Annotated in this window: 94 protein-coding genes, 3 tRNA genes and 1 pseudogene (1 of these 98 only partly in view); 45 read left to right on the top strand and 53 right to left on the bottom strand. The window is 67.7% G+C overall.

Annotation, left to right across the window (positions count from 1 at the left end):
• The 3 genes from mfd to AC5P6H_RS10370 all read right to left on the bottom strand — a co-directional run.
• Nucleotides 1-3,127 carry the 5' portion of a transcription-repair coupling factor gene (gene mfd / locus AC5P6H_RS10380; protein ID WP_049441517.1) on the bottom strand. The gene continues 338 nt to the left of window position 1, outside the view, so 3,127 of the gene's 3,465 nt are visible here — the first part of the coding sequence; it begins with the start codon at nt 3,125-3,127; its stop codon lies off the left edge, out of view.
• 149 nt (nt 3,128-3,276) lie between these two features.
• On the bottom strand, nt 3,277-3,822 hold the full coding sequence (locus AC5P6H_RS10375) for a GNAT family N-acetyltransferase (protein ID WP_014646444.1): 546 nt from the start codon (nt 3,820-3,822) through the stop codon (nt 3,277-3,279).
• 95 nt (nt 3,823-3,917) lie between these two features.
• Nucleotides 3,918-4,775 (bottom strand): 23S rRNA (adenine(2030)-N(6))-methyltransferase RlmJ, encoded by an 858-nt coding sequence (locus AC5P6H_RS10370; protein ID WP_014646445.1) that lies wholly within the window; start codon nt 4,773-4,775, stop codon nt 3,918-3,920.
• 35 nt (nt 4,776-4,810) lie between these two features.
• Here AC5P6H_RS10370 and creB point away from each other — a divergent pair, with 35 nt between their 5' ends.
• The 7 genes from creB (at nt 4,811) to AC5P6H_RS10335 (ending at nt 12,654) form a co-directional block, all read left to right on the top strand.
• On the top strand, nt 4,811-5,536 hold the full coding sequence (gene creB / locus AC5P6H_RS10365) for a two-component system response regulator CreB (protein ID WP_080376403.1): 726 nt from the start codon (nt 4,811-4,813) through the stop codon (nt 5,534-5,536).
• Nucleotides 5,537-5,539: 3 nt separating this feature from the next.
• A complete protein-coding gene (gene creC, locus AC5P6H_RS10360; protein WP_481442130.1) occupies nt 5,540-7,000 on the top strand; it encodes a two-component system sensor histidine kinase CreC in 1,461 nt (486 codons plus the stop codon).
• A gap of 81 nt (nt 7,001-7,081) precedes the next feature.
• Nucleotides 7,082-8,401: a cell envelope integrity protein CreD gene (gene creD / locus AC5P6H_RS10355; protein ID WP_049441519.1), complete on the top strand. Its 1,320-nt coding sequence runs from the start codon at nt 7,082-7,084 to the stop codon at nt 8,399-8,401.
• A 10-nt stretch (nt 8,402-8,411) separates the two neighbouring features.
• Nucleotides 8,412-8,822 carry a hypothetical protein gene (locus AC5P6H_RS10350; RefSeq protein ID WP_495202583.1) on the top strand — a complete coding sequence of 137 codons (411 nt, stop codon included), beginning with the start codon at nt 8,412-8,414 and terminating at the stop codon, nt 8,820-8,822.
• A gap of 155 nt (nt 8,823-8,977) precedes the next feature.
• Nucleotides 8,978-10,570 (top strand): M20/M25/M40 family metallo-hydrolase, encoded by a 1,593-nt coding sequence (locus tag AC5P6H_RS10345; RefSeq protein ID WP_495202582.1) that lies wholly within the window; start codon nt 8,978-8,980, stop codon nt 10,568-10,570.
• 154 nt (nt 10,571-10,724) lie between these two features.
• Nucleotides 10,725-12,128, top strand: a complete 1,404-nt coding sequence (gltX, locus tag AC5P6H_RS10340) for a glutamate--tRNA ligase (RefSeq protein ID WP_049441521.1) — start codon at nt 10,725-10,727, stop codon at nt 12,126-12,128.
• A 34-nt stretch (nt 12,129-12,162) separates the two neighbouring features.
• Nucleotides 12,163-12,654 (top strand): Fur family transcriptional regulator, encoded by a 492-nt coding sequence (locus tag AC5P6H_RS10335; protein ID WP_004150412.1) that lies wholly within the window; start codon nt 12,163-12,165, stop codon nt 12,652-12,654.
• A gap of 112 nt (nt 12,655-12,766) precedes the next feature.
• On the opposite strand, the gene AC5P6H_RS10330 is transcribed toward AC5P6H_RS10335, so the two are convergent.
• The 4 genes from AC5P6H_RS10330 to AC5P6H_RS10315 all read right to left on the bottom strand — a co-directional run bounded on the left by AC5P6H_RS10330 (nt 12,767) and on the right by AC5P6H_RS10315 (nt 18,578).
• Nucleotides 12,767-13,921, bottom strand: a complete 1,155-nt coding sequence (locus AC5P6H_RS10330) for an HlyD family secretion protein (RefSeq protein ID WP_049420618.1) — start codon at nt 13,919-13,921, stop codon at nt 12,767-12,769.
• A gap of 8 nt (nt 13,922-13,929) precedes the next feature.
• Entirely contained in the window at nt 13,930-15,603 is a 1,674-nt protein-coding gene (locus tag AC5P6H_RS10325; protein ID WP_495202581.1) for an MFS transporter, read from the bottom strand.
• The gene (locus AC5P6H_RS10320) at nt 15,603-16,169 is read right to left on the bottom strand and encodes a TetR/AcrR family transcriptional regulator (RefSeq protein WP_014646454.1); all 567 of its coding nucleotides are present in this window, start codon (nt 16,167-16,169) and stop codon (nt 15,603-15,605) included. Before AC5P6H_RS10320 ends, AC5P6H_RS10325 begins: the two co-directional genes overlap by 1 nt.
• A gap of 198 nt (nt 16,170-16,367) precedes the next feature.
• Nucleotides 16,368-18,578: a TonB-dependent receptor gene (locus AC5P6H_RS10315; protein WP_329768020.1), complete on the bottom strand. Its 2,211-nt coding sequence runs from the start codon at nt 18,576-18,578 to the stop codon at nt 16,368-16,370.
• A 136-nt stretch (nt 18,579-18,714) separates the two neighbouring features.
• Between AC5P6H_RS10315 and AC5P6H_RS10310 the strand changes: the two genes are divergently transcribed.
• Both AC5P6H_RS10310 and AC5P6H_RS10305 read left to right on the top strand, forming a co-directional pair.
• The gene (locus AC5P6H_RS10310) at nt 18,715-19,128 is read left to right on the top strand and encodes a MerC domain-containing protein (RefSeq protein ID WP_008264835.1); all 414 of its coding nucleotides are present in this window, start codon (nt 18,715-18,717) and stop codon (nt 19,126-19,128) included.
• A 110-nt stretch (nt 19,129-19,238) separates the two neighbouring features.
• Nucleotides 19,239-19,418 (top strand): 30S ribosomal protein THX, encoded by a 180-nt coding sequence (locus AC5P6H_RS10305; protein ID WP_004150462.1) that lies wholly within the window; start codon nt 19,239-19,241, stop codon nt 19,416-19,418.
• A 130-nt stretch (nt 19,419-19,548) separates the two neighbouring features.
• On the opposite strand, the gene AC5P6H_RS10300 is transcribed toward AC5P6H_RS10305, so the two are convergent.
• From AC5P6H_RS10300 to AC5P6H_RS10290, 3 genes are all read right to left on the bottom strand, one after another.
• On the bottom strand, nt 19,549-20,799 hold the full coding sequence (locus AC5P6H_RS10300; protein WP_046429675.1) for an alkaline phosphatase family protein: 1,251 nt from the start codon (nt 20,797-20,799) through the stop codon (nt 19,549-19,551).
• Nucleotides 20,800-20,903: 104 nt separating this feature from the next.
• On the bottom strand, nt 20,904-21,395 hold the full coding sequence (locus AC5P6H_RS10295) for a methylated-DNA--[protein]-cysteine S-methyltransferase (RefSeq protein ID WP_005408696.1): 492 nt from the start codon (nt 21,393-21,395) through the stop codon (nt 20,904-20,906).
• The gene (locus tag AC5P6H_RS10290) at nt 21,392-22,870 is read right to left on the bottom strand and encodes a DNA-3-methyladenine glycosylase 2 family protein (protein ID WP_495202580.1); all 1,479 of its coding nucleotides are present in this window, start codon (nt 22,868-22,870) and stop codon (nt 21,392-21,394) included. Before AC5P6H_RS10290 ends, AC5P6H_RS10295 begins: the two co-directional genes overlap by 4 nt.
• A gap of 470 nt (nt 22,871-23,340) precedes the next feature.
• Between AC5P6H_RS10290 and AC5P6H_RS10285 the strand changes: the two genes are divergently transcribed.
• From AC5P6H_RS10285 to ubiM, 4 genes are all read left to right on the top strand, one after another.
• Complete coding sequence (locus AC5P6H_RS10285; protein ID WP_041863185.1) at nt 23,341-24,504, top strand: COG3904 family protein; 1,164 nt, start codon at nt 23,341-23,343, stop codon at nt 24,502-24,504.
• 58 nt (nt 24,505-24,562) lie between these two features.
• On the top strand, nt 24,563-25,108 hold the full coding sequence (locus tag AC5P6H_RS10280) for a DUF4019 domain-containing protein (protein WP_014646460.1): 546 nt from the start codon (nt 24,563-24,565) through the stop codon (nt 25,106-25,108).
• Nucleotides 25,109-25,119: 11 nt separating this feature from the next.
• Nucleotides 25,120-25,509: an MAPEG family protein gene (locus tag AC5P6H_RS10275; protein WP_046429692.1), complete on the top strand. Its 390-nt coding sequence runs from the start codon at nt 25,120-25,122 to the stop codon at nt 25,507-25,509.
• A 79-nt stretch (nt 25,510-25,588) separates the two neighbouring features.
• Nucleotides 25,589-26,767: a 5-demethoxyubiquinol-8 5-hydroxylase UbiM gene (ubiM, locus tag AC5P6H_RS10270; protein ID WP_049407006.1), complete on the top strand. Its 1,179-nt coding sequence runs from the start codon at nt 25,589-25,591 to the stop codon at nt 26,765-26,767.
• 11 nt (nt 26,768-26,778) lie between these two features.
• On the opposite strand, the gene AC5P6H_RS10265 is transcribed toward ubiM, so the two are convergent.
• Entirely contained in the window at nt 26,779-27,000 is a 222-nt protein-coding gene (locus AC5P6H_RS10265; protein ID WP_014036469.1) for an RNA-binding S4 domain-containing protein, read from the bottom strand.
• 267 nt (nt 27,001-27,267) lie between these two features.
• On the opposite strand from AC5P6H_RS10265, the gene AC5P6H_RS10260 reads away from it, so the two are divergent.
• The 6 genes from AC5P6H_RS10260 (at nt 27,268) to AC5P6H_RS10235 (ending at nt 36,896) form a co-directional block, all read left to right on the top strand.
• Nucleotides 27,268-29,205 carry a DEAD/DEAH box helicase gene (locus AC5P6H_RS10260; RefSeq protein ID WP_262224931.1) on the top strand — a complete coding sequence of 646 codons (1,938 nt, stop codon included), beginning with the start codon at nt 27,268-27,270 and terminating at the stop codon, nt 29,203-29,205.
• 218 nt (nt 29,206-29,423) lie between these two features.
• A complete protein-coding gene (locus AC5P6H_RS10255) occupies nt 29,424-31,847 on the top strand; it encodes a putative bifunctional diguanylate cyclase/phosphodiesterase (RefSeq protein ID WP_053495335.1) in 2,424 nt (807 codons plus the stop codon).
• Between the two features lie 109 nt (nt 31,848-31,956).
• A complete protein-coding gene (locus tag AC5P6H_RS10250) occupies nt 31,957-33,621 on the top strand; it encodes a sensor domain-containing diguanylate cyclase (RefSeq protein ID WP_041863191.1) in 1,665 nt (554 codons plus the stop codon).
• 34 nt (nt 33,622-33,655) lie between these two features.
• Nucleotides 33,656-34,378: a pseudouridine synthase gene (locus AC5P6H_RS10245; protein ID WP_049441533.1), complete on the top strand. Its 723-nt coding sequence runs from the start codon at nt 33,656-33,658 to the stop codon at nt 34,376-34,378.
• Between the two features lie 144 nt (nt 34,379-34,522).
• The gene (locus AC5P6H_RS10240; protein ID WP_014646468.1) at nt 34,523-35,593 is read left to right on the top strand and encodes a sensor domain-containing diguanylate cyclase; all 1,071 of its coding nucleotides are present in this window, start codon (nt 34,523-34,525) and stop codon (nt 35,591-35,593) included.
• A gap of 142 nt (nt 35,594-35,735) precedes the next feature.
• Nucleotides 35,736-36,896 carry an AAA family ATPase gene (locus AC5P6H_RS10235; RefSeq protein ID WP_126411866.1) on the top strand — a complete coding sequence of 387 codons (1,161 nt, stop codon included), beginning with the start codon at nt 35,736-35,738 and terminating at the stop codon, nt 36,894-36,896.
• 30 nt (nt 36,897-36,926) lie between these two features.
• On the opposite strand, the gene AC5P6H_RS10230 is transcribed toward AC5P6H_RS10235, so the two are convergent.
• Nucleotides 36,927-37,874, bottom strand: coding sequence for a DMT family transporter (locus tag AC5P6H_RS10230; protein ID WP_014646470.1), 948 nt, complete (start codon nt 37,872-37,874; stop codon nt 36,927-36,929).
• A gap of 79 nt (nt 37,875-37,953) precedes the next feature.
• On the opposite strand from AC5P6H_RS10230, the gene AC5P6H_RS10225 reads away from it, so the two are divergent.
• Together AC5P6H_RS10225 and AC5P6H_RS10220 are read left to right on the top strand one after the other, a co-directional pair.
• Nucleotides 37,954-38,241: a hypothetical protein gene (locus AC5P6H_RS10225; RefSeq protein WP_495202579.1), complete on the top strand. Its 288-nt coding sequence runs from the start codon at nt 37,954-37,956 to the stop codon at nt 38,239-38,241.
• Between the two features lie 57 nt (nt 38,242-38,298).
• Complete coding sequence (locus AC5P6H_RS10220) at nt 38,299-38,568, top strand: Pr6Pr family membrane protein (RefSeq protein WP_495202578.1); 270 nt, start codon at nt 38,299-38,301, stop codon at nt 38,566-38,568.
• Here the strand turns inward: AC5P6H_RS10220 and AC5P6H_RS10215 are convergent.
• A complete protein-coding gene (locus AC5P6H_RS10215; protein WP_075075653.1) occupies nt 38,489-39,364 on the bottom strand; it encodes a DUF72 domain-containing protein in 876 nt (291 codons plus the stop codon). The two genes, AC5P6H_RS10220 and AC5P6H_RS10215, sit on opposite strands and share 80 nt — an antisense overlap.
• Entirely contained in the window at nt 39,361-39,804 is a 444-nt protein-coding gene (locus AC5P6H_RS10210) for a VOC family protein (protein WP_014646472.1), read from the bottom strand. Before AC5P6H_RS10210 ends, AC5P6H_RS10215 begins: the two co-directional genes overlap by 4 nt.
• Nucleotides 39,805-39,914: 110 nt before the next feature.
• Between AC5P6H_RS10210 and AC5P6H_RS10205 the strand changes: the two genes are divergently transcribed.
• From AC5P6H_RS10205 to agp, 3 genes are all read left to right on the top strand, one after another.
• Nucleotides 39,915-41,477 carry a serine hydrolase gene (locus AC5P6H_RS10205; protein WP_041863194.1) on the top strand — a complete coding sequence of 521 codons (1,563 nt, stop codon included), beginning with the start codon at nt 39,915-39,917 and terminating at the stop codon, nt 41,475-41,477.
• Between the two features lie 156 nt (nt 41,478-41,633).
• Nucleotides 41,634-43,466 (top strand): multidrug efflux ABC transporter SmrA, encoded by a 1,833-nt coding sequence (gene smrA, locus AC5P6H_RS10200; RefSeq protein WP_180835048.1) that lies wholly within the window; start codon nt 41,634-41,636, stop codon nt 43,464-43,466.
• Between the two features lie 120 nt (nt 43,467-43,586).
• Nucleotides 43,587-44,810, top strand: a complete 1,224-nt coding sequence (agp, locus tag AC5P6H_RS10195; protein ID WP_495202577.1) for a bifunctional glucose-1-phosphatase/inositol phosphatase — start codon at nt 43,587-43,589, stop codon at nt 44,808-44,810.
• A 9-nt stretch (nt 44,811-44,819) separates the two neighbouring features.
• Here agp and AC5P6H_RS10190 read toward each other — a convergent pair whose 3' ends face one another.
• A complete protein-coding gene (locus AC5P6H_RS10190) occupies nt 44,820-45,818 on the bottom strand; it encodes a polysaccharide lyase (protein WP_495202576.1) in 999 nt (332 codons plus the stop codon).
• A gap of 145 nt (nt 45,819-45,963) precedes the next feature.
• On the bottom strand, nt 45,964-47,772 hold the full coding sequence (locus AC5P6H_RS10185; RefSeq protein ID WP_032956825.1) for a DUF885 domain-containing protein: 1,809 nt from the start codon (nt 47,770-47,772) through the stop codon (nt 45,964-45,966).
• 112 nt (nt 47,773-47,884) lie between these two features.
• On the opposite strand from AC5P6H_RS10185, the gene AC5P6H_RS10180 reads away from it, so the two are divergent.
• Both AC5P6H_RS10180 and AC5P6H_RS10175 read left to right on the top strand, forming a co-directional pair.
• On the top strand, nt 47,885-48,241 hold the full coding sequence (locus AC5P6H_RS10180; RefSeq protein ID WP_014646478.1) for a GFA family protein: 357 nt from the start codon (nt 47,885-47,887) through the stop codon (nt 48,239-48,241).
• Complete coding sequence (locus AC5P6H_RS10175) at nt 48,238-49,053, top strand: DUF4349 domain-containing protein (RefSeq protein ID WP_032956827.1); 816 nt, start codon at nt 48,238-48,240, stop codon at nt 49,051-49,053. Before AC5P6H_RS10180 ends, AC5P6H_RS10175 begins: the two co-directional genes overlap by 4 nt.
• Nucleotides 49,054-49,084: 31 nt before the next feature.
• Here the strand turns inward: AC5P6H_RS10175 and AC5P6H_RS10170 are convergent, their stop codons facing one another.
• Both AC5P6H_RS10170 and AC5P6H_RS10165 read right to left on the bottom strand, forming a co-directional pair.
• Complete coding sequence (locus AC5P6H_RS10170) at nt 49,085-49,378, bottom strand: hypothetical protein (RefSeq protein WP_005408721.1); 294 nt, start codon at nt 49,376-49,378, stop codon at nt 49,085-49,087.
• Between the two features lie 68 nt (nt 49,379-49,446).
• Complete coding sequence (locus tag AC5P6H_RS10165) at nt 49,447-50,391, bottom strand: LysR substrate-binding domain-containing protein (protein ID WP_014646480.1); 945 nt, start codon at nt 50,389-50,391, stop codon at nt 49,447-49,449.
• A gap of 115 nt (nt 50,392-50,506) precedes the next feature.
• On the opposite strand from AC5P6H_RS10165, the gene AC5P6H_RS10160 reads away from it, so the two are divergent.
• Entirely contained in the window at nt 50,507-51,379 is an 873-nt protein-coding gene (locus tag AC5P6H_RS10160; RefSeq protein WP_049406973.1) for a DMT family transporter, read from the top strand.
• A 589-nt stretch (nt 51,380-51,968) separates the two neighbouring features.
• Here AC5P6H_RS10160 and AC5P6H_RS10155 read toward each other — a convergent pair.
• Nucleotides 51,969-52,871, bottom strand: coding sequence for a peptidylprolyl isomerase (locus tag AC5P6H_RS10155; protein ID WP_075075656.1), 903 nt, complete (start codon nt 52,869-52,871; stop codon nt 51,969-51,971).
• Between the two features lie 136 nt (nt 52,872-53,007).
• On the opposite strand from AC5P6H_RS10155, the gene AC5P6H_RS10150 reads away from it, so the two are divergent.
• A complete protein-coding gene (locus tag AC5P6H_RS10150) occupies nt 53,008-53,373 on the top strand; it encodes a PadR family transcriptional regulator (protein WP_059033797.1) in 366 nt (121 codons plus the stop codon).
• A complete protein-coding gene (locus AC5P6H_RS10145) occupies nt 53,370-54,359 on the top strand; it encodes a sensor domain-containing protein (protein WP_014646483.1) in 990 nt (329 codons plus the stop codon). The genes AC5P6H_RS10150 and AC5P6H_RS10145 overlap by 4 nt, the downstream gene beginning before the upstream one ends.
• A gap of 199 nt (nt 54,360-54,558) precedes the next feature.
• On the opposite strand, the gene AC5P6H_RS10140 is transcribed toward AC5P6H_RS10145, so the two are convergent.
• Both AC5P6H_RS10140 and AC5P6H_RS10135 read right to left on the bottom strand, forming a co-directional pair.
• Nucleotides 54,559-55,866, bottom strand: a complete 1,308-nt coding sequence (locus tag AC5P6H_RS10140; protein WP_014646484.1) for a polyhydroxyalkanoate depolymerase — start codon at nt 55,864-55,866, stop codon at nt 54,559-54,561.
• Nucleotides 55,867-55,959: 93 nt separating this feature from the next.
• On the bottom strand, nt 55,960-56,550 hold the full coding sequence (locus AC5P6H_RS10135) for a class I SAM-dependent DNA methyltransferase (RefSeq protein WP_032956833.1): 591 nt from the start codon (nt 56,548-56,550) through the stop codon (nt 55,960-55,962).
• Between the two features lie 149 nt (nt 56,551-56,699).
• Here AC5P6H_RS10135 and AC5P6H_RS10130 point away from each other — a divergent pair, with 149 nt between their 5' ends.
• On the top strand, nt 56,700-57,155 hold the full coding sequence (locus AC5P6H_RS10130; protein ID WP_014646486.1) for a CopD family protein: 456 nt from the start codon (nt 56,700-56,702) through the stop codon (nt 57,153-57,155).
• Between the two features lie 139 nt (nt 57,156-57,294).
• Here AC5P6H_RS10130 and AC5P6H_RS10125 read toward each other — a convergent pair whose 3' ends face one another.
• From AC5P6H_RS10125 to AC5P6H_RS10010, 24 genes are all read right to left on the bottom strand, one after another.
• Nucleotides 57,295-58,254, bottom strand: coding sequence for an acetyl-CoA carboxylase carboxyltransferase subunit alpha (locus AC5P6H_RS10125; protein ID WP_014646487.1), 960 nt, complete (start codon nt 58,252-58,254; stop codon nt 57,295-57,297).
• Nucleotides 58,255-58,367: 113 nt separating this feature from the next.
• Nucleotides 58,368-59,237 carry a hypothetical protein gene (locus tag AC5P6H_RS10120; protein WP_495202575.1) on the bottom strand — a complete coding sequence of 290 codons (870 nt, stop codon included), beginning with the start codon at nt 59,235-59,237 and terminating at the stop codon, nt 58,368-58,370.
• 64 nt (nt 59,238-59,301) lie between these two features.
• Nucleotides 59,302-62,892, bottom strand: a complete 3,591-nt coding sequence (gene dnaE, locus AC5P6H_RS10115) for a DNA polymerase III subunit alpha (protein WP_014646489.1) — start codon at nt 62,890-62,892, stop codon at nt 59,302-59,304.
• A 237-nt stretch (nt 62,893-63,129) separates the two neighbouring features.
• A complete protein-coding gene (gene rnhB / locus AC5P6H_RS10110) occupies nt 63,130-63,789 on the bottom strand; it encodes a ribonuclease HII (protein ID WP_014646490.1) in 660 nt (219 codons plus the stop codon).
• The gene (lpxB, locus tag AC5P6H_RS10105) at nt 63,786-64,988 is read right to left on the bottom strand and encodes a lipid-A-disaccharide synthase (RefSeq protein WP_134967132.1); all 1,203 of its coding nucleotides are present in this window, start codon (nt 64,986-64,988) and stop codon (nt 63,786-63,788) included. The genes rnhB and lpxB overlap by 4 nt, the downstream gene beginning before the upstream one ends.
• A 53-nt stretch (nt 64,989-65,041) precedes the next feature.
• Nucleotides 65,042-65,833, bottom strand: a complete 792-nt coding sequence (lpxA, locus tag AC5P6H_RS10100; RefSeq protein ID WP_014646492.1) for an acyl-ACP--UDP-N-acetylglucosamine O-acyltransferase — start codon at nt 65,831-65,833, stop codon at nt 65,042-65,044.
• A 16-nt stretch (nt 65,834-65,849) separates the two neighbouring features.
• A complete protein-coding gene (fabZ, locus tag AC5P6H_RS10095) occupies nt 65,850-66,308 on the bottom strand; it encodes a 3-hydroxyacyl-ACP dehydratase FabZ (protein ID WP_005415845.1) in 459 nt (152 codons plus the stop codon).
• Nucleotides 66,305-67,327, bottom strand: coding sequence for a UDP-3-O-(3-hydroxymyristoyl)glucosamine N-acyltransferase (lpxD, locus tag AC5P6H_RS10090; protein ID WP_014646493.1), 1,023 nt, complete (start codon nt 67,325-67,327; stop codon nt 66,305-66,307). The genes fabZ and lpxD overlap by 4 nt, the downstream gene beginning before the upstream one ends.
• Before the next feature lie 388 nt (nt 67,328-67,715).
• A complete protein-coding gene (gene bamA, locus AC5P6H_RS10085) occupies nt 67,716-70,079 on the bottom strand; it encodes an outer membrane protein assembly factor BamA (protein ID WP_032956838.1) in 2,364 nt (787 codons plus the stop codon).
• Between the two features lie 74 nt (nt 70,080-70,153).
• The gene (gene rseP / locus AC5P6H_RS10080; protein ID WP_049441551.1) at nt 70,154-71,512 is read right to left on the bottom strand and encodes an RIP metalloprotease RseP; all 1,359 of its coding nucleotides are present in this window, start codon (nt 71,510-71,512) and stop codon (nt 70,154-70,156) included.
• A gap of 55 nt (nt 71,513-71,567) precedes the next feature.
• Complete coding sequence (locus AC5P6H_RS10075) at nt 71,568-72,758, bottom strand: 1-deoxy-D-xylulose-5-phosphate reductoisomerase (RefSeq protein ID WP_049403801.1); 1,191 nt, start codon at nt 72,756-72,758, stop codon at nt 71,568-71,570.
• Between the two features lie 2 nt (nt 72,759-72,760).
• Nucleotides 72,761-73,597 carry a phosphatidate cytidylyltransferase gene (locus AC5P6H_RS10070; RefSeq protein ID WP_014646497.1) on the bottom strand — a complete coding sequence of 279 codons (837 nt, stop codon included), beginning with the start codon at nt 73,595-73,597 and terminating at the stop codon, nt 72,761-72,763.
• Nucleotides 73,594-74,361 (bottom strand): polyprenyl diphosphate synthase, encoded by a 768-nt coding sequence (gene uppS, locus AC5P6H_RS10065; RefSeq protein WP_032956844.1) that lies wholly within the window; start codon nt 74,359-74,361, stop codon nt 73,594-73,596. Before uppS ends, AC5P6H_RS10070 begins: the two co-directional genes overlap by 4 nt.
• Nucleotides 74,362-74,366: 5 nt before the next feature.
• Nucleotides 74,367-74,921 carry a ribosome recycling factor gene (gene frr / locus AC5P6H_RS10060; protein ID WP_014646499.1) on the bottom strand — a complete coding sequence of 185 codons (555 nt, stop codon included), beginning with the start codon at nt 74,919-74,921 and terminating at the stop codon, nt 74,367-74,369.
• Between the two features lie 96 nt (nt 74,922-75,017).
• Nucleotides 75,018-75,746 (bottom strand): UMP kinase, encoded by a 729-nt coding sequence (gene pyrH, locus AC5P6H_RS10055; protein ID WP_014646500.1) that lies wholly within the window; start codon nt 75,744-75,746, stop codon nt 75,018-75,020.
• A gap of 121 nt (nt 75,747-75,867) precedes the next feature.
• Nucleotides 75,868-77,406: a GGDEF domain-containing protein gene (locus AC5P6H_RS10050; RefSeq protein WP_046429719.1), complete on the bottom strand. Its 1,539-nt coding sequence runs from the start codon at nt 77,404-77,406 to the stop codon at nt 75,868-75,870.
• Between the two features lie 258 nt (nt 77,407-77,664).
• Nucleotides 77,665-78,540 carry a translation elongation factor Ts gene (gene tsf, locus AC5P6H_RS10045; protein ID WP_032956847.1) on the bottom strand — a complete coding sequence of 292 codons (876 nt, stop codon included), beginning with the start codon at nt 78,538-78,540 and terminating at the stop codon, nt 77,665-77,667.
• A gap of 125 nt (nt 78,541-78,665) precedes the next feature.
• A complete protein-coding gene (gene rpsB / locus AC5P6H_RS10040; protein ID WP_005408748.1) occupies nt 78,666-79,472 on the bottom strand; it encodes a 30S ribosomal protein S2 in 807 nt (268 codons plus the stop codon).
• A gap of 220 nt (nt 79,473-79,692) precedes the next feature.
• Nucleotides 79,693-80,391, bottom strand: a complete 699-nt coding sequence (locus tag AC5P6H_RS10035) for a fimbrial biogenesis chaperone (protein ID WP_227863795.1) — start codon at nt 80,389-80,391, stop codon at nt 79,693-79,695.
• Nucleotides 80,391-80,606, bottom strand: coding sequence for a hypothetical protein (locus AC5P6H_RS10030; RefSeq protein WP_032956850.1), 216 nt, complete (start codon nt 80,604-80,606; stop codon nt 80,391-80,393). Before AC5P6H_RS10030 ends, AC5P6H_RS10035 begins: the two co-directional genes overlap by 1 nt.
• Before the next feature lie 152 nt (nt 80,607-80,758).
• Entirely contained in the window at nt 80,759-81,796 is a 1,038-nt protein-coding gene (locus AC5P6H_RS10025) for a Csu type fimbrial protein (protein ID WP_495202574.1), read from the bottom strand.
• A complete protein-coding gene (locus AC5P6H_RS10020) occupies nt 81,793-84,162 on the bottom strand; it encodes a fimbria/pilus outer membrane usher protein (protein WP_495202573.1) in 2,370 nt (789 codons plus the stop codon). Before AC5P6H_RS10020 ends, AC5P6H_RS10025 begins: the two co-directional genes overlap by 4 nt.
• A 7-nt stretch (nt 84,163-84,169) precedes the next feature.
• Complete coding sequence (locus tag AC5P6H_RS10015) at nt 84,170-84,919, bottom strand: fimbrial biogenesis chaperone (protein WP_049403820.1); 750 nt, start codon at nt 84,917-84,919, stop codon at nt 84,170-84,172.
• The gene (locus AC5P6H_RS10010; protein ID WP_032956855.1) at nt 84,919-85,449 is read right to left on the bottom strand and encodes a Csu type fimbrial protein; all 531 of its coding nucleotides are present in this window, start codon (nt 85,447-85,449) and stop codon (nt 84,919-84,921) included. The genes AC5P6H_RS10015 and AC5P6H_RS10010 overlap by 1 nt, the downstream gene beginning before the upstream one ends.
• Nucleotides 85,450-85,679: 230 nt before the next feature.
• Between AC5P6H_RS10010 and map the strand changes: the two genes are divergently transcribed.
• The 6 genes from map to dapE are packed head-to-tail and all read left to right on the top strand — an operon-like array spanning nt 85,680 to nt 92,588.
• On the top strand, nt 85,680-86,465 hold the full coding sequence (map, locus tag AC5P6H_RS10005; protein WP_005412748.1) for a type I methionyl aminopeptidase: 786 nt from the start codon (nt 85,680-85,682) through the stop codon (nt 86,463-86,465).
• A gap of 20 nt (nt 86,466-86,485) precedes the next feature.
• A complete protein-coding gene (locus AC5P6H_RS10000) occupies nt 86,486-89,095 on the top strand; it encodes a [protein-PII] uridylyltransferase (protein WP_455750064.1) in 2,610 nt (869 codons plus the stop codon).
• Nucleotides 89,095-90,174 carry a 2,3,4,5-tetrahydropyridine-2,6-dicarboxylate N-succinyltransferase gene (gene dapD, locus AC5P6H_RS09995; protein WP_014646511.1) on the top strand — a complete coding sequence of 360 codons (1,080 nt, stop codon included), beginning with the start codon at nt 89,095-89,097 and terminating at the stop codon, nt 90,172-90,174. The genes AC5P6H_RS10000 and dapD overlap by 1 nt, the downstream gene beginning before the upstream one ends.
• A gap of 2 nt (nt 90,175-90,176) precedes the next feature.
• A complete protein-coding gene (locus AC5P6H_RS09990) occupies nt 90,177-91,043 on the top strand; it encodes a hypothetical protein (protein ID WP_495202572.1) in 867 nt (288 codons plus the stop codon).
• Between the two features lie 31 nt (nt 91,044-91,074).
• A complete protein-coding gene (locus AC5P6H_RS09985) occupies nt 91,075-91,464 on the top strand; it encodes a Spx/MgsR family RNA polymerase-binding regulatory protein (protein ID WP_495202571.1) in 390 nt (129 codons plus the stop codon).
• Entirely contained in the window at nt 91,461-92,588 is a 1,128-nt protein-coding gene (gene dapE, locus AC5P6H_RS09980; protein WP_032956857.1) for a succinyl-diaminopimelate desuccinylase, read from the top strand. Before AC5P6H_RS09985 ends, dapE begins: the two co-directional genes overlap by 4 nt.
• A gap of 120 nt (nt 92,589-92,708) precedes the next feature.
• On the opposite strand, the gene AC5P6H_RS09975 is transcribed toward dapE, so the two are convergent.
• Nucleotides 92,709-93,587, bottom strand: coding sequence for a tetratricopeptide repeat protein (locus AC5P6H_RS09975; protein WP_495202597.1), 879 nt, complete (start codon nt 93,585-93,587; stop codon nt 92,709-92,711).
• Nucleotides 93,588-93,925: 338 nt separating this feature from the next.
• Here AC5P6H_RS09975 and asnB point away from each other — a divergent pair, with 338 nt between their 5' ends.
• Both asnB and AC5P6H_RS09965 read left to right on the top strand, forming a co-directional pair.
• Nucleotides 93,926-95,617: an asparagine synthase B gene (asnB, locus tag AC5P6H_RS09970; RefSeq protein ID WP_046429732.1), complete on the top strand. Its 1,692-nt coding sequence runs from the start codon at nt 93,926-93,928 to the stop codon at nt 95,615-95,617.
• A gap of 101 nt (nt 95,618-95,718) precedes the next feature.
• Nucleotides 95,719-97,107, top strand: coding sequence for a cation:proton antiporter domain-containing protein (locus AC5P6H_RS09965; protein WP_014646517.1), 1,389 nt, complete (start codon nt 95,719-95,721; stop codon nt 97,105-97,107).
• Between the two features lie 82 nt (nt 97,108-97,189).
• On the opposite strand, the gene AC5P6H_RS09960 is transcribed toward AC5P6H_RS09965, so the two are convergent.
• Entirely contained in the window at nt 97,190-99,517 is a 2,328-nt protein-coding gene (locus tag AC5P6H_RS09960) for a penicillin acylase family protein (protein ID WP_075075667.1), read from the bottom strand.
• A gap of 124 nt (nt 99,518-99,641) precedes the next feature.
• On the opposite strand from AC5P6H_RS09960, the gene bfr reads away from it, so the two are divergent.
• Nucleotides 99,642-100,130 (top strand): bacterioferritin, encoded by a 489-nt coding sequence (bfr, locus tag AC5P6H_RS09955; RefSeq protein WP_005408763.1) that lies wholly within the window; start codon nt 99,642-99,644, stop codon nt 100,128-100,130.
• 318 nt (nt 100,131-100,448) lie between these two features.
• On the opposite strand, the gene parC is transcribed toward bfr, so the two are convergent.
• Complete coding sequence (parC, locus tag AC5P6H_RS09950) at nt 100,449-102,692, bottom strand: DNA topoisomerase IV subunit A (protein WP_495202570.1); 2,244 nt, start codon at nt 102,690-102,692, stop codon at nt 100,449-100,451.
• Between the two features lie 60 nt (nt 102,693-102,752).
• Nucleotides 102,753-103,632 (bottom strand): annotated as a pseudogene (locus AC5P6H_RS09945) (helix-turn-helix domain-containing protein).
• A gap of 175 nt (nt 103,633-103,807) precedes the next feature.
• On the opposite strand from AC5P6H_RS09945, the gene emrR reads away from it, so the two are divergent.
• From emrR to emrB, 4 genes are read left to right on the top strand one after another with little or no spacing between them, the layout of a single operon-like run.
• Entirely contained in the window at nt 103,808-104,251 is a 444-nt protein-coding gene (gene emrR, locus AC5P6H_RS09940) for a multidrug efflux system transcriptional regulator EmrR (protein ID WP_014646521.1), read from the top strand.
• Nucleotides 104,248-105,741, top strand: a complete 1,494-nt coding sequence (gene emrC / locus AC5P6H_RS09935; protein WP_046429738.1) for a multidrug efflux transporter outer membrane subunit EmrC — start codon at nt 104,248-104,250, stop codon at nt 105,739-105,741. The genes emrR and emrC overlap by 4 nt, the downstream gene beginning before the upstream one ends.
• A gap of 11 nt (nt 105,742-105,752) precedes the next feature.
• Nucleotides 105,753-106,934: a multidrug efflux MFS transporter periplasmic adaptor subunit EmrA gene (gene emrA / locus AC5P6H_RS09930; RefSeq protein ID WP_032956867.1), complete on the top strand. Its 1,182-nt coding sequence runs from the start codon at nt 105,753-105,755 to the stop codon at nt 106,932-106,934.
• A gap of 7 nt (nt 106,935-106,941) precedes the next feature.
• Entirely contained in the window at nt 106,942-108,528 is a 1,587-nt protein-coding gene (gene emrB / locus AC5P6H_RS09925; RefSeq protein WP_005408769.1) for a multidrug efflux MFS transporter permease subunit EmrB, read from the top strand.
• A 152-nt stretch (nt 108,529-108,680) separates the two neighbouring features.
• On the opposite strand, the gene AC5P6H_RS09920 is transcribed toward emrB, so the two are convergent.
• Together AC5P6H_RS09920 and AC5P6H_RS09915 are read right to left on the bottom strand one after the other, a co-directional pair.
• A tRNA-Leu gene (locus tag AC5P6H_RS09920) sits at nt 108,681-108,765 on the bottom strand.
• Between the two features lie 50 nt (nt 108,766-108,815).
• Nucleotides 108,816-109,715, bottom strand: a complete 900-nt coding sequence (locus tag AC5P6H_RS09915; protein ID WP_134966017.1) for a LysR family transcriptional regulator — start codon at nt 109,713-109,715, stop codon at nt 108,816-108,818.
• Nucleotides 109,716-109,813: 98 nt separating this feature from the next.
• On the opposite strand from AC5P6H_RS09915, the gene AC5P6H_RS09910 reads away from it, so the two are divergent.
• A complete protein-coding gene (locus tag AC5P6H_RS09910) occupies nt 109,814-110,560 on the top strand; it encodes a sulfite exporter TauE/SafE family protein (protein ID WP_014646526.1) in 747 nt (248 codons plus the stop codon).
• A gap of 56 nt (nt 110,561-110,616) precedes the next feature.
• Here AC5P6H_RS09910 and AC5P6H_RS09905 read toward each other — a convergent pair.
• Both AC5P6H_RS09905 and AC5P6H_RS09900 read right to left on the bottom strand, forming a co-directional pair.
• A tRNA-Leu gene (locus AC5P6H_RS09905) sits at nt 110,617-110,701 on the bottom strand.
• Nucleotides 110,702-110,908: 207 nt separating this feature from the next.
• A tRNA-Leu gene (locus tag AC5P6H_RS09900) sits at nt 110,909-110,993 on the bottom strand.
• Between the two features lie 128 nt (nt 110,994-111,121).
• On the opposite strand from AC5P6H_RS09900, the gene rnr reads away from it, so the two are divergent.
• Nucleotides 111,122-113,584, top strand: a complete 2,463-nt coding sequence (gene rnr / locus AC5P6H_RS09895) for a ribonuclease R (RefSeq protein ID WP_445391479.1) — start codon at nt 111,122-111,124, stop codon at nt 113,582-113,584.
• Nucleotides 113,585-113,599 lie beyond the last annotated feature (15 nt).

The following is a 113,599-nucleotide window of genomic DNA, read 5'->3' as shown; positions in this document are numbered from 1 at the left end:
GCGCGCTGGAAATACGCTTGTACAGGGTCAGGCGGGTATGCACGTCCGGCAGGTAGTCTTCCGGGATCAGTGCCGGCACATGCAGTTCGACCTCGGCACCACGCACTTCCTCGCCGGCATCAAGGTCGGGCAGCTTGCCCTGCTTGATGCTGCGCACCGCGCGCTCCAGCAGCTCGGTGTACAGGCTGAAGCCGACCTCGGCCATCTGCCCGCTCTGGTCCTCGCCGAGCAGTTCGCCGGCACCGCGGATTTCCAGATCGTGCGTGGCCAGGGTGAAGCCGGCGCCCAGCTCGTCCATCGAGGCGATCGCTTCCAGGCGCTTCTCAGCGTCGGGGGTGATCGCGCGGCGGTCGGGCGTGATCAGGTACGCGTAGGCGCGGTGGTGCGAACGTCCGACGCGGCCACGCAGCTGGTGCAGCTGGGCCAGGCCGAAACGGTCCGCACGGTTGATGATGATGGTATTGGCGTTGGGGATGTCGATGCCCGACTCGATGATCGTGGTCGACAGCAGCACGTTGAAGCGCTGCTTCTGGAAATCCAGCATCACCTTTTCCAGCTCGCGCTCGGGCATCTGCCCATGGGCGATGCCGATGCGCGCCTCCGGCACCAGCTCGGACAGCTCGCGCTGCATGCGGCCGATGCTTTCCACGTCGTTGTGCAGGAAATACAGCTGGCCACCACGCGCCAGCTCGCGCTGGAAGGCTTCGCGCAGCAGCGCGTTGTCCCACTGGGTGATGAAGGTCTGCACCGCCAGCCGGTTCGGCGGCGGCGTGGCGATGATCGACAGGTCGCGCAGGCCGGCCATGGCCATGTTGAGCGTGCGCGGAATCGGCGTGGCGGTCAGGGTCAGCAGGTGCACGTTGGCGCGCAGCGCCTTCAGCGCTTCCTTCTGGCGTACGCCGAAACGCTGCTCCTCGTCGACGATGACCATGCCCAGGTCCTTGAACTTCACGTCCGGCTGCAGCAGGCGATGGGTACCGACGATCACGTCGATGGTGCCGGCGGCGACCTTTTCCAGCTCGGCCTTGATTTCCTTGGTGGTCTTGAAGCGCGACAGCACCTCGACCTTCAGCGGGTAATCGGCGAAGCGGTCGCGGAAGTTGCGGTAATGCTGTTCGGCCAGCAGCGTGGTCGGAACCAGCACAGCCACCTGCTTGCCGGCACTGGCGGCCGCAAAGGCCGCACGCACCGCCACCTCGGTCTTGCCGAAGCCGACGTCGCCGCAGACCACGCGGTCCATCGGCTGGCTGCTGGCCAGGTCGCGCAGGGTGGCGTCGATCGCGGCCAGCTGGTCCGGGGTCTCCTCGAACGGGAAACCGGCCGCGAACGGCTCGTACATCGCGCGGTCGACCTGCAATGCCAGGCCGGCACGCGCCTGGCGGCGGGCCTGGATCTCCAGCAGTTCGGCGGCGACGTCGCGTACTTTCTCGGCGGCCTTGCGCTTGGCCTTGCTCCACTGCTCGCCACCGAGCGAATGCAGCGGCGCGGTTTCCGCCGACGCACCGGAATAGCGGCTGATCAGGTGCAGCTGGGCGACCGGCACATACAGGCGGTCGCCCTTGGCATATTCGATTTCGAGGAACTCGCCGGGCATGCCGCCGACGTCCATCGCGATCAGGCCACGATAGCGGCCGACGCCATGATCCTCGTGCACGATCGGCGCGCCCTCGGTCAGTTCACCGAGGTCGCGGATGATCGCTTCCGGCTCGCGGCCGGCACGGCGCGTGCGCCGGGTGCTGCCGGCACGCTCGGGGAACAGCTGGCGCTCGGTCAGCACCGCGATGCGCGGATCGTCCAGCGCGAAGCCATCCTCCAGCGGTGCCACCGCGATCGCGAAGCGCGCGTCGTCGGCGAGGAAGCTGGGCAGGTCGGCCACCACCGGCGGCTTCAGCTCGGCGGCCTGCAGCACTTCCAGCAGCGCCTCGCGGCGGCCGGGTGAATCGGCGGCGATCAGTACCCGGCCCGGATAATGGCCGAGGAAGGATTTCAGCGCATCGCCAGCGGGGGCTTCGCGCGCGGCCACCGGCAGCGGTGGCAGCGGCTGGTCGCCCAGCGCGTGCGCGTCGGCGATGCGCGCATGGTCAGCCGCCCACACCTCGATGCGCGGGGCATCGTTCAGGCGCTCGCGCAGCAGCTCCGGCGACAGATACAACGCCGACGGCGGCAGCAGCGGGCGCTCCACATCATGGCGGCGCTGCTCATAGCGGTCCGCAGTCTGCGCCCAGAACGCGACGGACGCTTCATACGCACCGGCACAGACCACCGGCAGGCTGCCGCTGGGCAGGTAGTCGAACAGGGTTGCGGTGCGTTCGAAGAACAGCGGCAGGTAGTACTCGACGCCGGCCGGCGCCAGTCCGGACTTCAGGTCCTGGTACAGCGAACTGCGCCGGGTATCGACATCGAACCGCTCGCGCAGCGTGGCCAGCACGCGGGCGATGCTGGCTTCATCCATCGGCACTTCGCGGCCGGGCAGCATGTGCACCGCCTCGACCTTGTCCAGCGAACGCTGGCTTTCCGGGTCAAAGGCACGGATCGAGTCGATGTCCTCGTCCAGCAGTTCCACCCGCAGCGGCTCGTCGGCACCCATCGGGTACACGTCGAGCAGGCCGCCGCGCACAGCGAAGTCGCCCGGGTCCATCACCTGCGGCACGTTGCGGTAGCCGGCGCTTTCCAGGCGGCGCTTCTCGGCTTCCAGGTCCAGGCGCTGGCCGACCTTCAGGTCGAAGCTGCCACCGATCACGTAGCTGCGCGGGGCCAGCTGCTGCAGCAGGGTCTGCACCGGCACGATCACCAGGCCACGCTTCAGCGCGGGCAGGCGGTGCAGGGCGGCCAGGCGCTGCGAAATGATGTCCGGATGCGGACTGAAGCGGTCGTAGGGCAGGGTTTCCCAGTCCGGGAAGGCGACCACCGGCAGGGCCGGATCGCCGCCGAGCAGGGTGTGCAGGTCGGCTTCGAGCTGGTTGGCACCGTGGTTGTCACGGGCGATCACCAGCAGCGGGGCGTCGTGCGCACGCGCGGCCTGGGCAAGGTACCAGGCCAGGGCGGTCGGCGAGGCGGGGGCGCGCCACCAGGCGCGGAGCTGGCCGGCGCGCGGCAGCGGCGGGGCGGGGTATGAGGTACGCGACATGGACCCCGGATTTTAGCAGAAGCCCGATCGAAGCCCGGTGGGTCGTGCCGGCCGATTGCCGTCAGCCTCATGTGCCGTTGGGGTAACGCAGTTCAGGCCAGCGGCCGGCACTACCGGCAGGCGTCGCCGGGCGGGGCCCGGCGCATCTGTCAGTTGTCCAGCTCCAGCACCATCCGCACCAGGCCTTCGGCACCGGCCGGGTGCGGGACCGGCTTGAAGCCCAGCGAGGCGGCCAGCTGTTTCATCGGCTCGTTCTCGGCGGCGACGTCGCCGTACAGGCGGTCCAGGTACTTGCCGCGGCCCCACTTCACCAGCTTGCGCATCAGCTGCCGGCCCAGGCCCTGGCCAATGAGGAAGCGGCTGATCAGGATCGCGTACTCGGCTTCACGGGTGCCGGGGATGATCGAGGCCCGGGCGACCGCGCCGACCACCGCTTCGCCAGCAGGCAGGGATTCGGCTGCGACCAGGGTGATCTCGGTCTTGGGATTCGGGTGGGTCAGGCGCTGGGTGGTTTCCGGCGAAAGCTCGGTCACCGCCTGCAGGAAACGATCACGGATTTCTTCCGGCCCGAACAGGCTGAACGCCGCTTGCAGCGGTGCGCCATCTTCCGGGCGGATGGGGCGGATCAGCAGCTCGTGGCCGCTGGGAGCCTTGAAGATCTCATGCCAGGGCGGCATGCGGTTGCGAGTGGCCATACCGGGTGATTCCTTGGTGGTCCATCGATTGTGGCATCACCGGGGCTGCATTCCGTGAACGAAAGGCTCACGGCGGTACAGCCTCGTGAAGGCCGTCATTCGGGGGCTTTGAGCCAATCCAGGCGGGTGCTGGCCCCCGGTTCGCCCAGGTGCTGGCGCAGCGCCGGCAGGGCCGGGCCGACCACCCGGTCGAACTGCCACGGCGGGTTGAGCAGCAGCATGCCGCTGCCGTTGAGGCGCAGCGGCGAGTCGTCCGGGCGCACCAGGAACTCGATCGTCATCGCCGATTTTACCGGCAGGGCGGTGGCCTTGCGCAGGAAGTGCAGGATGGTGCGGCGCTGCTTGATCGGGAACCACACCGCGCAGGTCGCCTGCGGCCAGCGCGCCAGGGTCTCGGCCAGGGCGGCCAGAACGGCCTGGTACTCGGCGTCCTGGGCCTCGTACGGCGGGTCGATCAGCACCAGGCCACGGCCGATCTTGCTGCCGTTGAACTTCGGCGGCAGCAGCGAGCGCAGCAGGGCATAGCCATCGCCAGCGCGCACATCGACGCGGCTGTCATGGGCGAACAGGGCCTTCAGCGTGGCCGTTTCGGCTTCCTGCAGCTCGCAGACCGCCATGCGGTCCTGCGCGCGCATCGCCTGTGCGCTCAGCAGCGGCGAGCCCGGGTAGTTGGTCAGCGCGCCCACCGGGTTGTCGGCCTGCACCGCCTTCAGGTAGCGCTCGACCACCTCCGGCAGCCTGGGCTGGGCCATCAGCCGCATGATCCCGGATTCGGCCTCCAGGGTCTTGCGGCTCTCTTCGCTGGCCAGCAGGTAGCGGCCGGCACCGCCGTGGGTGTCGAGCACGAAGAACGGGCTGTCCTTGCGCTTGAAGCTGTCGATCAGGGCCAGCTGCACGATGTGCTTGAGCACATCGGCGTGGTTGCCGGCGTGGAAGGCGTGGCGATAGTTCATGGGCGGCAGTGTACGGGGCGGCGGCCGCAGCGGCTATGCTGCGCGCCATGACAGCTCCCGTTGCCCATGTCCTGGTGGTCGAGGACGAAGCCGCCATCGCCGAAACCGTGCTCTATGCGCTGCGCAGCGAAGGCTATGCCGCCAGCCACTGCCTGCTGGGCGGCGAGGCCCTGCAACGGCTGCAGGCCGGCGATATCGACGTGGTGGTGCTGGACGTGGGCCTGCCGGACCTGGGCGGTTTCGAGGTCTGCCGGCGGCTGCGTGCGCAGCCCGGGCCGGCGGCGCAGCTGCCGGTGATCTTCCTGACCGCCCGCAACGATGAAGTGGACCGCGTGCTCGGCCTGGAACTGGGCGCCGACGATTACATGACCAAGCCGTTCTCGCCGCGTGAGCTGGTGGCGCGGGTGCGTGCGCGCCTGCGTCGCGTGGCACCGGTCGTGGCAGCCCCCGGCGCAGATGCGGGCTGGCAGGAACATGGCGCGTTCGCGATCGACCGCGAAGGCCGGCGTATCCGCTTCCGCGGCCATGCGCTGGACCTGACCCGCTACGAGTACGCGTTGCTGGAAGCGCTGCTGCAGCGGCCCGGTGCCATCCTCAGCCGCGCGCAGCTGATGGACCGGGGCTGGGACAGCAGCGCCGACAGTGCCGACCGCACCGTCGACACCCATGTAAAGACGTTGCGCGCCAAGCTGCGTGCGGCTGGTGCCAGCGACGACCCGATCCGCACCCACCGTGGCCTTGGCTACGCGCTGGAGGTCTAGCCGATGCGCCTGGTACTGAAGCTGTTCCTCGGCTTCTTCCTGATCACCGGCATCGCCGCGTTCTTCGTGATGCGCGTATTCGTCAACGAGGTGAAGCCCGGTGTGCGCCAGGCGATGGAATCGACCCTGGTCGATGCGGCCAACGTGCTGGCCGAGATGGCCGCCGCCGACGTCAAGGACGGCACCATCCGCAGCGGCAGCTTCACCCGCAACCTGGCCAAGGCGCGGCAGCGCGACCTGAAGGCGATGGTCTGGCGTTTTCCCAAGCGATCGCTGGATTACCGGGTGACCATCACCGATGCCAAGGGCATCGTCATCTACGACTCGCTGGGCCGCGACCTCGGGCGTGACAATTCGCGCTGGAACGATGTCTACCGCACCCTGCGTGGCGAGTACGGCGCCCGCTCCAGCCCGGAAATACCAGGCGAAGAAGGCGATACGGTGATGCACGTGGCGGCGCCGGTATACGACCCGGCCGATGGGCGCACCCTGATCGGCGTGCTCAGCCTGGCCCAGCCCAACCGCAGCATCGATCCGTTCATCGCCGCCAGCCAGCGCGCCATCATCGAGCGCGGCGCCTGGTTGATCGGGCTGTCGGCGCTGGTCGGCGTGCTGGTGACGATGTGGCTCACCACCGGCCTCGGCCAGCTCAGCCGCTATGCACGCGCGGTCAGCGCCGGCGAACCGGTGCCACCGCCACGGCGCCGCCGCGACGAGATCGGCGACCTGGGCCAGGCGCTGGAAACCATGCGCCGCAAGCTGGAGGGCAAGGCCTATGTCGAACAGTACGTGCAGTCACTGACGCATGAAATGAAGAGCCCGCTGGCGGCGATCCGCGGTGCCGCCGAGCTGCTGCAGGAGCCGCTGCCCGAGGCCGACCGCGTGCATTTCGCGCGCAGCATCGTCGACCAGCAGGAGCGGCTGACCGAGACCATCGACAAGCTGCTGGCGCTGGCCGAAGTGGAACAGCACGGCTGGCTGCAGACCCGCGATCCGATCGCGCTGCCAACGTTGCTGGCCGATGCGGCAGCGGCGGCGCAGGTGCGTGCGCAGGCGGCCGACGTGCAGGTCAGCATCGGCAGCGCGCCCGACCTGCGCGTGCAGGGCGATGCCTATCTGCTGCGGCAGGCGTTGCACAACCTGATCGACAACGCCATTGCCTTCTCACCGCCCGGCGCGGACATCGCACTGCAGGCCGAGGTGGACGGGCAGGGCGTGCGCCTGCAGGTGGCGGATCGCGGTGCCGGCATTCCCGACTACGCGCGCGAACGGGTGTTCGAACGCTTCTATTCGCTTGCCCGCCCCGGCAGCGGCCGGCGCAGTTCCGGCCTGGGCCTGCCGTTCGTGCAGGAGGTCGCGCGCCTGCACGATGGTCGCGCCAGCCTCGACGCGCGCGACGGCGGTGGCACCGTGGCCAGCCTGTGGCTGCCGTTGTCAGTGCCGGGCCAGCGTCCGCGCCGCTGACTTCACACTCGCTTCAACTTCGCCACAAACCCTGCTCACCGCAGCGGTCCATCCTGCAGCCCTCTCCAACGAGGATGGACCATGAAATCCCTGAAGATGCTGCTGAGGTTCGCCATTGTCGGCGGGCTGATCCTGTTGCTGCTGGTGCCGCTGATGATGATCCGCGGGGTCATCACCGAGCGCAGCCAGTACCGCGACGAGGCCTTTGCCCGGGTGGCCGACAGCCGTGCCGGCACGCAGCAGCTGGTGGGCCCGGTACGGGTGGTGCCGTGGGTGGAACGCAAGCAGGTTGAACTGGTTGACCCGCTGGGCGTCAAGAAGACCGAGATCCAGGTGACCGAGGGCCACTGGCTGCAGATGCCGGCGTCGCTGGAGGTGGGCGGCGAGATGCTGCCGAGCCAGCGCGAGGTCGGCCTGTTCAAGGTGCCGGTGTACAGCTGGAATGGCCAGTTGAAGGCGACTTTCGCCGAAGACGACTATCCGGTGAAGAACGGCCGCACCTATGGCCAGCCCTATGTGGCGCTGGGGGTTTCCGATGTGCGCGGCCTGGTGGGCACGCCGAACCTGCGGGTGGACGGCAAGCAGCTGCGGTTGCTGCCCGGTGTAGGCGTGGCCAGCGAAATCGGACGTGGCCTGCATGCGCCGGTGAGCGGTTTCGCCGCGGATCAGGGCGGCGCGCTGGCCGCCAGCACCGTTGAACTGGAGCTGCGCCTGGATGGCAGCCGCATGCTGTCGGTGGTGCCGGTGGGCGATGACACCCGGATCGCGCTGCGGTCGAGCTGGCCGCATCCGTCGTTCAGCGGCGCCTTCCTGCCGAACGAACGGCGTGTCGATGCACAGGGCTTCGAAGCACGCTGGGCGGTGTCCTCGCTGGCCTCCGATGCACAGCGCCAGCTGCGCAGCGAGGGGACGATCGATTCGCAGGCCGTGACGGTGTCGCTGGTCGATCCGGTCGATACCTACACCCAGGCCGACCGTGCCTCGAAGTACGGCGTGCTGTTCGTGGTGCTGACCTTCGTCGGCTTCATCCTGTTCGAACTGATCAAGTCGCTGCGCATCCATCCGCTGCAGTACCTGATGGTCGGCCTGGCGCTGGCGATCTTCTTCCTGCTGCTGATCAGCCTGTCCGAGCACATCGCGTTCTGGAAGGCCTACCTGGTCTCGGCCGTGGCCTGCATCGGCCTGCAGGCGGTGTACCTGGCCAACGTGCTGGGCCACTGGAAGCGCGGCCTTGGCTTCGCTGCGCTGCTGACCGTGCTGTACGGCGCGCTGTATGGCCTGCTGGTGTCGGAGAACAACGCACTGCTGATGGGATCGCTGCTGCTGTTCGTGATCCTGGCGCTGGCGATGTGGGTGACCCGCCGGGTCGACTGGTACGCGCTTGGCGCGGACCTGAAGTAAGGAGCACGCCATGAGCTGGCGCCAGGGATTGCGGCAACGGGCGCGGCAGGGCATTCCGGCCCTGCTGGAAGTGGATGCACTGCTGCAGGCACATGGCGTGCTGGCGGCCCTGCCGGGGGCACGGATCGCCCCCGGCCTGGTCCGCTTCCAGCTGGCCGCGGTGACCTGCGAGGGATTGCAGGGCGAGGGCCTGGCCTGGTTGCAGGGCGCGCGGCAGGGACGCGGTGCGCTGGCGGGGAAGGTGCCGCGCTACCGGCCATGGAAGGCCGGGGCGGAAGCACTTGCGGAAATCGGCATCGGTGGCCTGCCCGATGACTGGCCCGCGCATGCGGCGGTGTATGGCTGCAGCAGCATCGACCGGCGGCACTGGTTGCTGCTGCTGCCGGAGCGGGCGCAGCTGTGGCTGGGGTGGAGTGGGTGAGGTGGTTTGGCAGATGCGACCCAACCACTCTTCTGTGGGGGCGAACCCTGGTTCGCACGCTTCCGCGCCGCCCATGACCGATGGGACGGTATCGCGGCGCCGCTGCTGGCTAGACTCGATGGGTTGATGAGCAGGCCGGAAGGCAGGGGTGCGATGTGTTGAAGTGGGGCGTGCTGGCCGTAGCGCTGGCAATGGGTGGCAATGCAGCGGCGCAGCAGCGCGAATCAGTGGACCTGGACATGGTCAGCCGCATCCGCCAGGAGGCCTTCCACCGTTCGCAGGTGATGGACACCTTCAGCTATCTCACCGAACGCATCGGCCCGCGGCTGACCAACTCCCCGGCGATGGGCCGCGCCAACGCGTGGACCCGCGGCAAGTTCAACGAATGGAAGCTGGACAACGTCCACGACGAAGCGTTCGATGACTTTGGCCGTGGCTGGGAGTTCACCTCGGCCAGCGTGGAAATGCTGGGTGACCGTGTGCAGCCGCTGCATGCACTGCCCAAGGCCTGGACGCCGGGCACCAAGGGGCCGGTTGAAGGCGAGCTGGTGCAGGTCGAGATCAAGAAGCCCGAAGACATCGAGAAGTACCGCGGCAAGCTGCGCGGCAAGATCCTGCTGCTGGGCGAGGCGCGCGAGTACAAGCGCGGCACCGAGCCGGATTCCCATCGGCATGACGCGACCTCGCTGGAAGGCCTGCAGGCGTTCACCCTGCCGAAGGACCAGGACGCCACCGCCGAGCGCGCCAAGCGGGTAAAGGAGTACCAGGAACGCCAGCAGCTGGCGACCAGGGTCAATGCGTTCTTCGTCGAAGAAGGGGCGCTGGCCTCGATCAGCATCAGTAGCTGGGACAACGGCATCATCCGCGTTGCAGGTGGTGGTTCGCGCAAGGCCGGCGAGCCGGTCGGCATCCCCGAGCTGGCGATGATCAGCGAGCACTTCAACCCGCTGGTGCGCGCGCTGAAGGCCGGGCAGACCATGCGCCTGCGCGTGGATGTGGCCGCGCGCTTCACCGATGACGCCGACCAGCCCGGCTACAACACGCTGGCCGAGATCCGCGGCAGCAGCAGGCCTGATGAAGTGGTGATGATCGGCGCGCACCTGGATTCCTGGCACAGCGGCACCGGCGCGGCCGACAACGCCGCAGGCGTGGCGGTGATGATGGAGGCCATGCGCATCCTCAAGGCCACCGGCGCCAGGCCCAAGCGCACCATCCGCGTGGCGCTGTGGAGCGGCGAGGAGCAGGGCCTGATCGGCTCGCAGGCCTATGTGGCCAAGCATTTCGGCCGGTTCCCGGAGCCCACCGACCCGGCGCAGAAGGCGCTGCCGGCGTCGCTGCGCGAGCCGACCGGTGCACTGCAGAAGACCCGCGATTACAGCAAGTTCCAGGTCTACTTCAACATGGACAACGGCTCCGGCCGCTTCCGGGGCATCTACGCCCAGGAAAACCTGGCGGCGATGCCGATCTTCGAAGCCTGGCTGGCGCCGTTCCATGACGTCGGCGCCACCACCGTGGCGACCCGCAACACCGGCAGCACCGACCACATCAGCTTCGACCGCATCGGCCTGCCGGGCTTCCAGTTCATCCAGGACCGGCTGGACTACTTCACCAATGTCCACCACAGCCACCTGGACACCTGGGACCACGCCGAACCGGAAGACCTGAAGCAGGCCGCAGCCATCGTCGCCTCGTTCGCCTACAACGCCGCGATGCGCGAGCAGCCGTTCCCGCGCAAGGCGGAACCGTAAAAGGGGACGGAGGGGATTAAGTCGCATCTCCCCTCCGTTTCCCGGTTGCAGTACCCACGGGCTGGGCAATCGCGACTTAATCCCCTCCGTCCCCTTTTTCCGTCGGGGGCGGCGGGCTGGTAAAATCGGGGGATTCCCGTTCCTCGAGCCGTCCATGACCTGCCGCACCCGCTTCGCCCCCAGTCCCACCGGCTACCTGCACATCGGTGGTGCCCGCACCGCGCTGTACTGCTGGCTGGAGGCCCGCCACCGTGGCGGCGAGTTCGTGCTGCGCATCGAGGACACCGACCGTGAACGCAGCACCCAGGGTGCGATCGACGCCATCCTGGAGGCGATGGAGTGGCTGGGCCTGGACTACGACGAAGGCCCGATCTATCAGACCGACCGCGTCGCCCGCTACCGGGAAGTGGCAGAGCAGCTGATCGCCGACGGCAAGGCCTACTACGCCTACGAAACCCGCGAAGAGCTGGACGCGATGCGCGAGGCCGCCATGGCCAGGCAGGAAAAGCCGCGTTACAACGGCGCTGCACGCGAACTGGGCCTGCCGTACAAGGACGACCCGAACCGCGTCATCCGCTTCAAGAACCCGCTGGAAGGTACGGTGGTGTTCGACGACCTGATCAAGGGCCGCATCGAGATCGCCAACAGCGAGCTGGATGACATGGTCATCTTCCGCCCGGACGGCTACCCCACCTACAACTTCGCGGTGGTGGTGGACGACTGGGACATGGGCATCACCGAGGTCATCCGCGGCGACGACCACATCAACAACACCCCGCGCCAGATCAACCTGTACGAGGGCATTGGTGCGCCGGTGCCGAAGTTCGGCCACATGCCGATGATCCTGGACGAGCAGGGCGCCAAGCTGTCCAAGCGCACCGGCGCGGCCGACGTGATGCAGTACAAGGACGCCGGCTACCTGCCCGACGCGCTGCTGAGCTACCTGGCCCGCCTGGGCTGGTCGCACGGTGACCAGGAGCTGTTCAGCCGCCAGGAACTGATCGACCTGTTCGACGTGAAGGACTGCAATTCCAAGGCCTCGCGCCTGGACATGGCCAAGCTGGGTTGGGTCAACCAGCACTTCCTGAAGACCGAGGACGTGGCCGCCATCGTGCCGCACCTGGTCTACCAGCTGCAGAAGCTGGGCCTGGACGTGGCCGCCGGCCCGGCCCCGGAGGATGTGGTGATCGCCCTGCGTGAACGCGTGCAGACCCTGAAGGAAATGGCCGAGAAGGCCGTGGTCTGGTACCAGCCGCTGACCGCGTACGACGAAGCGGCGGTGGCCAAGCACCTCAAGGCCGGTGCCGAGGTAGCGCTGGGCAAGGCCCGCGAGCTGCTGGCAGCGTTGCCGGAGTGGACCGCCGAGTCGGTGGGCGTCGCCCTGCACGACGCGGCCGCAGCGCTGGAGATCGGCATGGGCAAGGTCGCCCAGCCGCTGCGCGTGGCGATCACCGGCACCCAGGTCAGTCCTGACATCTCCCATACCGTTTACCTGGCCGGCCGCGAGCAGGCCTTGAAACGCATTGATGTGGCCATCACCAAGGTAGCAACGGCCTGAGGCATCCTTGCCAGGCCTGAACCGGAGAACACGCATGCCCGCCAAGACCGCCACTGCCTGTACCGCCCCGCACCACCACGTCCACGACGCATCGGATTTCGTGGCGGTGGTCGAGCGTGTCTCGCGCGAACGCGGGCTGCGCCTGACCCCGATCCGCGCCAACGTGCTGAAGCTGATCGCCGAGGCCGGCAAGCCGGTCAAGGCCTACGAGCTGCTGGAATGGGTGCGCAACGGCAAGGGCGTGGGCGCCGATGCCCCGCCAACCGTGTACCGCGCGCTGGACTTCCTGATGGCCAATGGCTTCGTGCACAAGCTGGAATCGGTCAATGCCTTCGTGGCCTGCCATCACCCCAGCAGTGCCGCGCATTCGGTGCCGTTCCTGATCTGCAACAGCTGCCACAGCGCGGTGGAGCTGGAAGACCGCGAGATCGTCACCCAGCTGGAGAAGCGCGCCAAGGAGCTGGGCTTCCAGCCGCAGGCACAGACGCTGGAAGTGCATGGCCTCTGCGCGCGCTGCGCCGGCTAACGCAACGGTAGGGCCGGCCGCTGGCCGGCATTTTTGGAAACGGGGTCAGATCCCTTTGCCACTGGCAAAGGGATCTGACCCCGTTTCATACCGGTGCGGCAGGGCCTGCGTCCTAGTCCATCGGCTTGGACCGGGTATCCACCCGCACGATCACCGACATGCCGGGCCGCAGCTGCTTTGCCAGCTTCTGATCCCTGTTGATCGATATCCGCACCGGCAGCCGCTGCACCACCTTGGTGAAGTTGCCGCTGGCATTGTCCGGGCGCAGCACGCTGAATTCCGACCCGGTGGCTGGGGCGATCTCCTGCACGCGGCCCCGCAGCACCTGGCCCTGGAACGCGTCCACCGAGAACGTCGCCGGTTGGCCGATCGCCATGCCCCAGGTCTGGCCTTCCTTGTAGTTCGCCACCACCCACAGCGTGTCAGGTACCAGGAACAGCAGCTGCGAACCGGCAGCGACGTACTGGCCCACGCGTACGCTGGCTTCGCTGATCTGGCCGTCGCGTGGTGCGTGGATCACCGTGTTGGCCAGGTCGATGCGGGCCAGTTCCAGCTGCGCCTGCGCGCTTTCCACCTGCGCTTCCAGGCTCTTGCGCGCGACCTGGGTCGACACCAGCGTTTCCTCGGCGATGCGGATCTGCGCCTGCGACTGTTGCACGCTGGCCTGTGCCGACGCCTGGGTGGTGCGGAACTTGTCGCGGTCGTTGATGGACACCAGCTGCTGCGCCGCCAGTTCCTCGTAGCGTTTCAATTCATTGCGCGAACGCTGCAGTTCGGCCTGGCCAGCCGACAGCGTGGCGCGGGCGGAGGCAATCTGTGCGCGGTTCTGCGCCTGTGACTGGTCCGAGTTGGCCAGCGCCGCGCGCGCGCTGTCCAGCGTCGCCTGCGCCTGGGCCACGCGCTGCGCATAGATGCGGTCATCGATGCGCAGCAGCGGCTCGCCCTGCTTCACATGCTGGAAATCCTTCACCAGCACTTCGGTCACATAGCCGTTCACCTGCGGCGCCATCACCGTGATCTGGCCGCGTACATAGGCGTTGTCGGTCACCATCACGCTGCTGGTGAACGGCCACAGGTGCCAGGCGCGCAGGATCAGCGCAATGCCCAGCAAGGCCACTACCACCATCACCACCACGCTGCGGGCGCTGGGCTTGAGGTACTTCGGCGCGACCGCAGGTTCTACCGGCGTGGCCGCGGGCGCCGCGTCGGTCGGCGGCGGTGGGGTGACGTTGTCGGTGTCGTCGGGGCGGGGCGGGACGGGAGGCATGGGAGGACTCAACGGGACGCGGCCGGCGTGGACGCGGTGGAAAGGGCGGGGTGGCGCTTGCGCCATTGCTTGAGCACGGCGGTGCGCAGCGACAGCAGCAGCAACCAGCACAGGAAGCCGATCGCCAGCCAGCCGCTCAGCGTGAACACGTCATTGAAGCCACGCACGTTGGCTTCGCGGCGCGTGGTCTGCGCCAGCTGCGCGCTGCCCTGCGCACTGCGCAGCACCGGGTCGGTGATCTGCGCAGCGTACAGCTGCTGCTGGATGCGCAGCCGTTGCGCGACCACCGGATCGGCCGGATCGAGCTGGCTGGTCAGCGCGCTGGAATACAGCTGCTCGCGATGCAGCTGGAAGGTCCCCAGCACCGCCGAACCTGCCAGGCCACCCAGGGTCTGCGTGATCGACAGCGTCACCAGGAAGGTGATCATGTGGTCGACGCCCTGTTTCAACGCGGCGGAGATGCCGAGCATGATCAGCGGGCCCATGAACATGCCGGCACCGACCGAGGCCAGGAACTGGCTGGCGTAGAAGTCGTGCGGCCGGTCCAGGCTGGTGCGGTGCTGGTCGAAGAACGCGGCGGCGCCCAGCAGCAGGATCGCCATCAGCAGCTGCGCGATCAGCCGCTTCGGTCCGAAGGTGAGCGAGGCGCCGGCGATGCCGACGATCACCCCGGCCAGGATCACTACGAACAACGGCCGCATCTGGTCAGGCCCCATGCCCAGCGTGCGCATCAGGTTGACCACGCCGTAGGACTGCTCGGTGGTCAGGAAGCGGATCAGGAACGCGCCGACGATGAAGTGCAGCACCGGCAGCTTCGACAGCCAGCGGATCTGCAGCAGCGGATTGCGCCGGTAGTGTTCGATGATGAAGGCGGTGGTGGACAGCACGATCGAGGCGACCAGCGCCCAGCCCAGCCATGGGGTGTTGAGCCACCAGCGCGTGTAGCCCTGCGCCAGTACGATCACCAGCAGCGCGACCGCCGGCGCGAGCAGGGCGAAAGTGAGGAAGTCCAATGGCTCGAACGCCTTTACCTGGATGCCCGGCGGCAGCTTCAGCACCACCACTGCCGCGAACGCGCACAGGGCCAGGCCGGCTTCGAAGGAGTACAGCTGGTGCCATTGGCCGGTATCGACCAGGCCTGGTGAAACGATCCAGGCGATCGGCACCGCCAGCTGCGACAGGCCGACACCGACCACCAGCAGGTTGCCGGTGAACCGCCGTGGCAACGCCTGCAGCATGTACAGCGTGCCCAGCGTCGAACAGGCCGCGCCCGCGAAGCCGCTGGCGGCTCGGGTCAGCATCGTGGTCTCGAAGCTGCCGACGAACAGGTGCAGCACCGCCAGCGCCGCATACAGGCCCAGGCCGATCTCGGCGAACAGGCGGATGCCGTACTGCTGGCGGAACTTGAAGGCCAGCAGATTGGCGGTGACATTCACCATCGCATACGCGGCCACCAGCCAGCTGCCCTGGGTCGGAGTGAGCGCCAGCTGGCCCTGCAGGAACGGCAGGTTGGCGGTGACAAGCGCATTGCCGAGGCCGCCGGTGATCGCCACCAGCAACGATACCAGCGCATAGGCCACGCGCCGGTACGGCGGGTGCCAGGGCATCGACGCCGAGCCGGGCATGGTCGGCTTCTCATGCTCCTCCCAATCCGGAACCGGCTTCAGATACGGCTGGACCATCAACGGGCCTCGCTGGCAGCTCCCTGGAGACCCCCACGCAGCAGCTGCAGGGCACGCCCGGCCAACTGGGCGCGCTCGTCGCGGGTCTTGCCGCGCAGGGCCGCACCCAGCATGCCCGAGATCAGTGAAATATCCGTCTTTTCCAGGTCGTCACGGCACAGCCCGGCGGCCTTGGCGCGCGCGATCGGTTCCTCCAGCAGGTCGCGCACGGTCTCGCGCGCGGCGCGCATGGACGGCACGTCCGAATCAACCGCACGCCAGTAATCGGCCAGTGCCGGCGAATCGATGATGCGCTGGGCCATGCCCTCGAACACCTCGAACAGGGCGTCATCGCGGTCACCGAGCTGTTCGACCTGGCGCCGGATGCGGTCGACCGTGCGCTGCAGCAGCGCCTGGATCAGCGCGGTGCGGTCGGGGAAGTTGCGGTACAGGGTGGCGCGGCCCACCTGGGCGCGTTCGACCACCAGATCCAGCGGGGCGGTGACGCCATGTTGGCCGAAGACATGATCGGCGGCGTCGAGGATGAGGGCACGGCGGGCAGCAGCATCGGCACGTTGAGCGGTCATGGAATCATTTTCGGACAAAAATGTCCGATTGGCGAGACTTTGAGTGACGGGATTGTCCGGTTGTTGTCGTACGCACACCTTTGTGACGGATGTGTGATGGCGTGGGACGGAATGAAAACGGGGGCCCGAAGGCCCCCGTGGAATGGGGTGGGCCAGAGCCCTTTCCTTCGGAAAGGGATCCGACCCCGCCGTGCGCGATCAGAAGAACGCGCGGATCCCGAATGCGACACCACGGCCTGGCAGCGGCGAGTAGTCGCGCAGCAGCGAGGTATGCGGGCGCACTTCGCGGTTGGTCAGGTTGCTGCCATCCAGGAACACCTCGTAGCTGTTGCCCGCGTTGCGATCCCAGCGGTAGGCCAGGTGCGCGTCGACCAGCGTGTAGCCGTCGCTCGGGGCTTCGTTCTGGGCAACGTCCTTCTGGCGGCTGTAACGCACCGCACCGACCGAGGCGCGCCAGCCGTCCTTCGACCAGCGCAGGTCGGCACCCACGCGGGCCGGGGCGATACGCGGCAGGTAGCCGGTGTTGGCCAGCTCCACGTTGTAATTGTGGTTGTGGTCGCCGTGCGGTACGGCGATGTCGAGGTTGCGGCTGCCGCTGCCATCCAGCTTGGCCTTCACATAGTCACCGAACAGGCGCAGATCCCAGTCACCGGCGCCACCCTCGAACAGGTGCACCAGCGCTTCGGCCTCGGCGCCGCGGAACACCGCGTCCTGCTGGGTCCAGGCGCGGACCGGCAGGCCTTCGGTAACACCGGTGTCGGCGAGGTAGATGAAGTCCTTGAACTTCGTCTGGTAGACCGACGCGGAGAAGTCCAGGCGATCGCTGTGGGTATGGATGCCCAGTTCGACGCGCTGGCCGCGCTCGGTTTTCAGGTTGGCGTCGCCGATCTCCAGCGAGCGGGTGGCGATGTGCGCGCCGGCGGCGTACAGCTCTTCGTTGGTGGGTGCACGCTCTGAGCTGTCCACGCCGATGCGCAGGTCAACGGCATCGTTGAGCTTCCAGATACCGGCGGCAGACAGGTTGGTGGCACCGAACGTGCGGCGACGGTAGTCACCGGTCGGGTCCAGCTTGACCTGGTCGTGGCGGCCACCCAGTTCCAGCTTGAACGGGCCGAACTGCTTTTCCTGCAGCACGAACAGGCCGATGTTCCTGGTGCCGGTATCCGGTACGAACGCCTCTTCGCCCTTGGCGCCGAAATCGCTGTTGCCGAACTGCAGGCCGAACGCGCCGTCCCAGCCGCCGATCTGCTGCTGCACGGCTTCCAGGCGCGCTTCGATACCACGGTTGGTGAAGCGCGTCGACGGCGTGCCGGCCTCCAGCTCCACGTGCTCGTAGTCGGTGTAAGCCACGCGTGCGTTGATGTTCTTCAGGAACGAGACCGGGTTGTAGATGCCGGCCTTGGTCTCGAAGCGGTTCTGCACCATGTCGATGCGCACGTCATGCTCGTCGCCGCCTTCTTCTTCATCGCCGTGGTCGTGGCCGTGGTCATGGCCGTGGTCATCACCATCGGCATGCACGTGCGCGCCGTTGGGAATGCCGTAGTTGGTGCGATAGGTGCTGGCCGACACACCGAAGTAACCACCGTCGCCCAGCCACGTTGCGCCGACGCCGCCGGCGCGGGTGCGGATCGAACTGTTGTCCAGCCGGCCGCGGCGCGGTTCTTCGCCCTCGGCTGCGTCGTGATCATGGTCGTGATCGTGGTCATGGTGGTCTTCAAGGCTGTCGATCACCGCGTAGCCGGGAATGCGGTAGTCGTCGCCATTGCGCACCAGGCCATCCACGTGCAGCACGACGTTGCCGCTGACACCATCGAGGCGGAACATGCCGCTGCGCTCATTGTTCACCGAGTTGCCGCGCAGCTCGGCGCGGCCGCTGAGCGGGCGCTCCGGCAGTTCGCGCGCGATGCGGCCATCCACCACATTGACCGCACCACCGATGGCGCCGCTGCCGAACAGCAGCGTGGCCGGACCCTTCAGCACTTCGATCTGGTCGGCCAGGAACGGCTCGATGCTGGTGGCATGGTCGGCGCTGACCGTGGAGGCGTCCATGTTGCCCATGCCGTTGGACAGCACGGCAACGCGCGGGCCTTCCTGGCCGCGGATGATCGGGCGGCCGACGCCGGGGCCGAAGAAGGTGCTCTGTACGCCCGGCAGCTTGGCCACGGTATCGCCCAGGGTGCCGGCCTTCTGCTCGTCCAGGCGCTCACCGGCCAGCACGTCCACCGGGCGCGCCAGGGATTCGGCATCGCCCTGCAGCGGCGACGCGGTGACCTGTACCGAGGAGAGTTCGGTCAGGTGGCGGTCACGGTGGGAGGTGTCCTGGCCGGCTGCAAAGGCGACGGACGGCAACAGGGCGGCGAGGGCCAGGGCCAGGGAATGCGGCTTGAGCCGAGGGGTGTGGGCGGGCATGGGCAGGTCCTTTGTTACAATGTATCAATCGCAGGGCGCACGAATCCCGTCGAGGGGACAGGGGGAGGGAAAACCGTGCGGTTCGGAGAGGGATGTTATATTATTCCATAACGATTCGCCGACCCTGCTGGAAGTCATGTCCCTGTCCTCACGCCTGCGCCACCTGCTCGACCGTTTCGGTGCCACTGGTTCGATGCTGTGCGCAGTGCATTGCGCGGTGATCCCCGTGCTGCTGGCGGCGGCGCCGTCGCTGGGCCTGTCGTTCTGGCTGAGCGATGGCGTGGAACAGGCGCTGGTGGTGTTCGTGACCCTGCTCGGGCTGTTCAGCCTGGTCTGGGGCTATCGCCGCCACGGTGCGCTGCGTGCGCTCGGCTTCCTGATCCCCGGCCTGGTCGCGCTGTGGGCCGGCGTGCTGTACGACCCGCTGCACCACAATGCGGTGCCGCATGCGGTGGTGATGACCATCGGCGGCCTGCTGGTGGGCGTTGCCCACCTGGTCAACCTGCGCCTCAACCACGGCCACGTGCACGACGCAAGCTGCGCGCACTAGGCACGCCGTGATAGGATTTCCGATCGTGCGCGGGGGCGCCCAGCAAGGCGGCCCCGCCGAACCCGTGTCAGTACGGGGTAACCAGATTTCACACTTGAGGAGTTGAAGACATGGGTAAGGGTGACCGCAAGACCGCCAAGGGCAAGCGCTACAACGCCAGCTACGGCAACGCCCGTTCGCACACCGCGAGCAAGGTCGCCGTAGGCGCCGCCGCCCCGGTTGCCAAGAAGACCGTGGCCAAGGCTCCGGCGAAGAAGGCCGTGGCGAAGAAGGCCGTCGCCAAGGCCTGATCAGGCCGACCGACCGGTCCAAGGAAAACGCGGCGCCTGGCGCCGCGTTTTTTTATGCACGTTCCTGCAGGGCCGAGCCCATGTTCGGCTGGCGTAATGCAGCCGAGCATGGGCTCGCTCTACAGGGAATTCAGCGCAGGGTCTGCTTCAGCGTTTCCGGATTGCCATCGTTCGGCGCGGCCGGCACCTGCAGCAGGTGGGCCAGCAGCGGGTAGACGTCGACATTGTCGAAGCCGTCGATCACCAGGCCCTGGCGGAACGACGGGCCGCTGGCCACGAACACTGCGCGCATGGAGGGCAGGGCGTTGTCGTAGCCGTGCGAGCCACGGTCCTGCTTCGCGCGCTTGGCGATCTTCTCGCGGTGCAGCGCATCCCAGCCTTCATCCATCGCACAGACGATGGCCGGAACCCGCGGATGCGTGCCGTAGTGCCAGCGCGCCGGCAGGTTCTCCTTCTTCCAGCACTCGTAGTGCGCATGGCGGCCGAGCAGGGCGCGTTCGGCCTCAGCCTCACGACCGGCCACTGGCGCGAAGCCCACCGACTGGCCCTGGCTGACGTTGCGCGCGATGGACGGGTCGGCCATCGATTCGGTGGCGATCACGTGGCCGTCGGCGACGCTGGCCATGCCGTGGTCGGACACCACGATCACATTGGTGGTGGCGGCCAGGCCGCGCTGCTGCAGGCCGTCGAGCACCTGGCCGACGATCAGGTCGGCGCGTGCGATGGCGTCGGCGTACTGCTTCGACCCGGGGCCGTAGTTGTGCCCGGCCTTGTCCACGTGCTCCATGTACAGCGTGGTCAGTCGCGGGGCATCGGCGTCGGTCTGTGCCAGCCAGTCGAGCACGATACCGGCACGCTGCTCCAGCGGTTCCTTGCCGTCGTAGATGCGCCACTGGCTGGGGCGCACACCACGGATTTCCGATTCACTGCCCGGCCACGACGTCGTGGCGGTGCGCACGCCGGCGTTCTCGGCGCCGACCCAGATCGGTTCACCGCCCCACCAGGCACTGGTGGTGACGGCCTCGCGGTTGCTCAGCTCGAAACGGCCCAGCGCTTCATCGTCCATGCTGTTGTTGACGATGCCATGGTGGTCCGGGCGCAGGCCGGTGACGATGGTGTAGTGGTTGGGAAACGTCAGGGAAGGATAGGACGGTGTCATCCAGCGGGCGCGCACGCCGCCGTCGATCATCCGCTGCAGGTTCGGGGTCAGCCCGCGGTCCAGCGCATCGGCGCGCAGGCCGTCGATGGAGATCAGCAGCAGCTTCGGCGGTGCGGCCGATGCGACGGACGTGGGAACGGAGGCGGTAGGGGCAGGCGCAGTGGTGCAGGCAGCCAATGGCAGCAGCAGCGCCAGCGAACAGGTCAGGCGTACGGAAGTCATCCGTGCATGATAAGCCGGTGCAATTACCGGCCCAAGACACGGCGCGCCAGGATCGCCCGGGGTCAGATCCCTTTTCCACGGGAAAAGGGATCTGACCCCGATGTTCAGGCGAACAGCGGGGCCTGGCGTTGTTCCAGCCGCAGCAGCGCGGCCTTGGTTTCCAGGCCACCGCCGAAACCGGTCAGTGCACCGTTGCTGCCGATCACGCGGTGGCAGGGCAGGATGATCGGCAACGGGTTGCGCCCGTTGGCCGCGCCCACCGCGCGGGTCGCGCTGGGCTGTCCCAGGTGTTGCGCCAGTTGCAGGTAGCTCCAGGTCTGGCCGAACGGAATCAGCGCCAGCGCCTGCCACACGCGCAGCTGGAACGGCGTACCACGCGGCGCCAGCACAAGGTCGAAGCTGTTGCGCTCGCCGTGCAGGAACTGCAGCAGCTGCTCGCGTGCTTCCGGCAAGGCATCCGGTGCGTAATGCCAGTCATCACGCCCGCGCGCGGGGTGGCGGTTCTCCGGGAACAGCACGTGTGACAGGCCACGCTCGTCGCCGGCGATGGTCAACACGCCGATCGGGCTGTCGAAACGATCGAACAACAGTGTCATGTCGGTTCTCCAACGAATGTGCCGGACAGGTGCCACAGGTGCAGCACGGCGTAGGCGCGCCAGGGACGCCACGGTTGCGAGCGCGCTTCGGTTGCGCGTTCGCTCAGGCGCTGGCCCTGCGCGTGGCCGAGGACCTGCTGCAGTACAAGATCGCCGGCCGGGAAGGCATCGGGCTGGCCGAGGCCACGCAAAGCGATGTACTGCGCGGTCCATGGGCCGATGCCGGGCAGTGCCACGCAGCGGGCAACAAACTCTTCCAGCGCCTGGCCGGGCCCGAAGTCGAGCTGGCCGCTGGCGCAGGCGGTGGCCAGTGCACGCACGGTCGCGGCGCGGCTGCGCGGCAGGCCGATTGATTCCAGAGGCGCCTCGGCCAATACCTCGGGTGCCGGGAACTGGCGATCAAAGTCGGACGACATGCCCGGCAGGTGCGCGCCATAGGCATCGACCAGCCGCCGCGCGAAGGTGGTGGCGGCGGCAACAGTAACCTGCTGGCCGAGCACGGCGCGCACGCCCACTTCGAAGCCATCCCAGCCGCCGGGCACGCGCAGCCCCGGGCGCTCGGCGATGCCGCGCGCCAGCAAGGGTTCCTCGCCCAATGCGGCGTGCACCTGCTGCAGGTCGGCATCCAGATCAAACACGCGACGCACGCGGCGCACGATGTCCGGGATCAGGTGCGGATCCACCGCACCCAGCTGCAGGCGCAGCTCCGGGCGCTTCGGGTCGGCAGTGACGCGCAGCAGGGTGGGGCGCTCCGGCGTGCCCAGCACGCGCTGGTAGCTGTCCTCGCCAATCAGTTCGATGCCGGGCAGGCTGCGCTTGCGCAGGAACGCCAGCATGCGCGGGAAGTCCAGCGGTGGACGGTAGCCCAGGCGCAGCACCAGGCCGCCATCGTCGGCGGCCAGCGGTTGATGCTGGCGGCGCAGTGCGGTGGGGGCCATGCCGCAGCCCTGCAGGAATGCGGTATTGAAGCGGCGCAGGCTGTTGTATCCGGCGGCCAGTGCGACGTCGGTCACCGCCAGCGTGGTCTCGGTCAGCAGTTGCTTGGCCAGCAGCAGGCGATGGGTGGCGTGGATCTGCCCGGGCGTCGCGCCCAGGCGTTCGACGAACAGGCGCTGCAGCTGGCGCGCGCTGAGGCCGAGCTTCGTAGCAAGATCGGCCACCGGCTGCTCCTGCAAGAAGCCGCCGTGGATCAGGGCCAGGGCGCGCTGTACGGTCTGCCCGGCCAGTGCCTGCTGGGCCTGTGGTGCCAGCTCCGGGCGGCAGCGCAGGCACGGGCGATAGCCGGCGGCGGCGGCAGCAGCGGCGGTCGGGTAGTAAGTGATGTTGCGCGGCTTCGGGGGCGGTGCGGGGCAGACCGGGCGGCAATAGATGCCGGTGCTGCGCACGGCGGTGAAGAACACGCCGTCGAAACGTGCGTCGCGGGCCAGGCGGGCGCGATCGCAGGCGGCGGTGTCGAGGGCGAGGGCGGTGTCCATGGCGGCAGTCTAGGCGGGTGCGGGCGGGGATACTCGCCACATTCGGACATGGATGCTGAAGGGGGTCACGCCGGGCTGCGCCCGGACCCGCGGTAGTGCCGGCCGCTGGCCGGCAACAGCAACAGCAGAAGCGGGATTCCTGTGGGATGGCGTGGTGGGTCCGGTGGCAGGGGACGCCGTGAACCCCCAGACCGGCCCAGCCGCTGGCGGCTGTGCGTTCGGGCGCTTGCGAAGCAGTGCTTCGCAAGCAAAGCGCCCTCACCCCTGGGGACTTGGTCGCGGCATCCATGCCGCTCGCACCCCTGCCACCGGACCCACCACGCCTTCGACAGGTTCCTGAGGCCGTTGGTAGGTGTCTACCTTGGTCGACACGCTTTCCCAAGGGTCAGAAGGGGTTCAGTGCCACGCGCTGAATGCGCGGCCTGGACGGGTAGACTGTGGCTCTTGGTCCCATGAATCCCGGTTGCCCGATGTCCGCCAAATTCCGCTGGTTGCCCCTGTTGTGCCTGGCCCTGGCGGGCTGCAGTCAGCTGGAGAATCCGGGCAACGTGACCGCTGCCGACAAGGCAGCGCGGGCGCCGGCCAGTGATGGCGAGAACATGGTTTCGATCAATGCCGCCGACGCGCCACCGGCACCGGCACCACCGCGCAGCCAGGCGGGTCGGCCGTGGCCGCAGGCGCAGCTGGAAAATGGGCGTGCGTGGGTCAGTTGCAGCACGGAATATGCGGGCGATGCCGGCGACGGTGCCGAACTGGAAGGGCTGCAGCGCGAGCAGATCACCCAGGCCCTGGCGCCGTGTGCCGAGCGTGGGCTGATGCGAGTGCGTTACGCCGGCAAGATCAATCCGGGCTTCGCCGAAATGATGTGGCGGTTGGCGGTGGTCGCTGACGAACTGAAGATCCACAAGCGCATCCTCGACCTGGACTCCAGTGGTGGCCAGGTGGAGTCGGCGATCGTGGCCGGTGACAGCATCGGTGAATCGGGCTGGACCATCTGGGTGCGCGAAGGCTCCATCTGCCACAGCGCCTGCGTGTTCGTGCTGGCTGCCGGTGACAACCGCCTGCTGTCGGGCAAGGTCGGCATCCACCGCATGATGCGGATCAGCTCCAAGGCCACCTCGCGCGCCGAGCTCAACCGCGAGCTGCACGAAGTCTACGACAACGTGAAGGACTACCTGCAGCGCAATGGCGTGGCGGTGGGCGTGGCCGATCTGATGATGACCGTGCCCAATCGCAGCCTGCGCCTGCTGACGCCGGATGAGCTGCGCCAGTACGGCCTGGATGGCACCAACGCGGTGCAGGACGATCTGGAACGGATCAAGCAGATGCGCGCCTGCGGCGATGACTTCGTGCAGCGCAAGGACGCATTCCTGATCGCCTTCGACCAGCAGTGCAAGCGCGACGGCGCCGACATGGAATCGATCAACAGCTGCGGCCAGGCCCTGAAGCAGCGCTTCGGTTTCCCGGATGCGGTATGCCCGGACGAAAGCCCGCTGTCGGAGATCGATGTGGCGACGCTGCCACCGGCACCGTCGGAGCCGCCGCCGGTGGCCGAGCAGCCGCCAGCGAACACCGCCGCGCCCGCCGCGCAAGCTGATGCGGCAGCGGTGGAGGGCAACGCTCCGGCACGCTGACGGCGTAGTCACCGCGCTGGCGTAGACTGCGGTTCTCTCCAGAAAACCGGCGGTGTCCATGAAGCGCGCGTTCCTGCTGCTGTCCCTGCTGCCCCTGACCGTGTTGGCGCAGGCCCCTGCGCCGGCCACGCCTGCACCGGCCCCGGCACGCCCGGCACCAGCCTCGCCGGCAGCTGCGAAGCCCGCTACCGCCGGTTCCCCTGCGTTGACCGCTGCTCAACAGGCGCAGGTGCAGAAACAGGACGCGGAAATGGGCGCCGCCGCAGTGAAGGCAGCGCAGCTGGTCGACGCCAACCGCGCCGGCGAATTGTGGGATGGCGCTTCGGCCGTCGCGCGTCGTGCGGTGCCGAAGGCCGCTTTCGTCAGCCAGTTGGCCGCCGAGCGCACGCGCCTGGGTACGCTGGCCGGGCGTGGCCAGCCGACCATCACCCGGGTCAAGTACAGCGCCGGTGCAGCAGTGCCGGAAGGGCTGTACATCAACGTCAGCTTCCCGACCCGTTTCGCCAACAGCGCACAGCCGGTGCGCGAGCTGGTCTCGTTCCGTTTCGACGAGGACCAGGTGTGGCGCCTGGCCGGTTACAGCCTGCGCGCGTCGGCACCCTGAGGAGGTGAATGATGGCAACTGAACTGACGATGCTGGCCTGGTCGGTACTGCTGGGCTTCGTGTACATCTTCGCCACCTCCACGGTGGTCACCCGCGAGCGCGGGATGAAGTGGAATGCTTCGGCACGCGATGGCGATGCAAAGCCGCTCAGCCCGCTGGCCGGTCGCCTGCAGCGTGCGCAGGCCAACTTCCTGGAGACCTTCCCGTTCTTCGCCGCCGCCGCCATCGCAGTGGTCGTGGCCGGGCGCGGCAACGACACCACGGCGCTGGCCGCGCAGGCCTACTTCTGGGCGCGCGTGGTCTATCTGCCGCTGTATGCCGCGGGCGTGCCCTACGTGCGCAGCCTGGTGTGGCTGGTGTCGCTGTTGTCGATCCTGGCGCTGGTGTTCGCACTTCTGTAAGTCGGCCTGATCCAGATCAAGGCCGCTCAGGCGCGCGGCGCTATGCTGGCGCGGACTGGATCAACGGCAGGAGGCGCGCATGCGCAGGATGGACGTGGTGGTGGTCGGCGCCGGACCGGCAGGTCTGTGCTTCGCGCGCGCGCTGGCCGGCAGCGGGCTGCAGGTCGGGCTGGTCGAAGTGCAGCCGCGCCAGGCGCTGGCCGAGGCCGCCTTTGATGGCCGTGAGATCGCGTTGACCCATGCCTCGCGGCAGAGCATGGAGCAGCTGGGGCTGTGGCAGCGCCTGCCGCACGCTGAAATTGCTGATCTGCGCGATGCCAGGGTGATGAACGGCGGCTCGCCGTTCGCGCTGACCTTCGCCAGCAGCCAGGTCGACGGCCAGCCGCTGGGCTGGCTGGTACCCAACCATCTGATCCGTCGCGCCGCGTGGGATGCCGTGCAGGGCCAGGACGGCCTGGAGCTGTTCGACGGGCGCAAGGTGCTGGGCGTGCAGGCCGATGCGCAAGGCCACGTGGTCAAACTCGATGACGGCAGCCAACTGCATGCGCGGCTGCTGGTGGCCGCTGACAGCCGCTTCTCCGCCACCCGCCGCATGCTCGGCATCGGTGCGCAGATGCGCGACTTCGGCAAGTCGATGCTGGTGTGCCGCATGCAGGTCGAGCGCGACCATCACCACACCGCCTGGGAGTGGTTCGGCTACGGCCGCACGATGGCGCTGCTGCCGCTCAACGAGGGCCAGGCATCGGCGGTGATCACGCTGCCGCCGCGGCAGATCGAGGCGCTGCTGGCGATGGACGAGGTAGCCTTCGGTGAGGCCATCAGTGCCTGCTTCGAACACCGCCTGGGCCGGATGCAGCCGGTGGCCACGCCGCAGGCGTATCCGCTGGTGGGTGTGTACGCGGATCGCTTCGTCGGCGAGCGTTCTGCGCTGATCGGTGATGCCGCGGTGGGCATGCATCCGGTCACCGCGCATGGCTTCAACCTGGGCCTGGCCAGCGCACAGCGGTTGGCGCAGGGCATCGTCGCGCAGCAGCGCCGTGGTGCCGACATTGCCGCCGCCGGCATGCTGGCCAGTTACCAGCGTGGTCATCGGCTGGCGTCGCGGCCGCTGTACGAGGCCACCAATGCGATCGCCAGCCTGTACACCGACGACCGTCGCCCGGCGCGCCTGCTGCGTGCGGCCGGCCTGCGCCTGGCGCAGGGCGTGGCACCGTTCAGGCAGCTGATTGCCTCGCACCTGACCCAGCGCGTGGCCTGAACAGCTTCAGATCAGCCTGCAGCCAGCACCCGGATCTGGCTGTCGGCGAATTCGACCACCTGGCCTGCGCGGATCTTGCAGGCCTTGCGCAGTTCCACTTCCCCGTCCACCCGTACCTGGCCCTCGCTGATGACCATCTTGGCCTCGCCGCCACTGGTGACCAGATCGGCCAGCTTGAGCAGCTGCTTGAGTTCGACGTAGTCACCGTCGAGGTCGAATTCGAGAATCTGCATGGAGCGGGGTTCCTGGAGAAGAGGGCGCAGGCCAGCGGCCGGGCCGGGAAGAGGGCGCGTATTGTGCGCCAGCACGGGCCCGACGGCACGTGTGAGGAAAGCTGTATGCCTCGTTCAGCATCAATGCGGTATCATTCCGCTCTGAGCGAGTGAAATCTCCTCCGACCGAGCAGCGCCAGGGCACGCGATAAGAAGGGCGCCCAAAGCGCGGACCATCACCTTTTTTATCGCACTGCCAGGAAGACGGCAGTGCCTTCGGAGTTCCCCATGTCCCAAGATTCCCAAGCGCCGCTGCAGTTTGCGCAGCTCGGCCTGTCCGAGCCCGTGATGCAGGCCGTCACCGCCATCGGCTACGAAACCCCGTCGCCGATCCAGGCCGCCACCATCCCGGCGATGCTGGAAGGCCGCGACGTGCTGGGCCAGGCCCAGACCGGTACCGGCAAGACCGCTGCCTTTGCACTGCCGGTACTGTCCAACATCGACCTGCAGCAGATCAAGCCCCAGGCCCTGATCCTGGCGCCGACCCGCGAGCTGGCCATCCAGGTTGCCGAGGCGTTCCAGTCCTATTCGTCGAAGATCCCCGGCTTCCGCGTGCTGCCGGTGTACGGCGGCCAGCCCTACGGCCAGCAGTTGTCGGCCCTGCGCCGCGGCGTGCATATCGTGGTCGGTACCCCCGGCCGCGTGATCGATCACCTGGACCGCAGCACCCTGGACCTGTCCGAGCTGAAGACGCTGGTGCTGGACGAAGCCGATGAAATGCTGCGCATGGGCTTCATCGACGACGTCGAAGCGGTGCTGAAGAAGCTGCCGGAGCAGCGCCAGGTGGCCCTGTTCTCGGCCACCATGCCGCCGCAGATCCGCCGCATCGCGCAGACCTACCTGCAGGACCCGGTGGAAGTGACCATCGCGGCCAAGACCACTACTTCGGCCAACATCCGCCAGCGTTACTGGTGGGTGAGCGGCATGCACAAGCTGGACGCGCTGACCCGCATCCTGGAAGTCGAGCCGTTCGACGCGATGATCATCTTCGCGCGGACCAAGGCCGGCACCGAAGAACTGGCCAGCAAGCTGCAGGCGCGTGGCCTGGCCGCTGCCGCCATCAACGGTGACATGCAGCAGGCCCAGCGTGAGCGGACCATCGCCATGCTGAAGGAAGGCAAGCTGGACATCCTGGTCGCCACCGACGTGGCCGCGCGCGGCCTGGACGTGGAGCGCATCAGCCACGTGCTGAACTACGACATCCCGTACGACACCGAAAGCTACGTGCACCGCATCGGCCGTACCGGTCGTGCCGGCCGCAGCGGCGAGGCGATCCTGTTCGCCACCCCGCGCGAGAAGGGCATGCTGCGCCAGATCGAGCGCGCCACCCGCCAGCCGATCGAAGAGATGCAGCTGCCGAGCGTGGAAGCGGTCAACGACACCCGCATCAACAAGTTCACCTCGCGCATCAGCGAAACCCTCGGCGCCGGTGGCCTGGACTTCTACCGCCAGCTGCTGGAGCGCTTCGAGAACGAGCAGAACGTGCCGGCCATCGAGATCGCTGCCGCGCTGGCCAAGCTGCTGCAGGGCGATACCCCGTTCCTGCTGCAGCCGCCGGTGCGTGCCCCGCGCGAAGAGCGCGCACCGCGCGAGCGCTTCGACCGTGGTGACCGCCCGGAACGTGGTGATCGCTTCGACCGCAACGAACGGGGTCCGCGCTTCGAGCGTGGCCCGCGCCGTGACGACGCCGAAGGTGGTTTTGAACAGCGTCCGCGCCGTGAGGTTCCGCCGCGTGGTGCACCGGAGCAGGGCATGGAGACCTACCGTATTTCGGTCGGTCACCAGCATGGCGTGAAGCCGGCCAACATCGTCGGCGCCATTGCCAACGAAGCCGGCCTGGAAAGCCGCTTCATCGGCCGCATCGACATCCACGACGACTTCTCGCTGCTGGACCTGCCGGCACAGATGCCGCCGGACGTGCTGTCGCACCTGCAGAAGGTCTGGGTGTCCGGCCAGCAGCTGCAGATGCGTGCGCTGGCTCCGGGTGAAGACACCAACCCGGCCCCGCGCCCGTTCAAGCCGCGCTTCGACAAGCGTGGCCCGGGCGGTCCGGGTGGCCCGCGTCGTGGCGGCCCGGGCGGCCAGGGTGGCGACCGCGGCGGTGACCGCGACAGTCGCCCGCCGCGTCGTGACGGCTTCAAGCCGCGCGGCCCGCGCAGCTTCTAAGCCGCACCCGCAGCCGTCCACACCACCGCCAGCCCCCGGGCTGGCGGACAGAAAAAGGGGACGGAGGGGATTAAGTCGTATCTGGCTGGCCATGCGCCTGTGCCAAGAACGACTTAATCCCCTCCGTCCCCTTTTTCGCATGGCCCACACATTGCCGGTCCTAGGCTGAGCCGGTTCCTAAGGAGGTTGTCACCGCAGCACATTCAGGGGGATCCGGGATGGGTAGGAGTGGCACGGACCAACACAGCCGGCGGGTGCCGATGACCCGGGGGCTGGGACTGCGATTTGCGTTGTTGACCGGCATGGCGATCGGACTGGTCGCACTGTCCGCCCTGATCCAGGAACTGCAGGCGGCCTCTACTGCCTGGATCGCCGGCCAGGGCTACTGGTCGCGTGGCCAGCAGGATGCCACCGCCGCACTCAGTCGCTACCTGGCGCGTGGCGATGCCGAGGACCTGGACGACGCACGCCAGGCCCTGCAGGTGCCGTTGGGCGATCTGCAGGCGCGACTGGCGCTGGAACAGGCCGAACCGGACGAGGAGAAGGCCAGGCAGGGCTTCCTGCAGGGCGGCAATGCGCGTGCCGACATCCCACGCCTGGTGTTCTCGTTCCGCTACGCGCGCGACATCGGTGCATTCCGCGAAGCGAGCGCGTTGTGGCGGCAGACCGATGGCGACCTGATGGCGCTGCAGCGACTGATCGATGAACTGCAGCTGCGGCACGACGGCAACCTGGTGCCCGTTGCCGCACGCGACCGCTACCTGCAGCAGCTGCGTGACCTGGACCAGCGGATGAAGGTGCAGAGCCAGGCGTTCTCGCAGGCGCTGCTGCGGATGGCGACGCTGGTGAGGCTGGCCACGTTGATGGTGGCGGGCCTGTCGGTGCTGGCGATCAGCCTGATGGCGGTCGCCCTGGCGCGCCGCGTCGGCAAGGACCTGACCGAACACGAGAGCCGTTTCCGCGCGGCGTTCTACCAGGCCAACGTCGGCATGCTCAAGCTCGATGCCGAAGGCAAGGTGATCGAGGCCAACCAGGCGATGGCCGATATCCTCGACCATCGTCGTGACATGCTGCTGCAGCTGTCGCTGGGCGACCTGCTGATGGACGGCGAGCTGGTGATCGATGGGGTGGGCCGCATCGATTGGGACCGCCAGCTGCGCCCGAGCGAACTGCGCTTCCGCCGTCGCGATGGCAGCCTTGTCTGGGGCCGCTGGAGCGGCACCGGCGTGCGCAGCACCGGCGGTGGCCTGTCGGTGTTCGCCATCATCGAAGACGTCAGCCAGAACCATGCACTGGCGCGCGAGATCGAGCACCACGCCAGCCACGACCCGCTGACCGGCCTGATCAATCGCCGCGAGATCGAACGGCTGCTGGAACGCGCGCTGCTGCAGGTGCGCAGCGAAGGTGGCACGCACGCGCTGTGCTACATCAACCTGGACCATTTCAAGCTGGTCAACGACAGCTTCGGTCACGCCGCCGGCGACCAGATGCTGCGCAGCTTCGCCGACTACCTGGTGGCGGCGGTGCGCGATGGTGACTGGGTGGGCCGGCTGGGCGCGGACGAGTTCGCCGTGTTCCTGGCCCATGCCGGGCAGGACGAGGCCAAGCGCGTGCTGCAGCGGGTAATCCGCAACCTGGGGCAGGCGACGTTCCCGGTCAGCGAAGGCAGCCCGCAGCTGAGCTGCAGCATCGGCGTGGTCGAGGTCAGCGCCGATGCGCCGGATGTGAACTGGCTGATGAGCGCCGCCGACAGCGCGTGCTATGCGGCCAAGCAGGCCGGCCGCAACCGCGTGCACTGCTTCAACGAGAACCGCATGGCGCTGGAGGAACGGCGCCAGGAAGCCGAGCGGCTGCAGGGCGTCAGCCTGGCCATGGCCGAAAACCGCATGGTGTTGTATGCGCAGCGCATCGCCCGCGTCGGCGATCCCTCCTACCTGCACTACGAGGTACTGGTGCGCATGCGTGGCAGCGATGGCAGCCTGCACCTGCCGGGCCAGTTCATGCCGGCGGTGGAGCGCTATGGCATGGCCGTGGCGCTGGACCGGCACGTGCTTGGCCTGCTGTTCCGGCACCTGCAGGTGTGCCCGGCACACGTGCGGCAGCTGGGCCTGTGCAATGTCAACGTCTCGGCGCAGTCGATCGCCGAGCCCGGCTTCCTCGCCTTCGTCTGCGACCTGCTGGAGCGCAACCGCGCGCTGGCCTCCAAGCTGTGCTTCGAGATCACCGAGACCGCCGCGATCAGCAACCTCAGCCAGGCGCGTGCCTTCATCGATGCAGTGAAGGCGCGTGGCTGCCGGATGGCGCTGGACGATTTCGGTTCCGGGCTGTCCTCGTTCGGCTACCTGCGCCAGCTGCCGGCCGACATCCTGAAAATCGACGGGGCCTTCGTGCGCGACATGGATACCGATCCGGTCAGCCATGCCACCGTGCGCGCGATCAGTGAACTGGGGCGCGAGCTGCAGATGGAGGTGGTGGCCGAATGGGTGGAGACTGCCGACGTCGCCGCCGCGCTGACCCGGCTTGGGGTGCAGGGCCTGCAGGGTTATGCGGTCGAGCGGCCGCAACCGCTGGAGCGGATGACCCTGGCCGACCTGCGGCCGGTGCGCCTGGTGGCGGTGAAAGGTCCGCCCGCCGCTGGTTGAACGCCCGTCGGCGACTTTGGTCTACACGTGGGCTGCAGCCGCGGCTGCGATAATGCCCGGCAGGGGCGACGCGCAGTGGGCGCGGGCGTAAGCAGGAACAGGACGTGGCGTGGGCGGCAGGCAGGGGCAGTACGGAACGGGAGCGGTGCTGGTCGTGCTGCTGGTGTGGTTGGCAATGCCGTGGCCGCTGTCGGCGGCCGTAGCCGAAGCCGGGCGTGACTACCTGCTGGTCGGTGCGGCGACCGATGAACCCACCCCGCATCGCGCATGCACGCCGGAGATGCTGGCGGGGCCACGGCAACAGGTGCAGGTGTCCGCGCCAGCGGGCGGCTGGTCGGGCCAGCCGCAGGCACTGGACGTGTTCAATGTGTTCGCGGGCGAAGTCCGCGTGCAGCATGGGGATCGCGAAATCTGCGGCAACATGCACGATGCCCGTACCCGTGATTCCCGGTTCCGCGCAGGCATCGGCCTGGTCGCGGTGCCGCCGGCGGGCAGCCATGAACCGTTCCTGGTGTCATGGCAGACGCCGCTGAAGGCGCGCTGGGTACCGACCCTGCGGCTGGGCGCGCCCAGTCCCGTGCAGCAGAACGATACCGCCCGCCTGCTGGTGCGCGCGGCCTGCATCGCCGTGGCAATCGCACTGGCGTTGTCGGCCCTGATGGCCTTCCTTACCACCCGCGACCGCAGTTTCCTGGTCTACATCGCCGGTACCACCGTGCTGGTGCTGTGGCAGGCCATTCTCGGAGGGCTGAGCGGCTACCCCGAGCCATGGCTGCCGGTGGGTGAGCGCAGCGCGTGGTGGCTGCTGTCGTTGACCGCTGCATCCCAGGCGCTGGTGCTGCCCGCGTTGTGGCGACTGAACGGCGGCGACCGCCTGCTGCCGCGATCGCGCCCGGTGCAGTTGCTGGCGCTGTGGGGATTGCTGGCGCTGGCCGCGTGGGTGCCCTGGCTGCAGCGGGACAGCCTGGCCTGGGTGGCGCAGGGCCTGCAGGTGTCCTACCTGCTGGGCTGCGGCCTGGCATTGATGGCCGGGGTGTGGGCATGGCTGCGCGGCGACCGCTGGGCGCAGGCGGGGTTGGCGGCGCTGGCACCGATGCTGGTGTTGATCCTGGCAGACGCCTGCCGCGCTGCGTGGTTGCTGGAGTACCGCGTGGAGGCACTGCAACTGTCGGTGACCTGGCTGCTGATGATGGCTGCCTATGCGCTGAACCAGCGGCTGGGCCGCCTGCGCCAGCAGCGCGATGAACTTCGCCAGCTGGCCGAGACCGATGGCCTGACCGGGCTGCCCAACCGCCGTGCCGGGCTGCAGCAGCTGGCACGGCACCTGGAACGGGTCGATCGCGAGCGCGGCCCGCTGGTGATCGGTTTCCTCGATATCGACCTGTTCAAGGACATCAATGACCGCCATGGCCACGCCGTGGGTGACCAGGTACTGGTGGCGGTGGCACGTGCATTGCGTGCCGCGGTCCGCAGCCAGGACCAGGTGGTGCGGATGGGTGGCGAAGAGTTCCTGCTGCTGATGCCGGGCATGCCGCGCGAGGCGGCATCGGCGCGTCTGGATCGCCTGCGCCAGCACCTCACCGAGGCGGCCCGGGCGCTGCAGGTGCCCGGTCTGGAGGTCACCGCCAGCATCGGCCTGGCGCAGTGGCGGCCGGGCGAGGACGATCTCGCCGCGCTGCTGCGCCGGGCCGACCACGCCATGTACGTGGCCAAGCGTGCCGGCCGCAACCGGGTATTCGACGGCGAAGAACTCGATCCGCCGCCCCCGGCATGAAGCGCAGCGGGCGGGGATGCCGGATAATAGGGCGATGACCACCCGACTCAACAAACATATCGCCGACACCGGCTTCTGCTCCCGCCGCGAGGCCGATCGCCTGATCGCCGCCCGCCGGGTAACCGTCAACGGCCATCCGGCCGGCACCGGCGCGGTGGTGGGCGAGGAAGACCAGGTGCTGGTCGACGGCCAGCCGCTGCGCGCGCGCGTGGCCCGCAAGCCCGGTGCCCGCCGCCATGTCTACATCGCGCTGAACAAGCCGGTCGGCGTCACCTGCACGACCGAGACCTCGGTCAAGGGCAACATCGTCGACTTCGTCGGCCATGAACAGCGCATCTTCCCGATCGGCCGCCTGGACAAGGAGTCCGAAGGCCTGATCCTGATGACCAGCAACGGCGACATCGTCAACCAGATCCTGCGCGCCGAGAATGGCCACCAGAAGGAGTACCTGGTGGCGGTGAACAAGCCGGTCACCGACGAGTTCCTGCGTGGCATGGCCCGTGGCGTTCGCATCCACGACCAGATGACGCTGCCGTGCAAGACCTCGCGCATCGCCAAGTTCGGTTTCCGCATCACCCTGCAGCAGGGCCTGAACCGACAGATCCGCCTGATGGCGGCCGAGTTCGGCTATCGGGTGACCCAGTTGCGTCGCGTGCGCATCGACAACATCAAGATCGGTGCGCTGAAGCCGGGCCAGTGGCGCAACCTGACCGATCAGGAGCTGCAGGGCCTGCTGCCGAGGCAGCTGGACTGGTAACGCGCGGTAGTGCCGGCCGCTGGCCGGCTGCACCAGGCATCCAATGAGCGCGGGATGCCGGCCAGCGGCCGGCACTACCCGTTGTGCGGATTACGCACCGGCATCAGCTAGACTTCGCGGTGACCTGCCGGAACGTGACGCTGCATGATCAAGCCCGACAAGCCTGCCAATGAAGCCCTTCGGCTTGAGGCGCTGTACCGCTACCGTATTCTCGATTCGGAGCGTGAAAAATCCTTCGACGACCTGGTGGTGATCGCCAAGGCGGTCTGCGGCACCTCGATGGCGGCGGTGACCCTGATCGACGTCGAGCGGCAATGGTTCAAGTCGATCCAGGGCATCGATGCGGCAGAAAACCTGCGCAGCGAATCGATGTGCGGCCACGCGATCCTGCAACCGCAGCAGGTCATGGTGGTCGAGGACGCTCTGCAGGACATCCGCTTCCACGACAATCCGGTGGTGGTGGGCGATCCGCACATCCGCTTCTATGCGGGCGCGCCGCTGATCAGCTCCGATGGCCTGCCGCTGGGCACGCTGTGCGTATTCGATGCGCAGCCACAGCACCTGGCCAGCGACAAGGCCGAAGCGCTGGCGGCGCTGTCGCGGCAGGTGATGCTGGTGATGGAACTGCGCCGCTTCGCGCTCGACATCCAGAAACACATGCTGGAGCGCGATGACTACGAGCGACTGCTGTCTGAGTACCAGGACGTACTGCTCGCGCAGAATGCCGACCTGGCCGAACAGAGCCGCACCGACGCGTTGACCGGCCTGCCGAACCGCCGTGCGATGGCGGCAGCGCTGGAAGAGGCGGTGGCGGTGAACGGAGACCAGCCCGGGGTGGCCTGCGTCGCGCTGCTGGACATCGACCATTTCAAGCACATCAATGATTTCCAGGGCCACGCCACCGGCGACCGCGTGCTGGCCGAGCTGGGCGTGCTGCTGCGCTCGCATTTCGCCGGTCGCGGCATGGCCGCACGCTATGGCGGCGAGGAGTTCGTGGCGGTGATGCCAGCTACCGACCTGCGCACCGCCGAACTGCAGTGCGAGTTCCTGCGCCTGGCCGTGGCTGATCTGCCGCTGGGATTCCCGGTCACGATCAGTATTGGAGTGGCCCAGCACCAGCCCGGTGAAAGCGTGGATGACACGCTGGCACGTGCCGACAAGGCGCTGTACCGGGCCAAGGGCAATGGCCGCAACCGGGTGGAAGTGGCCGGCTGAAGCATCTGCCACCCGCGCGGTAAACGGATGCCGCTCCAGTAGATCAACGCGACGCGTGGATGCTGTCACCGATTCACATCGCGTCGCAGCTCCTGCGATCAGAACCGGGCAGCATGATCCCCTGGTTCCCCGGACGCCGACCATGCTGCAGACCCTGGCCATCGCCCACTATCGTTCGCTGCACGGGCTCGTACTGCCGTTGCAGCAGTTGAATGTGGTGACCGGTGACAACGGCAGTGGCAAGTCCAGCCTGTACCGTGCCCTGCGCCTGCTGGCAGAGACCGCGCAGGGCGGCGTCGCGGCGGTGCTGGCCCGCGAAGGCGGGCTGGGCTCGGCGCTGTGGGCGGGTCCGGAAAAGATGGACCGTCGGGTTGCTGCCGGCGAAATCCCCCTGCAGGGCGGCCCACGCCAGGAATCGGTGGGATTGAAGCTGGGCTTCGCCACTGACGAATTCGGCTACGCCATCGATCTGGGCTACCCGCCGCCCAGTCGATCGGCCTTCGCACTGGACCCGCAGATCAAGGCCGAGGCGATCTGGGCCGGCCCGTTCCTGCGCAGCGCCAACCTGCTGGTCGACCGTCGCGGGGCGATGGTGCGGCAACGCCATGCGCGCGGCTGGGATCTCGTGGATGACCGGCTGTCGCTGTTCGACAGCCTGTTCACCCAGGTCGGCGATCCGCAGCGCCTGCCGGACACCATCGCCCTGCGCGAGTACATCCGGCGTTGGCGCTTCTACGATCATTTCCGCAGTGATGCCGATGCCCCGGCGCGGCAACCGGCGATGGCCACGCGCACGCCGGTGCTGCATCACGACGGCCGGGATCTGGCGGCGGCCTGGGTCACCATCCTCGAGATCGGTGACCCGGTGGCGTTGGCACGCAGCGTCGACGATGCGTTCCCGGGCGCCACGGTCGGCTTCGAGGAGCTGGATGGACGCTTGGCGCTGCGTTTCCACCAGCCTGGGCTGCTGCGGCCCTTGTCGATGGCCGAACTGTCCGACGGCACGCTGCGCTTCCTGCTGCTGGCCGCTGCGCTGCACACGCCGCGTCCACCGCCGCTGCTGGTGCTCAATGAGCCGGAGACCAGCCTGCATCCGGACCTGCTGCCGGCGCTGGCGCGGCTGATCATCGCAGCCAGTGCGCGCAGTCAGGTATGGGTGGTGTCACATGCCAGCCGGCTGATCGCGGCGCTGGAACAGGCGCCGGGGTGCCATTCGCTGCATCTGTACAAGGAACAGGGCCGCACGCTGTTGAGCGGGCAGGGCCTGCTGGATGCACCTGCATGGCACTGGCCGCAGCGTTGATACGGGCATCCACGTCATGCGTGGATGCACTCAATCGGCGATGTTGCGCGCCTCGGCCGTGCCAAGAATCTCCGGATGCTGCACCGGCTTGCGGCGGTTCAGCAGCGGATGCAGGAACACGGCGCCTACGATGATCGCCACGCCGAGGTAGAACCACGGGGTGACTTCGTGCTGCTCGCGCAGCAGCACCACCGCCAGCACCACCGCATAGACCGGCTCCAGGTTGGTCACCAGCTGCACCGTGTAGGCGCTCAGGTGGCGCAGTGCGACCAGGGCCAGGGCAAACGGCAGCAGCGTGCAGAACCCGGCCAGCACCAGCAGCAGGATGCCGTCGTGCAGGTCCGGGACCACCCACAACGGGCTGGCCAGCGCAGGCAGCAGGTAGGGCATCAGCGGCGCCAGCAGGGTCAGGGTGAGGGTGCCCGCACCCAGCTCCAGCGCGGTGACCGTGAGCGGATCGGCGTGGCTGACCATGCGCTTGTTGAGCGAGCCGAACACTGCCACCAGCAGCGCCGAGATCGCGCCGATCAGCACACCCAGGCGCATGCCGTCGGGCACGCCACCGACCACCAGCGCGACACCCGGCAGCACCGCCAGGCCGAACGCCAGTTCACGCAGCTGGAATGGCCGCTTGGCCACCCACGGTTCGATGATCGAGGTGAACACCGGCGCCAGCGCGATGCAGGTGGCGGCCACCGACGCATTGGCCAGCTTTACCGCACCGTAGAACGTCAGCCAGTGCAGGGCGACCAGGGCGCCGATGCCGGCATAACCGGCCACCAGCCGCACTGGCAGCGTACGCAGTCCACGCCAGACCCGCGGCAGCAGCGCCAGCATCGCCGTCACCAGCAGCATGCGCCACCACACCAGCGGCAGTGCGGGCAGGGTGATCAGCTTGCCGAGGATGGCGGTGACGCCCCACAGCAGGACACAGAAGTGAATCTGCCACAACGCTTTGCGGGTGTCGGGTGTGCTCATCCGCCTATTGTGCGGCAATCGCACGGCCGCCGGCGATGCCTGTGGCATGCTCGCGGAAACTCCCCAGGGGAACCCCGCAATGGCTGCCAACCGTTCCGCCCAGCGTGCATGGGCAGCGCTGACTGCACTGATGGCGGCCACCTCGTTGCTGCTGCAATACCTGTTGCTGCTGCATGGCCCCGGGGCGGCTGCCGGGGTCGGCATGGCGACGCTGCGCTTCGTTGGTTACTTCACGATTCTCAGCAACCTGGCGGTGTGCCTGGGATGCGTCCGGCTGATCCGTGCGGGTGTGCTGAACGCGACTGTCGCCGCGGTGATCGCGTTGTGCATCGGGGTGACCGCGTGCATCTACGTGCTGGCGTTGTAGGGGCTGTGGCAACCCACCGGGCTGCAATGGTGGGTCGATGCCGGCCTGCACTACGCTGTGCCGGCGCTGTACCTGCTGGGGTGGTGGTGGCTGCTGCCGCATGGCGCGCTGCGCTGGCGCGCACTGGGCGGGGTGCTGCTGGTACCGCTGGTGTACCTGGGCTGGGCGATGCTGGTGGCCGAAGTGACAGGACAGGCGCCGTATCCGTTCCTCGAACTGCAACGCCTGGGGCTGGCGGCGTTCCTGCTCAACGTGCTGCGCGTTGCGAGCGTGTTCGTGGTGGGGTGGACCCTGCTGTGGGGGCTGGACCGCTGGCGCTGTCGATGAGGCGCTGCAGGGCCATCGCTGCCGCCGGGTTGCGCGCTTTGCCTGCGCCGATGCACAGCAGGTAGACCTCGCGCGGGGCCTCCGCAGCGGGCCCGGCCAGGCAGGGCAGGTCATCCACGGGTTCACCGCGTGACCAGCGGCGTGCGCGTTCGGCCCAGCGTTGCTGCACGGGCGCCGGCAGGCCCTCGTTCAAGCGGGCCTGGCTGCGCTTGATCCGCGCATAGACGAAGCCGGCACTGACATCACCGTGCAATGGCGCCTCGTCGCTGTCCTCGATCACCAGCGCCACGCCATGGCGGCGGGCGGCGTCGACCAGTGCCGGGCCATGTGCCTCGGCGTTGCGGACCTCCAGCGCATGCTGCAGCGGCACCCCGTCCAGCTGCTTAGGCAGCTGTGCCATCAGCGCCTCCAGTGCATCGGCGTCGGCCGGGTGGCGCGGATCGAACTGCCACAGCAATGGGCCGAGCCGGTCACCGAGCGCCAGTGCCGCCTGCAGGAACGGTGTGGCCGCTTCCACGGTGCTGGACAGGTCGCGTCGCTGCACCAGGTAGCGCGGCGCCTTCATCGAGAAGCGGAAACCGTCGGGTGTCTGCGCAGCCCATTGCGCGCACTGGGCCGCAGTTGGCGTGCGGTAGAACGTGCCGTTGATCTCGATGCAGCGCAGGGTGCGGCTGGCGTGGGCCAGTTCCTCCCGCTGCGGCAGGCCTGCTGGATAGAATACACCGCCGCGCCATTCGGGAAACACCCAGCCGCCGATGCCGCAGCGGATCTCTGCCTGCCGGCCGGCCGTGGTCACTGGCCGTGGTCCGTGCGCCACGGGTCGTAGCTGCCGAACCACCACAGGTAGCCTTCCGGGTCGGCGCAGGCGTAGCCGCGTCCGCCATAGTCCTGGTCGGCGATGTCGATGACGATGCGGGCACCGGCGGCCTTGGCCCGCGCGTAGTGCGCATCGGCATCGGTGACGATCACGCAGGCGCTCTGGGTCTGGCGTCCGCCGACCTCGTCAGGCAGGGCAGCGTGTTTGCTCCACGCACTCTGGTTGCTGGCCGAGCCCAGCATGATCATGCCGCTGCCGAAGGTGAGCTGCGCATGGAAGACCGTATCGCCATCGGCGTAGACGGCCTGGGCATGGAAGCCGAAGGCGCGCTGCAGCCAGTCGATGGCGGCCTGCGCGTCGCGATAGCGCAGGCACGGAATGATCGTGGAGCCGCTGCTGGGTTGGCCGTTCTCGCCCATGACACCCCTCCTATGGCACAGGGCAGGATGCGCCGCCGGACGTTACCATCCCGCGAAACCCCGGTGACGGCCTGCACATGGCCGCCACCCCTGTTCGGAGATCGTGCTGGATGAAACCCTGGATCGGAGGAGCCGTGCTGCTGGCGTGCACGACCATGGCGAGCGCGGCGACCCCGCCGCCGCTGCAGGACCTGGATGCGACCGTCGAGCGCGTGCGCGCGCAGTTCGACGTGCCCGGCATTGCCGTAGCGGTGGTCAAGGATGGCGAGGTGGTGCTGGAGCGCGGCTGGGGCGTGCGCGAGCAGGGCAAGCCGGAACCGGTGCAGGCCGATACGCTGTTTGCCATTGCGTCCAACACCAAGGCGTTCACGGCCACCTCGCTGAACCTGCTGGCGGAAGAGGGCAAGTTGAAGATGGACGACAAGGTGATCGACCACCTGCCGTCGTTCCGCATGTCCGACCCGTTCGTGACCGGGCAGATGACGATCCGCGACCTGCTGTCGCATCGCAGCGGCCTGAGCCTGGGCGCCGGTGACCTGCTGTTCTGGCCAACCACGTCCTACAGCAACGCCGAAGTAGTGCAGCGGCTGGGCAAGGTGCCGCTGAAGGGCGGCTTCCGCGAAAGCTATGCCTACGACAACATCCTGTACGCGGTCGCCCAGCAGGTGATCGAGCACGTCTCGGGCGTGAGCTACCAGCAGTTCCTGCAGACCCGCATCTTCGACAAGGTGGGCATGGCCGGCACGCGCTACAACGCCGACCACCTGAAGCCGGGCGACACGGCGGCGGTCGGCCACGCCAAGTACGATTTCAAGGACCTGCGCACCGTCGCACCGCTGACCTGGTCGAACAATGCCGGCGCCGGTGGCATTTATTCCAGTGCGCACGACATGGCGCGCTGGATGCAGGTGCAGCTGGCCGAAGGCAAGCTGGCCGACGGCACTGCGCTGTTCAGCGAAAAGAGCCAGCAGCAGATGTGGCGGATGATCACCCCGCAGTCGATCCCGGCGCCGAGCGTGCCGGAGCTGGCACCGGCACGGGCCAACTTTGCCGGCTATGGCGAAGGCTGGAGCCTGAGTGACTATCGCGGCCGGAAACTGGTCTGGCACACCGGTGGCTGGCCGGGCATGGTCTCGCGCTTGACCCTGGTGCCGGGCGAGAAGCTGGGCGTGGTGGTGCTGACCAACCAGGAAGTGGGCGCGGCGTTCAACGCGATCACCCTGAGCGTGCTTGATGCCTATCTGGGCGGCGACAAGCACGACTGGGTGGACGCCTATGCCAAGGCCGTGGCCAAGGGCCAGGACAAGGCCGACGAGGCCTGGGCCAAGCATCAGAGCGCGCGCGACAAGGGCAGCAGGCCGTCGCTGCCGCTGGCCGGCTACACCGGCACGTTCCGCGACCGCTGGTATGGCGACATGCAGGTCAGTGCCGCGGGCAAGGGCCTGCGCCTGCGCTTCATGAAGACCGCGCAGCTGAGCGGCCGCCTGGAGCACTGGCAGCACGACACCTTCATCGTGCGCTGGGATGACCGCTCGCTCAACGCCGATGCGTTCGTGAACTTCAGCCTGGACCCGGACGGCAAGGTGCGCGAGGTGCGCATGCAGTCGATCTCCGACCTGACCGATTTCAGCTTCGATTTCCAGGACCTGCTGTTCACCCCGGTCAACGAATGAAGGTAGTGCCGGCCGCTGGCCGGCAACCTCATGATCTTCCGAAATGCCGCAAGGGTGCCGGCCAGCGGCCGGCACTACCGGAGCGGCGGCGATCATCGGCTGGCGTACACATCCGGCGTGGGATACTTCGCCGCTTGCAAGAGGCGAGGGAGTGCGATGTTCCGTTGGTTTGAATCCCTGATCCCGGTGTTCCCGCCCGTGGATGGGCGCATGCCACCGCGCAAGGTGCTGCCGTTCTACCTGCACTACCTGCGCCCGGTGTGGCCGGTGCTGCTGGCGACCCTGATCGCCGGCCTGCTGCTGGCGCTGGTGGAAGTGGCGATGTTCGATTACCTGGGCCGCATCGTCGACATGGTCGCCGAGCAACCGGGGGCCGATTTCTTCAAGCGCCATGCCAATGAACTGGGCTGGATGCTGTTCATCACGGTCATCGCGCGGCCGATCCTGGTCGGCCTTCACAACCTGCTGGTCAACCAGGCGATCGTGCCCGGCCTGAGCAACCGCTCGCGCTGGCTGATGCACAACTACGTGGTGCGGCAGAGCCTGAGCTTCTTCCAGAATGACTTCGCCGGCAGCGTCGCCAACCGGGTGATGCAGACCGGTACCTCGCTGCGCGAGTCGGCGGTGCAGATGGTCGACTCGCTCTGGTACATCGTGGTCTACACCGGCACCGCGCTGTACCTGTTCGCGCAGGCGGACTGGCGGCTGATGGTGCCGCTGGTCCTGTGGCTGCTGGCCTATGCGGTGATCATGGTCTACTTCGTGCCGCGCGCGAAGGAACGGGCCTGGATTGCGTCCGAAGCGCGTTCCAAGGCGATGGGCCGCATCGTCGATGGCTACACCAACATTCCCACGTTGAAGCTGTTCGCCCATGGCGGGCGCGAGCAGGCCTATGTGGCCGAATCGATCCAGGAACTGGCGGTCAAGCACCGCGCGCAGACCCGGGTGACCACCGGCATGGACCTGACCATCGCCATCGTCAACGGTTTCCTGATTGCCGGTACCTGCGGGCTCGCGCTGTGGTTGTGGAATGGCGGCCACATCACCGTCGGCGCGATCACGCTGGCGACCGGCCTGGTGATCCGCATCCACAACATGTCCGGCTGGATCATGTGGACCATCAATGGCATCTTCGAGGACATCGGTACGGTGCAGGACGGCATCACCACCATCGCCCAGCCGCTGACCGTGCAGGACCGCGAGGACGCGGTGCCGTTGCAGGTGACCCGCGGTGGCGTGCACTTCCAGGACATCCACTTCCACTATGGCAAGAAGGGCGGCGTGATCGCAGGCCTGGACCTGGTGGTGAAGCCGGGCGAGAAGATCGGCCTGGTGGGTCCTTCCGGTGCCGGCAAGTCGACCCTGGTCAACGTGCTGCTGCGCCTGTACGACCTGGAAAGCGGCCGCATCCTGATCGACGACCAGGACATTGCCTACGTCACTCAGGAAAGCCTGCGCCAGCAGATCGGCGTGGTCACCCAGGACACCTCACTGCTGCATCGCTCGATCCGCGACAACCTGCTGTACGGCCGTCCGGACGCGACCGATGAGCAGTTGCGCGCTGCGGTGGCCAAGGCGCGTGCCGAAGCCTTCATCGACACGCTGGTGGATGGGCAGGGGCGTCGTGGTTACGACGCACATGTCGGCGAGCGTGGCGTGAAGCTGTCAGGTGGCCAGCGCCAGCGCATCGCCATTGCCCGCGTGCTGCTGAAGGATGCCCCGATCCTGGTGCTGGACGAAGCGACCTCGGCGCTGGACTCGGAAGTGGAAGCGGCGATCCAGGACAGCCTGGATGAGCTGATGGGCGGCAAGACGGTGATCGCGATCGCGCACCGGCTGTCGACCATCGCACGCATGGACCGGCTGGTGGTGATGGACCAGGGCCGCATCGTCGAGACCGGCAGCCACGCCGAACTGATCGCCGCCGGTGGCCTGTACGCGCGCTTGTGGGCGCGACAGACCGGTGGTTTTGTGGCCGCCGATCAATGATTGCTTTCGGGGTCGGAGCCTTCTCTGCGAGCAGGATCCGACCCTGGCCACGTATGCCTTGGGGTCGGATCCCTTTCCGCAGGAAAGGGCTCTGACCCCAACGTGTTTCCGGAGACCTGCATGATCCGACCCGTACGCTCCTTGTTGCTGGCACTCATTCTGGCCACCACGGCCGCAGCCGCGGCGACGACACCGGTGCAAGGCGACCAGCTCGAGCAGGTCGTCCTGCTCAGCCGCCACAACCTGCGCGCGCCGGTGGTGGCGTCGGGCGCCCTTGCCCATGCCACGCCGGAGCGCTGGCCACGCTGGGACGTAGGCCCCGGCGAGCTGACCACCAAGGGCGGCGTGCTGGAAGTCTACATGGGGCGCTACATCGGCCAGTGGCTGCGCCAGGCGCAATTGTTGCCGGCGTCGGGTTGCCCGCAGCCGGCTGACTTCCACGCCCATGCCAACAGCCTGCAGCGTACCCAGGCCACCGCGCAGTTCTTCATTGCCGGTGCGTTTCCGGGCTGCCATGTTGCGGTCGAACAGCGCATGGCGCTGGGGACGATGGATCCGCTGTTCGACCCGGTGATCCACAACGATGACGCGGCATTCCGCAAGCGCGCGCTGGCGGCAATGCAGCAGGCGCTGACAGTATCGGATCTGGCACCCGCACTGTCCGTGGTGGAGGGGATCACCCTCTACCCGCAGTCGGCGGCCTGTGCGGGGCGCAGCGACTGTCATCTGGTGCTGGGCGACACGACCTTCAATGCGGAGCCGGGCAAGGAGCCACGCGCTTCGGGTTCACTGGCACTGGCCAGCGGTCTGGTCGATGCCCTGCTGATGGAGCATTACCAGGGAAGTGGCGTTCCGCGCGAAGGTTGGGGCCGCTTGAACACGGAAGGCCAATGGCTGGCGTTGGCGCAGATCCGCAACCGCTACCAGGACATCCTGTTCGGAACACCCGCGGTGGCGCGTGACGTGGCCGCTCCGCTGCTGGCGCGCGTGGATGCGTCGTTCGGTGATCCGGCGTCGCCGAAGGTGATCCTGCTGGTCGGCCATGATTCCAATATCGGTTCGGTGCTGGCGGCGATAGGAATCGGTGACTACAGCCTGCCAGGCCAGTTCGAGAAGACGCCGATCGGTGGCCTGCTGCAGTTCGAGCGTTGGCGTGACCGCCAGGGCGGTGGCGAGCGGTTCCGCCTGGCCTACGTCTATCCGACCACCGCGCAGCTGCGCGATGCCGTGCCGCTGACCGAGGCGCAGCCGCCGGGACGCGTCGCACTGCCCTTGCCGGGCTGTGACCGGCAGGGCTGCAGCCGTGCGCAGTTCCAGCAGCTGCTACAGCGGGCCCGTCGCTGAAACAGGGGGCTATCGCGGCGGCGTGCGCACGATGCCCTGCGCAGCCATCAACGTAAGGTCGCCGCCCAGCCGTGGGGAACGGAACGGTCCGCGTGCATGCGCGGCATCGAACAGGCCGCCATCGGGTGAGCGCAAGCGGTAGAACTCGACCCAGCCGCTGGCCTGCAGGGGCAGCTGTGCAACGCCGGTGTGTTCGTTGAACCATGCAGGGTCCTTGCTGCCTTCGATGACGCGGCGGGCAAGGCGGTCAATGGCGCGATCCCTGCTGGCGTACCAGTCCTGGCCGCGCAGCCGTGCCAGTTCGGCCATCATCACCAGCGGCGCCAATGCGTAGTCGTGGTAGTGCAGGGCGCGTTGCCCGCGCGCCATCTCCAGCGGCAGGCTGCCATCGTCCTGGATGTCATCGACGCCCTTCTGGAAGGCGGCGTGGCCGGCTTGCCACAGGGCATCGTCGTCGGTGGCCAGTCCGGTGGCCAGCACGCCCAGACCGCCCCAGTAGTAGTGGTTGTTGCGGCGCCGTTTCGGATTGTTCCAGTACGCCAGGTTGGCCCGGGCCAGCCTCTGCAACCACGGATCGATGCGCGCGCGCTGCCGGGCATCTGCCTGGTCGTGCACCTTCAGGTAGGCCATCGCTACCGCATCGAGCATCCACTGCCGCATGTAGAACGACTGGTTGTTGTTGACCCGGATCATCTGCCCGAGCATGGCGCCGTCGTCGGCCCACGCACCCAGCCAGTTCAGCGTGCACTGTGCGGCTGCCGGGTCACCGTCGCGCAGGTAGTCGTCGCTCATGCGCGCCACGTCGGCGGCATAGCGGTCCAGCGGCGCAGTGGCGTCCTTGTTCTGCTGGCGAAGTGCCGGGTCGATCACCGAACCAGCCTTGTCGGTGTAGTAGCCCAGGGCACGGATGTCGGGCTGGCCGGGCGGCGGCGGGGGGCAGGCAGCGAAGGCACCCGCACTGGCCAGCAGCGTGGGCAGCAGGGCGAGGCGAAGCAAGGGGAGAGACATTGGAAACCGGCGGAACGGGGAATCCGGCGAACGATGCGCCCGGCCATGTTGCCGGCATGTGATGCGGCGATGGCGTGGCGATGCTGCACAAACAGAACGGCCCGGGTTTGCCCGGGCCGCTCCGTTTCACCTCACACCGGTTCGATCACTCGATCGGCTGGTCCAGCATCAGCTGGCGTGCGAAACGCACCGGCGGTGCGCCGTAGGACAGTACCTGGTCGTGGTACGCCTTCAGGTTGAACTTGTCGCCCAGCTTTTCCTGCACCGCCTTGCGGGTGTCGAAGTGTTCCTGCGCACCCACGAAGTAGGTCGGCAGCTGCGCCGAGGTCAGCTGCGCGCGCACCCACTTGCCGGCCGCTTCGCTTTCCTGCTGGAACGCGTCGTGGGTCATCAGGTGCATCGCCTTCTCGCGATCCCAGTTGTCCACGTGCACGCCCTGGTCGAGGATCGCGTTGGAGATCGTGCGCAGGTAGAACTTCAGCTGCACCAGGTGGAACAGCGGGTCGTTGTCGAGGTAGCCCTGCTCCTGCATCATGCGCTCGGTGTAGACCGCCCAGCCTTCGGCGAACAGGCCCGAACGCAGCACCGCACGCAGGGTGGAGGGGAACTTGGCCGAATGCCAGCCCTCCAGGTAATGGCCCGGGGTGCCTTCGTGGATGCTCAGCAGGTGGATCATGCGCGAGTTGTATTCACGCAGGAAAGAGTCGACCTGCTTCTCGTTCCAGTCGTCCGGAATCGGCGACACGGCGTAGAAGGTCTTCAGGTTCTTGTCCAGCGGGCCCGGAGAATCGCAGTAGGCCACGGCCACGCCACGCTGAAATTCCGGCATCAGGATGATGTCCACCGGCGCATCGGGCAGGGTCACCAGGTCGTGCTCGCGCACGAACGCGGTGGACTGCTCCAGCGCGGCCTTGGCATCATCGACCACCTTGTCGCGCGCCGGCTTGTCGGCGTAGGCCAGTTCCAGTGCGGCCTCGATCGCCTTCTGCTGCTGCTCGTCGGTCGGCTGGGCCGGCATCTCCGGCGCACCCGGCTTGTCCTTCAGTACGGTCTGCGCGATGCCGTACATGTCCTCGCGCACGCGCTTGAGTTCGGCGCGTGCACGCTCACCGATCTCCTGGCGCGACAGCGAGGAGCTCAGCGCGAACTTCAGCTTCTGGTCGTACTTTTCCGCACCAATGCGGAAGTCGCCCTTGGCGTTCGGCACCAGGGTCTTGTCCAGCCAGGTCTGCTGCTCGTCCACGGCCTTCTTCAGGCCGTCGATGGCGGCCTGCAGGCGCTGCTGGTCGGCCTGCGGCAGTTCGCCGATGTGCGGGGTGATGAAGGTATCGACGATGCTGAGGATGCCCTTGTTCTGCTTGGCCACCGTCTCGGCATGGATCTTCGGAACGCGGGCCGGATCCAGGTTCTCGCGTGCCTGGGCGAAGATCGCCGGCAGCTTTTCCATGCGCGCGGTCGCCGACTTCAGGCGTTCCGGCAGCGGCGCGAACTCCCGGGCCATCAGGCCATAGATCGCGCTGCCGGCGATGCCGTTGTACAGCTGCGGGTCCCACTTGCCGGACTGGAGCACTTCGGCGTTCCAGATTTCCGACTGCAGCTGGTTGCGCAGGATCGCCGCGTCCACCTGGTTCTCGCGGCCCAGTTTGGCCACCTCGATCTTGTCCAGCTCGCCCAGCAGCGCCTTGTAGGCGGCCACGGTCTTCTGCTGGCCGGCGGCGCTCAGGTCGTCCAGTTCGCTGTCGTAGCGGTGGTCACCGATCTGGGTGGCGCTGACCGGCGACAGCTGCATCCAGGTGTCCAGGGCGCGCTTGGACAGATCGGCGAAGGCGGCATCGACCGCCGCGTCACCGGCCTGCTGGCTGGTGGCCGGGGTGGAAGCGTTGGTCGGGGCGTCGGCAGGCTGGCAACCGGCCAGCGCAGCGACCAGGGCGAGGGCAAGAAGATGCGGGCGCATCGGCATTCCTGTACGGGGTCAAACCCTGAGCATAGGGCCCCGTCGCTGCTTTGTCCCCGTGCCATAGGATTACCATGGGCGGTTTCAAGGACCCTCCAAAGGAGCGCAGGACATGGAATACCAGGGAAGCTGCCATTGCGGCAGGATCGCATTCACCGTACAGGCCGAGGCGCCGATCAGCGACGTCATCGACTGCAACTGCTCGATGTGCCGCCGTCGCGGCAGCCTGCTGTGGTTCGCCCCGCGCGAGGCGTTCCAGCTGGCCACCGATCCGGCTGACGTGGCCACCTACCACTTCAACAAGGCGCATATCGACCACCACCACTGCCGCCAATGCGGTATCGCCCCCTACAGCGAAGCGATCGATCCGCGTACCGGCACACCGATGGTGGCGGTGAACGTTCGCTGCGTGCCGCAGGTCGATCTGGCCGGTCTTTCGGTGACCTCCTACAACGGAGCCGCGCTGTGAGGCCGCTGTGCGCGTGGACGCGCACGCTGGCAGTGCCGGTGCTGCTGTTGGCACTGGCAGCCTGCGCCAAGAACGGTGAGCGCGCTGCAGAGGCGGGCGCGACCGCGGCCGATGCCGCTGTTGCTTCGCCGGAAGGCGCATTCCTGGCCTACGAACATGACGTGCAGGTGCAGCTGGAGGCGGCGCAGATCGCACCGCGCATCCAGCAGATCGCCCAGGCCTGCCAGAGCGCGAAGTTCGGCGACTGTGCAGTGTTGCAGGTCGACCAGCGCGGCGGCGAGCAGCCCAGCGGTGAAGTGAAGGTGCGCATCGCGCCGAAGGGCACCGAGCCGCTGATCGCGATGGCCGGTGAGGGCGGCACGCTGCAGTCGCGCAACACGCGCGCGGAGGACCTCGCGCAGGAAGTAGCGGACACCGCGCTGACCAAGTCCCGGCTGGAGAAGGAACACGCGCGGCTGTTGTCCTACCAGGACCGCAAGGACCTGAAGATCGAGGACCTGATGGCGATCACCACGCGGCTGTCGGAGATCGAAGCAGGCGTCGAGCAGGCCAACAAGGATGCCGCACAGCAGCGTCGGCGCATCGATACCCAGCTGGTGACGATCCACTTCGACACCACCTCGGGCCAGCGCAGCCGCAGCGAGATCGGCGAGGCGCTGAGCGAGTCGGGCAGCATCCTCAGCGGCAGCATTGCGTTCCTGATCCGCGCCGTCGCCGCGTTGCTGCCGGTAGGTGTGCTGGCCCTGGTAGTGGCCTGGGGTGTGCGGGCGTGGTGGCGTCGCCGCCGTCGCACGCTGCCGCCCACCCGCTGAGGTGACGGCTGATGCCGGCAGGGAGCCGGCGTCAGCCCTCGTCGGTCTCGTACTCGACGAACACATCCAGCTCCAGCGCCAGTTCCTGCACCGCGTCGCGCACCTTCTGCGCGGTGCTTTCATTGCCGACTTCCACTTCCAGCTCGTGGATGCCCGGGCCGATGTCATCGGACAGCCCGGCCGAACTGGAATCGTCGTCGTCCATGTGCGGCATCAGGTCGTCGGTTTCCTCGACATGTTCGATGCCCTCCAGGCCGAGCAGCAGGTCGCTGATGGCGCGGGCGTCGTCTTCGGTTCCGGTGATGCGCAGTCGCAGCATGGCCATGGCGTAGGTACGTTGTGGAGTTGCCTGCAGCCTAGCCAGCGCCGGGCAAAGAACGGGTGAGGGCGCAGTCAGGCGCGTGTGGCCGGGCGTCCGAGCAGGCTGTCCGGCAATGCGGGAATCGGCGTGCGTTCGTCCTGCGCCTGCTCCAGCAACCAGTCGATGAACAGGCGTGCGGCCGGGCTCGGCGGTTGTCCTTCGGCATGCACCACGTGATACGCATAGCGCGCCTTCAGCGCCGGGCCGGGCAGGCGTACCACCTCGTAGCGCTGCAGGTAGGGCTGCGCGATGTGGGTACGTGCCAGCACCGCGCCCATGCCGTACACCGCTGCACGCATCGCATCGGTGCTGTCGGCGAAGGTGTGCATCGGCGGCAGCGGCGAGGGCGGGCGCACGCCGGCATGACGGAACCAGTCGCGCCAGCCCTGCGGCGACAGGTCGGTCAGCAGCGGCAGGTCGGCGATGCGCGCCGGATCGACCAGTGCTTCGACCCCGGCCAGCGCCGGCGAGGCCACCGGGAACAGGTAGTCGTCCATCAGGTGCTGCGCACGCAGGCCCGGCCACTGGCCCAGACCGTAGCGGATGCCGACTTCCGGCCCATTGTCGTCGTAGCGATCCAGGCCGCTGCCGGTGTGCAGCTCGATGCGGATGTGCGGATGGGCCTGGGTGAAGCGCGGCAGCCGTGGCAGCAGCCAGCAGTAGGAGAGCGAGCGCAGCGTGGTGATCCGCAACGGCACGCTGTCGGCATCCGGCTGCAGGTGATGGGCGACGGCCGCGACATCGGTGAAGGCGGCGCTGGCGGCGTCGGCCAGTTGCCGGCCCTCGGCGGTCAGGCGCACGCCGCGGGCGTGGCGCAGGAACAGGCGTACTTCCAGCACTTCTTCCAGCCGGCGCACATGGTGGCTGACCGCGCTGGCGGTCAGGTGCAGCTCCTGCGCGGCCTGGGCGAAGTTCTGGTGGCGCGCGGCGACCGCGAACACGGCCAGTGCGGGGAGCAGGGAAGGGCGTAGCTGCATGTCGAGCCTCAAACCATATTTGTGGCTGGCAGCGATACTACGCGCTTGTGCGGCAGGCGTCTGCGCCCGATCCTGTCTGCCTTGACGAGGAATTGACGATGGACGGAGGCGAGGCATGAATGCGGTCCCACAGGCAGCCGAGCGCGACTGGCGCACACCGCTGGAGTTGACCCTGCTGGGCGCCATCTGGGGCTGCTCGTTCCTGTTCATGCGGGTGGCGGTGCCGTCGTTCGGCCCGTTCGCGCTGGTCGAGGTGCGGCTGGTGCTGGGCGCGCTGGTGCTGCTGCCGTTCCTGTGGCGTGCCCGCGCGCAGTTCCCACCGCGGCGCTGGCTGTGGCTGGCACCGATCGGGCTGATCAACTCGGCGCTGCCGTTCGTGCTGTTCGCCTACGCGGCCGAGCGAGCCCCTGCGGCGATCGGCGCCATCTGCAATGCGATGACCGTGCTGTTTGCCGCGCTGATCGCCTTCCTGTTCTTCGGCGAGAAGATCGGCATGCGCCGCGCGGGCGCGTTGTTGGTCGGCTTCGCCGGCGTGGTGGTACTGGCCACGGCCAAAGTCTCGGGCCTGAGCATCGGCACTGCAGTGCTGGCTGGTGCGGCGGCCTCGCTGCTGTACGGCCTGGGCGTGAACCTGGTGAAGCGGCACATGACCGGCCTGCCCTCGGCGGCGGCCGCTGCTGCAACGCTGTCGTGTGCCTCGCTGTGGATGCTGCCGATGGCGGTGACCCACTGGCCGCAGGCGGCGATTCCACTGAAGGCGTGGGGCGCGGCGATTGCCTTGGGCGTGGCCTGCACCGGGCTGGCGTTCCTGATGTTCTACCGCCTGATCGGTCGTATCGGCCCGTCGCGGGCGTCGACGGTGACCTACCTGATTCCGCTGTTCGGCGCGGCGTTTGCGTGGTTGTTCCTGGGGGAGGCGGTGACGGTGCAGATGTTGATTGCGGGTGTGTTGATTCTGGGCAGCGTGGCGGTGAGTCAGAAGGGCTGAGCGCGCCGACGCACTGGTAGTGCCGGGCGCTGCCCGGCAGCTCTTTTCCGCGCCTGCGGAGAGGTGTCACTTTCTTTGCTCGTGCAAAGAAAGTAACCAAAAGAAACACGCCGCCAGGTCGCGAGCCGGTGCTGCGCACCGGTGCCCTGCGCTCCTCGGCCCGTCGAGGGACGGCGCGGGAACTCGCTGCGCTCAGACACCCGCGCCTCTTCGCCCTCGCCAGACCTGCGGTGCTCGGCTCGCTCAAGGCGGACTGGAAGGTCAAGATCAACAGCAAAAGCATCCACGCATTGCGTGGATCTTCTGGGTGCAGCTGTGGCCTTTGAACTGGGTCCGCCTTGAGCGACCCGAGCATCGCAGGGGAATCAGGGGCGAAGAGGTGCCGATGTCCTGTAGAGCCGACTGCTAGTCGGCAGCCTTGTGCACACCGTCCCCTGATTCACCGAGAAGCGCAGGGGACCGACGTGCGAAACACGGCGGCTCGCGACCTGGCGGCGCGTTTCTTTTGGTTACTTTTCTTTGCGTACAAAGAAAAGTAACGCCCATGAACAGTGAAGCACCTTCAGCACGCGTCACGCGCAGGAAACCATCAGCGCACCGGCACCGGAATATTGCACAGATCGATATGCCCGGCCGGACGCTTGTAGAAATCATCCACGCGGTTGCGCCGCGCCTCCACCGTATCGGCGAAGGTCTTCGAGTCGGTACGCAGTACCTGGATCGGCGTGCGCTCGGCTGCCGGCACGTCGCTGGCGCGGCGGATCGACACGATCGGCGTGCGCAGTGTCGGGTCGGTGTAGAAGCCCATCGGCGCCGGCCCGCGCGGCGTCGCGCTGAGCAGCTCCATGCCCTTCAGCACGCGACCGACCAGGGTGATGTTGCGGTCCAGTTGGCGCGGCGACTGTCCGGTCACCACGTACAGTTCGGCACCGATGCTGCTGTCTTCCTCGTTGCTGCGGCCCGCGCCCAGCATGCCGTAGCAATGTGCCAGCCAGGCCTTGCCGGCCTGCGGGTCCTGGCCGACCGGGAAGCCGTCGACAAAACCGGTCTGCGCGGCCCAGCCATCGCGGTCCGGCAGCACGGTGACCTTCAGGCCGGCGCTGGCGCGCTCGAACTCGGCCGGCAACTTGCGCGCGGCGCTGCCGAACGGCTTGGCCTTGGCTGCGTCATCGGCGTCGGCATCGCCGAACTGCACCACGAAGTTGTCCTGCGAGCGGTAGATGCTGGTGCCGTCCCAGAAATGCTCGTGGGCGAAGGTCTGGATGTTGGCGACATGGCGCGGGGCGAACTGCGGTGCCAGCTCGATGATGACCCGACCGGCCGGCAGGTCCATGTACAGCAGGTTGGCCGGGTCCGGGGTGCGCCAGTCGCTGGCCGCCGAGGCGTCGAGGATCTGCTGAGGGCTGCGGTAGGGCGTGGCCGCGCTGGCCAGGGCGGGCAGCAGGCAGGCCAGGGCGAGGGCGGTCAGGGCAAGGCAACGGCGGTGCGGCATGGGAACCCCGGAACATGAACGAGGCTTCGATTCTGCGCGAGCCGCGCAGCGGCGCCAACCGGGAGAGTGACTAACGACACATTCGCTATACCGAACTTCGCACTACTGTGGACTTCAACGTAGTGGAGGGCCGGTCATGTCCGAGGACGATGTCCACCTGAAGAAGTTCCAGAAGGAACTCAGCGCCGGAACGGTGTCGCTGGCCCTGCTGGCGGTGCTGGCCCGGGCCGGGGAGCCGCTGTACGGCTACCTCATTGCCAAGGAGCTGGAGCGGGTGGGCGAGGGCGTGCTGAGCGGCAAGCAGAGCGCGCTGTACCCGGTGCTGCGCAACCTGGAGGGCGCCGGCCTGCTGGAAAGCCATGTGGAGCCGTCCAGCAGCGGGCCGCCGCGGCGCTACTACCGCATCAATGAACGTGGCCGCGAGGTGCTGGCGCAGTGGCGCCACGCCTGGCAGGCCACCCGCGATTCCGTCGATTCCGTGTTGGAGGGGGTACCGCAATGAACGACCCGAGCCTGGCAGGCCGCGCCCTGCCCACGACCATCCCGCAGTACCTGGCGCAGCTGCGCGCGGCGCTGGAAGGTGCCGATCCGGCGATGGTGCAGGACGCGCTGTACGACGCCGAGGAATACCTGCGCTCGGAGCTGGCGGCGCAGCCCGGCCGCAGCGAGGCCGAGGTGATCGCCGACGTTGCCGGCAGCTATGGCGCGCCGGATGAAGTGGCCGACATCTACCGCGAGACCGAAGTGACGGTGAACCGCGCGCTGCGTACGCCGCGTGCGGATACCGCGCCGGTGCTGCGTGCAGCGGCGGAAGCCAGTGGCGTCGAGCCGGCCTCACCGCCGCAGGCGCCGGTGCAGCGTTCGCTGCTGGCGCGCTTCTTCGGCGTGGTGACCGATCCGCACACCTACGGTGCGCTGTTCTACATGCTGCTGTCGCTGGCCACCGGCATCTTCTTCTTCACCTGGGTGGTGACCGGCCTGTCATTGTCGCTGGGCCTGCTGATCCTGATCATCGGCATTCCGCTGACCGTGCTGTTCTTCGGCTCGGTGCGCGGGCTGGCGCTGCTGGAAGGACGGCTGGTGGAAGCGCTGCTGGGCGAGCGCATGCCGCGCCGCCCGCGTTACACCGACCGCAGCCGCACCTGGCTGCAGCGCATCGGCGACATGTTCACCGATGGCCGTACCTGGCTGACGCTGCTGTACTTCGTGCTGATGCTGCCGCTGGGCGTGATCTACTTCACCATCGCGGTGACGCTGCTGTCGCTGTCGCTGAGCCTGATCTGGGCGCCGGTCGCGGCGATCTTCAGTGGTGACATCCCCGGCGTGTACATCAACGACGTGAATGTGCTGCCGATGGCGGCCTCGCCGCTGGTGGCGATCGCGGTTGCTGCGGCGGGCGCACTGCTGCTGGTGCTGACGATGCACCTGGCACGCGGCATCGGCAAGCTGCATGGGCTGATTGCCAAGAACCTGCTGGTGCGGTTGTAAGCGGGCGCGCATGCTTCGGCAGGTGCCAACCTTGGTTGGCACAAGCCATCAGCGCCGGGACGTTTGGTGGGCTTTGCTTTGGCAGGTGCCAACCTTGGTTGGCACGATCCATCAGCTGCAGGGATTCACGGTAGAGCGCCAACCAAGGTTGGCATCTACCAAGGCGTACCGACCAAGGTCGGCACACGCCAGAGGCGAGTTACCCCGCCTTGCGCCGCAACGGGGTGACGTTGCTCTTCTTCTTCGCGGCCTTTGCCGCCGGGGCTTCGGCATGCGCGGCGAAGAAGTCGCGCACCTTCGGGTACACCACCTCGCGCCAGCGACGGCCGCTGAAGATGCCGTAGTGGCCGGCACCTTCGACGATGAAATGCTCACGGCGGTCCGCAGTGATGCCGGTGCACAGCGCCTGCGCGGCTTCGGTCTGACCAAGGCCGGCGATGTCGTCCAGCTCGCCTTCGATGCTCAGCAGCGCGGTATCGCGGATCGCCGACGGATCGACCTTCTCGCCGTTGACCACCCACTCGCCACGCGGCAGCAGGAAGTCCTGGAACACCACGCGGATGGTATCGAGGTAGTACCTGGCCGGCATGTCCAGCACCGCGTTGTACTCGTCGTAGAAACGACGGTGCGCGTCGGCGTCTTCCAGGTCGCCCTTGACCAGGTCGGTGTAGAAATCCCAGTGCGAGCTGAAGTGGCGGCTCGGGTTCATCGACAGGAAGCCGGCGTGCTGCAGGAAGCCCGGGTACACGCGGCGGCCGGCACCCGGATAGCTGGCCGGCACGGTGTGGATGACGTTGTTCTCGAACCACGACAGCGGGTTCTGCGTGGCCAGGTTGTTCACTGCGGTCGGGCTGCAGCGCGCATCGATCGGGCCACCCATCATCACCAGCGTGCGCGGCGTCGGTTCACCACGGCTGGCCATCAGTGAAACCGCGGCCAGCACCGGTACGGTCGGCTGGCACACGCTCACCACGTGCAGGCGTTCGACGCCGAGGTGGCGGATGAACTCCTGGATGTAGGCGATGTAGTCATCCAGCCCGAACTCGCCTTCGCTGGCCGGCACCATGCGCGCGTCGACCCAGTCGGTGACGTACACGCGGTGGTCGCGCAGCAGCGTGCGCACGGTGTCGCGCAGCAGCGTGGCGTGGTGGCCGGACAGCGGCGCCACCACCAGCACGAACGGCTGGTTGAGCATGGTGTGCAGCTGGTCGGCTTCATTGCTGTGGCGCTTGAAGCGCAGCAGCTTGCAGAACGGCTTGCTCACTTCCTCGTGCACGACGATCGGCACGCGCTCGCCATCGACGTCGATTTCGTTGATGCCCCACTCGGGCTTCTCGTAATCCTTGCCGATGCGGTGGAAGAGTTCATTGACCGCCGCCAGGCGATCAGCACCGGGCATCTGCGACCACCAATGGCCCTGGTTGGCGAAGAATCTGGCGTTGGCCTGGGCCTGGTGCACCCAGGGGGCGAGCAGGTTGCGGGTCAGTTCGTGCAGTTGATAGAGCATGACGACCGAATATGTATGGTCATATGTTGCCGCGCAGCATATCCCATCCAGGTGTCCCGCAGGTTAAGTCGGCTGAAAATAATGAATCCGGATTCACATCCGTTCCAGCGCGGCCGCATCGCCCGCCAGGGCGGGGCCGAGCCAGCAGTGCGACCCTACCGGCTGCAGGCCCTGGCCGGCCAGCGTGCGGCGGTACCAGCGCGCCGGTCGGGCCTGGAAGCCGTCGTGGTCGCCTTCGAACGCGTCCTCGGCGGCGAAGGTCTCCAGGAAGGCCACGCCGCCGGTCAGCTCGGCCACGCCGGCCAGTCCTGCACGCAGCTCGCGGTCGGGCACGTAGTGCATCACGTCCGAACACACCAGCAGGTCAACCGGGGCGCAGGGCCGCAGCCAAGCGAAGTCGCCGAAGCGGGCCAGGTGCAGGTTGCGGGTCCTGCCGTAGCGGCGCACAGCGTACTCGCTGCTGTCGAAGCCGAGATATTCGACCTTCGGACGCAGCTTCAGCAGCGGCGCGCGCCAGGCGCCTTCACCGCAGCCGATATCCAGCACGCTGCGGATCGGCCGCTCCAGGTAGTACTCGGCGCTGGCCACGGCCAACGCCACCTTGCGCGCCAGGCGGGCGCTGCCGCCGATGTCGGCACGGCGGTACCAGCGTTGGAAGTAGGCGGCGTCGTAGGTCTTGTCCATGGGGCAGTGCGCGATCGGGGAAAACGGCGCCTATCGTACGGTGTTGCGGCGCGGCATGCGTCGATGTGTCGCGGCGGGCGTGCCTGCGGCGGCTTCGCCACGGCATGCGAGAATGGCCGCCAACCTACGCCAGCCGCCGGAGCGAGCGCATGCAGAGCTACTACTGGGTCAAGACCTTCCACATCGTGTTCGTGGTGGCGTGGATGGCCACGGTGTTCTACCTGCCGCGCATCCTGGTGAACCTGGCCGAGACCGCGGGCCAGCCGGCGGTGACCGAGCGCCTGCAGCTGATGGGCCTGCGCCTGTACCGCTTCGGCCACTCGATGTTCGGCCTGGCGTTCCTGCTCGGCCTGGTGCTGTGGCTGGGCTACAAGGTCATCCCCGATTTCCCGACCATGGTGGCGCCGGGAGCTGCCGGCTGGCTGCACGCCAAGCTGGGGCTGGTGGTGGTGCTGCTGGTGTACTTCGGCTGGACCGGCCGCCTGCTCAAGGGCGTGGCCAAGGGCCGGGCGCTGCCGTCGTCGCGCGCGCTGCGCTGGATCAACGAGATCCCGCTGCTGGCGTTCATTCCGATCGTGTGGCTGGTGCTGGCCAAGCCGTTCTGAGGCGGGGTCACCTGCGTCCGGTAGATCCACGCCATGCGTGGATGCTGTCAGGGCGCAAACGAAGGAGCCGGGCAAATGCCCGGCTCTTTCATTTCTGCAATCACCTCGTGTTGCCGGCCAGCGGCCGGCACTACCGGGCTTAGGCCGCTTCGTACGTGCCGTAACTGCGCAGGCGCGTGTAGCGCTGTTCCAGCAGCTGTTCGGTGGACAGCTTGTCCAGCGCGTCCAGTTCGTTCAGCAGCACGGCCTTCAGGCGCTTGGCCATCTGCGTCGGGTTGCGGTGGGCGCCACCGGTCGGCTCGCGCACGACCTTGTCGACCAGGCCCAGGCTCTTCAGGCGCGGCGCGGTCAGGCCCAACTGTTCGGCCGCTTCCTTGGCCTTGCCCGCGTCCTTCCACAGGATCGAGGCGCAGCCTTCCGGGGTGATGGTCGAGTACACCGCGTATTCCAGCATCACGGTGCGGTCGCCCACACCCAGTGCCAACGCACCGCCGGAGCCGCCTTCACCGATCACGGTGCAGATGATCGGCACCTTCAGCTCGGCCATCTCGATCAGGTTGCGCGCGATCGCTTCGGACTGGCCGCGCGACTCGGCGTCGATGCCCGGCCAGGCGCCGGCGGTGTCGATCAGGGTCAGCACCGGCAGGCCGAAGCGCTCGGCCATCTTCATCAGGCGCAGTGCCTTGCGGTAACCCTCCGGCTTGGGCATGCCGAAGTTGCGCTTGATCTTTTCCTTGGTGTCGCGGCCCTTCTGGTGGCCGATCACCATTACCGCGCGGCCATTGATGCGGGCCAGGCCGCCCATGATCGCCTTGTCGTCGGCGAAGGCGCGGTCACCGGCCAGCTCCTGGAACTCATCGAACATGACGCGGAGGTAGTCGGCGGTGTACGGGCGCGACGGGTGGCGGGCCAGCTGCAGCACCTGCCACGAGGTCAGGTTGCGGAAGATCTGCGCGGTGCGCATGCGCAGCTTGTCCTGCAGCGCGTGCACTTCCGCCTCGACATTGACCGCCGGCCCGGCACTGGCGTTGCGCAGCTCCTGGATCTTGGCTTCCAGGTCGGCGATGGGTTGCTCGAAGTCGAGGTAGTTCGGATTCATCGGAAGCCGTCGTGTAAAGAAGGGGGGAATTCTAGCCGAATGCGTGCAAACCACCCGTACGCCTTCGTCTGGAAGGCGACGGTAGCGCAGCCGGGCAGGGGGCGCCAGTCAGCTCAGGGCACCACCAGGGCGCTGCGGCCCATCAACTGGCTGCGCTGGGAGACGAAGTCGTTGTAGGCCTCGTTGGCTTCCCGGCCAAGGCCGCTGCCCAGGGTGGCAGTGGCCGAGGTGAAGGCCATCTGCGCGGCGAAATCCTGCTTGCGCAGGGCCTTCTGTTCATCGGCGGTGGTGGCCTTCAGCCAGCGCGCATAGACCTCGCGCAGGGGCGCGGCGTGGGCCTCGAAGGCCGGCACCAGCGCCGGCAGGCTGGCCGGGGCCGGTTCCAGGCTGTAGGCCGGGGCCACGTAGCCACCTGGTTGTTCGCGCTTGAACGCGCCGGGCTCGCCCATGCCTTCTTCCACGTAAGCGATGAAGTCGGGAGCGGTGAACACCTTGGCCACGATCTGGCCGCCGCTGGAATCAACGTGGGCCACCACCTTTTCCTTGGGGAAGGGTTCGCGCACGCCGTAGGTCCAGGTCTTGTCGATGAACAGGTCGTGGCGCTTCTCGAACGGGCCTTCGAAGTCGACGCCGCCGAGCTGGATACCGCTGTTGCCGACGCCGAAGTTCTTCACCTTGCTCTCGTCGGTGACGTAGATCTCGCGGGCGATCACGTACTCGCTGAGGGTCGGATTGATCAGCCCGCCATGACCGTCGACGTAGACGATGAAGCGCACATCACCGAGCTTGTCGGTATGCAGGCGATGCTCGCCGACAGCGAGCGAGACCGGGCGCGAGCCCTGTGCGGCCACCGGCAGGTCCTGGCCGTCGATGCTCAACGCAAGCGGCGTGTCGGTCGGGTTGTCGATCTGGAACTCGATCTTCGACGGGGAGCAGGCGGCCAGGGCCAGTGCGGCAGCGAACGGGAACAGCAGGGTCTTCATCGGCAATCGTCCTTGACACTTGGAACGGGGAAACAGGGGAGACAGGACAGCGAGGGAGTCAGCCTCAGCTGGCCCATGGCGGGCTGTAGCGCACCTTCAGCGTGCGCACGGCCGGGTCGGCGCGCAGCGCCTCCATCAGCTTGGAATCGATGCGTACCGCGCTCTGCCCGGACACATCGAGCATGCCGGCGACGCCGCCGTGCGGCCCCTTCAGCAGCAGGTCCAGGCGCAGTGGCGTCCGTCCCGGGCGATGGCGGTCGAGCAGCGCATCGATGCGCTCCCAGACCGGGCGCTGCTGGCGCAGGTCCAGGCGCAGCGACAGCCGCGTGGCGTAGTTGGCGCAGACCTCATCGAAGTCCCAGCACTGGCGGATGCGCAGCGCGAAGCCGCCGTTGAACTCGTCCTCGCGCAGGCCGCCCTTGACCACCAGGATGCGGTCCTTGGTCATCAGGTGGCCGAACTCGGCCATCGCGTCGGAGAACGCGCTGCACTCGACGCGGCCACGTCCGTCCTCAAGCTGGATGAAGATCTGGCTCTCGCCCTTGCGGCGCACGCCGACCACCTGGCCGGCCAGCACCGTCTGCACTTCCGGGCGCCAGCGCTTTTCGCCGCCGCCGCCACCACCGCTGTTGGCGCTCCAGATCTTCTCCACCGAACCCAGGTCATTGCCGACCAGGTCGCGCACATCGTCGCGCCAGGGATCGAACGGGTGGCCACTGAGATAGAAGCCCAGCGTGTCGCGCTCGCCGTTCAGGCGCTGCAGCAGCGGCCACTCCTCGGCTTCGGGCAGGTCCAGCTGGATCGTGGTCGCGCTCGGGTCCGGGCCACCGAACAGCGAGTTCTGTCCCGAAGCCCGCTCGCGGGCCATCTGGTCGGTAGCCTTGATCACCTCCGGCAGCTGCAGCATCAGCGAGGCACGGTTGCGGCCGAGCTCGTCCAACGCACCACAGTTGATCATCGCTTCCAGCGTGCGCCTGTTGAGCTTGGCCGAACCAACGCGCGTGCAGAAGTCGAGCAGGTCCTTGAACGGGCCGCCCTTCAGCCGCTCCTCGACCACCGCCTCGCAGGCACCCTGGCCGACGCCCTTGATCGCCCCGAGGCCGTACTGGATGGTGTCCGGCGTCACCGCTTCGAACATGAAGGCCGACTGGTTCACCTTGGGCGGCAGCACGGTCAGGCCGAGGTTGCGCACCTCGTCGAGGAAGCCGACCACTTTGTCGGTGTTGTCCAGATCGGACGACAGCGTGGCCGCCATGAACTCAGCCGGGTAATGGCGTTTCAGCCAGGCGGTCTGGTAACTGACCAGCGCGTAGGCAGCGGCGTGCGACTTGTTGAAGCCGTAGCCGGCGAACTTCTCCATCAGGTCGAAGATTTCGTCGGCCTTGGGGCCATCGACGCCGCCCTTGGCTGCACCTTCGCGGAAGATCTCGCGGTGCTTGGCCATTTCGGCCGGCACCTTCTTGCCCATCGCGCGGCGCAGCAGGTCGGCGCCGCCCAGCGAGTAGCCGCCGACGATCTGCGCCATCTGCATGACCTGCTCCTGGTACACCATGATGCCGTAGGTGTCCTTCAGGATGGCTTCGGTGCGCGGATCGGGATAGATGATCTCTTCCTGGCCGTGCTTGCGCGCATTGAAGGAGGGAATCAGGTCCATCGGGCCGGGGCGGTACAGCGACACCAGCGCGATCAGGTCTTCGAAACGGTCGGGGCGCGCATCCTTCAGCAGGCGGCGCATGCCGGAGGATTCGAACTGGAACACCGCGCCGGTGTTGCCGTTGGCGAAGATGTCCCTGTAGGTGGGCGTGTCGTCCAGCGGGATCGCGGCGATGTCCACCGGCGGGATGCCGGCGCGCTCATGGCGCTTGTTGATCGCCTTCACCGCCCAGTCGATGATGGTCAGCGTGCGCAGGCCCAGGAAGTCGAACTTCACCAGGCCCACTTCTTCCACGTCGTTCTTGTCGAACTGGGTGACCGGGTTCTTGCCGAGGCCGTTCTCGTCGTGTTCGGCGTACAGCGGGCAGAACTCGCTCAGCGGCTCGGGCCCGATCACCACGCCACCGGCGTGCTTGCCGGCGTTGCGGGTCAGGTCTTCCAGCTGCAGCGCCAGGTCGATCAGGTCGCGGACATCGTCCTCGGTCTCGTAGCGCTGGATCAGTTCGGCCGACGCCATCTCAGAGCTCGGGCCTTCCTTGCCCTTGCCCAGCGCATCTTTCAGGTGGATGCCCAGAATGTTCGGGATCAGCTTGGAGACGCCGTCGACCAGGCCGTACGGGAAGCCGAGCACGCGGCCGGAGTCGCGCACCACCGCCTTGGCGGCCATGGTGCCGTAGGTGATGATCTGGCTGACGCGCTCGCGCCCGTACTTGCGGGCGACGTAGTCGATCACCTCGTCGCGGCGGTCCATACAGAAGTCGATGTCGAAGTCGGGCATCGACACGCGTTCCGGGTTCAGGAAGCGCTCGAACAGCAGGTTGTACGGCAGCGGGTCCAGATCGGTGATCTTCAGCGCCCACGCCACCAGCGAACCGGCACCCGAACCACGGCCGGGGCCGATCGGAATACCTTGGTTCTTGCCCCACTGGATGAAGTCGGCCACGATCAGGAAGTAGCCCGGGAAGCCCATCTTGATGATGGTGTTGAGCTCGAATTCCAGGCGCTCGAAATACTCTTCGCGGGTCTTGCCCGGCGCCAGCGGATTCTTCTCCAGGCGCTCTTCCAGGCCATCGCGCGACATCTTCTGGATCCAGGTGTCCAGCGTCTCGTCGTCCGGCACCGGGTAGTTGGGCAGGAAGTAGGTGCCCAGCCGCATCTCGATGTTGCAGCGCTCGGCCAGCGCCAGCGTGTTGTCGATCGCATCGGGGATGTCGGCGAACAGCGCGCACATCTCCTCGGCCGACTTCAGGTACTGCTGGTCGCTGTATTCGCGCGGGCGCTTGGGGTCGTCCAGCACGCGGCCGGTGGAAATGCACACGCGCGCTTCGTGCGCGCTGAAGTCCGACGGCGACAGGAAGCGCACGTCGTTGCTGGCCACCACCGGCAGGCCACGCTGGCCGGCGGCCATCAGCGCGAACTGGTTGAAGGTTTCCTCGCCCTCGCGGCCGGTGCGGGTCAGCTCCAGGTGCAGGCCATCGCCGAACACGCGCTGCCAGTCGGCCAGCTGCTGCTCGGCCAGTTCATGCTTGCCGTCCAGCGCCAGGCGCCCGGCCAGGCTCTGCCGCCCGGCCAATGCGAACAGGTTGGCGTTGCCGGCCTTCAGCCAGTCCGGGTGCACGGCCACGCCGCCCTCGGGGCGATGGCCTTCCATCCAGGCGCGGGTCAGCAGCCGCGACAGGCTCAGGTAACCCTCGCGGTCGCGGCACAGCAGGGTCATCCGCCACGGGTCCTGGCCTTCCTCGGCGATCAGCACGTCGGCACCGGCGATCGGCTTGATGCCCACGCCTTCGGCGGCCTTGTAGAACTTGACCAGGGCGAACAGGTTGTTGAGGTCGGTCACCGCCAGCGCGGGCAGGCCGAGTTCGACCGAGCGCGACAGCAGGTTGGCCTGCTTGGCCTTCTTCGGGTCCGCCTGGTCCGGTTTGGCCGGCACACGGATGGTGGAGTCCGCCAGCGAGAACTCGGTGTGGACGTGGAGATGTACGAAGCGGGAGTTGGACATGCCGGACCAGGTTGGAGCGCGCGGGCCCCGGGTGCTGACGGACGATCGTCGCCGGGGTCGGGAAGCGCTGGAATGCCCGGTCAGGGTAGCGAGGGCAGGGGGTTGCCACAAGGCTTGACAGGGGCACGGCGTGGCGCCGGATTCAGGCGTGCGGGAGGCCGCCTTCTGTAGAGCCGAGCCCATGCTCGGCTGTCCACAGCAGCCGAGCATGGGCTCGGCTCTACAACTCCAGCAGGCTCAGGCGATGGCCGCCGCCTGCGTCAGGCCCAGGCACTCACGCACCGGGGCGAAGCTGCGCCGGTGTTCCATGCAGGGGCCGTGCTCGCGCAGGGCGGCCAGGTGGGCCGGGGTGCCATAGCCCTTGTGCTGTTCGAAGCCGTACTGCGGGTGGCGGGTATGCACGTCCTGCATGTAACGGTCGCGCGAGACCTTGGCCAGGATCGAGGCGGCCATGATCGCGCGGTCGATGCCATCGCCGCCGACCAGCGCCTGCGCCGGCAGCACCAGGCCCTTGGGCACCACGTTGCCATCGATGCGGGCGAAGCCGGCCACATGGGCAACCGCTGCAACGACGTCACGCATGCCCTGCAGGGTGGCCTGGTAGATGTTCAGGCGGTCGATGGTGTCCACGTCCACCAGTACCACGTGCCAGGCCAGGGCACGCTCGATGATGCGGTCATGCAGCTGTTCGCGGCGGGCCGCCGTCAACTGCTTGGAATCGTCCAGGCCGTTGATGCGTGGCCGTGACGGATCGAATACCACCGCCGCCACCGCCACCGGTCCGGCCAGCGGGCCACGTCCGGCCTCGTCGACGCCAGCGACCAGGCGTTCCGGCTCGACCACCGTCGCGCCGTCGAACAGGGCCAGGCTGGCCGCTGCGGCGTGACGGCGGCTCATGCCTGCGCCTGGTCGCGCATCAGCAGTTCGCCGACGGCATCGGCGGCACGCGCCGAAGCATTGCGGCGCAGGCGCTCGTGCAGTCGCACGTACGTGTCCTGCAGGTCGATCACCCGCTGCGGGTGGTCGAACCATTGCTGGATGGCCGCGGCCAGCCTGTCCGGCGTGCAGTCGTGCTGCATCAGCTCCGGCGCCAGGTCCTGGCCGGCCAGGATGTTGGGCAGGGCGAAGCGGTCGACCTTGATCAGGCCCAGCGCCTTGACCAGGCGATAGGTCAGTTCGTTGACGCGGTAACCGACGACCATCGGCCGCTTCACCAGCATGGCTTCCAGGGTCGCGGTGCCGGAGGCCAGCACCACCACGTCGGCGGCGATCATCGCGTTGCGCGCCTGGCCATCCAGCACGTGCGAGTAGGCCACCGGCAACGCCGAGCGCGACAGCTGTTCTTCGATCAGCTGCCGGCAGGCCGGGTTGGCGGCAGGCACCACCACATGCAGGCCCGGAATGCGTTCAGAGACCTGCCAGGCGGCTTCGAAGAAGGGTTCGCCCAGGCGCGAGATCTCGCCCAGGCGGCTGCCCGGCAACACCGCCAGCACCTTGGCCGAGGTCGGCAGCCCGAGCGCGGCACGGGCTTCCTCGCGGTTGCCCTGCAGCGGAATGTCATCGGCCATCGGGTGGCCTACGAAGCGTGCGTCGATGCCGTGCCTTGCATAGATCGGCGGTTCCATCGGGAACAGGCACAGCACCAGGTCCGCGCTGCTGCCGATCTTCTCGGCGCGCTTCTCGCGCCAGGCCCAGACCGAGGGACTGACGTAATGCACGGTGCGCACGCCGCGTTGCTTCAGCCAGCGCTCGATGCCCAGGTTGAAGTCGGGTGCGTCGATGCCGATGAACACGTCCGGCTGCCATTCCAGGGCGCGCTGGCGGAACGCCGAGCGCAGCTTGAGCAGCCGCGGCAGGTGGCGCAGCACTTCGGTCAGGCCCATCACCGCCAGCTCGCTGGCATCGTGCCAGGTCTGGCAGCCGGCGCTGCGCATGGCATCGCCGCCAATGCCGGCGAACTCGGCATTCGGGAAGCGCGCCTTCAGTTCACGCACCAGGCCCGCACCGAGCAGGTCGCCGGACGCTTCGCCGGCAACCAGCGCGATCCGCAACGGGCGCTCGCTGAGCACCCGCTGTGCGGGAACGCTGCCGGCCATCGAGGCCAACGGAATCACCGCGGCGCCGGCCGCCGCCTGGCCGGTCGTGCTGCTCATCGCAGCAAGGGCCTCTCGGCGTGCTCGATGAAGTCCAGCATGGCCTTCACGTCATTGCTGTCACGCGCCTGTTCGGTCAGCTGCTGCTTGGCTTCGGCCAACGGCAGGCCGGCCACGTACAGCGTGCGGTAGGCACGCTTGATGGCCGAGATGCGGTCGGCGTCGAAGCCGCGGCGCTTCAGGCCTTCGCTGTTGATGCCGCGCGGGCGGCCCAGCGAATCGGTACCGACCATGGTGAACGGCGGTACATCGCCATTGGTCAGCGCGCCCATGCCGAGGAAGGCATGCGCACCGATGCGGCAGAACTGGTGGGCACCGGCGAAGCCGCTGATGATCACGTAGTCGCCCACGGTCACGTGGCCGGCCAGGGTGGTGTTGTTGGAGAACACGCAGAAATTGCCGACATGGCAGTCGTGCGCCACGTGCGTGTAGGCCAGCATCCAGTTGTCGTTGCCGATGGTGGTGATGCCGCCGCCGCCGCCGGTGCCACGGTTGAGCGTGACGAACTCGCGGAACACGTTGCGGTCGCCGATCACCAGTTCGGTGCGCTCACCGGCGAACTTCTTGTCCTGCGGCTCGCCACCGATCGCGGCGTGGCCGACGAAGCGGTTGTCGCGGCCGATCCGGGTCGGGCCGTGGATGCTGCAATGGGGGCCCACCACCGTGCCGGCGCCGATTTCAACATCGGGGCCGATCAGGGTGAAGGCGCCCACCTGCACATCGTCGGCCAGGCGCGCGGCCGGATCGATGACGGCGGTGGGGTGGATCCGCGGTGCGTTGTCAGTCATTGCTGCCTCCAGTGGATCAGCCCTTGGCGCCGGCGCACATGACCTCGGCCGACGCGACGACTTCGCCGTTGACCTTGGCTTCGCCGTAGTACCAGCCCATGTTGCGGATCAGGCGCTTCATCTGCACGTCCAGCATCAGCACGTCGCCGGGCACGACCTGCTTGTTGAAGCGGGCGTTTTCCACCTTGACCATGTAGAACAGCTTGGACTGCGCATCGCGGCCGAGCGTGAGCTGGGTCATGACGCCGCCGGCCTGCGCCAGCGCTTCGATGATCAGCACGCCGGGCATGATCGGGCGGCCCGGGAAGTGGCCCTGGAAGAACGGCTCGTTGATGCTGACGTTCTTCTGCGCCAGGATGCGCTTGGCCTCGACGTCGAGTTCAAGCACCCGGTCCACCAGCAGGAACGGGTAGCGGTGCGGAAGCAGTTCCTGGATCTGGCAGACATCGATCGGAAGCTGCAGCGAATCGTTCATTCTTTCTCCTTGCCAGCAGCCAGGACGCGGCGAGCCAATGCGTCCAGCTGCTTGAAGCGCGCGGCGTTCTTGCGCCACGTGCGGTTGTCGGTCAACGGGGTGCCGGACGAGTACTCGCCTGGCTCATGGATGGAGTTGCGGACCACCGACTTGCCGGTGATCACGACCTTGTCACAGATTTCGAGGTGGCCGACCACGCCAACGTGGCCGCCAAGCAGGCAGTAGCGGCCGATCTTGGCGCTGCCGGCGATGCCGGTGCAGCCGGCGATGGCCGAATGCGCGCCGATCTGCACGTTGTGGGCGATCTGCACCAGGTTGTCCAGGCGCACATCCTCGTCCAGCACGGTGTCTTCCAGCGCGCCGCGGTCGACGCAGGTATTGGCGCCGATCTCGCAATCGTCGCCGATGCGGACGCCGCCGAGCTGCGGCACCTTGATCCACTTGCCAGCGTCCATCGCCAGGCCGAAACCGTCGGCGCCGAGCACGGCACCGGGATGCACGCGCACGCGCTTGCCCAGCGTGACCCGGGTGACCAGGGTCACGCGGGCGATCAGTTCACAGCCGGCATCCAGGCTGCAGTCCTCGCCGATCACGCTGCCGGTGCCGATGATGCAGTTCTCGCCGACCACGCTGCGCGCACCGACCGAAACGAACGGGCCGATATGGGCGCTGGCGGCCACCTGGGCGCTGGGGTCGATGACGGCGCTGGGGTGGATGCCCGGCGGGCGGGTCGGCGCGATGTCGAACAGCGCGGCGATCTTGGCGAACGCGGTGTACGGGTCCTTGGCGACGAGCGCAGTGCCCGGGGCGGCCTCGGCGTCGTCGGCACGCAGGACCACCAGCGAGGCCTGGCTGTCGGCCAGCTGGGCGCGGTAGCGCGGGTTGGCAAGGAAGGTCAGCTGGCCAGGGCCGGCATGGGCGAGGGTGGCCACGCCATGGATGGCGGTGGCGGGATCGCCATGGACCTGCAGGCCGAACTGCTCGGCGAGTTGCTGGGCGGTGTAGGTGGGAGTATTCACGGCGGGAGTTTAACGTGTGACGCCATTTCGGTCATGCGGGGGCAGGGCTTGGCGCCTGCCTGGTACGGGCGGGAGGCGGCGGGTGGCCCTGGCCAGGACACGCAAAACCCCCTCCATGGTGCTCGATGGCGCCATCCATGGCGCCAACGGTCCTGTCCAGGGCCACCCGCCGCCTCTGGACAATTTCCCGCGAGCGCGGCCAAAAGCCCGTGCCGTGCAGTGTCATCTGCAAAACGAAAACGCCGGGCAATGCCCGGCGCTTCGCGCCCCGTCTGGTGGAGAGCCCCCCTTCTGTTAAGGGGGGCGCGCCAATGGCGCGGGGGATAGGAGGTAGGTCGGGACCCGCTGCTTGCGCAGCAAGCCGCGGCGCACCTTCGGTGGTCAGTTCTTAGAACTGACCGCCGAAGGTGAACTGCAGACGCTCGATCTTGTCATCGTCTTCCTTCTTCAGCGGGAAGGCGTAGCTGATCGAGATCGGGCCGACCGGGGCGCGCCACAGCAGGGCCACGCCGGTGGACACGCGCAGCTCGTTGGCCTTGAAGTTCTGGGTGCCGTTGTAGACGTTGCCGAAGTCGACGAAGGCCGACACGCGTGCCGACGGGCTGTCGAACAGGCGCGGGAAGTAGGCTTCGACCGAACCGACGGTCTTCAGCGAACCACCCAGCGGCTGGCCTTCCGGATAACCGGTGGTGACTTCGCGCGGGCCGAGGGTGTTGTCCTCGAAGCCGCGCACCGAGTTGGTGCCACCGGCGTAGAAGTTCTCGAAGAACGGCAGGCCGCTGGCGGTGACGGTGCGGGTGGTGCCATCCGGATTGGTCAGCGTACGGGTGTAGTCGTTGCCGTAGGCATCACCGTAGCCGATTTCCGCGCGGGTGTTGATCACCAGCGACGGCATGATCGGCCAGTACTTGCTGATCTGGTAGTTCAGCTTGTAGTACTCGATGGTCGAACCCGGCAGCGTGGTTTCCAGGCCGATGCGCTGGTAGGTGCCGCGGGTCGGCATGAAGTAGTCGTTGCGCGAGTCGCGCGCCCAGCCCAGCTCGGTGCGCCAGGCGTGGAAGGTGCGCTTACCGACCGCGTTGATGTAGTCGATGATCGACTGCGGGGTCGAGCCCTGGTAGGTGGTGATCTGGTTGCTGTCGATGCCGAACATCAGCGAGACGGTATCGGTCTCGGTCAGCGGCACGCCGAACACCACCTGCGCCGAACCATTGGTGCTGTTGTACTGCGCGGTATTGAAGTCGGAGTAGTCCAGTTCGCGCCAGGACAGGTTATAGCCCAGCGACACGCCGTCATCGGTGAAGTACGGGTTGGTGTAGCTGAAGCCGTAGCGCTGCAGGTAGCTGCTGCGCGAGGCTTCGACCGACACGCGGTTGCCGCCGCCAAGGAAGTTGTTCTGCGACAGCTGCACCGAGGTGGTCATGCCGTAGGACTGCGAGTAGCCCAGGCCGAACACGAAGCTGCCCGAGGTGGTTTCCTTGACGTTGTAGACGACGTCGACCTGGTCGTTGCTGCCGCTGACGGCCGGGGTCTCCACTTCCACCGATTCGAAGTAGCCCAGGCGCTGCAGGCGGATCTTGGAGCGGTCGATAGCGGCCTGCGAGTACCAGCTGTTCTCGAACTGGCGCATTTCGCGGCGCATCACCTCATCGGAGGTGCGGGTATTGCCACGGAACAGGATGCGGCGCACCGACACGCGCGGGCCGGGCACGACCTGCATGTTGATGGCGACGGTCTGCTCGGCGCGGTTGGTGGTCGGGATCGGGTTCACCTTGGCGAACGCGTAGCCGATGTTGGACAGCGAATTGGTGATGGTGTCCGAGCTGAATTCCAGCAGGGCACGCGAGAACGTGTCGCCGGACTTCTGGATCACCATGCGCTCGACGTCCTCCTGCGGGAGGATGGTGTCGCCGCTGACCTTGATCTCGGAGATCTTGTACTGCGCACCCTCGGTCACGCCCGCGGTCAGGAACATGTCGCGCTTGTCGGGGCTGATCGAGACCTGGGTGGAATCGATGCTGAAATCGACGTAGCCGCGGTCCAGATACCAGGAGTTGAGCTTTTCCAGGTCACCGGACAGCTTTTCCTTGGAGTACTGGTCGTCACGGCGGTACCACGACGCCCAGTTGTGCTCCTTGGACTCCCAGGTCTCCAGGATGTCCTTGCTCTCGAACTTTTCGGTGCCGACCAGGTTGACGTGGCGGATCTTGGCCGCCTTGCCTTCCTTGATGGCGATGGCGATGTCCACGCGGTTGCGGTCCAGCGGGCTCACCGTCGGGGTGATGTCGACGTTGTATTTGCCACGGTCGTTGTACTGGCGGCGCAGTTCCTGGGTCACGCGGTCCAGGCTCAGGCGATCGAAGGTGCCGCCCTCGGTCAGGCCGATGTCGGACAGGCCCTTGAGCAGCTGGTCGGACTTGATGTCCTTGTTGCCGGTCACGGTCAGCTTGTTGATCGCCGGACGTTCCTTGACGGTCACCACCAGGATCGTGCCCTGGCGGTCCAGCTGCACGTCTTCGAAGAAGCCGGTCTTGTACAGGGCGCGGATCGTCTCGCCGACCTTGTTGTCGGTGACCGTCTCGCCACGTTCCACCGGCAGGTAGGTGAATACCGTGCCCGAGCTGATGCGCTGCAGGCCATCGACGCGGATGTCGCTGACAGTGAAGGGCTCGGCTGCCTGGGCCAGGGCGGGAGCGCCGGTGACGGCGGCGAGGGCGAGGGCCAGCAGGCGGCGATTGGGGAGTCGCGTCATGTCACGTCCGGTAGGAAGGTCGATTTCATTGGTGCGGGATGCCGACGCTGTAGACGGCAACAACATGGAAAAGTTCATCGCGGGACCAGGCCGAGGATGTCGTTGTAGAACGCCAACCCCATCAGCCCGGCCAGCAACGCCAGGCCGATGTATTGGCCGGCGGCGATGGCACGCTCGCTCAGCGGGCTGCCCTTGACCAACTCGATAAGGTAATACAGCAGGTGGCCGCCGTCCAAGATCGGGATCGGCAGCAGGTTGATGATGCACAGGCTGAGGGACAGCAGGGCAAGGAACTGCAGGAACCAGTCGAGGCCGCGCTTGGCCGAGACATTGGCCACGCGGGCGATGGTGACCGGCCCGGAAACGTTCTGCAGCGAGGCCTTGCCGGTGACGATGCGGCCCATCATGCCCAGCGAGTCGGCCGCCAGGCGGCCGGTTTCGCGTACCGCGACGGTGACCGAGTCCAGGGGGCCGTAGCGCAGGAGGGTGTCGTAGGGGGGGCTGAACTTGGTCGGGAACTGAACGCCGATCTGCCACGTGGGGCCGCCCTTGGCGTCCTGGCCCTTGCGTGGCGTCACTTCCAGCGCCAGGCGCTCGCCGCCACGCAGGACCTCGATCATGCCCGGGCCACCGGCACGGCCCAGCGCCTGGATCTCGCCGATCACCTGGTCGGCGCCGTCGATGCGCTGGCCGTCAATGGCCACGATCAGGTCGCCCGGCTGCAGTTGCCCGGCCACCACGGAGTCCGTGGTGAGCGACTCGACCAGCGCGGGCTGCAGCCACGACTGCCAGTACATGCCAGCCAGGATCGGCACCCGCCGCTCATCGAAACCCGGCGGCAGCTGCGACAGCGGCAGCGTGCGCGTGCGCACCTGGTCGGCCGTATCCAGCACTTCCAGCTTCACGTCGCGGCGGTCCATCGCGGCCGCGGTCAGTGCCATGCTGGCCTCGCCGAGGGTGACTACCTGGCGGTCGTCCACGCGCAGCACGCGGTCGCCGCTGGCCAGGCCGGCACTGGCGGCGATGCCGCTGACGCGGCCGACGGTGGGCGAGTAGTCCTGCTTGCCGATCACGAACATCGCCCACAGCAGGAGGATGCACAGCAGCAGGTTGGCGATCGGGCCGGCGGCAACGATCGCGATGCGCTGCCAGACGGTCTTGTGGTTGAAGGCCTGGCCGCGCTCGTGCGGGTGGACTTCGACCTCGCGTTCGTCGAGGAACTTCACGTAGCCACCCAGCGGAATGGCGGCGATGGCGAACTCGGTACCATGCCGGTCGCGGCGCGACCACAGCGGCCGGCCGAAGCCGACCGAGAAACGCAGGATCTTGACCCCGCACAGGCGCCCGACCCAGTAATGCCCGAACTCGTGGAACGTGACCAGCAGCCCGAGGCTGACAATCATCCACCAGACCGATCCGATGAAGTCAGTCATGCAGGCTCACAGTGGCGGGCAGGGGCGGCGGCGTCATGCTGGGCGAGGCGGTCGTTCAGGCGGCGTCGATGGCGTTCAGGGTGAGCTGGCGTGCCCGCTGGTCGGCGGACAACAGGACCTCCAGTGTATCGGCTGCTTGCGTCGGCAGTGTTGAAAGAGCGTTAGCAACCAGCGCCGGGATCGTCAGGAAACCGATCCGGCCCTGAAGAAACGCTGAAACCGCCTCCTCGTTGGCAGCATTCAGCACCGCCGGTGCGGTGCCGCCGGCCTGCATGGCCTGCCAGGCCAGGGCCAGGCAGGGGAAGGCGTCGGTGTCCGGGGCCTCGAAATCCAGCCGGCCCTGGGCCAGCAGGTCCAGCCCGGCCACGCCCGATTCGATGCGCTGTGGCCAGCCCAGGCCAACGGCGAGGGTGGTGCGCATGTCCGGCAGGCCCATCTGCGCCAGGGTCGAGCCGTCGACGAACTCGACCAGCGAATGGACCAGGCTCTGCGGGTGCACCAGCACTTCGATGCGTTCACCGGGCACGCCGAACAGGTGGTGGGCCTCGATGACTTCCAGGCCCTTGTTCATCAACGTCGCCGAATCGACCGAGATCTTCGGTCCCATCGACCACTTCGGGTGGGCAACGGCCTGGGCCGGGGTGACCTGGGCCAGTTCGGCGCGGCTGCGGCCACGGAACGGGCCGCCGGAGGCGGTCAGCAGGATCCGGCGCACGCCGGCGCCGTCGACGCTGGCGTCGCGCGAGCGCAGGCACTGGAAGATGGCGCTGTGTTCGCTGTCGATCGGGATGATTTCGGCACCGGCACGTTCGGCGGTACGGGTCAGCAGTTCGCCGGCCAGCACCAGCGATTCCTTGTTGGCCAGCAGGATGCGCTTGCCGGCGGCGGCCGCGGCCAGGGTCGAGGACAGGCCGGCAGCGCCGACGATGGCCGCGACCACGGTATCGCAGGCGTCGCTGGCGGCCAGCTGGTCCAACGCGGCATGGCCGGCATGGGCTTCGGTGGCCAGTCCGGCGTCGCGCAGGCCGTCACGCAGTTCGGCAAACAGCGATTCGTCGGCGATCACCGCGTGCGCGGGTTTGTGCTGGCGGCACAACGCCAGCAGCCCCTGCACCTGGCGTCCGGCGGCGAGCACGGTCGCCTGGTAGCGCTGCGGGTGGCGGGCGATCACGTCCAGCGTGGAGGCACCGATCGAGCCGGTGGCGCCGAATACGGCGACCCGGCGCAGGTCTGCAGCAGCATTCATGGTCAGAACCCGAAGATTTCCTTGCCCAGCGCGAACACCGGGACGGCGGCGAGGACGCCGTCGACCCGGTCGAGCACGCCGCCATGGCCCGGGATCAGGTGGCCCGAATCCTTGGCGCCCGCGTGGCGCTTGATGAGGCTCTCGAACAGGTCACCCAGCACCGAGGCGAACACGGCCACGACCGCGGTGATCAGCAGGCCCGGCAGGTGTGCGGTATCGATCCCGGCCAGCCAGCCCAGGCCGACGGCCACGGCGACACCGGCCAACAGGCCGCCGAACAGGCCTTCCCAGGTCTTGTTGGGGCTGATCCGCGGGGCCAGCTTGTGCTTGCCGAAATGGCGGCCGGCGAAGTAGGCGCCCGAGTCGGCCGCCCACACCAGTGCCAGTGCAGCCAGCAGCCACAGGTGGCCCTGCTTGCCCGGCGGATCGCCACCGGCATGGATCAGCACCAGCGCGGCCCAGGCGGGCACGATGGCAAGCGTGCCGGCCAGCATCTTCAGGATGCGCGAGGGCGCCGACGGCTGTGCACCGAAATTGAAGAAGCGCAGCCAGACCAGCGCGGCCAGCCACCAGGCAACGCCGGCCAGCGTGGTTATCTGGAACAGCACCAGCGTACTGCCATCGGCCCAGACCAGCAGCACCATCAGCAGCAGGTTCAGCACCAGAAGTACGGTGCGTGCCAGGGTGTCTTCGATACCGGCCAGCTTCAGCCATTCCCACAGGCCGATCAGCAGCACCGCAGCGGCGGCGGCGGCCAGCCATTGCGTGGGCAGCAGCAGGATCGCCGCAATGGCAACCGGCGCCATGATCAGCGCGGCGAGGACTCGGGTCTTGGTCATGGGCTGGAAGTCTCGGTGGCCAGTGCGGCAATCTGGGCGCTGGTCAGGCCGAAACGACGCTCGCGGCCGGCATAGGCGTCCAGCGCCTGCTGCAGCTGCCCGGCATCGAAGTCCGGCCACAGGGCCTCGGTGAACCACAGCTCGGTGTAGGCCAGCTGCCACAGCAGGAAGTTGCTGATGCGGGTGTCGCCGCCGGTGCGGATGAACAGGTCCGGCGGCGGCAGGTCGGCAAGGGCGACCTGGCTGCCCAGCAGCGATTCGTCGATCTGCTCGGGCAACAGGCGACCGGCCGCCACTTCGACGGCCAGGGCGCGCGCGGCGCGGGCGATGTCCTGGCGGCCGCCATAGCTGGCCGCGATCGACAGGGTCAGGGTGGTGTTGTCGGCGGTGCGCTGTTCGGCCAGCTGCATGCGGCTGACCAGCCCGGCACCGAAGCGCTCGCGTTCGCCGATGAAGCGTACGCGCACGCCGCGCCGGTGCAGCTCGTCCACCTCGCGGTCGAGCGCGCCGAGGAACAGCTTCATCAATGCATCCACTTCCTCCTGCGGCCGGCCCCAGTTCTCGCTGGAGAAGGCGAACAGGGTCAGCGCCGGAATGCCCAGTTCAAGGCAGCGCTCGATGGTGCGGTTGACCGCGCGCGCGCCGGCACGGTGGCCGATCACGCGGGGGCGACGGCGCTGCTGTGCCCAGCGCCCATTGCCATCCATGATGATGGCAATGTGGCGGGGCAGGGCGGCCGGTAACGGAGGCGGGGCTGAAGGCATCGACTTCAGACCGACAGCAGTTCTTTTTCCTTGTCGGCGACGACCTTGTCGACGTCCTTGATGTTGGCGTCGGTCAGCTTCTGGATGTCGTCTTCGCCGCGCTTCTTCTCGTCTTCGCTGATCGCCTTGTCCTTGACCAGCTTGGCGATTTCCTTGTTCGCGTCCTGACGGATGTTGCGGATCGCGATCTTGGCGCCTTCACCTTCCTTCTGCACCTGCTTGGCCAGCTCCTTGCGGCGCTCTTCGGTCGGCGGCGGCATGTTGATGCGGATCGCGGTGCCGAGGGTGTTCGGGGTGAACTCGGCGTTGTAGAGACCCTTTTCGATCTCCTTGATCATGCCCTTGTCGAACGGCGTGACCAGCAGCGAGTGCGCGTCGGCGTTGGAGATCGAGGCAACCTGGTTCAGCGGGGTGCTGGCGTTGCCATAGGCACTGACCGTCACGCGGTCCAGCAGGGCAGGCGTGGCACGCCCGGTCCGGATGGAGGTGAGGGTGTGCTTCAGAGCGTCGATGCTCTTGGCCATGCGCGTCTGCGCGTTGTTCTTGATGTCGTTGAGCATCGCCCGGTCCTGGATGTATCTGGAATCGGGCGATTATAGGCGAATACGGGACGCTGCCGGGCCTGAATCGGCCCGATCGCCGCTTTGCGCTCAGGCTCAGGCCGGGTCGCGGCCCTGGACCAGGGTGCCGATGTTCGCGCCGTTGAGGATCTTCAGCAGCTCGCCCGGCTGGCCCATGTCGAACACGCGCATCGGCAGGTCGCTGTCGCGGGCCAATGCGAAGGCCGCCGTGTCCATCACTTCCAGGCCGCGGCGGATCACTTCGTCGTAGCTCAGGCTGTCGAAGCGGACCGCATCGCTGTGCTTGTTCGGGTCCTTGTCGTACACGCCATCGACCTTGGTGGCCTTCAGCAGCAGATCGGCGCCGATCTCGATCGCGCGCAGGGCGGCGCCGGAATCGGTGGTGAAGAACGGGCTGCCGACGCCGGCGGCGAAGATCACCAGGCGGCCCTTTTCCAGGTGGCGGATGGCGCGGCGGCGGATGTAGTCCTCGCACACGTCGTTGATCTTGATCGCGCTCATCACGCGGGCCTTGGCGCCCAGCTTCTCGAGGGCATCCTGCATGGCCAGGGCGTTGATGACCGTGGCCAGCATGCCCATCTGGTCGCCGGTGACCCGGTCCATGCCGCCGGCGGCCAGGCCGGCGCCGCGGAAGATGTTGCCGCCCCCGATCACCAGCGCCACTTCGGCACCGGCCTGCTGGGCTTCGATGACCTCGCGGGCCAGGCGATTGATGACCTTCGGGTCGATGCCGTAGTCCTCGTCTCCCATCAGCGCCTCCCCGGACAGTTTCAGAAGGATGCGGCGATAGGCGAGCTTGGACATGAGGACCTCGGGTGCGTGGAAATCGCGGGCGATTCTACGCGCATGCGGCGTCGTGCCAAAGTGTTTTGTGCACTGCGGCGCAGAATCCGGTCGTTCGCCGCGGTCAAACGGGGCTTCCCGTTCAGCCCAGCTCGGCGCCAGCGGTGGCCGACAGCTCGTCGTGGCCGAGGGCACCTGGCGAGCGGGCGATCACCCGGTTGCGGCCCAGGTTCTTGGAGCGGTACAGCACGTCGTCGGCTGCGCGCAGCAGGTCCTGCACGTCGGCGAAGCGCTCGTAGCCACCCTGGGTGGCCACGCCGGCGGAGAAGGTGACGAACAGCGGCCCGCCCTCCAGCTCGGCCATCGGCGTGGCGACGATGTTGGCCAGCACCCGGCGGATCACGTCCAGGGCCACGCTTTCGCTGGTGTTTGGCAGCAGCGCGACGAATTCCTCGCCGCCGAAGCGGGCGACGGTGTCACTGTTGCGCAGCTGGCCCTGCAGCTTGCCGGCGAAGGCGCGCAGTACCTCGTCGCCGGTCAGGTGGCCGTGGGCGTCGTTGATCTTCTTGAAGTCGTCCAGGTCGATGAAGGCCACCGACAATGGCCAGCCCTGGCGGCCGGCGCGCAGGAATTCCTGCTCCAGCACCGCTTCCAGCTGGCGGCGGTTGAGCACGCCGGTCAACGCGTCACGATGGGCCTGGTCGGCGAGGCGCTTGGCGCGCGCCTCGAACTCGTCGGCGCGGCGTCGTGCCTGGTCGGCGTCCTGCAGTTCGCGCAGGTTGCGCAGCGTGGCCAGCTCCTGCGCGTGATCGATCAGCTCGCGCACCCGCGCCGGGGAATTGAGGCCGGCATCAAACAGGCTGGCGATGTCGGGCAGGGCTTCACTGATGCGGGCGAGGACCTGGTCGAAGCGCGCGCTGTCCAGCTCCAGGCGGTCGTGCACCTGCTGCAGGGCGCGCTCACGCGCGGCGTCGGCGTCGCTGTCCAGCCAGATGTCGGCCACCGCGCCGGACAGCTGCACGCAGGCCTGGAACGGCGATTCGGCGGCGTCCTCGTCCTCGCTGTGGCTGATGCTCTCCACCAGGTAGCGGGGCAGGCCCCATTGCTCGGCCACCCACGCGCCGACTTCGGCATGGCTGCAGCCCAGTTCCTCGCGTTCGCGGGCGACCAGGTCGATGTTGTCGCGTGCCTCGCGCAGCAGCGGCAGGTAGCGCTCCGACTCGGCCTGGGCCAGGCACAGTACGCCCAGGTCCTGCAGCAGGCCGGCCAGCATCAGTTCTTCCAGCCGGCGCAGGCCGCGCGCCTGGCCCAGCTGGCTGGCAGCCAGGGCGCTGAGGATGCTGCGCTTCCACGCGCGCTGGCGCAGGTCGTGGTCGGCGCCGGTGCCGCCGGTCAGGCCCTGGGTGACGGTGAAGCCGAGGGCGAGGCTGATCGTGGCGTTCAGGCCCAGCATGGTCAGCGCCTGGCCGAGGTTCTCGATCCGGCGGCGGCTGGCGTACAGCGGCGAATTGGCGATGCGCAGCATGCGAGCGCTCAGCGCCATGTCGATGGCGATGATGTCGGCAGCGGTGGCGATGTCCGCTTCCGGGTCCTGGGCCAGTTCGATGATGCGCAGGGCAATACCGGGTGGCGAAGGCAGGTTGCGGCAGAGCGCCAGGGCAGCTGTCAGCTCGGGAGGCATGTCGGGTCGTTCAATTCCATTAGGACAAGAATACCTAGGAATGCATCACAGTCCGCGATTTTCGTTCCTGCTAAATGACTGTGGATTCCCTGCGCCGAGTATCGGCTTGATTCGCGCGCAACGCAAAGGTGCCGGTTGTGCGCACCAACGGTGCGCACCCACCGGTGGGCCATGGGTTGATCCCTGGGTCCATGCATAAAAAAAGAGCCGCGGTTTCCCGCGGCTCCTTCTGGTCGCTTCACAGCCGGAAGGCTGGAATCAGACCTGCATCGCCTTGGCAACTTCGGCGGCGTAGTCTTCCACCACCTTCTCGATGCCTTCGCCGACGATCAGCAGCTTGAAGCCTGCCACGTCGGCGCCGGCGGCCTTGACCACCTGCTCGACGGTGGTGTCGCCCAGCACGTAGGTCTGGCCGTACAGGGTCACGTCGCTGACGATCTTGTTGATCTTGCCGCTGATGATCTTTTCCAGGATGTCGGCCGGCTTGGCCTTGTCCTTATCGGTCATCTTGGCCAGCTCGATTTCCTTTTCCTTCTCGACGAACTCGGCCGGGACGTCCGCAGCCTTGTTGTGCGGCGGCTTCAGCGCGGCCACGTGCATGGCCAGGCCACGGGCCAGCTCGACGTCGCCGCCGATCAGGTCGACCAGCACGCCGACCTTGCCGTTGGTGTGGACGTAGGCGCCGATGTTGCCGGTGGTGTCGACCTTGACCATGCGGCGGATCTGGATGTTCTCACCCAGGGTCTGCACGGCGGTGGCGCGGGCTTCCTCGACGGTGCGGCCGTCGGCCAGCGTGGCGGCCTTCACGGCTTCGACGTCGTTGGCGCCCGATGCCAGGGCAGCAGCGGCGACGGCGTTGACGAAGGACTTGAAGTTGTCATCGTTGGCGACGAAGTCGGTTTCCGAGTTGACTTCGACCAGCACGGCCTTGCCGCCGTCCTGGGCCAGGCCCAGGCGGCCTTCGGCGGCCACGCGGTCAGCCTTCTTGTCGGCCTTGGCGGCGCCGGACTTGCGCATGGCTTCAGCAGCGGCGTTGATGTCGCCGTTGGCTTCGGTAAGCGCCTTCTTGCATTCCATCATGCCGGCGCCGGTGCGCTCGCGCAGTTCCTTGACCAGGGAAGCAGTGATTTCCACGGGATTACCTCACGAAAGAAAGGGGTTGGGCCGGCATGGTGGCCGGCCCGTGTGACACGGTCCTGTCACGCGCCGATGGCTGCGTGCAGGGAGGGTGGACGCCGGGCGTCCACCCGGGGCCTGGATCAGGCCTGGGCGTCGTCGCCCTTCTTGGCAGCCTTCTTGGCCGGAGCGCGGCGGGCCGGCTTCTCTTCGCCTTCAGCAGCGGCTTCAGCGAATTCTTCCTCGCGCACCGAAGCGGCGTGCGGGGCAGCCGCCTTGCCTTCCAGCACGGCGTCGGCAGCGGCGCGGGCGTACAGCTGCACAGCGCGGATGGCGTCGTCGTTGCCCGGGATGGCGTAATCAACCAGTTCCGGGTTGTAGTTGGTGTCGACCACGGCGATGACCGGGATGCCCAGCTTCTTGGCTTCCTTGATCGCGATGTCTTCGTGGCCGATGTCGATCACGAAGATGGCGTCCGGCAGGCGGTTCATGTCCTTGATGCCGCCCAGCGAGGCTTCCAGCTTGTCGCGCTCGCGACGCAGGCCCAGCACTTCGTGCTTGACCAGCTTCTCGAAGGTGCCGTCGGTTTCACCGGCTTCCAGTTCCTTCAGGCGGGCAACCGACTGCTTGACGGTACGGAAGTTGGTCAGGGTGCCGCCCAGCCAACGCTGGTTCATGAACGGCATGCCGCAACGCTCGGCTTCTTCCTTGATGGTTTCGCGGGCGCTGCGCTTGGTGCCCAGGAACAGGACGGTGCCGCGCTTCTGGGCAACCGACGAGATGAAGTTCATCGCATCGTTGAACAGCGGGACGGTCTTTTCCAGGTTGATGATGTGGATCTTGCCGCGGGCGCCGAAGATGTACGGAGCCATCTTCGGGTTCCAGTAGCGGGTCTGGTGGCCGAAGTGGACGCCGGCTTCCAGCATCTGACGCATGGTGACCTGGGGCATTGCAATACTCCTGATATGGAACCAGCGATTCCGCCCGCGGGGATAGGTATGCGGGACGCGTGGAAGCGCGATCGGTTCCGGGGTTGGGCTTCCCTGTTGCCTCCGTGGCCGAACTCCTTGCGGAGCACCCCGGCACGGATGGGGGCAGCAGGTGTGGATTCACCGGTGACGTCCGGTGTGGACGGGTTCCCGCGCACGCTGGCGGCAGGAATTCGGTCGATTATAGCCCGCTGGGGGTGCTTGCTGCAATTGCAGGGTCAGTTGCGGCCAGATCGACCTCGCGGCCGTCCTGCAGGCGTGCCTGGAAGCGGCCGCCTGCATAGCCATCGGCGCGGGCAGGCAGGGGCCAGCGGCGTTCATGGCCCGCAAGAATGTAGCCGGCCAGGCCAGCCGTCAGCAGCGTTGCCTGGCCGTCCGCCGTGATGAAGCGCAGATCGTGCAGGCGGCCGTGCAGGGTACCGGCATTGCTGAGTCGCAGTACGGCCAGAGACCCGTGGGCCTCGACGCGGCCCAGCAGCCGGGCCTGCAGTGCTGGCCCCGCTGGGCCGCGGAACAGCGGCAGCGAATAGCGCGGCAACCCCGGCAACGTCGGTGCCAGTACGACCCGATAGGCCTGTTCAGCGGCCGCCGCTGGCGGATCGCCCGGCAACAGCCAGACGCGCTGGGTGCTGCCGGGGGCCAGGTCCAGCCGCGCCGGGCTGACCCGGATCTGGTCGCTGGGGTGCAGTCGTTCGGCGTCCAGCTGCTGATCCCACGCCAGCACCTGCACCTGGCCCTGCCAGCGGCCGGGCCCGGGGTTGTGCAACCACAGTTCGGCGCTGCCGCCCTGGGCCGGCAGCTGCAGGGTGGTCGGCAACAGCTCCAGCGCTGCGGCAGGCAGTGCCAGCAGCAGTGCCAGCAGGATCAGCAACGCGCGCATCAGTAGATGAGGGTCACGGAGGGTGTTGCGTTCCCGTCCGTCGCCGGTGGTGCGAGCTCGCGGACCTGGCGCGGCGCCTGGGGTGCGTCACTGCGCTGGTGCGGTGCCGGGCAGCGGATGCCGCCGCCATCGTCGCTGCAGGATTCAACCACGGTCAGCCGGATCTGCAGGGGGCTGCTGGGTTCGGCCCATGCCGGCAGGCTGGCGACCAGCATCGCCCCGATCAGGAATGTGCGAACCACCTGCCATCCACCATGCTGAAAGACTTGCTGCGCGGTATCGGCGGGATGTGCCGGAACTGTAGCGCCGAGCCGGCGCTCGGCACGGCCTTCGTCCGGTGGGTGCCGACCGTTGGTCGGCACGCCGGTCAGTAGGTGATCGTCACCGTCACCAGGTCGTTGTAGGTGCCGGCCGGCGGCTGGCCGCTGACCGGTGGCACCCGGCCATGGATGGTCAATTGCTGCGCGCTGCCGGTACCGGTGCCGCTGGCCGTGTCGACGGTCAGGGTATTGCCCCAGCGCAGGCTCCGCGCCGAGTCCTGGTAGAGCTCGTAGGCGAGGTAATAGGTGCTTCCGCCGAGGGTGGTGGCCATGCGCCGGGTGGTGGTGGCGGTGGGATTGTTCTGGCCGTTGTCGAGGCCGACCTGGAAGGCAGTGTTCTTCAGGCAGGTCAGGGTGAGGGTGGCGGTCCGGTCGATGTTGGCCGGAATGCCGCCGGTGACGTTGCCGAAGTCCATGGTGGTGGTGACGTAGCTGCCACATTGCGGCAGCACGTTGGCGGTGGCGGTGAAGCTGAAGGCTGCACTGGCGCTGTTGGTGCCGGTGGCGCCGCCATTGCAGGTGGCGGGCACGGTGGCGGTACCGAGCAGGACTTCGTTCCAGGCCCAGGTCAGGACCACGTTGGCCCCGCTGAAGGTGCTGCTGTACGCGCCGGAGGCCAGGATCTGGTTGGCCGGGATCTGCCCGAACAGCTGTATGGACTGCGCACCGCTGCCGCCCGTCACCAGCGGCACGTTGTAGGTCATGGTCAGTTCCTGCGCAGGTGGCGTGCCGCGCGGCACAAGTCCGGTGACCTGGCCGAAGCTGGCGTTGTTGTACAGCTGGAAATTCAGGGTGTCACTGCTGGAGGTGGCCATCGTGCGGAAGGTGGAACTGCTCCCGCCGCCACTGCCTGCGCCGATGCCCACGCAGACGCGCACGCCGGTGGTGGCCAGCAGGCTCAGCGCGGCGGTGGTGCAGGTCACCGTGATGTTGAGGTTGGCCGTACTCGGGCCGGGTGCATTGCTGTTGATGTTGCCGAACGGCAGGGTCGGATTGGCGACCGCCGTGCAGACCGCGGTGGCACCGGCGGGCGCCGCTGCCAGCAGGCCGGCCCAGAGCAGCAGGACGAGCAGCAGCACCCTCATGGCGCCACCTCCGGGATGCACTGCTGCGGCGCCGGCTTCGGCCGTGCGCCGGACGCCACCACCTTGGGCAGGTCCGGCACTTTCACGCGGCAGGGGCCGCGGCTGGTGGTGACGTACAGCACGCTGCCGGCGGCAACGTCTTCCAGATAGAGCAGGCCGTCGTAGCCGACCGTAGCCTGGCGGCCATCGGGCAACCGCACCTCGCTGCCGACCTCCAGAGGCTGGCCGTCCATTGCCAGCAGGGTCAGGCTCAGTGACGGCCGCGAGCGCAGCTGGAAGGTCACGCGGGTGCCGGCGCGCTGGCGCGGGGTCACCCAGTCCTCGATGCGGTCGGCGCGCATGTCTTCGGGCAGGTCCAGGGTGTCGATCGAGACCCGGTTGCGCTGCCAGGACAGCAACGGACTGACCAGCAGCAGGCCGCGATCATCGGTGACGCCGATCAGGCGGTTCTCCAGCCGCACCGGGACGCCGCCCACCCCATTGGTGCTGATCACCGCGAACGCATCGGACACCTCGCGCGTGGCGAAGGTGTGCCCGCCCATCCACACCAGGCTGCCGCTGGCGCTGGCGTAGGCATAGTTGAGTCCATCCTGGCGCGAGGCGCCGAACGAGTAGCGACCGACATCGTTGAGGATGCCGACCTCGGCCAGGCCGCCGTTGCCGTCCTCGCCGTGGCGCAGCTGCGCGCGCCAGCCGACGCCGCCGGCGCTGCCATCGCCCGGCACTGGCTGGGTCACGTCCGCCACCCAGCTCTGGCTGTCGCCGTTGCGCTGGCTCGAAAGGCTGGCCTGGCGGTTGTTGCCCAGGCTGGCAGTCACCGACAGGTAGATGCTGCGGTCGTCGCTGCGGTCCAGGTTCTGGTTTACCGAAAGATAGGCCGACCAGCGCTGGCTCCAGGTACGTGACCAGAACAGGCTGGCATAGCGGTTGTCGTCTCCATCCGGGTAGCGCAGGCGCAGATAGCTGGCGCTGAGCGTGCCCAGCCGCAGCAGGTCCAGGCCGAGCGTGGCCTGCTCGCTGATGCTCGGCGGCAGGTTGCCCTGCAGCGCGCCGAGGTCGCGGTAGTCGCCGTGGCTGCGTACGCTGCGCAGATTGACGTTGAAGCGACGGTTGTTCCAGCTGTAGCCCAGCGCCCATTGCCCACCCTGCAGGCCGTGGTAGCCGCTGTGCGCATAGGCGGCATTGAACACGCCAGCGGCGCCGAGCAGCCACCAGCCACCGACACCGGCCTGGGCCAGGCCGCCGCCGCCTTCGGCATGCGCCTCGCCGGTGAACGTGTCGGTGACACCGCCGCGCCAGCTGGCACTGGCCACCGTGCGATCGTCATAGGCGAAGGAGCGCTGGCCAAAGTCCTCGCGCAGGTGGCCGACGCCGGCCGACCAGTCCGAAAGGCCCCTGGCCAGCAGCTGCTGGGTGCCATAGAAACTGAAATCCAGCGTCTGCATGCGGCCGAACGCATCGGTCACCACCACCTGCGCGTTACCGGTGCCGCTGATGCCGGGCTGCGCCGCCAGCTGGAAGGGCCCGACCGGCACCTGGCCGCTGTACTGGCGCAGGCCATCGACATACAGCTCGACCGTGGAGGGCACCACCGCCTGGCCGAGGAAGCTCGGCGTGGGCGTGAGCACGCGGTAGGGCTGCAGGCCGTAGTTGCGGCCGATCTGCAGGCCGCCCAGGCGAACCGGGCGGGTCCAGTCGACGAAGCCGCTGTAGAAGTCACCGACCTCCAGCGTGGTTGCACTGTCCGGGAAATCCAGGCTCCAGCGTGTGTCCAGGCGCACGCTCTCGCCGCGCCAATGGCGGTCGCCGGGTTGCTGGTAGCGGCGGCTGATGGCGGTGTTTTCGAAGGTGCCGTTGCCGATACCGAACACGCGCAGCTCCGCGCTCAGGCTGAGGTTGCTGAGCGTGTCCACCCGGCTGCCGTAGACGTCGTAGTTGAGCAGCGCGCCGGGCGAGGCGTTGCCGGTGGGCGCGCGCGTCTGCGGGCGGCTGAGCACGGTGGTGGGCAGGATGAGCTGGTCCAGCGGCACGTCCAGTGCCAGGGTCTGCATGTGCGCGTCATAGCGCACCACCGCACCGCTGATCTGGTCCAGGTAGACCGGCGCATCGCCGCTGGCGTTGAAGCCAAGCTGGCGCAGCACTTCAGGGCTGGCCTGCAGCCGGCCGCGGTTCTCGGTGAATGGCAGCAGGCCGCGCGGGGTGCTGTTGAGCGACACATCCAGGTACAGCGCCTGGCTGGCGGTCAGCGGGGTCGGGGGAGGCAGGATGGCATCGGCCGACACGCCGGATACATCAACGGCCGCCACGCCGGACACATCGGCGGCCTCGGTCGCCGCGGGAGCCAGGGCCGCCAACAGCGCGCCCATCAACGCCTCAGCGAGCCGGTGGGGGCGACAGTGGCGTCTGTTCCGACTCGCCATTGAGCTTGGCCGTGATCTGGTCGTTGTCGCGGTCGATCGCCGTGCGTTCGATCGGCCAGCGCATCACCTGGCCCGGCAGCACGTAGCCCAGCAGCCCGGGATGGACAATGCGCGGGCGCGCGGCGCTGCCCAGCGCAAGATCGGCGATCTGTGCGTAGCTGTCGCCCGTATTGGCGACTTCCACGCCATTGCGGCCGTCCGCCAGTTTCACCAGGTGCGCCTGCAGCCGTGGGGCCAGGCGGCCGGCCGAAGGCTGCACGAACACCGGGATCGAATAGCGCAGCACGAACTGCATGCCCTCGGCACGGGTGGCCAGGTCGGGTACCTCGTCCACGATCAGCCGGTAGTGCCGCTGTGCAGGCGGTGGCTCGCTGTCCGGACGCATCACCCGCACCAGCTGCTGCTGGCCGGCGGCCAGTTCCTGCATCGGCGGCGTGGCCATCACTTCATCGGTGGGCAGCAGCTGTTCCTGGCCGTCCTGCTGCACCCAGCGGAACACGCGCACCTGCAGCGTCACCGGTGAGGTGCCGCTGTTGGTCAGCCACAGCTCGCCGGCACGCTGGCGGGCTTCCAGCTGCAGGCTGGTCGGGGCAACCTGCAGGCTGGTGGCGCCGGCACCGGCGGGGGCCAGCAGGTACAGGGCGAGCAGCGCCACGCCGGTGGCGCGCCACGGGCGGGGTCCGGCCATGCGGGCGTGCTCCATCAATAGGTGATCGTGGCGGTAACCGTATCCAGGTAGTTACCGGTGGCCGGGTTGTTGGTGCTCAGGTTCAGGATCTGGCCATAGACGATGTAGGGCACGGCCAGGCCAGTGCCGATGCCGGCCTGGGTATTGGTGCCGGTTGTGGCGCCCCAGACCAGGGTATGTGCCGCATCCTGGTAGAGCTGGTAGCCGACATAGTTGTTGGCGGTCACCGCGGCATTGGTGTTCTTCATGCGCCGGGTGGTGACGTCGTTCGCGGTGCCGGCGTTGGCGCCCGCGTTCAGCGCAATCGTGTAGGGCGTCAGTGCCGAGCACTGCGCGGTCACCGTACCCTGGCCCAGGGTGGGCGTGGCGGTGGTCGAGGCCGCCGTGCCGAAGTCGACGTTGGTGGCGGCCGCCGCCGTGATGGTGCAGGCCTTGGTGACCACCAGGGTGACGTTGAAGGTGGTGGTGTCGGCGGCCAGCGCCGGGCTGGAAAGCAGCAGCCCGGCCATGACCCATGTCAGCGGGGATCGAACTGGGGATCGCATGGACAACCTCCCTGACCCGAAGGTCCGTTGAACAAGGCGAAGACGGCACGTTCGGCGCCGCTTTGACGACAGTGGGTCCAGCTTAGGAGGCGTAAGTGTCTGTAATCCGTGATAAATAGGCAGGCGCAAGAGTGGAGGCCATCACGCTTTCACTTTCCTTGCCGGAATCGTGCATGGCCCGGATCGCCAGTTGGGCGGCGTTCGTTCAGATTGCGGCCGGATCGGCGATAATGGGTGCCATGAGCGTGAATCTGAAAACCCCGCAGGAAATCGAGATGATGCGCATCGCCGGCCGCCTGGCCAGCGAAGTGCTCGACATCGTCACCCCCCACGTCAAGCCCGGTGTCACCACCGAGGAACTGGACCGCATCTGCCACGACCACATCGTGAACGTGCAGGGTGCCATTCCGGCCAACGTCGGCTACCGCGGCTTCCCGAAGACCGTGTGCACCTCGGTCAACAATGTCATCTGCCACGGCATCCCCAGTGAAGGGAAGGTGCTCAAGGATGGCGACATCATCAATATCGACGTCACCGTCATCAAGGACGGCTGGCACGGCGACACCAGCCGCATGTACTTCGTCGGCACCCCGTCGGTGATGGCCCGCCGCCTGGTGGAAACCACTTACGAAGCGATGTGGCGCGGCATCCGTGCGGTGCGTCCGGGCGCCACCCTGGGCGACATCGGCCATGCCATCCAGAGCTACGCCGAAGGCGAGCGTTTCAGCGTGGTGCGCGAGTACTGCGGCCACGGCATCGGCAAGGTCTACCACGACGAGCCGCAGGTGGTGCATTACGGCCGCCCGGGCCAGGGCCTGGTGCTGCAGCCCGGCATGACCTTCACCATCGAGCCGATGATCAACGAGGGCACCCGCTACAACAAGGTGCTGCCGGATGGCTGGACCGTGGTGACCAAGGACCGCAAGCTGTCGGCGCAGTGGGAGCACATGATCGCGGTCACCGAGACCGGCGTGGACGTGCTGACCCTGTCGCCAGGCGAGTCGCAGGTTTCCTGAAGATGCTGCCGGCGAGTTCGCTGCTGGACACGCCGGCCGCGTCGCTCAACGACCCGGATTGGGCTGCTGCCGCGCGCCAGGCGCTGCAGCAGGCCGACGCGCGCCTGTACCGCCGCTTCGACCAGGGCGACAACATCGAGCGCCTGCTGGCGTTGCGCGCGCGCGCTGCCGACCATCTGATCCGCCTGGCCTGGCAGCGCTGCCTGCCGGCCGACAGCGGCCTGTCGCTGTTCGCGGTCGGCGGCTATGGCCGCGGTGAACTGTTCCCGCGTTCGGACATCGACCTGCTGGTGTTCGGCGATCCGCCGGCACAACTGGCGCACGAGGCGGCATTGGCGCGCCTGTTCGCGCTGCTGTGGGACTGCGGATTGGCTGTCAGCCATGCGGTGCGTTCTGCATCGCAATGCCGGGAGGCGGCGGCTGACCAGACCGTGCTGACCGCGTTGATCGAGGCGCGCCCGATCCTGGCCGATGATGCTGCGCGCCGCGCGCTGCGCGAGGCGATCGACGACCGCGAACTGTGGCCGGCACGCGCCTTCTTCCTGGCCAAGCTGGAAGAGCTGCGCAACCGCCACCAGCGCTTCGGCGATACCGCCGACAACCTGGAGCCGGACCTGAAGGATGGCCCCGGCGGCCTGCGTGATCTCAATACGCTGGGCTGGATGGCGTTGCGTGCCTTCGGCGTGCGCGACCTGGAGGCCCTGGTCGGGCTCGGCCACCTGGGCGCCGACGAAGCCGCGGCGTTGAAGCGCGAACGTGCAGTGCTGGCGCGGTTGCGCTTCGGCCTGCACCTGGTCGCGCGCCGTCCGGAAGAGCGCCTGCGTTTCGATTACCAGAAGACCCTGGCCGCGCGGCTGGGCTTCGAAGACGATGCCGAGAACCTCGGCGTCGAGAAGATGATGCAGGGCTTCTACCGCGCCGCGCTGGTGGTGCGCCGGATCAGCGACCGGCTGCTGCAGCGCTTCGAGGAACAGTTCGACGGCGAGGCCCAGCCGGAGCCGCTGACCGTGGGTTTTTCCCTGCGCCGTGGTTACCTGGCCGCCAACGAGGCCGACTGGCCACGCGGCGACATCGGCCAGGTGTTCGCCCTGTTTTCCAGCTGGGCCAACAACCCGCAGGTACGCGGCCTGCATTCGCTCACTGCGCGTGCACTGGCCGAGTCGCTGCCGCTGCTGCCGGCCTATGACCAGGCCGATGCCGATGCACGCGAGCAGTTCCTGGCCCTGCTGCGCGGCCAGCGTCCGGTCGATACGCTTTCGCGCATGGCGCGGCTGGGCGTGCTTGGCCAGTGGATTCCCGCGTTTGCCCAGGTCAGCGGGCGCATGCAGTTCGACCTGTTCCATGTCTATACGGTCGACCAGCACACGCTGATGGTCCTGCGCAACATCGGCCAGTTCGCCAGCAGCCGCGCCGACGAGCGCTTCTCGATCGCGCACGAAGTGTGGCCGCGCCTGCGCAAGCCGGAACTGCTGCTGCTGGCCGGCCTGTTCCATGACATCGCCAAGGGCCGCGGCGGCGACCACTCGGAGCTGGGCGCGGTGGACGCGCGCGCGTTCTGCCAGGCGCATGCGCTCAGTGGCACCGATACCGAGCTGGTGGCATGGCTGGTCGAACAGCACCTGCGCATGTCGGTGACCGCGCAGAAGCAGGACATCGCCGATCCGGTGGTGATCCATCGCTTCGCCACCCTGGTCGGCAGCCGCGACCGCCTGGATTACCTGTACCTGCTGACCTGTGCCGACATCGCCGGCACCAGCCCGAAACTGTGGAATGCCTGGAAGGACCGCCTGCTGGCCGATCTGTACTTTGCCACCCGGCGCGCGCTGCGCGAGGGGCTGGAGCACCCGGTACCGGCCGCCGAGCGCGTGGCCGAGGCACGTGACAGCGTGCGCGCACTGGTGCGCGAGCAGGGTTACGACGATGCCACCATCGACCGCCAGTTCGCGGTGATGCCGGATGAGGGCTTCATCCGCCTGCGCCCCGAGCAGCTGGCCTGGCAGGCCGCCGCACTGGTGCCGGTGAAGCAGGGCCAGGCGCTGGTGAAGGTGCGCCGGATCAGCGTCGACGACCCGGCGCTGGAAGTGTTCGTGCACTCGCCCGACCGTGATGGCCTGTTTGCCGCGATCGTGATGACCCTGGACCGCAAGGGCTACGGCATCCATCGCGCGCGCGTGCTGGACGGTCCGGCCGACACCATCTTCGATACCTTCGAAGTGAACCCGGCCGACACCTTTGCCGATGGCAGCAGTGCCAACCTGGAAGCGGCACTGCGCGAGGCACTCAGCGGTGACCTGTCGCGCCTGCGGCCGTCGCGCCGGGTGGTACCGCGGCAGCTGCGGCACTTCCGCTTCGCCCCGCGCATCGAGTTCCGCGATGAACCGGGCGCAACCCGATTTGCCCTGGTCGCACCCGACCGTCCCGGCCTGCTGGCCGATGTGGCGTTCGTGCTGCGCAACCAGGGCCTGCGCGTGCATGATGCGCGCATTGCCACGTTCGGCGAACGCGCCGAAGACACCTTCGTGATCAGTGACGAACACGACCTCCCCCTGACTGAACCTGCCCGGCAGCAGCTGCATGACGCGATGCTGGCCTGCCTGGACCCTGATCGAAACGCCGGAGACCCCGCCTGATGGCCACCAAGCCCGCCAAGAAGACCGCCGCGACCCCCAAGAGCGCAGCGGCCCGGAAACCCGCTGCTGCCGCACCGGCCGCGAAGAAGACTCCTGCGCCGAAGAAGGCCGCTGCGGTGAAGGCCCCGGCGAAGAAAACGGCTGCAGTGAAGCGTGCTGTGAAGAAGCCGGCCCCGGCCAGGAGCGCCGAAGCCGTCCGCGCCGAAACCATCGCCCGCAAGTCGCTGCGCAAGCCGTCGGCACCAGGCGTGGAAGAACTCAAGTTCGGCATCGAGAGCGCCTTCGAGCGCCGCGCCACCTTGACCCTGCACGAGCTGGAAGGGTCGACCAAGCCGCTGGTCAACCGCGTGATCGACGGCCTGGAGAGCGGTGAGTTCCGCGTCGCCGAGCCGGACGGCCAGGGCGGCTGGAAGGTCAATGAGTGGCTGAAGAAAGCCGTGCTGCTGTATTTCCGCGTCAACGACATGGCGGTGGTCGATGCACGCCCGGCGCCGTTCTGGGACAAGGTCGAATCGCGCTTCGCCGGCTATGACGAAGCGAAGTTCCGCCGTGGTGGCGTGCGCGTGGTGCCGGGCGCGATCGCCCGCCGCGGTACCTACTTCGGCAAGGACGTGGTGCTGATGCCGAGCTTCACCAACATCGGCGCCCATGTCGGCGAAGGCACCATGGTCGACACCTGGGCCACCGTCGGTTCCTGCGCGCAGATCGGCCAGCACTGCCATCTGTCCGGCGGCGCCGGCATCGGTGGCGTGCTGGAGCCGCTGCAGGCCAGCCCGACCATCATCGAGGACCACTGCTTCATCGGTGCGCGTTCGGAAGTGGTGGAAGGCGTGGTGGTCGGCCACCACAGCGTGATCGGCATGGGCGTGTTCCTCAGCCAGAGCACCCGCATCTACAACCGTGCCACCGGCGAGGTCACCTACGGCTACATTCCGCCGTACAGCGTGGTGGTGTCCGGCTCGCTGCCGAGCAAGGACGGTACCCATTCGCTGTATTGCGCGGTGATCGTCAAGCAGGTTGATGCCAAGACCCGCAGCAAGACCAGCGTCAACGACCTGCTGCGCGGCCTGGCTGACTGAAGATGACGGCGCCGGAGGATCTGGCGCAGTCCGCGATCTACCAGCATCCGTCCGACACCCTGTTCGGGCGGATGCTGCCGCGCCTGCTGCACGCTCCACGCTGGACCCGGCTGCGCCGCGCGCTGTCGCGGCGCTGGCCGATGCCGGCGCTGGTAAGCGATGTGCGCGACGTGGTCTACGTGAGCTGGTGGGTCGACGTACGCCAAGCGCCGATGCCACCACCAGGCCATCACTACGTGGTCCATGCCGGACGCACGCCCTACACCATCCTCAGCTACCGGCACGGCCACTTCGGGCCCGCGCTGGCCGGGCCGCTGCGCTCGCTGATGCCGTCTCCCAGGCAGAGCAACTGGCGCTGGTACCTGCGTCGTGACGACGATCGGGACGGGACGCCGGTGGTGCTGTTTGATCGCAACGTGATGGACCAGCTGGCCTTCGTCGCCGGCGCGCGCGCTTTCAGCGATGCCATGCAGCCGCATCTGTCGGTGCGCTTCGCGCACGTGGTGCGCGCCGATGGCGGTGGGTACACCCTGATCGAGGGCGGGCAGGGCAGTGCGCCGGCGCTGCACCTGCAGTGGCAGGGCGCTGCGGGCTGGGACGATGCCGGGTGGGCGGCGGCCTTCGGCGGCTACCAGGCCCTGCTGCGCTTCCTGACCTGCCAGGACGAGGCCATCGCCCGCACCTGCGACCAGCGCTGGGCCAGCACCCGCATTGCTCTGCCGGTGGACATCGCGCAGCTGCAACCGCTGCAGCTGGAAGGCGAACAGCAGTGCCCGCGCCTGCAGGCGATGGGCGTGGCGCTGCACGAGGGGCTGGCCTTCCAGCTGCCAAGAGTACCTTTCCGGGTCGTGTCCGAGCGCCTGTTGTGAGATTCTGGCCCTCTGTTTTCCAGCATCACAGATGGCCATGAGCACCACTGTCTACGGTTTGAAGAACTGCGATACCTGCAAGAAGGCGACCAGGTGGCTGGACCGCTTCGGCGTGCCGTACACCTTCGTCGACTACCGCGACAACAAACCCAGCCCGGAAATGCTGCTGGCGTGGGCCGCGCAGCTGGGTGGCCTGGCCGCGATGGTCAACAGGTCCTCCACCACCTGGCGGCAGCTGCCGGACAACCGCAAGGCCGCCGATTCCGAGGCCGAATGGAAGCTGCTGCTGCGCGAGTACCCGCAGCTGATCAAGCGCCCGCAGCTGATCAAGCGCCCGCTGGTGGTCACGGCCGATGGCACGGTCAGCCAGGGCTTCAGCGACAACGGCTTCAAGGCCCGCTTCGGCGTGGGTGACGCATGAGCGCGGTGCTCGACCTGACCTGCGAGCTGATCGCGCGGCCCTCGGTGACGCCCGATGATGCCGGTTGCCAGGCGCTGCTGGCGGCACGCCTGAAGCAGGCCGGGTTCCAGTGCGATCACCTGCGGTTGGGTGAGGTCGACAACCTGTGGGCGACCCACGGCCAGGGCGCGCCGGTACTGGTGCTGCTGGGCCATACCGACGTGGTGCCGACGGGCCCGCGTGAGGCCTGGGCCAGCGACCCGTTCATGCCGCAGATCCGTGACGGCGTGCTGTACGGCCGTGGCACCGCCGACATGAAGGGCAGCGTGGCGGCGTTCGTGGTGGCCGCCGAGCAGTTCGTTGCCGCGCATCCTGATCATCCCGGCACGCTGGCGGTGCTGCTGACCAGCGACGAGGAAGGCGACGCCATCGATGGCGTGCGCCACGTCGCACGCCTGTTCGCCGAACGCGGCCAGCGCATCGACTGGTGCATCACCGGCGAGCCGTCCTCGACTGCGACGCTGGGTGACCTGCTGCGCGTGGGGCGTCGCGGCAGCCTGTCGGCCAAGCTGCGCGTGCAGGGCGTGCAGGGCCACGTGGCGTATCCGGAGAAGGCACGCAACCCGATCCACCAGGCGGCGCCGGCCCTGGCCGAGCTGAGTGCGCGGCGCTGGGATGACGGCTACGAGAGTTTCCCGCCGACCAGCCTGCAGGTCTCCAACATCCATGCCGGTACCGGTGCCAACAACGTGATTCCCGGCGAGCTCGAGGTGGATTTCAACATCCGCTACAACCCGCACTGGGATGCATCGAAGCTGGAAGCGGAGATCACCGCGCTGCTGGAACGGTATGGCCTGCAGTACACGCTGAAGTGGCACCGCAGCGGCGAGCCGTTCTACACCCCGGAGGGCACGCTGCGTGCCACCGCGCGTGCGGTGCTGGCCGAGCACATCGGCCGTGCACCGGAAGAAAGCACCGGCGGCGGCACCTCCGATGCACGCTTCATCGCGCCCTTGGGCGCGCAGTGCATCGAAGTGGGGCCGGTCAACGCCAGCATCCACCAGGTGGACGAGAACGTGCGCGTGGCCGATCTGGAGGCATTGCCGGGGCTGTACCAGCGGCTGGTGGAGCGGCTGCTGGCGTGAACCTGCGACGCTGGGTGCCGACCGTTGGTCGGCACGCCTTTCGCCGGCATTGCTTTCCTGTAGAGCCGAGCCATGCTCGGCTGCTTCTGCAGGGAATGCCCAGCCGAGCGTGGCTCGGCTCTACTCAGAAAAAATGAAGAACGGCGGCTCGACCGCTTTTTCCCAGTAGCTCGGCGCTGCCATGTAGAAGCGCTGCGCCTCGGCCCGGGCGAACCAGCGTGCGGCTGCGTCGGTGTCCTTCTCCACGCCCGGTGCACCGCGGCCCAGCAGCAGTCCGGCGAAGTACTGGCCGAACACATTGCCCTTCTCGCCGGCACGCTGGTACAGCTGCAGCGCACGTGCGGGATCGCGCGGCAGTCCCATGCCCTTTTCCAGCAGCGCGCCCAGGTCTACCTGCGCTTCGGCATCGCCACGCTCGGCGCGGCGCTGGATCTGCGCAACCAGTGGATGCACGGTGCCATCCTGTGCGGCCACCGCATCCGGTAGCCGTGACGATGAACTCGGGTAGCGCTCGTAGATCATTCCGCGCAGGTCCCAGCGCAGCGCCTGTTGCGCGTCGCCTCGCTGACGATAGGCCTTGGCGAGTTCGTAGAACGCATAGGGATTGCCGTGGTAGGCGGCCGCCAGATACGCGCGTTCGCCACGTCGCCAGGACGCGCGCAGCACCGGTGCCGGGTTGATGTGGGGGCTGTCGGCATGCCGCAGCGTGCCGGAGATCCAGATCCGTCCCAGCGCTTCTTCCGCCTTGGTGTTGTGGAAGGTCCAGGGTGTGACCGCGGCGGCACGCTCGTAGTAGGCGATGGCGCGTGGATCGTTGAAGCGCTCGAAGGTTTGCGCAGTGTCAAAGGCACCCTCGAAGCTGCCGTCGGTGCCGCGTTGTTCCAGGCCCTGCAGCTGGGCCGGCGGCAGGGGCGACGGTGGGGCCAGGGTCTGGCAGGCGACCAGGCCCAGGCAGAGCAGGGCGGCCAGCGCCACGTTGCGTCCAGTGCGGTGTTGCATTTCCATTACACGTTTCACGGCGCGCCATTATGCGCGCCGGGGAGTGGTTGCCAACGCAACGGTTGCGCTGCGCCGGAAAGCGGGGTAGGGTCGATGCCATGTCGATCCGCCTGGCCACCGCCGTCAATAACAACAACCGCAATAATCTGCGCGCGAATAATCGTGCGCGGCCGATGCGGGACTGCGCCCTGGGTAGATAGACAGCAACACACGCCCGGACACCAGAAAACCCGCATCAGCCGATGCGGGTTTTTTTGTGCCCGGGCGCAGCCTGCCCGGGCCTGGATGGCCGGTCGAACACCTTCCCACCCGTGAAATTCCCCAACAGGAGCTCCCCCATGTGTTCGATCTTCGGAATCTTCGGCCTGCAGGCCGGTGACGATCTTCCCACCCTGCGCCGCCACGCGCTGGAACTGTCGCAACGCCAGCGCCACCGTGGCCCGGACTGGAGCGGCGTGTACCTCGACGAAGGTGCGCTGCTGGTCCATGAACGGCTGGCCATCGTCGATCCGGCCGGTGGTTCGCAGCCGCTGCTGTCGGCCGATGGCCAGCTGGCGCTGGCGGTGAACGGCGAGATCTACAACCACCAGGCGTTGAAGGCGGCGCTGACCACCACCTACGACTTCCAGACCGGCTCGGACTGCGAGGTGATCAACGCGCTCTACCGCCAGGGCGGCGCGCCGGCGCAGTGGCTGGAACAGCTCAACGGCATCTTCGCCTTCGCGCTGTGGGACCGTGACAGTGGACGCGTGCTGGTGGCGCGCGACCCGGTGGGCGTGGTGCCGCTGTACTGGGGCCACGATGCCCAGGGGCGCTTGCGCGTGGCCTCGGAAATGAAGGCGCTGGTCGATACCTGTGCCGATGTCGCGCAGTTCCCGCCGGGCCACTATTTCGACAGTGCCAGCGGTGAGCTGGTGCGCTACTACCAGCAACCGTGGCGCGACTACGCCGACGTGCAGGGCCGCCAGGCCGATCTGGCTGAACTGCGCCAGGCGTTCGAGCATGCGGTGGAGCGCCAGCTGATGAGCGATGTGCCTTATGGCGTGCTGCTGTCCGGTGGCCTGGACTCGTCGCTGGTGGCGGCGGTGGCCGCGCGCTATGCACGTCGTCGCATCGAGGATGGGGGACAGACCGAAGCCTGGTGGCCGCGCCTGCACTCGTTCGCGATCGGCTTGAAGGGCTCACCCGATCTGGCCGCCGCAGCGATCGCCGCCGAAGCGCTGGGCACCGTGCATCACGGTTTCGAGTACACGTTCGAGGAAGGCCTCGATGCGCTGCCGGAGGTGATCCGCCACATCGAGACCTACGACGTCACCACCATCCGCGCATCGACGCCGATGTTCCTGCTGGCGCGGCGGATCAAGGCGATGGGCGTGAAAATGGTGCTCTCCGGCGAGGGCAGCGACGAGATCTTCGGTGGCTACCTGTACTTCCACAAGGCACCGGATGCGCGTGAATTCCACGACGAGCTGGTACGCAAGCTCGACGCCCTGCACAACTACGACTGCCTGCGCGCCAACAAGTCGATGATGGCCTGGGGCGTGGAGCCACGCGTGCCGTTCCTCGACCGTGAGTTCCTCGATGTGGCGATGCGCTTCGATGCCGCACACAAGATGGTCGGTGCCGGTTTTGGCGGCCGCCGCATTGAGAAGGCCGTGTTGCGCGAGGCGTTCGACGGCTACCTGCCGGACAGCATCCTGTGGCGGCAGAAGGAACAGTTCAGCGATGGCGTGGGCTATGGCTGGATCGATGGGCTGAAGGCACATGCCGAGGCGCAGGTGAGCGACCGTGTACTGGCGGCGGCCGACAAGCGCTTCCCGCACAACCCGCCGCAGACCAAGGAGGCGTACTACTACCGCCACCTGTTCGAGCAGTTCTTCCCGAGCCGGGCAGCGGCCGAGACCGTGCCGGGAGGCAAGTCGATCGCCTGTTCGTCGCCCGCGGCCATCGCCTGGGACGCCAGCTTCGCCGCGGCGGCAGATCCCTCCGGTCGCGCGATCGCCGGCGTGCACGAGCAGGCACTGGCCTGAGCACCCCCAAAAGGGGACGGAGGGGATTAAGTCGTTTGTGCCATTAACGCCTTAATCCCCTCCGTCCCCTTTTTGTATGATCGCCCCCTGCACATTGGGGAATGTTCATGGACGTACAGGCAGGCGGCAACGCGCCGCCCACGAAATGGGGATGGCGCTACCTGGCGTGGGCCGGGGTTCCGTTGCTGGCTGGCGTGCTGCTGGCGCGGTATGCCGGGCCGGCGGCGCCCGAGGCGGTTGCCCGTGCCTCCGTCGCCGCCGAAGGCGGCTGGGTGCAGCATCTGGCGTCTCCGCTGGGCCTGTTCCTGCTGCAGCTGCTGGTACTGCTGCTGGTGGCCAAGGGCGCGGGGGCGCTGCTCAAGCGCATGGGACAGCCGGCGGTGATCGGCGAAATGGCCGCTGGCCTGATGATGGGGCCGCTGGTGCTTGGCAGCCTGCTGCCGCAGCTGCATGGTGCGCTGTTCCCGGCCAGTTCGCTGGGCCCGCTGGGCATGCTCAGCCAGCTGGGCGTGCTGATGTTCCTGCTGGTGGCCGGTGCCGAACTGGACCTGGCGGCGCTGCGTGGCCGTCGGCGTTTCGCCTTTACCGTCAGCCATGCCGGCATTGCAGTGCCGTTCGTGCTCGGCGTCGCCTTGGCGATCTGGCTGTATCCGCAGCATGGCCCACAGGGTGTGGGCTTCACCGCATTCGCACTTTTCGTAGGCATCTCGATGAGCATCACGGCCTTCCCCGTGCTGCTGCGCATCCTGGCCGACCGCGGGATCACACAGACGCCGCTGGGGCAGACCGCGATCGCCTGCGCTGCCTTGGGCGATGCCACCGCGTGGTGCCTGCTGGCGCTGATCGTGGCTGCCGCCCAGGCCAGCGGCTGGTTGCCGGCCAGCCTCAACCTGGTGTGCGTGGTCGCGTTCGTGGCGCTGATGCTGGGGCTGGTGAAGCCGTGGTTCGCGCGCCGGCAGATTGCGCCGGGCCGTGAGGGGCGCTGGCTGCTCGGCATCCTGCTGCTGTCGCTGGGCAGTGCGCTGGTCACCGAGATGCTGGGCATCCACGCGCTGTTCGGCGCGTTCGCTGCGGGTGTCGCGGTATCGTCCAACGCGCAGCTGCGTGACCTGCTGATGGCACGTGTCGAGCCGTTCGCGGTCACGCTGCTGCTGCCGTTGTTCTTCGCCATGACCGGGCTGCGCATGCGCGCCGATGCGCTGCAGGCCAGCGACATCGTGCTGTGCGTGGTGGTGATCGCGGTGGCCACGACGGGCAAGCTGCTGGGCACCTTCAGTGCCGCGCGCAGTGCCGGCATGCCCACGCGCGAAGCGTGGCGGCTGGGCGCGCTGATGAACACCCGCGGCCTGATGGAGCTGATCGTGCTCAACCTGGGGTATGAGCTGGGCCTGCTCGGTGACCGCCTGTTCGCGGTGCTGGTGATCATGGCACTGGTGACCACGGCGATGACCGGGCCGCTGCTGAACCTGATCGAACGGCGCAGGGCCTGAGCGTTGAACGGTAGTGCCGGCCGCTGGCCGGCAACCTGATGATGCTGGACACACCTGCATGGATGCCGGCCAGCGGCCGGCACTACCGCGCTGGCACCAGTGTCATCACGTGCTGCGTCTTGCCCGGCAGGAACGGTGTCGGGCGCCCATGCACCCAGTCCTCGTGGCCGGCACCCCAGTACGGTGACAGCGGATGGCCGCTCTGGCCGCCGGGCATGTGCACGATGCCGTCGGCCTCGTGGCCGGGCGAGACCACCATGCGCTCGGAGGCGCCGAAGTTCGGCGTCTGCACGCGCGGCATGTCCCGGTCGCCGGGCAGGCGGTCGGCGGGCATGCACAGCCAGCGCTTGGCGATGTCCGGCAGCGCCCGTGCGATGGGGTGGCAGATCGCCGCGGTATTGCGTTCACCCCAGCTGCGCTTGGCCAGCGGCCCCTGCTTGGCCAGCTCACCCTCGGTACGGCGGGCGGCGTCGATCAGCAGCGCATCCCAGCTGTCGAAGGCCGGTGGCAGCAGGTTGGCCGGGCGCTGTTCCAGCATCGGCCAGGCCACGCCTTCCAGCTGTGCCAGGCGTGGGTCCAGGTAGGCATCGCCCAGCTGCGCGTTGGCCGGGGCCAGCAGTGCATCGGACAGCGTGGCCATGACCTGCGTGCGGAATTCACGCACCACCCGGTAGCTGACCGAACTGGCCGAGGCGCGCCCGCCCCATTGATGGCTGGCCTCCTTCAAACGCTTCAGCGCAGGGTCGTCACTGCGTTCGATGACGTCGTGCAGCAGAGCCCACCAGCGCTGCAGGAACACCGCGCGGTCGTCGAGCTGGATCGCCAGCAGGTCGTGCTCGTCGAAGCGCTCCTGGATTGCCAGCAGGTCGCGGATCTGCCGCGCCCGCGCACCCAGGTCATAGCCGCCGTTGCCGACGCTGGCGAGTGCCTCGCCGTCGAGGACGCGTCCATTGGCGGTCCACAGGCGATGGTTGGGGGGATCGATCAATGCCGGCGAGGCATCGCTGCGGATCGGCCACGGCGCGCAGCCCTGGTTGCTGGCGGCATTGAAGCCGGCCGGTGCACAGCCGGGGCCGCGGTCCGGGCGAGCGCCGATCAGGCGCCAGGCAATGCGCCCGCTGCGATCACCGACCACCAGGTTCTGTGCGGGGATGCCGGCACGGTCGGCGAAGTGCAGTGCACCGTCGAGGTCACCGGCGCGGGCCAGGTCAGCGAAATCCAGGCGTACGGCACCGGGCAGGTGTGCGACCCAGCGCAGGGCGTCGCCACTGCCATCGGCATGGGTATGCAGGATCGGCCCCCAGTCGGTTTCGCGCACCGCGAACAGCACGTCGGCCTGGCCGGCCACGGCGATGCGCTCTTCGTGCACGGTCACGGCGGCGTTGGCCGGTTCCGTGCGATAGTCCGCCGTGTCGATGTAGCTGTTGGTGAAGCCCCAGGCGACGTGCCCGTTGCTGCCGACGATCACCGCCGGCAGGCCCGGCAGGGAGAAGCCGGTGACATCGACCTGGCCGCCGGCGGCCTGCGGGTCGGGGTAGCGCAGGCGCACGCGGAACCACAGGCCGGGTGCACGCAGGCCCAGGTGCATGTCGTCGGCAACGATGGCGCGGCCGTCGGCGGTAAGCGCGCCGGCCACCGCGAAGTTGTTGCTGCCGATGACGTCGCCCTCTTCCTGCTCAGTGCCCGTTTTTCCCTTCAATGTGCGCAGGTCCAGCTGGCTGGCATCGGGCAGGGCGGCGTTGCCGGTGGGGTCGCCAAACAGCGGCGCATCCCATTCGGTGCCGTCGTGGGCGATCAGCGCGTACAGCGCCGGCGGCACCACTGCGCGGATGCGGCTGAGCGCAAGCTCGGTCTGGTTGCCGGGGTCCTGCAGGTCGGCATACATGGCCAGCCCGGTCAGCACGCTGTCGCTGGCCTGCCACGGTTGTGGTGATTGCCGCAGCAGCAGGTAGGCCCACGGGCGCACGGAGAGATCGGCCAGGCCTTCGTTGACGCCATCCACGTAGGCGCGCACGGCCGTGCCGTTGTCGCCCAGTGCGGCCTGCAGATTCGCCTCGGTGCGTGCACGCAGCCGATGCACGCGCATGCGCTTGTCGGCGTCGATGGCCTTCGGCCCGAACAGCGCCGACAGCTCGCCAGCGGCACTGCGGCGCATCAGGTCCATCTCGAAATAACGTTCCTGCGCGTGTACGCGGCCGAGCGCACGCATCGCGTCGGCCTGGCTGCCGGCAGTGATGGTGACCACGCCCAGCCCATCGCGCTCGATGGTGACCGGCTTGGCCAGCCCCGGCAGCGCATGCTCGCCGTCCAGGTCGGCCAGGCTGCCGCGCAGCAGCAGCCACAGCACCAGTGCGGTGACCAGCACGATGGCGATCAACACGCCCAGCACCCAACGCCATGTACGTCGCATCGCACGTCCTTTCCGAACTCGTGGGCCGATTGTAGCCGCAGGCGCAACTGCGACTGATTCCGATTAGATCACCGTATTTTGAAATGCGGCACCCTATGCCGCATCGATTCACAGGAGCCCCCCCATGAAAGGCAACCCGGACGTCATCGCCTGCCTGAAGGAACTGCTGCGCGGCGAGCTTGCTGCGCGCGACCAGTACTTCATCCATTCCCGCCGCTACGAGGACCAGGGCCTGTTCGCGCTGTACGAGCGCCTGAACCACGAGATGGAAGAGGAAACCCAGCATGCCGATGCGCTGCTCCGCCGGATCCTGTTCCTGGGTGGCGACCCGGACATGCGCCCGCATGCCACCGAGCCGGGCAAGACCGTGGAGGAGATGCTGCAGAAGGATCTCGATACTGAATACGCCGTTCGGAACAATCTCGCCGCCGGCATGAAGCTGTGCGAGGAGAAGGGCGATTACGTGAGCCGCGACATCCTGCTGGCGCAGCTGAAGGACACCGAGGAAGACCACGCCTGGTGGCTGGAGCAGCAGCTGGGCCTGATCAAGCGCATCGGCCTGGAGCTGTACCAGCTGAGCAAGATCGACGGCAACGGCGCCCCGGCGCACTGAGCGGGCATCGTTTTTGTAGAGCCGAGCCAATGCTCGGCTGCCTTCTGGTAGAGCCGACCGCTGGTCGGCTGCTCTGCAGAAAGCAGCCGACCAGCGGTCGGCTCTACCAGGAGCCAAAAGCAGCCGACCAGCGGTCGGCTCCACCAGCAGCACAGCGTTCTGTCGCCCGCCAGCACCGGAGCACCGCCAGCCAGCCTTCGCCCGCCAGCCGCTCCACCGCCCGCCAGCCGACAACGAAAAAGCCGGGGAATGCCCCGGCTTTTTCGTGCCTGGGGTCAGAGCCCTTTCCCATGGAAAGGGATCCGACCCCCGTACCTCTTATTCGACCGACAGCCCTTCCACCTTCTGCCAGCCGCGCGGCAGCAGGTGGCCGCGGGTGGCACGGGCGCCGAGGTAGGCGTCGAGCTCGTTGAACTTCAGGCCCATGGTGCGCTGGCCGCTGCGCACCTGCAGGGTCTGCCCCGGGCTGATCGCCACGATGGCGACCACGCGTTCGGTGGCGAGCTTGGCCTTCGGGATCTCGATGATCTTGTTGCCCTTGCCCTTGTCCAGTTCCGGCAGGTCGTTGGCGGCGATCGCCAGCAGGTTGCCGGAACTGGTCACCGCCACGATGCGGTCGGTGGCCACGTTGGCGACCATCGACGGGGTGAGCACCGACGAGCCGGACGACAGGTTCAGCATCGCCTTGCCGGCCTTGTTGCGACCGATCAGGTTCTCGAAGCGGGTGACGAAGCCGTAGCCGTGGCTGGAGGCCAGCACGAAGCGGGCATCCGGCTCGGCACTGGCCAGGGTCACGAAGCTGGTACCCGCTGCCGGCGAGAAGCGGCCGGTCAGCGGTTCGCCATTGCCACGCGCGGAGGGCAGGGTGTGCACCGGCGTCGAGTAGGCGCGGCCCTCGCTGTCGAGGAACGCGACCTGCTGGGTGCTGCGCGCACGCACTGCGCCCTGCAGGGCGTCGCCGTCGCGGTAGGACAGGGCGGACGCATCGACGTCGTGGCCCTTGGCCGCTCGGATCCAGCCCTTCTCCGACAGCACCACGGTCATCGGCTCGCTCGGCACCAGCTCGGTCTCGTCGATGGCCTGCGCGGCCTGGCGCTGCACCAGCGGCGAGCGGCGTGCGTCGCCGAACTTCCTGGCGTCGGCGGTCAGTTCGTCGCGGATCAGCTTCTTCAGCTTGGCCTTGCTGTCGAGGATGCCGAGGATCTTCTCGCGCTCCTTGGCCAGCTCGTCCTGCTCGCCGCGGATCTTCATCTCTTCCAGGCGGGCCAGCTGCTTCAGCTTGGTTTCCAGGATGTACTCGGCCTGTTCCTCGGACAGGCCGAAGCGCGCGATCAGCGCCGCCTTCGGTTCGTCCTCGGTACGGATGATGTGGATCACCTCGTCCAGGTTGAGGAAGGCGACCAGCAGGCCTTCCAGCAGGTGCAGGCGGCGCTCGACCTTCTGCAGGCGGTGCTGCAGGCGGCGGGTGACGGTGTTGCTGCGGAAGGTCAGCCATTCGCTGAGCAGCATCTTCAGGTTCTTCACCTGCGGACGGCCGTCCAGCCCGATCACGTTGAGGTTGACGCGGTAGCTGCGCTCCAGGTCCGTGGTCGCGAACAGGTGGCCCATCAGCTGGTCCGCGTCGACGCGGTTGGAACGTGGCACCAGCACCACGCGCACCGGGTTGGCGTGGTCGGATTCGTCGCGGATGTCCTCCAGCCACGGCAGCTTCTTGGCGCGCATCTGCGCGGCGATCTGCTCGATCACCTTCGACGGCGACACCTGGAACGGCAGCGCCGTCACCACGATGTTGCTGGCCTCCTTGGTGAAGGTCGCACGTGCACGCACGCTGCCGTTGCCGGTCTCGTAGATGTTCCGCAGGTCGTTGGCCGATGTGATGATCTCGGCGCTGGACGGATAGTCCGGGCCCTGCACGTGCTCGCACAGGTCGCGCACGCTGGCATCGGGGTTGTCCAGCAGGTGCAGCAGTGCGCTGACGATCTCGTTGAGATTATGCGGCGGCACGTCGGTGGCCATGCCCACGGCGATGCCGGTGGTGCCGTTGAGCAGCAGGTGCGGCAGCCGTGCCGGCATCCAGGTCGGCTCCTGCAGGGTGCCGTCGAAGTTCGGTGCCCAGTCGGTGGTGCCCTGGCCCAGTTCGCCCAGCAGCACTTCGGCGATCGGGGGCAGCTTGGATTCGGTGTAACGCATCGCCGCGAACGACTTCGGGTCGTCGCTGGAGCCGAAGTTGCCCTGGCCCTCGATCAGCGGATAGCGGTACGAGAACGGCTGTGCCATCAGCACCAGGGCCTCGTAGCACGCGCTGTCGCCGTGCGGGTGGTACTTACCGATGACGTCACCGACGGTGCGCGCGGACTTCTTCGGTTTGGACGCGGCATTCAGGCCCAGCTCGCTCATCGAATAGATGATGCGGCGCTGCACCGGCTTCAGGCCGTCGCCGATGAACGGCAGGGCGCGGTCCAGGACCACATACATCGAGTAGTCGAGGTAGGCGCGTTCGGCGTACTCGCGCAGCGGCAGTTGTTCGAATCCGTGGAACACGGGGCGGGCAAGTTCGGTCATGCGGCGTTGTTACCTGTTGTCGGGAGGCGGCGACGGCGGTCGCCGCTCGCAATCCTGTGATTATCCGGATGCGGCGGGGGATGCCAAGCCGCGCGCAGGGTCCAGCCCGGTTTCCAGGCCGTGCCCGGCCCGTGCCAGGTAGCGACCGGGCGGCAGCCCGAAGTGGCGGCGGAACACGGTAACGAACGCGCTGGCGCTGCTGAAGCCCAGCGCGTGGGCGATGTCGGCCACGCTGCGGCCGTCGGTCAGCTGGCGCAGGGCCTCTGACAGGCGCGCCTGCTGCCGCCACTGGGCGAAGCTGAGCGTGGTCTCGTCGCGGAAGTGACGGGTCAGGCTGCGCGGTGACAGACCGGCCCAATGCGCCCATTCGGCCAGGCTGCGTTCGTCGGAGGGGTCGGCCAGCAACTGCGAGGCGATCTTCAGCAGGCGCCGGTCGTGCGGCATCGGCAGGTGCATGCGCTGGCGCGGCGCGGTGCGGATCTCGTCCAGCAGCACGTCGATGATGTGCTGGCGCTCGGGCGTGGTGTCATGGCCGAGCGGCCATTCGCAGATGCGGTCGGCCAGCGCCTGCGCCAGCTTGGACAGGCCCAGCACGCAGGGGGGCGGCGGGCAGGGTGGCGCAGGCCGGTGCAGCCAGTGCCATGCCCCAGCCGCGCAACGGGCCGTCGAGGGTGACGGTGTGCGGTTCCAGCGGCGGCATCCAGCCGGCCGAGCCCGGCGCCAGCGACCACGTGCCATGCGAGGTGCGGGTGGTCAGCAGGCCGCGTTCGACGCAGATCAACTGGGCACGCTGGTGGTGGTGCCAGTCGACCTCGCGGGCCAGGCCCTGCTGGCTGTCGAAGCGGAAGGCGATGACCGGCGGGCCGTCGTTGCGCTCGAACCAGTCCAGTGCCTCATCTCTGAGTAGGCGTTTGGGAACCTGAATTTCTGCCTTGTTCATCATGTCCGCTGGCTGAAATGTGACATCCATTGGCTGGATTGTACTACCGGGCCACCTGACCAGATCATTAAGGTAGGCGCCTTCACTGATCGAGCCCGCTGCTGCAACACAGCATTCGATGCCAGATCGAATATTTCCATTGAGAAATATTTTTTTTGGAAGAGAATGCTCCCCCATGATCTGTCCTGCAACCACTCCTCCCAGCTTCGGCCTGCTGCTGCGCCAGGTGCGCGACGGCCTGGTGCGCCAACTCGACGCGTCCATGGCGGAAGAAGATCTGGGAATCGGCTTCACCCATTACATCGGGTTGAAGGTGCTTTCCCACATGGCGCCCTGCACCGCCAACGAACTGGCCCAGGCCATCGACCAGGTGCCCAGCGCGGTCACCCGCCTGCTGGACAAGCTGGAGGCGCTGGGCTGCGTCCGCCGCGAGGCGCATGCGCAGGACCGGCGGGCACTGCAGATCGTGCTGACCGACGAAGGCCGTGCGTTGTGGGCGCGGCTGAAGCTGCGCGGCGACGCGGTGATGGATTACGCGCTGCGTGATCTTTCCGCCGACGAGCGCACGCTGCTGCTGTCCCTCCTTACCCGAATCCGCGATTCACTGACGACCCCATGAACCCGATCCCGCATTCCACTCTCCGCCGGTCCGGGCGCGCGCTGCTGGTGTCAGCGCTGGCGCTGGCCCTGGCCGCCTGCGCCAGCAGTCGTGGCCTCAACCCGCAGGGCCACGTGCTTGACGTGGACAGCCTGCACAGCGAACGCACCCTGGCTGACACCGACCTGAGCGCCGCCGGCTTCCCGGCGCAGGACTGGTGGAAGGCACTGGGCGATGCGCAGCTGGACGCACTGGTCGCCGAAGGCCTGGCCGGTCATCCGAGCCTGGACGCCGCCGACGCGCGCCTGCGCCAGGCCCAGGCCCAGGTCGGTACCGCGCGCGCCGACGAGCTGCCCAGCCTGTCGGTGTCCGGCGGCTACACCGGCCTGCGCCTGCCCGAGTCGATGGTCGGCAGCGAGATGGGCGGCCGCTATGGCGGCAGCAGCCAGGTCGCCTTCGATTTCAGCTACGGCGTGGACCTGTGGGGCGGCAAGCGCGCTGCCTGGGAAGCCGCCGTGGATGGCGCGCATGCCGCCACCGTTGAAGCCCAGGCCGCACGCCTGAACCTGTCCACCGGCATTGCCCAGGCCTATGCCGACCTGGCCTACGCGTGGCAGCTCAACGACGTGGCCGAGGAAGAACTGACCCGCTCGCAGAAATCGCTGCAGCTGACCCGCCAGCGCCGCAGCGCCGGCATCGACAGCGATCTGCAGGTGCGCCAGGCCGAGGCCCGCGTGCCGGCCGCGCAGCAGCAGGTGCTGGCCGCGCAGCAGCGCATCGACGCCGCCCGCACCGCGCTGGCTGCACTGGTCGGCAAGGGGCCGGACCGTGGCCTGTCGATCCAGCGCCCGCAGCCGTTGAACCCGATGGCACTGCAGCTGCCGGGCGTACTGCCCAGCGAACTGCTCGGCCGTCGCCCCGACATCGTGGCTGCGCGCTGGCGCGTGGAAGCGGCCGACAAGCAGATCAAGGTCGCCAAGACCAAGTTCTACCCGAGCTTCAACCTGACCGCGCTGGCCGGCGTGGTCGCCCCGAACGTGGGTGACCTGCTGAAGAGCAGCTCGACCTTCGCCTACATCGGCCCGGCGTTGAGCCTGCCGATCTTCGAAGGCGGCAAGCTGCGCGCCAACCTGGCCAACACCGACGCGCAGTACGACCTGGCGGTGGCCAACTACAACCAGGCCGTGCTCGATGCACTGCGCGACGTCGCCGACCAGGTCAACGCGGTGCGCTCGCTGGCGCAGCAGGCGCACGCGCAGCAGCAGGCAGTGGACACCGCACGCTCGGCCTTCGACCTGGCCCAGCAGCGCTACCGCGCCGGCATCGGCAGCTACCTGGACGTGCTGACCGCGCAGTCCACCCTGCTGCAGTCGCAGCAGCAGCTGGCCGGCCTGCAGTCGCAGCAGGTGCAGACCTCGGTGCGCCTGAGCAAGGCGTTGGGCGGTGGTTTCCAGCCCGCCGACACCGACCGCGCACCGATCGCCTCCCATTCCGATTCCTCGCATTCCTGAAGACGCCCGCCATGAGCCAGACCCAAGACACCGCGGCCCCGGCCGCCCCCAACCGCCGCGGCAACCTGCTGCGCGGCCTGTTCGTGATCGTCGTGCTGCTGCTTGCCGCCCTGGCGCTGTGGTACTTCATGTTCGGCCGTTGGTTCGAAGAGACCGACGATGCCTACGTGCAGGGCAACCAGGTGCAGATCACCCCGCTGGTGGCCGGTACCGTGGTCGCCATCAATGCCGATGACGGCATGCGCGTGGAGCGCGGCCAGCTGCTGGTGCAGCTGGACCCGTCCGACACTTCGGTGGCGCTGCAGCAGGCCGAAGCCAACCTGGCCAAGACCGTGCGCCAGACCCGTGGCCTGTACCGCAGCGTGGAAGGCGCGCAGGCGGACCTGAACGCCCGCCAGGTGACCCTGAAGCGCGTGCGCGAGGACTTCGCCCGCCGCAAGGATCTGGCCGCCACTGGCGCCATTTCCAACGAAGAACTGGCCCACGCCCGCGACGAGCTGGCTGCGGCCGAAGCGGCCGTTGCCGGTTCGCGCGAGACCGTCGAGCGCAACCGCGCGCTGGTCGACGACACCGTGATCGCCACCCAGCCGGACGTGCAGGCCGCCGCCGCGCAGCTGCGCCAGGCCTTCCTCAACAACGCCCGCGCCGGCATCGTCGCGCCGGTCACCGGCTACGTTGCCCGTCGTTCGGTGCAGGTGGGCCAGCGCGTGCAGCCGGGCAATGCCCTGATGGCCGTGGTGCCGACCGAGCAGATGTGGGTCGAGGCCAACTTCAAGGAAACCCAGCTGCGCCATATGCGCCTGGGCCAGGAAGTGGAGCTGAAGTCGGACCTGTATGCCGGTGACGTGAAGTACAAGGGCCGCATCCAGAGCCTGGGCCTGGGTACCGGCTCGGCGTTCTCGCTGTTGCCGGCGCAGAACGCCAGCGGCAACTGGATCAAGATCGTGCAGCGCGTGCCGGTGCGCATCGCCATCGATGCCAAGCAGCTGGCCGAACACCCGCTGCGCATCGGCCTGTCGATGAAGGCCGAAGTGAGCCTGCGCGACCAGAAGGGTGAAGTACTGCCGAGCACCCCGGCCAAGGGCACCGTGTTCGACACCGACGTATATGCCAAGCAGCTGCATGATGCCGATGAGGTGATCCACACGATCATCCAGGGCAACCTGCCGCAGCAACAGGCAAAGGTGGGCTGAGGTCGCCATGTCCGCACAAGCTCCAGCCGCACCCGGCGCTCCGGGTGCACCGGCGGCGCCGGGTGCGGCCTCCGGGTTCCTGCCACCCAGCGTCGCCCTGTGCACCGTGGGCCTGGCGATGGCGTCGTTCATGCAGGTGCTCGACACCACCATCGCCAACGTTTCACTGCCGACCATCGCCGGTAATCTCGGCGCCAGCTCGCAGCAGGCGACCTGGGTCATCACTTCGTTCGCGGTCAGCACGGCCATCGCGCTGCCGCTGACCGGCTGGCTCAGCCGTCGCTTCGGCGAGCGCAAGCTGTTCGTCTGGGCCACGCTGGCCTTCGTCATCACCTCGCTGCTGTGCGGCCTGGCGCAGAGCATGGGCATGCTGGTGCTGTCGCGTGCGCTGCAGGGTTTCGTGGCCGGCCCGATGTACCCGATCACGCAGTCGCTGCTGGTCTCGATCTATCCGCGCGAGAAACGCGGACAGGCATTGGCGCTGCTGGCGATGATCACGGTGGTGGCGCCCATCTGCGGTCCGATCCTCGGTGGTTGGATCACCGACAACTACAGCTGGGAATGGATCTTCCTGATCAACGTGCCACTGGGCATCTTCGCCGCGCTGGTGGTGGGCAACCAGCTGAAGGGACGCCCGGAGCAGATCGAGAAGCCGAAGATGGACTACGTCGGCCTGGTCACCCTGGTGATCGGTGTCGGTGCCCTGCAGCTGGTGCTCGACCTGGGCAACGACGAGGACTGGTTCTCGTCGATGAAGATCGTGGTGCTGGCCTGCGTGGCGGTGGTGACGCTGACGGTGTTCCTGATCTGGGAGCTGACCGACAAGGATCCGATCGTCGACCTGAAGCTGTTCCGGCACCGCAACTTCCGCGCCGGTACGCTGGCGATGGTGGTGGCCTACGCGGCGTTCTTCAGCGTGGCGCTGCTGATCCCGCAGTGGCTGCAGCGTGACATGGGCTACACCGCGATCTGGGCAGGCCTGGCGACGGCGCCGATCGGCATCCTGCCGGTGATCATGACGCCATTCGTCGGCAAGTACGCATCGCGCTTCGACATGCGCATGCTGGCCACGGTGGCCTTCATCGTGCTGTCGATGACCAGCTTCCTGCGTTCGAACTTCAACCTGCAGGTGGACTACATGCACGTGGCCGGCGTGCAGCTGATCATGGGCATCGGCGTCGCGCTGTTCTTCATGCCGGTGCTGCAGATCCTGCTGTCGGACCTGGATGGGCGCGAGATCGCGGCGGGCTCCGGCCTGGCCACGTTCCTGCGTACGCTGGGTGGCAGCTTCGCGGCGTCACTGACGACGTGGCTGTGGGCGCGGCGTACCCAGGTGCACCATGCCGACCTGACCGAGCACATCTCGGCCTATCAGCCCGGCATGCAGGACCAGGTGACGGCGATGGGGCAGGGCGACCTGCAACACGGTGCAGCGGTACTGAACAACATGATCAACCACCAGGCATCGCAGATGGGCTTCAACGACATCTTCTTCCTGCTGGGCTGGATCTTCCTGGCGATCATCACGTTCCTGTGGCTGGCCAAGCCGCCGTTCGGCGCGGGTGCAGGTGCTGCCGCCGGCGGCGGGCACTGACCGTTCATTGCTGTTGAAACGCAGAAACCCCGCCGCAAGGCGGGGTTTTTCTTTTGGTGGATCCACGCCACGCATGGGTGGATCTCGGGCGTGAATTCCCAGACCCCGGAAACGAAAAAACCCGCTTTCGCGGGTTTGATCATCTTGAGTCGTGGTGCCCAGGAGAGGACTCGAACCTCCACGGTTTTACCCGCTAGTACCTGAAACTAGTGCGTCTACCAATTCCGCCACCTGGGCGACTCAGGAGATGAATTATGGGGAGCCACAGAAGATGTGTCAACAACATTTCACACTTTTTTCTGGGGCTGCACGCCCAGGTGATGCAGCAGGCTGCGCATCGCCGGTGACAGTCGTGTCCACTCGGCAAAGCACGCGCACAGGCGTCGTTGCGCCCACGCATCGGCGAGCGGTACGGCGACGGTGTGCGTGCTGCGCCGATGCTGGCGCGCGATGGTCCGCGGCACGATGCCGACGCCGATGCCGTGGCCGACCATGATGCACACGCCTTCGAAGGTCTTCATGCGGATGCGTACATCCAGGCGGCGCCCGATGTCGCGCGCCTGGTCCTCGATGTAGGTCTGCAGTGCATTGCCATCGGCCAGGGCAACGAAGGTCTCGCCGGCAACCTCGACGAAGGTCACGCTGCGCCGCGAGGCGAGGCGGTGATCGGCCGGCAGCAGCATCACCAGCGGGTCTTCGGCAACCACATGCTGCTGCAGGCCGGCAGCGTCGACCGCATCACTGATGATGCCGGCCTCGGCCTGGCCCGCATTGATCGCACGCACGACCTCGGGGCTGGTGCGCTCCAGCAGTTCCACATGCAGGCGTGGGCGTTCGGCCAGCCACGGCGCGAGCCGCGAGGGCAGGTAGTTGGTCAGCGCGGCGGTGTTGGCATACAGGTGCAGGGTGCCGCGCGCACCCTGCGCGAACGCCTGTAGTTCGCCACGCAGCTGTGCCTGCTGCTGCAGGATCAGGCGTGCGTGGTGGGCGAGGGCGGCGCCGGCCTCGGTCAGGCTGACGCCGCGTGGGTGCCGGTGCAACAGCGCGGTGCCGGCATCGGCTTCGATCGTGCGCAGGCGCTCGCTGGCTGAACCCAATGCCAGGTTTGCCTGTGCCGCGCCGGCGGTGATGCTGCCGGCTTCGGCGATTGCCAGGAACAGGCGCAGGTCGGCGATGTCCATCCGCATGTCGTGCCTCATTGCTGATCCGGCGCCTTCGGGTCAGCCGAAGGCTGGGCCGGGAAGACCGCATTGTGCGCCTGGCGAGGGCCCGGTCCAATGAAGCCATGCATGAATCGACATACTTCTATTTGCTGCTGGTGGTGGTGTTCGTGCTGGCCGGCGTGGTCAAGGGCGTGACAGGGATGGGGTTGCCGACGGTGGCGATGGGCCTGCTGGGCAGCACCCTGTCACCGGTGGCGGCGGCGTCGATGCTGTTCATTCCAACCTTCGTCACCAATGCGTGGCAACTGCTGTCCGGGCCGTCGCTGGGCCACATCGTGCGGCGTTTGTGGCCGATGATGCTTGCCGTGGTGGTGGTGACGCTGGGTTCGGCCGCACTGCTGGTGCGGGTCGATCGCACCTGGTCGCGCGTTGCGCTGGGCGTGGCATTGGTGGTCTATGCCGCCTATGCGTTGCTCGCGCCGGTGTTCCGCGTGCCGCAGCGGCGCGAGCGCTGGCTGGGGCCGCTGGTGGGTGCGCTGTCCGGCGTGGTGACGGGGGCGACGGGTGTGTTCGTGATGCCGGCGGTGCCGTACCTGCAGTCGCTGGGATTGCAGCGCGAGGAGCTGGTGCAGGCGCTCGGGCTGGCGTTCACCGTGTCGACGATTTCGCTGACCACCGGTCTGGTGCTGCACGGTGCGTTCGGCATCCAGCAGCTGGGGCTGAGTGCGCTGGCGGTGCTGCCGGCGCTGCTGGGCATGTGGCTGGGCCAGGTGATCCGGCAGCGCATCAGCGCGCGCGTGTTCCGCGCCTGCTTTCTGGGGTTCCTGCTGCTGCTCGGGCTGGAACTGGTGCTGCGGCCGTTGTTCTGATGCCGGATCCGGGGCATGAAAAAACCCGCTTTCGCGGGTTTTTCTCATTCTCGACGTGGTGCCCAGGAGAGGACTCGAACCTCCACGGTTTTACCCGCTAGTACCTGAAACTAGTGCGTCTACCAATTCCGCCACCTGGGCGTCGAGGAGCGAGATTATGGGGTGCCGTGACGGGGGTGTCAACACTTTTTGCTGATCCCGGGTCGGTTGCCGTTGCGCATGCGAAACGGGCTCTGCCCCCCATCTCACTCGCTTGGGGCCAGAGCCCTTTCCTCTGGAAAGGAATCCGACCCCGGCTGCCGGATCACAGGCAAAAAAAATCCCCGCCGAAGCGAGGAGTTTTTTCGTTGGTGCCCAGGAGAGGACTCGAACCTCCACGGTTTTACCCGCTAGTACCTGAAACTAGTGCGTCTACCAATTCCGCCACCTGGGCGTTCCAGAGGCGCAATTGTGAAGATGAATCCGCAGGCTGTCAACGACTTCCTGAATATTTTTGACGCGATCGCTTGAAGGCGACCGCTGACCCGTTCTGCACGCCGCCAGCGGCTACCATGTAGGGCGATGACTACCAAAAAACCAAGCAAGGGCGGGAGCAAGTCCCGCAGCCAGGCCCCGAACAAGGGCGCCAAGGCGGGTGCAGCCCGCACCACCAAGCCGGGCAAGCCGCTGCCGGGCTGGTTCCCCGAATTGAATGAAGGCGGTGCACCGCCACGCGGCCGCAAGGTCCGCAGTACCGATGCACCGGGCCCGGCCCCGGGCCGCAAGCTGCCGCCGGCCGGCAAGGTGATCGACGATCCCTATGCCGCCCGCGAAGCGGAGAAGTACGAACAGCCCATCGCCAGCCGCGAGGCCATCCTGGCCCTGCTGGAGCGCTGCGAAGGGCCGCAGACCGCCGAGGAACTGGGCGCGCGCCTGGGCCTGACCGCTCCGGACCGGGCCGAAGCGCTGTCGCGCCGGCTCGGTGCGATGGTCCGCGACGGCCAGCTGGTGCAGAACCGTCGCGGCGGTTTCGCCCCGATCCAGACCCTGAATTTGGTCACCGGTGTGGTGATCGCCAACCCGGAAGGGTTCGGCTTCCTGCGCCCGGTCGAGGGCGGCGACGACCTGTTCCTGCCGCCTTATGAAATGCGCAAGGTCATGCACGGCGACAAGGTGCTGGCCCGCGTGACCGGGATCGATCACCGTGGCCGTCGCGAAGGCAGCATCGCCCGCGTGCTGGAGCGCGGCATGACCCGCCTGATCGGCCGCTTCAGCATCGAGATGGGCATCAACTACGTGGTGCCCGACGACAAGCGCGTGCAGCGCAACGTGCAGGTGCCGCCGGACCAGACCGGTGGCGCGCGCGACGGCCAGCTGGTGGTCTGTGAACTGACCCAGGCGCCGGACAGCCGCCGCCCGCCGATCGGCCGCATCATCGCGGTGCTCGGCGACAAGCTGACCGCGTCGCTGGTGGTGGAGACTGCCATCCATGGCCACGAGCTGCCGTTCGAGTTCCCGCAGGAGGTGCTGGACGAAGCGGCCTCGGTGCCGCTGGTGGTCGAGCCGGCGATGATTGGCGACCGTGTCGACCTGCGCAGCACGCCGCTGGTCACCATCGATGGCGAGGATGCCAAGGACTTCGACGACGCGGTGTACTGCGAGCCGAATGCCGAGGGTTTCCGCCTGGTGGTGGCGATTGCCGACGTCTCGAATTACGTTCGCCCTGGTACGCCGCTGGATGAAGAGGCGCAGAAGCGTGCGACGTCGGTGTACTTCCCGGGCTTCGTGGTGCCGATGCTGCCGGAGACACTGTCCAACGGCATCTGCTCGCTGATGCCGAAGGTCGACCGCATGTGCTTTGTCTGCGACATGCAGATCGACCGCGATGGCCTGGTCACGCATTCGCGCTTCTACGAGGCGGTGATGAACTCGCATGCGCGCCTGACCTACACCCAGGTGTGGAAGGCGGTGGGCGAGGACGATGCCGATACCAAGGCCTGGATGGGCGACCTGCTGCCGCAGGTGCAGCGCCTGCACCAGCTGTACAAGGTGCTGTCCAAGGCACGCGCCAAGCGCGGTGCCATCGAATTCGAAAGCAGTGAAGTGCGCTTCGTGCTGGACAACCGTGGTGAAGTGACCCAGGCCGGCATGCTGGTGCGCAACGACGCGCACAAGCTGATCGAGGAGTGCATGATCGCAGCCAACGTCGAGGCCGCCAGGTACCTGCTGTCGCGCCATGTGCCGGCGCCGTACCGCGTCCACGAGAAGCCGCCGGAAACCAAGTACGCCGACCTGCTGGAATTCCTCAAGGAGTTCAAGCTGAGCCTGCCGCCGTGGTCGAAGGTGCGCCCGGGCGATTACACCAAGCTGCTGAAGAAGATCCGCGACCGCCCCGATGCCACGCTGCTGGAATCGGTGTTGCTGCGCAGCCAGAGCCTGGCGATCTACAGCCCGGAGAATCACGGCCACTTCGGCCTGGCGCTGGAGGCGTACGCGCACTTCACCTCGCCGATCCGCCGTTACCCCGACCTGCTGGTGCACCGTGCGATCAAGCATGCGTTGTCCGGCAAGCCGCTGGACAAGTTCACCTACAACGCGCGCGAAATGGCGGCCCTGGCGCTGCAGTGTTCCGAGCGCGAGCGCCGTGCCGACGAAGCCGAGCGCGAGGTCGACGAGCGTTACCGCGCGGCGTGGATGGAAAAGCACGTGGGCGGCCAGTTCGACGGCGTGATCAGCGGCGTGACCAGCTTCGGCCTGTTCGTGGAACTGGACGAGTCCAAGGTGCAGGGCCTGGTGCATGTGACCCAGCTGCCGCAGGACTATTACAAGTTCGACGCCACCCGCAAAACGCTGACCGGCGAACGCCGCGGCAGCAGCTACCGGCTGGGTGACCGCGTGCGGATCCTGGTGCTGAAGGCCAGCATGGAAGAGCGCAAGATCGACTTCCGCCTGGTCGAGCACAAGGGCGAGGACGAGGGCGATGGCCTGCCGCCGCCGCCGCCCGAGCGGGGCAAGCCGGCCAAGCGCACCAAGAAGAAGTATTGAAAGGTGTGCCGACCA

This window comes from Stenotrophomonas sp. YJH_SMC_110 (assembly GCF_059369255.1).
Note: the sequence above shows the minus strand (reverse complement) of the source record. Positions and strands in the feature narration are given on the sequence as shown.

Excerpts from the sequence above, each read along its gene's own strand:
- AC5P6H_RS10375 (WP_014646444.1), bottom strand. The coding sequence starts at position 3,822 with ATGGCCACTCGCAACCGCATGCCGCCCTGGCATGAGATCTTCAAGGCT.
- AC5P6H_RS10370 (WP_014646445.1), bottom strand. The coding sequence starts at position 4,775 with ATGAACTATCGCCACGCCTTCCACGCCGGCAACCACGCCGATGTGCTC.
- creB (WP_080376403.1), top strand. The coding sequence starts at position 4,811 with ATGCTGCGCGCCATGACAGCTCCCGTTGCCCATGTCCTGGTGGTCGAG.
- creC (WP_481442130.1), top strand. The coding sequence starts at position 5,540 with ATGCGCCTGGTACTGAAGCTGTTCCTCGGCTTCTTCCTGATCACCGGC.
- creD (WP_049441519.1), top strand. The coding sequence starts at position 7,082 with ATGAAATCCCTGAAGATGCTGCTGAGGTTCGCCATTGTCGGCGGGCTG.
- AC5P6H_RS10350 (WP_495202583.1), top strand. The coding sequence starts at position 8,412 with ATGAGCTGGCGCCAGGGATTGCGGCAACGGGCGCGGCAGGGCATTCCG.
- gltX (WP_049441521.1), top strand. The coding sequence starts at position 10,725 with ATGACCTGCCGCACCCGCTTCGCCCCCAGTCCCACCGGCTACCTGCAC.
- AC5P6H_RS10335 (WP_004150412.1), top strand. The coding sequence starts at position 12,163 with ATGCCCGCCAAGACCGCCACTGCCTGTACCGCCCCGCACCACCACGTC.
- AC5P6H_RS10330 (WP_049420618.1), bottom strand. The coding sequence starts at position 13,921 with ATGCCTCCCGTCCCGCCCCGCCCCGACGACACCGACAACGTCACCCCA.
- AC5P6H_RS10325 (WP_495202581.1), bottom strand. The coding sequence starts at position 15,603 with ATGGTCCAGCCGTATCTGAAGCCGGTTCCGGATTGGGAGGAGCATGAG.
- AC5P6H_RS10320 (WP_014646454.1), bottom strand. The coding sequence starts at position 16,169 with ATGACCGCTCAACGTGCCGATGCTGCTGCCCGCCGTGCCCTCATCCTC.
- AC5P6H_RS10315 (WP_329768020.1), bottom strand. The coding sequence starts at position 18,578 with ATGCCCGCCCACACCCCTCGGCTCAAGCCGCATTCCCTGGCCCTGGCC.
- AC5P6H_RS10310 (WP_008264835.1), top strand. The coding sequence starts at position 18,715 with ATGTCCCTGTCCTCACGCCTGCGCCACCTGCTCGACCGTTTCGGTGCC.
- AC5P6H_RS10305 (WP_004150462.1), top strand. The coding sequence starts at position 19,239 with ATGGGTAAGGGTGACCGCAAGACCGCCAAGGGCAAGCGCTACAACGCC.
- AC5P6H_RS10300 (WP_046429675.1), bottom strand. The coding sequence starts at position 20,799 with ATGACTTCCGTACGCCTGACCTGTTCGCTGGCGCTGCTGCTGCCATTG.
- AC5P6H_RS10295 (WP_005408696.1), bottom strand. The coding sequence starts at position 21,395 with ATGACACTGTTGTTCGATCGTTTCGACAGCCCGATCGGCGTGTTGACC.
- AC5P6H_RS10290 (WP_495202580.1), bottom strand. The coding sequence starts at position 22,870 with ATGGACACCGCCCTCGCCCTCGACACCGCCGCCTGCGATCGCGCCCGC.
- AC5P6H_RS10285 (WP_041863185.1), top strand. The coding sequence starts at position 23,341 with ATGTCCGCCAAATTCCGCTGGTTGCCCCTGTTGTGCCTGGCCCTGGCG.
- AC5P6H_RS10280 (WP_014646460.1), top strand. The coding sequence starts at position 24,563 with ATGAAGCGCGCGTTCCTGCTGCTGTCCCTGCTGCCCCTGACCGTGTTG.
- AC5P6H_RS10275 (WP_046429692.1), top strand. The coding sequence starts at position 25,120 with ATGGCAACTGAACTGACGATGCTGGCCTGGTCGGTACTGCTGGGCTTC.
- ubiM (WP_049407006.1), top strand. The coding sequence starts at position 25,589 with ATGCGCAGGATGGACGTGGTGGTGGTCGGCGCCGGACCGGCAGGTCTG.
- AC5P6H_RS10265 (WP_014036469.1), bottom strand. The coding sequence starts at position 27,000 with ATGCAGATTCTCGAATTCGACCTCGACGGTGACTACGTCGAACTCAAG.
- AC5P6H_RS10260 (WP_262224931.1), top strand. The coding sequence starts at position 27,268 with ATGTCCCAAGATTCCCAAGCGCCGCTGCAGTTTGCGCAGCTCGGCCTG.
- AC5P6H_RS10255 (WP_053495335.1), top strand. The coding sequence starts at position 29,424 with ATGGGTAGGAGTGGCACGGACCAACACAGCCGGCGGGTGCCGATGACC.
- AC5P6H_RS10245 (WP_049441533.1), top strand. The coding sequence starts at position 33,656 with ATGACCACCCGACTCAACAAACATATCGCCGACACCGGCTTCTGCTCC.
- AC5P6H_RS10240 (WP_014646468.1), top strand. The coding sequence starts at position 34,523 with ATGATCAAGCCCGACAAGCCTGCCAATGAAGCCCTTCGGCTTGAGGCG.
- AC5P6H_RS10235 (WP_126411866.1), top strand. The coding sequence starts at position 35,736 with ATGCTGCAGACCCTGGCCATCGCCCACTATCGTTCGCTGCACGGGCTC.
- AC5P6H_RS10230 (WP_014646470.1), bottom strand. The coding sequence starts at position 37,874 with ATGAGCACACCCGACACCCGCAAAGCGTTGTGGCAGATTCACTTCTGT.
- AC5P6H_RS10225 (WP_495202579.1), top strand. The coding sequence starts at position 37,954 with ATGGCTGCCAACCGTTCCGCCCAGCGTGCATGGGCAGCGCTGACTGCA.
- AC5P6H_RS10210 (WP_014646472.1), bottom strand. The coding sequence starts at position 39,804 with ATGGGCGAGAACGGCCAACCCAGCAGCGGCTCCACGATCATTCCGTGC.
- AC5P6H_RS10205 (WP_041863194.1), top strand. The coding sequence starts at position 39,915 with ATGAAACCCTGGATCGGAGGAGCCGTGCTGCTGGCGTGCACGACCATG.
- smrA (WP_180835048.1), top strand. The coding sequence starts at position 41,634 with ATGTTCCGTTGGTTTGAATCCCTGATCCCGGTGTTCCCGCCCGTGGAT.
- agp (WP_495202577.1), top strand. The coding sequence starts at position 43,587 with ATGATCCGACCCGTACGCTCCTTGTTGCTGGCACTCATTCTGGCCACC.
- AC5P6H_RS10190 (WP_495202576.1), bottom strand. The coding sequence starts at position 45,818 with ATGTCTCTCCCCTTGCTTCGCCTCGCCCTGCTGCCCACGCTGCTGGCC.
- AC5P6H_RS10185 (WP_032956825.1), bottom strand. The coding sequence starts at position 47,772 with ATGCGCCCGCATCTTCTTGCCCTCGCCCTGGTCGCTGCGCTGGCCGGT.
- AC5P6H_RS10180 (WP_014646478.1), top strand. The coding sequence starts at position 47,885 with ATGGAATACCAGGGAAGCTGCCATTGCGGCAGGATCGCATTCACCGTA.
- AC5P6H_RS10170 (WP_005408721.1), bottom strand. The coding sequence starts at position 49,378 with ATGGCCATGCTGCGACTGCGCATCACCGGAACCGAAGACGACGCCCGC.
- AC5P6H_RS10165 (WP_014646480.1), bottom strand. The coding sequence starts at position 50,391 with ATGCAGCTACGCCCTTCCCTGCTCCCCGCACTGGCCGTGTTCGCGGTC.
- AC5P6H_RS10160 (WP_049406973.1), top strand. The coding sequence starts at position 50,507 with ATGAATGCGGTCCCACAGGCAGCCGAGCGCGACTGGCGCACACCGCTG.
- AC5P6H_RS10155 (WP_075075656.1), bottom strand. The coding sequence starts at position 52,871 with ATGCCGCACCGCCGTTGCCTTGCCCTGACCGCCCTCGCCCTGGCCTGC.
- AC5P6H_RS10150 (WP_059033797.1), top strand. The coding sequence starts at position 53,008 with ATGTCCGAGGACGATGTCCACCTGAAGAAGTTCCAGAAGGAACTCAGC.
- AC5P6H_RS10145 (WP_014646483.1), top strand. The coding sequence starts at position 53,370 with ATGAACGACCCGAGCCTGGCAGGCCGCGCCCTGCCCACGACCATCCCG.
- AC5P6H_RS10140 (WP_014646484.1), bottom strand. The coding sequence starts at position 55,866 with ATGCTCTATCAACTGCACGAACTGACCCGCAACCTGCTCGCCCCCTGG.
- AC5P6H_RS10135 (WP_032956833.1), bottom strand. The coding sequence starts at position 56,550 with ATGGACAAGACCTACGACGCCGCCTACTTCCAACGCTGGTACCGCCGT.
- AC5P6H_RS10130 (WP_014646486.1), top strand. The coding sequence starts at position 56,700 with ATGCAGAGCTACTACTGGGTCAAGACCTTCCACATCGTGTTCGTGGTG.
- AC5P6H_RS10125 (WP_014646487.1), bottom strand. The coding sequence starts at position 58,254 with ATGAATCCGAACTACCTCGACTTCGAGCAACCCATCGCCGACCTGGAA.
- AC5P6H_RS10120 (WP_495202575.1), bottom strand. The coding sequence starts at position 59,237 with ATGAAGACCCTGCTGTTCCCGTTCGCTGCCGCACTGGCCCTGGCCGCC.
- dnaE (WP_014646489.1), bottom strand. The coding sequence starts at position 62,892 with ATGTCCAACTCCCGCTTCGTACATCTCCACGTCCACACCGAGTTCTCG.
- rnhB (WP_014646490.1), bottom strand. The coding sequence starts at position 63,789 with ATGAGCCGCCGTCACGCCGCAGCGGCCAGCCTGGCCCTGTTCGACGGC.
- lpxB (WP_134967132.1), bottom strand. The coding sequence starts at position 64,988 with ATGGCCGGCAGCGTTCCCGCACAGCGGGTGCTCAGCGAGCGCCCGTTG.
- lpxA (WP_014646492.1), bottom strand. The coding sequence starts at position 65,833 with ATGACTGACAACGCACCGCGGATCCACCCCACCGCCGTCATCGATCCG.
- fabZ (WP_005415845.1), bottom strand. The coding sequence starts at position 66,308 with ATGAACGATTCGCTGCAGCTTCCGATCGATGTCTGCCAGATCCAGGAA.
- bamA (WP_032956838.1), bottom strand. The coding sequence starts at position 70,079 with ATGACGCGACTCCCCAATCGCCGCCTGCTGGCCCTCGCCCTCGCCGCC.
- rseP (WP_049441551.1), bottom strand. The coding sequence starts at position 71,512 with ATGACTGACTTCATCGGATCGGTCTGGTGGATGATTGTCAGCCTCGGG.
- AC5P6H_RS10075 (WP_049403801.1), bottom strand. The coding sequence starts at position 72,758 with ATGAATGCTGCTGCAGACCTGCGCCGGGTCGCCGTATTCGGCGCCACC.
- AC5P6H_RS10070 (WP_014646497.1), bottom strand. The coding sequence starts at position 73,597 with ATGACCAAGACCCGAGTCCTCGCCGCGCTGATCATGGCGCCGGTTGCC.
- uppS (WP_032956844.1), bottom strand. The coding sequence starts at position 74,361 with ATGCCTTCAGCCCCGCCTCCGTTACCGGCCGCCCTGCCCCGCCACATT.
- frr (WP_014646499.1), bottom strand. The coding sequence starts at position 74,921 with ATGCTCAACGACATCAAGAACAACGCGCAGACGCGCATGGCCAAGAGC.
- pyrH (WP_014646500.1), bottom strand. The coding sequence starts at position 75,746 with ATGTCCAAGCTCGCCTATCGCCGCATCCTTCTGAAACTGTCCGGGGAG.
- AC5P6H_RS10050 (WP_046429719.1), bottom strand. The coding sequence starts at position 77,406 with ATGCCTCCCGAGCTGACAGCTGCCCTGGCGCTCTGCCGCAACCTGCCT.
- rpsB (WP_005408748.1), bottom strand. The coding sequence starts at position 79,472 with ATGCCCCAGGTCACCATGCGTCAGATGCTGGAAGCCGGCGTCCACTTC.
- AC5P6H_RS10035 (WP_227863795.1), bottom strand. The coding sequence starts at position 80,391 with ATGCGCGCGTTGCTGATCCTGCTGGCACTGCTGCTGGCACTGCCTGCC.
- AC5P6H_RS10030 (WP_032956850.1), bottom strand. The coding sequence starts at position 80,606 with ATGCTGGTCGCCAGCCTGCCGGCATGGGCCGAACCCAGCAGCCCCCTG.
- AC5P6H_RS10025 (WP_495202574.1), bottom strand. The coding sequence starts at position 81,796 with ATGAGGGTGCTGCTGCTCGTCCTGCTGCTCTGGGCCGGCCTGCTGGCA.
- AC5P6H_RS10020 (WP_495202573.1), bottom strand. The coding sequence starts at position 84,162 with ATGGGCGCGCTGTTGGCGGCCCTGGCTCCCGCGGCGACCGAGGCCGCC.
- AC5P6H_RS10015 (WP_049403820.1), bottom strand. The coding sequence starts at position 84,919 with ATGGAGCACGCCCGCATGGCCGGACCCCGCCCGTGGCGCGCCACCGGC.
- AC5P6H_RS10010 (WP_032956855.1), bottom strand. The coding sequence starts at position 85,449 with ATGCGATCCCCAGTTCGATCCCCGCTGACATGGGTCATGGCCGGGCTG.
- map (WP_005412748.1), top strand. The coding sequence starts at position 85,680 with ATGGGTGCCATGAGCGTGAATCTGAAAACCCCGCAGGAAATCGAGATG.
- dapD (WP_014646511.1), top strand. The coding sequence starts at position 89,095 with ATGGCCACCAAGCCCGCCAAGAAGACCGCCGCGACCCCCAAGAGCGCA.
- AC5P6H_RS09990 (WP_495202572.1), top strand. The coding sequence starts at position 90,177 with ATGACGGCGCCGGAGGATCTGGCGCAGTCCGCGATCTACCAGCATCCG.
- AC5P6H_RS09985 (WP_495202571.1), top strand. The coding sequence starts at position 91,075 with ATGGCCATGAGCACCACTGTCTACGGTTTGAAGAACTGCGATACCTGC.
- dapE (WP_032956857.1), top strand. The coding sequence starts at position 91,461 with ATGAGCGCGGTGCTCGACCTGACCTGCGAGCTGATCGCGCGGCCCTCG.
- AC5P6H_RS09975 (WP_495202597.1), bottom strand. The coding sequence starts at position 93,587 with ATGCAACACCGCACTGGACGCAACGTGGCGCTGGCCGCCCTGCTCTGC.
- asnB (WP_046429732.1), top strand. The coding sequence starts at position 93,926 with ATGTGTTCGATCTTCGGAATCTTCGGCCTGCAGGCCGGTGACGATCTT.
- AC5P6H_RS09965 (WP_014646517.1), top strand. The coding sequence starts at position 95,719 with ATGTTCATGGACGTACAGGCAGGCGGCAACGCGCCGCCCACGAAATGG.
- AC5P6H_RS09960 (WP_075075667.1), bottom strand. The coding sequence starts at position 99,517 with ATGCGACGTACATGGCGTTGGGTGCTGGGCGTGTTGATCGCCATCGTG.
- bfr (WP_005408763.1), top strand. The coding sequence starts at position 99,642 with ATGAAAGGCAACCCGGACGTCATCGCCTGCCTGAAGGAACTGCTGCGC.
- parC (WP_495202570.1), bottom strand. The coding sequence starts at position 102,692 with ATGACCGAACTTGCCCGCCCCGTGTTCCACGGATTCGAACAACTGCCG.
- emrR (WP_014646521.1), top strand. The coding sequence starts at position 103,808 with ATGATCTGTCCTGCAACCACTCCTCCCAGCTTCGGCCTGCTGCTGCGC.
- emrC (WP_046429738.1), top strand. The coding sequence starts at position 104,248 with ATGAACCCGATCCCGCATTCCACTCTCCGCCGGTCCGGGCGCGCGCTG.
- emrA (WP_032956867.1), top strand. The coding sequence starts at position 105,753 with ATGAGCCAGACCCAAGACACCGCGGCCCCGGCCGCCCCCAACCGCCGC.
- emrB (WP_005408769.1), top strand. The coding sequence starts at position 106,942 with ATGTCCGCACAAGCTCCAGCCGCACCCGGCGCTCCGGGTGCACCGGCG.
- AC5P6H_RS09915 (WP_134966017.1), bottom strand. The coding sequence starts at position 109,715 with ATGCGGATGGACATCGCCGACCTGCGCCTGTTCCTGGCAATCGCCGAA.
- AC5P6H_RS09910 (WP_014646526.1), top strand. The coding sequence starts at position 109,814 with ATGCATGAATCGACATACTTCTATTTGCTGCTGGTGGTGGTGTTCGTG.
- rnr (WP_445391479.1), top strand. The coding sequence starts at position 111,122 with ATGACTACCAAAAAACCAAGCAAGGGCGGGAGCAAGTCCCGCAGCCAG.